101 protein-coding genes and 1 tRNA gene (1 of these 102 running past the window's edge) are annotated in these 114,548 nt (G+C 72.6%); 51 read left to right on the top strand and 51 right to left on the bottom strand.

Annotated elements, in window-relative coordinates; all coding sequences use genetic code 11:
- The 7 genes from CXR44_RS22880 to CXR44_RS22850 all read right to left on the bottom strand — a co-directional run.
- A protein-coding gene (locus tag CXR44_RS22880) for an FtsB family cell division protein (RefSeq protein WP_101788152.1) crosses the window boundary here: on the bottom strand, positions 1–318 show its 5' portion. Its footprint begins 105 nt before the window's first position; the window shows 318 of its 423 coding nt (coding positions 1–318); its start codon is at positions 316–318; its stop codon lies off the left edge, out of view.
- Between the two features lie 217 nt (positions 319–535).
- Positions 536–1,813: a phosphopyruvate hydratase gene (gene eno / locus CXR44_RS22875; protein WP_101788151.1), complete on the bottom strand. Its 1,278-nt coding sequence runs from the start codon at positions 1,811–1,813 to the stop codon at positions 536–538.
- Between the two features lie 88 nt (positions 1,814–1,901).
- Complete coding sequence (locus CXR44_RS22870; protein WP_101788150.1) at positions 1,902–3,029, bottom strand: serine/threonine-protein kinase; 1,128 nt, start codon at positions 3,027–3,029, stop codon at positions 1,902–1,904.
- Between the two features lie 67 nt (positions 3,030–3,096).
- The gene (locus CXR44_RS22865; RefSeq protein ID WP_101788149.1) at positions 3,097–4,041 is read right to left on the bottom strand and encodes a nucleoside triphosphate pyrophosphohydrolase; all 945 of its coding nucleotides are present in this window, start codon (positions 4,039–4,041) and stop codon (positions 3,097–3,099) included.
- 12 nt (positions 4,042–4,053) lie between these two features.
- Positions 4,054–4,653 carry a SurA N-terminal domain-containing protein gene (locus CXR44_RS22860; RefSeq protein WP_101788148.1) on the bottom strand — a complete coding sequence of 200 codons (600 nt, stop codon included), beginning with the start codon at positions 4,651–4,653 and terminating at the stop codon, positions 4,054–4,056.
- A gap of 28 nt (positions 4,654–4,681) precedes the next feature.
- Positions 4,682–8,170: a transcription-repair coupling factor gene (gene mfd / locus CXR44_RS22855; RefSeq protein WP_101788369.1), complete on the bottom strand. Its 3,489-nt coding sequence runs from the start codon at positions 8,168–8,170 to the stop codon at positions 4,682–4,684.
- Positions 8,171–8,235: 65 nt separating this feature from the next.
- The gene (locus tag CXR44_RS22850; RefSeq protein WP_245899337.1) at positions 8,236–8,655 is read right to left on the bottom strand and encodes a cupin domain-containing protein; all 420 of its coding nucleotides are present in this window, start codon (positions 8,653–8,655) and stop codon (positions 8,236–8,238) included.
- 62 nt (positions 8,656–8,717) lie between these two features.
- On the opposite strand from CXR44_RS22850, the gene CXR44_RS22845 reads away from it, so the two are divergent.
- The 3 genes from CXR44_RS22845 to CXR44_RS22835 all read left to right on the top strand — a co-directional run bounded on the left by CXR44_RS22845 (position 8,718) and on the right by CXR44_RS22835 (position 11,596).
- Entirely contained in the window at positions 8,718–9,434 is a 717-nt protein-coding gene (locus CXR44_RS22845) for a methyltransferase domain-containing protein (RefSeq protein ID WP_101788147.1), read from the top strand.
- Between the two features lie 69 nt (positions 9,435–9,503).
- Positions 9,504–10,718 carry an adenylyl-sulfate kinase gene (gene cysC, locus CXR44_RS22840; RefSeq protein WP_101788146.1) on the top strand — a complete coding sequence of 405 codons (1,215 nt, stop codon included), beginning with the start codon at positions 9,504–9,506 and terminating at the stop codon, positions 10,716–10,718.
- Positions 10,718–11,596 (top strand): sulfite exporter TauE/SafE family protein, encoded by an 879-nt coding sequence (locus tag CXR44_RS22835; RefSeq protein ID WP_101788145.1) that lies wholly within the window; start codon positions 10,718–10,720, stop codon positions 11,594–11,596. The genes cysC and CXR44_RS22835 overlap by 1 nt, the downstream gene beginning before the upstream one ends.
- Here the strand turns inward: CXR44_RS22835 and CXR44_RS22830 are convergent.
- Complete coding sequence (locus tag CXR44_RS22830; protein ID WP_245899336.1) at positions 11,541–12,662, bottom strand: glycoside hydrolase family 26 protein; 1,122 nt, start codon at positions 12,660–12,662, stop codon at positions 11,541–11,543. The two genes, CXR44_RS22835 and CXR44_RS22830, sit on opposite strands and share 56 nt — an antisense overlap.
- Positions 12,663–12,944: 282 nt before the next feature.
- Here CXR44_RS22830 and CXR44_RS22825 point away from each other — a divergent pair, with 282 nt between their 5' ends.
- Genes CXR44_RS22825 through CXR44_RS22800 form a run of 6 tightly spaced genes read left to right on the top strand, consistent with a single transcriptional unit; the run spans position 12,945 to position 19,640 of the window.
- Entirely contained in the window at positions 12,945–14,252 is a 1,308-nt protein-coding gene (locus CXR44_RS22825; RefSeq protein WP_180903656.1) for a Wzz/FepE/Etk N-terminal domain-containing protein, read from the top strand.
- Complete coding sequence (locus CXR44_RS22820) at positions 14,249–15,595, top strand: hypothetical protein (RefSeq protein WP_245899335.1); 1,347 nt, start codon at positions 14,249–14,251, stop codon at positions 15,593–15,595. Before CXR44_RS22825 ends, CXR44_RS22820 begins: the two co-directional genes overlap by 4 nt.
- 16 nt (positions 15,596–15,611) lie before the next feature.
- Positions 15,612–16,526: a hypothetical protein gene (locus tag CXR44_RS22815; RefSeq protein WP_101788143.1), complete on the top strand. Its 915-nt coding sequence runs from the start codon at positions 15,612–15,614 to the stop codon at positions 16,524–16,526.
- A gap of 26 nt (positions 16,527–16,552) precedes the next feature.
- Positions 16,553–17,377: a sulfotransferase domain-containing protein gene (locus tag CXR44_RS22810; RefSeq protein ID WP_180903671.1), complete on the top strand. Its 825-nt coding sequence runs from the start codon at positions 16,553–16,555 to the stop codon at positions 17,375–17,377.
- The gene (locus tag CXR44_RS22805) at positions 17,365–18,717 is read left to right on the top strand and encodes a lipopolysaccharide biosynthesis protein (RefSeq protein ID WP_101788141.1); all 1,353 of its coding nucleotides are present in this window, start codon (positions 17,365–17,367) and stop codon (positions 18,715–18,717) included. Before CXR44_RS22810 ends, CXR44_RS22805 begins: the two co-directional genes overlap by 13 nt.
- Complete coding sequence (locus tag CXR44_RS22800; RefSeq protein ID WP_101788140.1) at positions 18,714–19,640, top strand: sulfotransferase; 927 nt, start codon at positions 18,714–18,716, stop codon at positions 19,638–19,640. Before CXR44_RS22805 ends, CXR44_RS22800 begins: the two co-directional genes overlap by 4 nt.
- Here the strand turns inward: CXR44_RS22800 and CXR44_RS22795 are convergent.
- The 12 genes from CXR44_RS22795 to CXR44_RS22740 all read right to left on the bottom strand — a co-directional run bounded on the left by CXR44_RS22795 (position 19,606) and on the right by CXR44_RS22740 (position 31,838).
- Positions 19,606–20,325 carry a WecB/TagA/CpsF family glycosyltransferase gene (locus tag CXR44_RS22795; RefSeq protein WP_245899334.1) on the bottom strand — a complete coding sequence of 240 codons (720 nt, stop codon included), beginning with the start codon at positions 20,323–20,325 and terminating at the stop codon, positions 19,606–19,608. The genes CXR44_RS22800 and CXR44_RS22795 overlap by 35 nt on opposite strands.
- 905 nt (positions 20,326–21,230) lie before the next feature.
- Entirely contained in the window at positions 21,231–22,121 is an 891-nt protein-coding gene (locus CXR44_RS22790) for a glycosyltransferase family 2 protein (RefSeq protein WP_101788138.1), read from the bottom strand.
- Between the two features lie 17 nt (positions 22,122–22,138).
- Positions 22,139–23,038, bottom strand: coding sequence for a sulfotransferase (locus CXR44_RS22785; RefSeq protein ID WP_180903655.1), 900 nt, complete (start codon positions 23,036–23,038; stop codon positions 22,139–22,141).
- A 146-nt stretch (positions 23,039–23,184) separates the two neighbouring features.
- On the bottom strand, positions 23,185–24,447 hold the full coding sequence (gene cysN, locus CXR44_RS22780) for a sulfate adenylyltransferase subunit CysN (RefSeq protein ID WP_101788136.1): 1,263 nt from the start codon (positions 24,445–24,447) through the stop codon (positions 23,185–23,187).
- Positions 24,448–24,451: 4 nt separating this feature from the next.
- Positions 24,452–25,366 (bottom strand): sulfate adenylyltransferase subunit CysD, encoded by a 915-nt coding sequence (gene cysD, locus CXR44_RS22775; protein ID WP_101788135.1) that lies wholly within the window; start codon positions 25,364–25,366, stop codon positions 24,452–24,454.
- Positions 25,367–25,419: 53 nt separating this feature from the next.
- Positions 25,420–26,184, bottom strand: coding sequence for an inositol monophosphatase family protein (locus CXR44_RS22770; RefSeq protein ID WP_180903654.1), 765 nt, complete (start codon positions 26,182–26,184; stop codon positions 25,420–25,422).
- Positions 26,184–27,623 carry a sugar transferase gene (locus CXR44_RS22765; protein ID WP_101788366.1) on the bottom strand — a complete coding sequence of 480 codons (1,440 nt, stop codon included), beginning with the start codon at positions 27,621–27,623 and terminating at the stop codon, positions 26,184–26,186. The genes CXR44_RS22770 and CXR44_RS22765 overlap by 1 nt, the downstream gene beginning before the upstream one ends.
- Positions 27,624–27,736: 113 nt before the next feature.
- Positions 27,737–28,321: an aminoacyl-tRNA hydrolase gene (gene pth / locus CXR44_RS22760; RefSeq protein WP_101788134.1), complete on the bottom strand. Its 585-nt coding sequence runs from the start codon at positions 28,319–28,321 to the stop codon at positions 27,737–27,739.
- A gap of 60 nt (positions 28,322–28,381) precedes the next feature.
- Positions 28,382–29,008 carry a 50S ribosomal protein L25/general stress protein Ctc gene (locus CXR44_RS22755; RefSeq protein ID WP_101788133.1) on the bottom strand — a complete coding sequence of 209 codons (627 nt, stop codon included), beginning with the start codon at positions 29,006–29,008 and terminating at the stop codon, positions 28,382–28,384.
- A gap of 148 nt (positions 29,009–29,156) precedes the next feature.
- On the bottom strand, positions 29,157–30,134 hold the full coding sequence (locus CXR44_RS22750) for a ribose-phosphate diphosphokinase (RefSeq protein WP_101788132.1): 978 nt from the start codon (positions 30,132–30,134) through the stop codon (positions 29,157–29,159).
- The gene (glmU, locus tag CXR44_RS22745) at positions 30,131–31,600 is read right to left on the bottom strand and encodes a bifunctional UDP-N-acetylglucosamine diphosphorylase/glucosamine-1-phosphate N-acetyltransferase GlmU (protein ID WP_101788131.1); all 1,470 of its coding nucleotides are present in this window, start codon (positions 31,598–31,600) and stop codon (positions 30,131–30,133) included. The genes CXR44_RS22750 and glmU overlap by 4 nt, the downstream gene beginning before the upstream one ends.
- A gap of 166 nt (positions 31,601–31,766) precedes the next feature.
- Positions 31,767–31,838: transfer RNA gene (locus CXR44_RS22740), tRNA-Gln, on the bottom strand.
- A gap of 306 nt (positions 31,839–32,144) precedes the next feature.
- Here CXR44_RS22740 and CXR44_RS22735 point away from each other — a divergent pair.
- From CXR44_RS22735 to CXR44_RS22720, 4 genes are read left to right on the top strand one after another with little or no spacing between them, the layout of a single operon-like run.
- Positions 32,145–33,083 carry an acyl-CoA desaturase gene (locus CXR44_RS22735; RefSeq protein ID WP_101788130.1) on the top strand — a complete coding sequence of 313 codons (939 nt, stop codon included), beginning with the start codon at positions 32,145–32,147 and terminating at the stop codon, positions 33,081–33,083.
- Positions 33,084–33,126: 43 nt separating this feature from the next.
- Positions 33,127–34,065 (top strand): TetR/AcrR family transcriptional regulator, encoded by a 939-nt coding sequence (locus tag CXR44_RS22730; RefSeq protein WP_101788365.1) that lies wholly within the window; start codon positions 33,127–33,129, stop codon positions 34,063–34,065.
- Between the two features lie 52 nt (positions 34,066–34,117).
- Positions 34,118–36,178 (top strand): RNA degradosome polyphosphate kinase, encoded by a 2,061-nt coding sequence (locus CXR44_RS22725; protein ID WP_101788129.1) that lies wholly within the window; start codon positions 34,118–34,120, stop codon positions 36,176–36,178.
- Positions 36,168–37,004 carry an NUDIX hydrolase gene (locus CXR44_RS22720; RefSeq protein WP_101788128.1) on the top strand — a complete coding sequence of 279 codons (837 nt, stop codon included), beginning with the start codon at positions 36,168–36,170 and terminating at the stop codon, positions 37,002–37,004. The genes CXR44_RS22725 and CXR44_RS22720 overlap by 11 nt, the downstream gene beginning before the upstream one ends.
- On the opposite strand, the gene CXR44_RS22715 is transcribed toward CXR44_RS22720, so the two are convergent.
- From CXR44_RS22715 to CXR44_RS22705, 3 genes are read right to left on the bottom strand one after another with little or no spacing between them, the layout of a single operon-like run.
- Complete coding sequence (locus CXR44_RS22715) at positions 37,001–38,482, bottom strand: CYTH and CHAD domain-containing protein (protein ID WP_245899333.1); 1,482 nt, start codon at positions 38,480–38,482, stop codon at positions 37,001–37,003. The genes CXR44_RS22720 and CXR44_RS22715 overlap by 4 nt on opposite strands.
- 43 nt (positions 38,483–38,525) lie before the next feature.
- Positions 38,526–38,873, bottom strand: a complete 348-nt coding sequence (locus tag CXR44_RS22710; protein ID WP_101788126.1) for a VOC family protein — start codon at positions 38,871–38,873, stop codon at positions 38,526–38,528.
- A 2-nt stretch (positions 38,874–38,875) separates the two neighbouring features.
- Positions 38,876–39,754, bottom strand: coding sequence for a methyltransferase domain-containing protein (locus CXR44_RS22705; RefSeq protein WP_219601960.1), 879 nt, complete (start codon positions 39,752–39,754; stop codon positions 38,876–38,878).
- A 56-nt stretch (positions 39,755–39,810) separates the two neighbouring features.
- Between CXR44_RS22705 and CXR44_RS22700 the strand changes: the two genes are divergently transcribed.
- Positions 39,811–40,311 carry a MarR family winged helix-turn-helix transcriptional regulator gene (locus tag CXR44_RS22700; protein ID WP_101788363.1) on the top strand — a complete coding sequence of 167 codons (501 nt, stop codon included), beginning with the start codon at positions 39,811–39,813 and terminating at the stop codon, positions 40,309–40,311.
- A gap of 269 nt (positions 40,312–40,580) precedes the next feature.
- Here CXR44_RS22700 and CXR44_RS22695 read toward each other — a convergent pair whose 3' ends face one another.
- The 4 genes from CXR44_RS22695 to rsmA all read right to left on the bottom strand — a co-directional run bounded on the left by CXR44_RS22695 (position 40,581) and on the right by rsmA (position 46,358).
- Positions 40,581–42,431 carry an ABC-F family ATP-binding cassette domain-containing protein gene (locus CXR44_RS22695; RefSeq protein WP_101788125.1) on the bottom strand — a complete coding sequence of 617 codons (1,851 nt, stop codon included), beginning with the start codon at positions 42,429–42,431 and terminating at the stop codon, positions 40,581–40,583.
- Positions 42,432–42,744: 313 nt separating this feature from the next.
- The gene (locus tag CXR44_RS22690; protein ID WP_101788124.1) at positions 42,745–43,665 is read right to left on the bottom strand and encodes a 4-(cytidine 5'-diphospho)-2-C-methyl-D-erythritol kinase; all 921 of its coding nucleotides are present in this window, start codon (positions 43,663–43,665) and stop codon (positions 42,745–42,747) included.
- A gap of 330 nt (positions 43,666–43,995) precedes the next feature.
- Positions 43,996–45,183 carry a C40 family peptidase gene (locus CXR44_RS40235; RefSeq protein ID WP_219601959.1) on the bottom strand — a complete coding sequence of 396 codons (1,188 nt, stop codon included), beginning with the start codon at positions 45,181–45,183 and terminating at the stop codon, positions 43,996–43,998.
- A 296-nt stretch (positions 45,184–45,479) separates the two neighbouring features.
- Positions 45,480–46,358, bottom strand: a complete 879-nt coding sequence (rsmA, locus tag CXR44_RS22680) for a 16S rRNA (adenine(1518)-N(6)/adenine(1519)-N(6))-dimethyltransferase RsmA (RefSeq protein ID WP_101788362.1) — start codon at positions 46,356–46,358, stop codon at positions 45,480–45,482.
- Between the two features lie 91 nt (positions 46,359–46,449).
- Here rsmA and CXR44_RS41055 point away from each other — a divergent pair, with 91 nt between their 5' ends.
- Positions 46,450–48,333, top strand: a complete 1,884-nt coding sequence (locus tag CXR44_RS41055; protein WP_144070054.1) for a serine/threonine-protein kinase — start codon at positions 46,450–46,452, stop codon at positions 48,331–48,333.
- The gene (locus tag CXR44_RS22670) at positions 48,330–49,694 is read left to right on the top strand and encodes a hypothetical protein (RefSeq protein ID WP_101788123.1); all 1,365 of its coding nucleotides are present in this window, start codon (positions 48,330–48,332) and stop codon (positions 49,692–49,694) included. Before CXR44_RS41055 ends, CXR44_RS22670 begins: the two co-directional genes overlap by 4 nt.
- 305 nt (positions 49,695–49,999) lie before the next feature.
- On the opposite strand, the gene CXR44_RS22665 is transcribed toward CXR44_RS22670, so the two are convergent.
- From CXR44_RS22665 to CXR44_RS22655, 3 genes are read right to left on the bottom strand one after another with little or no spacing between them, the layout of a single operon-like run.
- Complete coding sequence (locus CXR44_RS22665; protein WP_101788122.1) at positions 50,000–50,860, bottom strand: TatD family hydrolase; 861 nt, start codon at positions 50,858–50,860, stop codon at positions 50,000–50,002.
- Complete coding sequence (gene metG, locus CXR44_RS22660; RefSeq protein WP_101788121.1) at positions 50,853–52,634, bottom strand: methionine--tRNA ligase; 1,782 nt, start codon at positions 52,632–52,634, stop codon at positions 50,853–50,855. The genes CXR44_RS22665 and metG overlap by 8 nt, the downstream gene beginning before the upstream one ends.
- A 46-nt stretch (positions 52,635–52,680) precedes the next feature.
- Complete coding sequence (locus tag CXR44_RS22655; RefSeq protein ID WP_180903653.1) at positions 52,681–53,904, bottom strand: glycosyltransferase family 2 protein; 1,224 nt, start codon at positions 53,902–53,904, stop codon at positions 52,681–52,683.
- 99 nt (positions 53,905–54,003) lie between these two features.
- Between CXR44_RS22655 and CXR44_RS22650 the strand changes: the two genes are divergently transcribed.
- Positions 54,004–55,584 carry a hypothetical protein gene (locus tag CXR44_RS22650; RefSeq protein WP_180903652.1) on the top strand — a complete coding sequence of 527 codons (1,581 nt, stop codon included), beginning with the start codon at positions 54,004–54,006 and terminating at the stop codon, positions 55,582–55,584.
- Here the strand turns inward: CXR44_RS22650 and CXR44_RS22645 are convergent.
- Together CXR44_RS22645 and rsmI are read right to left on the bottom strand one after the other, a co-directional pair.
- Positions 55,478–57,052, bottom strand: a complete 1,575-nt coding sequence (locus CXR44_RS22645; RefSeq protein ID WP_101788360.1) for a dolichyl-phosphate-mannose--protein mannosyltransferase — start codon at positions 57,050–57,052, stop codon at positions 55,478–55,480. The genes CXR44_RS22650 and CXR44_RS22645 overlap by 107 nt on opposite strands.
- A gap of 10 nt (positions 57,053–57,062) precedes the next feature.
- Positions 57,063–57,911 (bottom strand): 16S rRNA (cytidine(1402)-2'-O)-methyltransferase, encoded by an 849-nt coding sequence (gene rsmI / locus CXR44_RS22640; RefSeq protein WP_425437449.1) that lies wholly within the window; start codon positions 57,909–57,911, stop codon positions 57,063–57,065.
- Positions 57,912–57,988: 77 nt separating this feature from the next.
- Here rsmI and CXR44_RS22635 point away from each other — a divergent pair, with 77 nt between their 5' ends.
- Together CXR44_RS22635 and CXR44_RS22630 are read left to right on the top strand one after the other, a co-directional pair.
- Positions 57,989–59,608 carry a dolichyl-phosphate-mannose--protein mannosyltransferase gene (locus CXR44_RS22635; protein ID WP_101788118.1) on the top strand — a complete coding sequence of 540 codons (1,620 nt, stop codon included), beginning with the start codon at positions 57,989–57,991 and terminating at the stop codon, positions 59,606–59,608.
- 115 nt (positions 59,609–59,723) lie between these two features.
- Positions 59,724–60,905, top strand: a complete 1,182-nt coding sequence (locus CXR44_RS22630) for a hypothetical protein (RefSeq protein WP_180903650.1) — start codon at positions 59,724–59,726, stop codon at positions 60,903–60,905.
- A gap of 3 nt (positions 60,906–60,908) precedes the next feature.
- Here CXR44_RS22630 and CXR44_RS22625 read toward each other — a convergent pair whose 3' ends face one another.
- The gene (locus CXR44_RS22625) at positions 60,909–61,310 is read right to left on the bottom strand and encodes a MerR family transcriptional regulator (protein WP_101788117.1); all 402 of its coding nucleotides are present in this window, start codon (positions 61,308–61,310) and stop codon (positions 60,909–60,911) included.
- Positions 61,311–61,357: 47 nt separating this feature from the next.
- Between CXR44_RS22625 and CXR44_RS22620 the strand changes: the two genes are divergently transcribed.
- Positions 61,358–62,143, top strand: coding sequence for an MBL fold metallo-hydrolase (locus tag CXR44_RS22620; protein WP_101788116.1), 786 nt, complete (start codon positions 61,358–61,360; stop codon positions 62,141–62,143).
- Positions 62,144–62,265: 122 nt separating this feature from the next.
- On the opposite strand, the gene CXR44_RS38990 is transcribed toward CXR44_RS22620, so the two are convergent.
- From CXR44_RS38990 to CXR44_RS22600, 5 genes are all read right to left on the bottom strand, one after another.
- Positions 62,266–65,109: a DUF7824 domain-containing protein gene (locus CXR44_RS38990; protein WP_144070053.1), complete on the bottom strand. Its 2,844-nt coding sequence runs from the start codon at positions 65,107–65,109 to the stop codon at positions 62,266–62,268.
- A gap of 43 nt (positions 65,110–65,152) precedes the next feature.
- The gene (locus tag CXR44_RS22615) at positions 65,153–65,401 is read right to left on the bottom strand and encodes a hypothetical protein (RefSeq protein ID WP_101788115.1); all 249 of its coding nucleotides are present in this window, start codon (positions 65,399–65,401) and stop codon (positions 65,153–65,155) included.
- Between the two features lie 88 nt (positions 65,402–65,489).
- On the bottom strand, positions 65,490–66,296 hold the full coding sequence (locus tag CXR44_RS22610; protein ID WP_101788114.1) for an SAM-dependent methyltransferase: 807 nt from the start codon (positions 66,294–66,296) through the stop codon (positions 65,490–65,492).
- A complete protein-coding gene (locus CXR44_RS40225) occupies positions 66,296–66,757 on the bottom strand; it encodes an SAM-dependent methyltransferase (RefSeq protein WP_219601957.1) in 462 nt (153 codons plus the stop codon). The genes CXR44_RS22610 and CXR44_RS40225 overlap by 1 nt, the downstream gene beginning before the upstream one ends.
- A 153-nt stretch (positions 66,758–66,910) precedes the next feature.
- The gene (locus tag CXR44_RS22600; RefSeq protein ID WP_101788113.1) at positions 66,911–68,971 is read right to left on the bottom strand and encodes a sensor histidine kinase; all 2,061 of its coding nucleotides are present in this window, start codon (positions 68,969–68,971) and stop codon (positions 66,911–66,913) included.
- Positions 68,972–69,221: 250 nt separating this feature from the next.
- On the opposite strand from CXR44_RS22600, the gene CXR44_RS22595 reads away from it, so the two are divergent.
- The 5 genes from CXR44_RS22595 to CXR44_RS22575 all read left to right on the top strand — a co-directional run bounded on the left by CXR44_RS22595 (position 69,222) and on the right by CXR44_RS22575 (position 73,442).
- Positions 69,222–69,410, top strand: a complete 189-nt coding sequence (locus tag CXR44_RS22595; protein ID WP_101788112.1) for a DUF5999 family protein — start codon at positions 69,222–69,224, stop codon at positions 69,408–69,410.
- Positions 69,407–69,904: an ATP-binding protein gene (locus CXR44_RS22590; protein ID WP_219601956.1), complete on the top strand. Its 498-nt coding sequence runs from the start codon at positions 69,407–69,409 to the stop codon at positions 69,902–69,904. Before CXR44_RS22595 ends, CXR44_RS22590 begins: the two co-directional genes overlap by 4 nt.
- Before the next feature lie 231 nt (positions 69,905–70,135).
- Positions 70,136–72,367 carry a polysaccharide lyase 8 family protein gene (locus CXR44_RS22585; protein ID WP_101788111.1) on the top strand — a complete coding sequence of 744 codons (2,232 nt, stop codon included), beginning with the start codon at positions 70,136–70,138 and terminating at the stop codon, positions 72,365–72,367.
- Between the two features lie 86 nt (positions 72,368–72,453).
- Entirely contained in the window at positions 72,454–72,915 is a 462-nt protein-coding gene (locus CXR44_RS22580) for a MarR family winged helix-turn-helix transcriptional regulator (protein WP_101788110.1), read from the top strand.
- Between the two features lie 50 nt (positions 72,916–72,965).
- Positions 72,966–73,442: a hypothetical protein gene (locus tag CXR44_RS22575; protein ID WP_101788109.1), complete on the top strand. Its 477-nt coding sequence runs from the start codon at positions 72,966–72,968 to the stop codon at positions 73,440–73,442.
- 94 nt (positions 73,443–73,536) lie between these two features.
- Here CXR44_RS22575 and CXR44_RS22570 read toward each other — a convergent pair whose 3' ends face one another.
- Positions 73,537–74,544 carry a 1-aminocyclopropane-1-carboxylate deaminase gene (locus CXR44_RS22570; RefSeq protein ID WP_101788108.1) on the bottom strand — a complete coding sequence of 336 codons (1,008 nt, stop codon included), beginning with the start codon at positions 74,542–74,544 and terminating at the stop codon, positions 73,537–73,539.
- A 10-nt stretch (positions 74,545–74,554) separates the two neighbouring features.
- On the bottom strand, positions 74,555–75,253 hold the full coding sequence (locus tag CXR44_RS22565) for a GntR family transcriptional regulator (protein WP_101788107.1): 699 nt from the start codon (positions 75,251–75,253) through the stop codon (positions 74,555–74,557).
- A 91-nt stretch (positions 75,254–75,344) separates the two neighbouring features.
- Here CXR44_RS22565 and CXR44_RS22555 point away from each other — a divergent pair, with 91 nt between their 5' ends.
- The 7 genes from CXR44_RS22555 (at position 75,345) to CXR44_RS22525 (ending at position 82,274) form a co-directional block, all read left to right on the top strand.
- Positions 75,345–76,466, top strand: a complete 1,122-nt coding sequence (locus tag CXR44_RS22555) for a hypothetical protein (RefSeq protein WP_144070052.1) — start codon at positions 75,345–75,347, stop codon at positions 76,464–76,466.
- 353 nt (positions 76,467–76,819) lie between these two features.
- Positions 76,820–78,424, top strand: coding sequence for a histidine kinase (locus CXR44_RS39595; RefSeq protein ID WP_101788104.1), 1,605 nt, complete (start codon positions 76,820–76,822; stop codon positions 78,422–78,424).
- Between the two features lie 6 nt (positions 78,425–78,430).
- Positions 78,431–78,886, top strand: coding sequence for a roadblock/LC7 domain-containing protein (locus tag CXR44_RS22545; RefSeq protein WP_101788103.1), 456 nt, complete (start codon positions 78,431–78,433; stop codon positions 78,884–78,886).
- Positions 78,887–78,945: 59 nt separating this feature from the next.
- The gene (locus CXR44_RS22540; RefSeq protein WP_219601955.1) at positions 78,946–79,233 is read left to right on the top strand and encodes a DUF742 domain-containing protein; all 288 of its coding nucleotides are present in this window, start codon (positions 78,946–78,948) and stop codon (positions 79,231–79,233) included.
- On the top strand, positions 79,214–79,792 hold the full coding sequence (locus tag CXR44_RS22535) for a GTP-binding protein (protein WP_219601954.1): 579 nt from the start codon (positions 79,214–79,216) through the stop codon (positions 79,790–79,792). Before CXR44_RS22540 ends, CXR44_RS22535 begins: the two co-directional genes overlap by 20 nt.
- On the top strand, positions 79,789–81,114 hold the full coding sequence (locus tag CXR44_RS22530) for a cytochrome P450 family protein (protein ID WP_180903649.1): 1,326 nt from the start codon (positions 79,789–79,791) through the stop codon (positions 81,112–81,114). Before CXR44_RS22535 ends, CXR44_RS22530 begins: the two co-directional genes overlap by 4 nt.
- The gene (locus CXR44_RS22525; RefSeq protein WP_180903648.1) at positions 81,018–82,274 is read left to right on the top strand and encodes a cytochrome P450 family protein; all 1,257 of its coding nucleotides are present in this window, start codon (positions 81,018–81,020) and stop codon (positions 82,272–82,274) included. Before CXR44_RS22530 ends, CXR44_RS22525 begins: the two co-directional genes overlap by 97 nt.
- 17 nt (positions 82,275–82,291) lie before the next feature.
- On the opposite strand, the gene CXR44_RS22520 is transcribed toward CXR44_RS22525, so the two are convergent.
- Positions 82,292–83,443: a WD40 repeat domain-containing protein gene (locus CXR44_RS22520; RefSeq protein ID WP_144070051.1), complete on the bottom strand. Its 1,152-nt coding sequence runs from the start codon at positions 83,441–83,443 to the stop codon at positions 82,292–82,294.
- A 332-nt stretch (positions 83,444–83,775) separates the two neighbouring features.
- On the opposite strand from CXR44_RS22520, the gene CXR44_RS22515 reads away from it, so the two are divergent.
- Positions 83,776–84,648: an NmrA family NAD(P)-binding protein gene (locus CXR44_RS22515; protein WP_101788100.1), complete on the top strand. Its 873-nt coding sequence runs from the start codon at positions 83,776–83,778 to the stop codon at positions 84,646–84,648.
- A gap of 189 nt (positions 84,649–84,837) precedes the next feature.
- Here CXR44_RS22515 and CXR44_RS22510 read toward each other — a convergent pair whose 3' ends face one another.
- Positions 84,838–85,827, bottom strand: a complete 990-nt coding sequence (locus CXR44_RS22510; RefSeq protein ID WP_101788099.1) for a hypothetical protein — start codon at positions 85,825–85,827, stop codon at positions 84,838–84,840.
- Between the two features lie 179 nt (positions 85,828–86,006).
- Here CXR44_RS22510 and CXR44_RS39590 point away from each other — a divergent pair, with 179 nt between their 5' ends.
- Positions 86,007–86,468: a hypothetical protein gene (locus tag CXR44_RS39590; protein WP_180903647.1), complete on the top strand. Its 462-nt coding sequence runs from the start codon at positions 86,007–86,009 to the stop codon at positions 86,466–86,468.
- Positions 86,469–86,683: 215 nt separating this feature from the next.
- The gene (locus tag CXR44_RS22500) at positions 86,684–88,036 is read left to right on the top strand and encodes a WXG100-like domain-containing protein (protein WP_101788098.1); all 1,353 of its coding nucleotides are present in this window, start codon (positions 86,684–86,686) and stop codon (positions 88,034–88,036) included.
- Positions 88,037–88,187: 151 nt separating this feature from the next.
- Here the strand turns inward: CXR44_RS22500 and CXR44_RS22495 are convergent, their stop codons facing one another.
- The 5 genes from CXR44_RS22495 to CXR44_RS22475 are packed head-to-tail and all read right to left on the bottom strand — an operon-like array spanning position 88,188 to position 94,669.
- Positions 88,188–89,144, bottom strand: a complete 957-nt coding sequence (locus tag CXR44_RS22495; protein ID WP_101788097.1) for a dihydrodipicolinate synthase family protein — start codon at positions 89,142–89,144, stop codon at positions 88,188–88,190.
- 2 nt (positions 89,145–89,146) lie between these two features.
- Complete coding sequence (locus CXR44_RS22490) at positions 89,147–90,139, bottom strand: oligopeptide/dipeptide ABC transporter ATP-binding protein (protein WP_245899331.1); 993 nt, start codon at positions 90,137–90,139, stop codon at positions 89,147–89,149.
- Positions 90,132–92,099, bottom strand: coding sequence for a dipeptide/oligopeptide/nickel ABC transporter permease/ATP-binding protein (locus CXR44_RS22485; protein ID WP_101788095.1), 1,968 nt, complete (start codon positions 92,097–92,099; stop codon positions 90,132–90,134). Before CXR44_RS22485 ends, CXR44_RS22490 begins: the two co-directional genes overlap by 8 nt.
- The gene (locus CXR44_RS22480) at positions 92,096–93,055 is read right to left on the bottom strand and encodes an ABC transporter permease (protein WP_101788094.1); all 960 of its coding nucleotides are present in this window, start codon (positions 93,053–93,055) and stop codon (positions 92,096–92,098) included. The genes CXR44_RS22485 and CXR44_RS22480 overlap by 4 nt, the downstream gene beginning before the upstream one ends.
- 6 nt (positions 93,056–93,061) lie before the next feature.
- Positions 93,062–94,669: an ABC transporter substrate-binding protein gene (locus tag CXR44_RS22475; RefSeq protein WP_219601953.1), complete on the bottom strand. Its 1,608-nt coding sequence runs from the start codon at positions 94,667–94,669 to the stop codon at positions 93,062–93,064.
- A gap of 139 nt (positions 94,670–94,808) precedes the next feature.
- Here CXR44_RS22475 and CXR44_RS22470 point away from each other — a divergent pair, with 139 nt between their 5' ends.
- The 8 genes from CXR44_RS22470 to CXR44_RS22435 all read left to right on the top strand — a co-directional run bounded on the left by CXR44_RS22470 (position 94,809) and on the right by CXR44_RS22435 (position 101,996).
- Positions 94,809–95,522, top strand: a complete 714-nt coding sequence (locus CXR44_RS22470) for a FadR/GntR family transcriptional regulator (protein WP_101788092.1) — start codon at positions 94,809–94,811, stop codon at positions 95,520–95,522.
- Between the two features lie 199 nt (positions 95,523–95,721).
- Positions 95,722–97,572, top strand: coding sequence for a sialidase family protein (locus tag CXR44_RS22465; protein ID WP_219601952.1), 1,851 nt, complete (start codon positions 95,722–95,724; stop codon positions 97,570–97,572).
- A 434-nt stretch (positions 97,573–98,006) separates the two neighbouring features.
- Positions 98,007–98,696: a FadR/GntR family transcriptional regulator gene (locus CXR44_RS22460; RefSeq protein WP_101788091.1), complete on the top strand. Its 690-nt coding sequence runs from the start codon at positions 98,007–98,009 to the stop codon at positions 98,694–98,696.
- Positions 98,697–98,799: 103 nt separating this feature from the next.
- Positions 98,800–99,741, top strand: coding sequence for an aminoglycoside phosphotransferase family protein (locus CXR44_RS22455; protein WP_245899330.1), 942 nt, complete (start codon positions 98,800–98,802; stop codon positions 99,739–99,741).
- A 293-nt stretch (positions 99,742–100,034) separates the two neighbouring features.
- On the top strand, positions 100,035–100,370 hold the full coding sequence (locus tag CXR44_RS22450; protein ID WP_219601968.1) for a methylated-DNA--[protein]-cysteine S-methyltransferase: 336 nt from the start codon (positions 100,035–100,037) through the stop codon (positions 100,368–100,370).
- A 15-nt stretch (positions 100,371–100,385) separates the two neighbouring features.
- Complete coding sequence (locus tag CXR44_RS22445; RefSeq protein ID WP_101788089.1) at positions 100,386–101,114, top strand: 2OG-Fe(II) oxygenase; 729 nt, start codon at positions 100,386–100,388, stop codon at positions 101,112–101,114.
- Positions 101,111–101,431, top strand: a complete 321-nt coding sequence (locus CXR44_RS22440) for an Ada metal-binding domain-containing protein (protein WP_101788088.1) — start codon at positions 101,111–101,113, stop codon at positions 101,429–101,431. Before CXR44_RS22445 ends, CXR44_RS22440 begins: the two co-directional genes overlap by 4 nt.
- Positions 101,418–101,996, top strand: coding sequence for a type 1 periplasmic-binding domain-containing protein (locus CXR44_RS22435; RefSeq protein WP_101788087.1), 579 nt, complete (start codon positions 101,418–101,420; stop codon positions 101,994–101,996). Before CXR44_RS22440 ends, CXR44_RS22435 begins: the two co-directional genes overlap by 14 nt.
- Here the strand turns inward: CXR44_RS22435 and CXR44_RS22430 are convergent.
- A complete protein-coding gene (locus tag CXR44_RS22430; RefSeq protein ID WP_101788086.1) occupies positions 101,965–103,503 on the bottom strand; it encodes an FAD-dependent monooxygenase in 1,539 nt (512 codons plus the stop codon). The two genes, CXR44_RS22435 and CXR44_RS22430, sit on opposite strands and share 32 nt — an antisense overlap.
- A 184-nt stretch (positions 103,504–103,687) precedes the next feature.
- On the opposite strand from CXR44_RS22430, the gene CXR44_RS22425 reads away from it, so the two are divergent.
- Together CXR44_RS22425 and CXR44_RS22420 are read left to right on the top strand one after the other, a co-directional pair.
- Positions 103,688–104,710, top strand: coding sequence for a hypothetical protein (locus CXR44_RS22425; RefSeq protein ID WP_101788085.1), 1,023 nt, complete (start codon positions 103,688–103,690; stop codon positions 104,708–104,710).
- 146 nt (positions 104,711–104,856) lie between these two features.
- A complete protein-coding gene (locus CXR44_RS22420; protein WP_144070050.1) occupies positions 104,857–105,294 on the top strand; it encodes a hypothetical protein in 438 nt (145 codons plus the stop codon).
- 81 nt (positions 105,295–105,375) lie between these two features.
- Here the strand turns inward: CXR44_RS22420 and CXR44_RS22415 are convergent, their stop codons facing one another.
- Together CXR44_RS22415 and CXR44_RS22410 are read right to left on the bottom strand one after the other, a co-directional pair.
- The gene (locus CXR44_RS22415) at positions 105,376–106,194 is read right to left on the bottom strand and encodes a MerR family transcriptional regulator (RefSeq protein WP_245899329.1); all 819 of its coding nucleotides are present in this window, start codon (positions 106,192–106,194) and stop codon (positions 105,376–105,378) included.
- 38 nt (positions 106,195–106,232) lie between these two features.
- A complete protein-coding gene (locus CXR44_RS22410) occupies positions 106,233–106,739 on the bottom strand; it encodes a VOC family protein (protein WP_101788082.1) in 507 nt (168 codons plus the stop codon).
- A gap of 183 nt (positions 106,740–106,922) precedes the next feature.
- On the opposite strand from CXR44_RS22410, the gene CXR44_RS22405 reads away from it, so the two are divergent.
- Positions 106,923–108,440, top strand: coding sequence for an FAD-dependent monooxygenase (locus CXR44_RS22405; RefSeq protein ID WP_101788081.1), 1,518 nt, complete (start codon positions 106,923–106,925; stop codon positions 108,438–108,440).
- Positions 108,410–109,009, top strand: coding sequence for a TetR/AcrR family transcriptional regulator (locus CXR44_RS22400; RefSeq protein WP_101788080.1), 600 nt, complete (start codon positions 108,410–108,412; stop codon positions 109,007–109,009). The genes CXR44_RS22405 and CXR44_RS22400 overlap by 31 nt, the downstream gene beginning before the upstream one ends.
- 143 nt (positions 109,010–109,152) lie before the next feature.
- Here the strand turns inward: CXR44_RS22400 and CXR44_RS22395 are convergent, their stop codons facing one another.
- Complete coding sequence (locus tag CXR44_RS22395; RefSeq protein ID WP_245899328.1) at positions 109,153–109,734, bottom strand: TetR/AcrR family transcriptional regulator; 582 nt, start codon at positions 109,732–109,734, stop codon at positions 109,153–109,155.
- 103 nt (positions 109,735–109,837) lie between these two features.
- Between CXR44_RS22395 and CXR44_RS22390 the strand changes: the two genes are divergently transcribed.
- The 4 genes from CXR44_RS22390 (at position 109,838) to CXR44_RS22375 (ending at position 114,254) form a co-directional block, all read left to right on the top strand.
- On the top strand, positions 109,838–110,608 hold the full coding sequence (locus CXR44_RS22390) for an ABC transporter ATP-binding protein (RefSeq protein WP_101788079.1): 771 nt from the start codon (positions 109,838–109,840) through the stop codon (positions 110,606–110,608).
- Positions 110,593–112,494 (top strand): hypothetical protein, encoded by a 1,902-nt coding sequence (locus CXR44_RS22385; protein WP_101788078.1) that lies wholly within the window; start codon positions 110,593–110,595, stop codon positions 112,492–112,494. Before CXR44_RS22390 ends, CXR44_RS22385 begins: the two co-directional genes overlap by 16 nt.
- Positions 112,495–112,838: 344 nt before the next feature.
- A complete protein-coding gene (locus CXR44_RS22380; RefSeq protein WP_101788077.1) occupies positions 112,839–113,729 on the top strand; it encodes a hypothetical protein in 891 nt (296 codons plus the stop codon).
- 276 nt (positions 113,730–114,005) lie between these two features.
- Positions 114,006–114,254 carry a hypothetical protein gene (locus CXR44_RS22375; RefSeq protein WP_101788076.1) on the top strand — a complete coding sequence of 83 codons (249 nt, stop codon included), beginning with the start codon at positions 114,006–114,008 and terminating at the stop codon, positions 114,252–114,254.
- Positions 114,255–114,548 lie beyond the last annotated feature (294 nt).

The following is a 114,548-nucleotide window of genomic DNA, read 5'->3' as shown; positions in this document are numbered from 1 at the left end:
GGGCGCGGCCTGCCTGACGGCCGTCTGCGACGTGCCCGGCTCGGCCTCCATCACCACGTAGCACTTCTCGCCCGGGCCGCAGTAGTGCAGGCGCTCCTTGGCGATGCGCTTGATCCAGTTGGGGTCGCGCACCTGCCGGGCCTGCGCCTCCAGAGCCCGCCGGTCGGCCTCGACCCGCGACTTCTCCGCCTGCAGCTCCGCGATGGCGCGGCGCTGGGCGATGTACTCGCGCACCGGATAGGCCAGGCTCATCGCGATCGCGCACACCACGATCGCCAGGATGGCGGCCCTCCCGGTCAGCTGCGGCCTCTTGGCCATGCTCCGCGTCCCCCCTCGTGCGTGCGTCCGGCCCCCGTCCGACCCGTGCGCCCGGTCCCGGCACCCGGTCCCGGCACCCGGTCCGTGTCCGGTCCGCGCGCCCCGTCCACGTCCGTGTCCGGTCCGCGCGCCCCGTCTCCGTCCGTGGCCGGTCCGTGCGTCCGGTCCGGCCGTACGGGCCCGCGACCGGTCGCGATCACGGGCCCGTACCCGGAAACTACCGCCGGAAGCGCGGGAAAGCCGCGCGACCGGCGTAACGGGCCGCGTCGTCGAGGAGCTCCTCGATGCGCAGCAGCTGGTTGTACTTGGCCACGCGGTCCGAACGGGCCGGCGCGCCCGTCTTGATCTGGCCGCAGTTGACCGCCACGGCCAGGTCGGCGATGGTCGTGTCCTCGGTCTCGCCCGAACGGTGGCTCATCATGCAGCGGTAGCCGTTGCGGTGGGCCAGCTCGACGGCGTCGAGCGTCTCGGTCAGGGTGCCGATCTGGTTGACCTTGACCAGCAGCGCGTTGGCGGTGCCGCTGCCGATGCCGCGCTCCAGCCGCTCGGGGTTGGTCACGAACAGGTCGTCGCCGACGAGCTGCACCCGGTCGCCGAGCGTCTCGGTGATGGCCTTCCAGCCCTCCCAGTCCTCCTCGTCGAGCGGGTCCTCGATGGAGACCAGCGGGTAGTTGTCGACCAGGTCGGCGTAGAAGGCGATGAGCTCCTGCGCCGACAGGCCCTTGCCGTCGATCGTGTAGACGCCGTCCTTGTGGAACTCGGTCGCGGCCACGTCGAGGGCCAGCGCGACGTCCTCGCCGGGCGTGTAGCCGGCCCGCTCGATGGCGACGAGGATCAGGTCGAGCGCGTCGCGGTTGGACGGCAGGTTGGGCGCGAAGCCGCCCTCGTCGCCGAGACCGGTGGCGTAGCCCTTCTCCTTCAGCACCTTCTTCAGCGCGTGGTAGACCTCGGTGCCCATGCGCACGGCCTCGCGGAACGTCGCCGCCCCGATCGGCGCGATCATGAACTCCTGGATGTCGACGTTGGTGTCGGCGTGGGCGCCGCCGTTGAGGATGTTCATCATCGGCACGGGCAGCACGTGGGCGTTGGGCCCGCCGAGGTAGCGGAACAGCGGCAGGTCGGCGCTGTCGGCGGCGGCCTTGGCGACGGCCAGCGAGACGCCGAGGATCGCGTTGGCGCCCAGCTTGGACTTGTTGGGCGTCGCGTCCAGGTCGATCATGATCTGGTCGACGATCCGCTGGTCCTCGGCCTCGACCCCGTGGATCTCGTCGAAGATCTCGTCGGTGACGGCCAGGACGGCCTTCTCCACGCCCTTGCCGCCGTAGCGCTCGTCGCCGTCACGAAGTTCCACGGCCTCGAACTGGCCGGTCGAGGCGCCGCTGGGCACCGCCGCACGGCCGCTGCTGCCGTCGTCGAGCACCACCTCGACCTCGACCGTGGGGTTGCCCCGGGAGTCGAGGATCTCACGAGCGTAAACGACCTCGATGGTAGCCACGGGATGCGCTCCTAAGTCCGAAAAGGCAATATGCCTTCAGAGCCTATCGGTACCGCCGCCGGCCACCGCAGGGTCCACGCGGACACCGTCAGCGCCCCACCCGGACGATCGGCTCGGTGACGGTCCCGGGCGGCGCCGGAGCGCCGACGTCGGTGCGCCAGGCCAGTCCCAGCATCACCCCGCCCAGCAGGAGCACGGCCACCCCTCCGGCGGCGAGCGCGCGCCCGCGGGGCGACAGGCGCCGCCCCGGCCCCGCGTCCGCTCCCCTGCCTTCGACCGGGTACGTGCCGTCGCCGCCCTCGTACCGTTCGAGATCCTCGTACCGTTCGAGGTCCTCGAACCGGCCGCCGCCCTCGAACCGGCCGCCACGCTCGTACCGTGGGCCACGCTGGTACCGGTCCAGGAGGTTCCCGCCGCCGTCCATGAGGGCGTCCAGCACACCGGCCGCCGACGGGCGGGCCGCGGGGTCCTTGGCGAGGCAGGCGGCCAGCAGCGAGCGCAGCGGCTCGCCGACCCGTGAGAGGTCGGGTTCGGCGGTGAGGACGCGGTGCACGACCGCCGGGATCGACCCCCCGGCGAACGGCGCGCGGCCGGTCGCCGCGTACGCCATCGTGGCGGCCCAGCCGAACATGTCGGAGGCGGCCGTCGCAGGCTCGCCCGCGATCTGCTCCGGCGACATGTAGGCCGGCGTGCCGACCACGGCGCTGCCGCTGGTGCCCGCCTCCACAGCCGTGGCGATGCCGAAGTCGATCACCCGGGGCCCGTCGGGGCCGATGAGGACGTTGCCGGGCTTGAAGTCGCGGTGCACGATCCCGGCGCGGTGGATCGCGACGAGGGCGGCCACCGTGCCGACGGCCAGCCGCTCCAGGCCGCCGCCCCGCCGGGGCCCCTCCCTGGACACCAGCTCGCGCAGCGACGGGCCGGGCACGTACTCGCTCACGATGTACGGCCGGCCGTCCACGAGCCCGGAGTCGAGCACCCTGGCCGTGCAGAAGGCGGCCACCTTGCCCGCCAGCACGCACTCCCGCAGGAAGCGACGCCTGGCGCGCTCGTCGCCCAGCAGGCGCGCGTGCAGCACCTTGACCGCCACCCGCCGGCCGGTCGGGTCCTCGCCCAGGTAGACGCTGCCCTGGCCGCCGTCGCCGAGGCGGCCCACGAGCCGGTAGCCCGCCAGCTCGCGCGGCTCTCCCCGGAGCAGCTCCCGCACCCGCGCCATCGATACCTCCCCGTCGACCGGGGCAATCCTGGCATTTCCGATCAAGGCGTACCAGCGGCGCGCCGGGTCAGGCCTGGTGCGTCTCCCAGGCGTGCACGCGCTCCCGGTAGGAGCGGGCGGCGGCGCGCAGCTCGGCCTCGGCGTCCACGCCGGCCCGCTGGGCGCGGCGCACCAGGTCGAACAACTCCCGGCCGACCCCCTGTCCGACCGTCGAGGCGAGGCTCTCCGGCGCACCGGCCCGTTCGGCGCGGCGCAGGAGCTGGGCGGCCAGCGACAGGGCGGGCTGGCCCAGCGGCACGCCGTCGAGCGCGGAGGACCGCTCGCCCTTGGCGGCCCGCTCGGCGGCCTTGATGGCCTCCCAGTTGTCGCTGACCTCGTCGGCGCTGTCGGCCCGCACCGAGCCGAACACGTGCGGGTGCCGCCGGACGAGCTTGTCGACGATGCCGGCCGCCACGTCGTCCATGTCGAAGCCCTCGGCCACCTTGGCGTGGAAGACCACCTGCAGCAGCAGGTCGCCGAGTTCCTCGCGCAGCGCCGGGTAGTCGCCCTGCTCGATCGTCTCGAGCACCTCGTAGGCCTCTTCGAGCAGGTACGGGACGAGCGACTCGTGGGTCTGCCCGCGGTCCCACGGGCACTCGGCGCGCAGCCGCTCCATGACGGCGACCAGGTCGAGCACGCGGGCGCCCGGCAGGTCGTACGAGCCGGGGACGACCTCGATGACCGGCGGGTCGTCCAGCGCGATCGCCGCGTGCCCGAGCGCGCGCATGAACTCCTCGTCGGACCCGCGGCCGTCGGCCAGCCACACCACCGTGCCCTCGACCGCCTCGCGGGCCAGCCGCGCGGCGTCGGGCTCCACGACCGTCACCTCGACCCCGGCCTCCGCGAGGTAGGGCAGCTGGGGATGGTCCTCGGCGCCGGTCAGCACCCGGCCCGACCCGAACGCCCGCCACGCCTGGTGGCTGAGCAGGCCGGGCGCTACCCGCGGGGAGGTGGTGACGACGATCAGCGGCACGGATCGGCCCCGTCAGCCCTGGGCCGGCTGCTGGTTCTGCTGGACCAGCTTGCCGAAGCGGCCGGTGTCGACGAAGCCCTGCTCGTTGGTGAACTGGCCGTAGCGGGGGCTGTAGACCATCTTGATCGCGCCGAACTCCTGCTGGAGCCTGGCCTGGGCGTTCTGGTCCTCGGGGCCGCCGAACTGCCGCTGCAGCTTGACCACGCCCAGCTCGGCCCGCAGGTACGCGCGAGCGTCGGCCGGCGAGACGCCCTTGGCCAGCAGGTTGATCTCGGGCGACTGGTACTGGCCGGGGTCCTTGAGCCCGTTGTCGACCTCGGCCTCGCTCACCTTGATGTTGTGCTTGGCGGCGAGCTGCTCGAACGCGCTCTGGTTGGCCATCCGCGTCAGCACGAACTGGGTGATGGGAGCGGGCAGCTGGTCGGGCTGGATGCCGGCCCGCTTCAGCGCCGCCTCGTACTCCTGGACGTTCCTGTTCAGGTCACTGGCCGAGATGCGCTCGCCGCCCACGACGGCCGCCGCGCCGGCCTCCATGGGGGAGGAACAGGCGGTCAGCGCGACGAGGCTCGCACCCACGGCGGCAGCGGCCACAGCCGCTCGAATCGACTTCACGTGCGTCCCTTTCCGACAAAAACCCCGGCTAGCTTACCCGTGCGGGCTCGAGGAACATCGCCTCGACCAGGTCACCGCACCATTTGAGCAGGTCGAGGTCGCGCAGCGGCTGCCCGCCCAGCGGCTTGGTCTTGGGCATGGGCACGAGCAGCGTCTCCGCGGCCTGCTTGTAGACGGCCTTCTTGTACAACCGGTCCAGCCTGACCTGCTGCGACTCCCTGAGCCTGGCCGGGCCGAACTTGATGTTCGGGCCCTGCACGGTGACGTCGGTGAGCCCGGCCCGGCGCGCCTTGATGCGGAAGCGGGCCACCTCCAGCAGGTTGTCCACCTCGACCGGGGGCTTGCCGTAGCGGTCGGTGAGCTCGTCGCGCACCTCGCCGATGTCGGTCTCGGTGGCGATGGCGGCGATCCGCTTGTACGCCTCCAGCCGCAGCCGCTCGGAGGTCACGTAGTCGTGCGGGATGTGCGCGTTGATGGGCAGCTCGACCTTGACGTCGTGCTGCTCCTCACGCGTCTCGACACCCGACAGCTTGTCCTTCTGCTCCTTGACCGCCTCGGCCATCAGCCGCACGTACAGGTCGAAGCCGACGCCCGCGATGAAGCCCGACTGCTCGGCGCCCAGCACGTTGCCGGCGCCGCGGATCTCCAGGTCCTTCATCGCGACGTACATGCCGGCGCCCATCTCCGTGTGCTGGGAGATGGTCGCCAGCCGCTCGTGGGCCGTCTCGGTCAGCGGCTTCTCCGGCGGGTAGAGGAAGTAGGCGTAGCCCCGCTCCCGGCCCCGGCCGACGCGGCCGCGCAGCTGGTGGAGCTGGGACAGGCCGTAGTTGTCGGCGCGGTCCACGATCAGCGTGTTGGCGTTGGGCACGTCGAGACCCGACTCCACGATCGTGGTGCACACCAGCAGGTCGTACTCGCGCTCCCAGAAGCCCACCATGATCTTCTCGAGCTGCGTCTCGTTCATCTGCCCGTGCGCGACCGCGACGCGGGCCTCGGGCACCAGCTCACGCAGGCGGGCGGCCACCCGGTTGATCGAGGCCACCCGGTTGTGCACGAAGAAGATCTGGCCGTCGCGCATCAGCTCGCGCCTGATGGCGGCGGCGATCTGCTTCTCGTCGTACGGCCCGACGAACGTCAGGATCGGGTGGCGCTCCTCCGGCGGGGTGAGGATGGTGGACATCTCGCGGATGCCGGTCAGGCCCATCTCCAGCGTGCGCGGGATCGGCGTGGCCGACATGGCCAGCACGTCCACCTGGGTGCGCAGGTGCTTCATGGCCTCCTTGTGCTCGACGCCGAAGCGCTGCTCCTCGTCGATGATGATGAGGCCGAGGTCCTTGAACCGCACCTCGGGGCTGAGCAGCCGGTGGGTGCCGATGACCACGTCCACGGCGCCGGTGCGCAGCCCGTCGAGGGTGCCCTTGATCTCGGCGTCGGTCTGGAAGCGCGAGACCGGCTTCAGCGTGATCGGGAAGCTGGAGAAGCGCTCGGTGAAGGTGGACATGTGCTGCTGCACGAGCAGCGTGGTCGGCACCAGCACGGCGACCTGCTTGCCGTCCTGCACGGCCTTGAAGGCGGCGCGCACGGCGATCTCGGTCTTGCCGTAGCCGACGTCGCCGCAGATCAGCCGGTCCATCGGGACGGGGCGCTCCATGTCGCGCTTGACCTCGTCGATGGCCTCCAGCTGGTCGCCGGTCTCGGCGTAGGGGAACGCGTCCTCCATCTCGCGCTGCCACGGCGAGTCGGGCGAGAACGGGTGACCCGGCGAGGCCATCCGGGCGGAGTAGAGGCGGATGAGCTCGCCGGCGATCTCCTTGACCGCCTTCTTGGCCCGCGACTTGGCCTTGGCCCAGTCGGCGCCGCCCATCCGGTTGAGCGTGGGCGCCTCGCCGCCGACGTAGCGGGTGACCTCGTCGAGCTGGTCGGTGGGCACGTACAGGCGGTCGCCCTTGGCGTACTCGATGACGAGGTACTCGCGGGTGGCGCCCTGGACCGTGCGCTGCACCATCTCGACGTAGCGGCCGACGCCGTGCTGCTCGTGCACCACGTGGTCGCCGACCTTGAGCTGCAGCGGGTCGACCATGTTGCGTCGGCGCGAGGGCAACCGGCGCATGTCCTTGGTGGACGCCTTCTGGCCGACCAGGTCGAGGTGGGTGAGCACGGCCAGGCCCGGCGTGACGAAGCCGTGCTCCAGCAGGCCGGTGGTGACGTGCACGACCTTCGGCTCGGGCGGCGTGTCGAGGTGGCCCCGCAGCCGGGCCGGGACGTCGACGCCCTTGAGCACCTCGACCATGCGCTCGGCCGGGCCGTGGCCCTCGCTGAGCAGCACGACCGCCTTGTCCTCGGCAAGCCAGCCCTTGACGTCGGCGAGCGCCCGCGCGGTGTCGCCCCGGTAGGCCTCGGAGTCATGGGCGTCGATCTCGACCCCGGCGCCGAACGGCGCCATCGACCACCACGGCAGCCCGAGGACGCCGGCGTGGTCGCGGATCTCGTCGAGCGTACGGAAGGCGGCCGCGCCCAGGTCGATCGGGGCCTCGCCGCCGGCCGCCGCGTTGATCCAGGACGCCTCCAGGAACTCCTGGGAGGTGCGCACCAGCTCCTCGGCCCGGCCCCTGATCCGCTCGGGGTCGCAGACGAACACCGCGGACCTGGCGGGCAGGTGGTCGAGCAGCAGGTCCATCTCTCCGGCCAGCACCGGCGCGAACGCCTCCATGCCCTCCACCGGGACGCCCTCGGCGAGCTGGTCGAGCACCTCGGCCAGCGCCGGATGCTGCTCGGCGAGCTCCCGCGCCCGCCGCCGGACCTCGTCGGTCAGCAGCAGCTCGCGACAGGGCGGCGCGAACAGGCCGCCGTCGGCCGCCTCCAGCGAGCGCTGGTCGGCCACCTTGAACCAGCGGATCTCCTCGACCGTGTCGCCCCAGAACTCCAGTCGCAGCGGATGCTCCTCGGTCGGCGGGAAGACGTCGAGCAGCCCGCCGCGCACCGCGACCTCGCCCCGCTTCTCCACCATGTCGACCCGGTGGTAGCCGTTGTCGACCAGCCGTGCCACGACCTCCTCGAGATCGGCGTCGTCGCCGGCGCGCAGCCGGATCGGCTCCAGGTCGCCGAGCCCCCGCACGATCGGCTGCAGCAGGGCGCGCACCGGCGCGACGACCACGCCGAGCGGGCCGGCCGCTTGGTCGCCCTTGACGGGGTGCGCCAGCCGCCGCAGCACGGCCAGCCGCTGGCCGACGGTGTCGCTGCGCGGCGAGAGCCGCTCGTGCGGCAGCGTCTCCCAGGCCGGGAAGACCGCCACCGTGGACGGCTCGACCAGGCTGGTGAGCGCGGCGGCCAGGTCTTCGGCCTCGCGGCCGGTCGCGGTGACGGCCAGCACCGTGCGCCGGTCGTGCCCGGCGAGCGCGGCGACGCCGAACGGCCGCAGCGCGGCGGGCGCCACCAGCGTGACGTCGCCGCCCTCTTCGAGGGCGGCGGCCAGCTTCGGGTCGGCGGCAACAAGGTCCAGCAGTCCGGAAAGACTCATCAGATACGCCCACAGCCCCACGACGGCAACACGACTACCCCCGGCCGGGTCGGGTCGCGGGGGTCTCAGCCATCAAGGGTACTTCCCGGCCGCGCCCTCCGGCGCCTCCGGGAGGCTTCCTGGGCGCTCGGCGGGACCGCGTAACCGGGCACGGACGGCCAGCGCACGGTGAGCACCACCGAGTCCTCCTCGGCGCGCCAGGAGTGGTCGACCCCGCGGCCCCACACGACGTAGTCGCCGCGCCGCTCCAGCAGCACGCTACGGCCGGGCAGCTCGACGCGGAAGCGGCCGCTGATCAGCACGAGCAGCGCGGTGCGGGTCTCCCCCGCGGTCCACGCGGCCCGCACGTCACCGGCCGCGTGGACACCCCATTTGATCTCGACGTCCGTGCTGTGGCGGGGGTCGCCGCCGGCCTTGAAGTGCCCGAGCAGCCAGCCGGCGTCCTCGGCCGCGTCCAGGTCGGCGTTTCCCACATATACGGTCACGGCCGAGGACGCTAGCAGGCAAATCCCGTACGTAACGCCACGAGCTGATTACTCTAAGTGACATGTCTGAAGTGCGGTCGGTCGCCCACCGAGGCGACCTGTTCCATGAGCGGGTTCGCGAGCAGTGGGCCGGGCAGCTCGGCCGGCGGCTCGACGTGCTGGTGGCGGGGTGCGCGCACGACGAGCCCCTGACCCTGGACCGGATCGACACCAGGATGACGGGCGTCGACGAGGACCTGCCGGTGATCAGGAGCGTGGTCGAGGAGCGGGCCGACCTGGAGCGGTGCATCCTCGGCGACCTGCGGTCGATGCCGGTGCCGCCCCGGTCGGTCGACGTGGTGCAGGTGTCGTTCCTGCTGGAGCGGATCCGGCACGCGGAGCTGGTCCTCGACCGGCTGCTGCTGACGCTGCGGCCGGGCGGGCTGGTGCTGCTGCGCATGCGCGACCGCGGGTCGGCGTACGGGCTGTGCGAGCGGCTGACGCCGTCGTGGCTGCGCCGGCTGCTGTGGCGCCGACTGGTCCCCGAGGGCCGGCCCGGTCCGCTGCCCGCCGTGTACGAACCGCTCACCTCGCACGACGGCATCCACGCCTTCTGCCTCAGCCGCGGCCTGCTGATCACCGACGACCGCACGGTCACGAGCGGACCGGCGCTGTGCCGGGTGGGCCGGACGGCCGTCCGGCTGGCCGACCGGCTGACCAGGGGGCGCTACCCTTCGACACACGACGAGATCGTCATGGTCATCAGGAAGCCGCAGAACCACTTCGCCAGGCTCATCTAGCGACCCGCGGCGGCCGGCCGCTAGACTTGTTTCCTACCAATTCAATCGGAATAGTTGGGATGGCGGAACGTGGAGTGGACCCCCGGCGCCCGGGAGCTGGCCGACCTTGAGCTGCTGCTGTCCGGAGCGTTCCACCCGCTGACGGGCTTCCTCGGCCACGACGACCTGCACGCCGTCCACGAGCGCGGCACGCTCGCCGACGGCACGCCCTGGCCGGCGCCCGTGACGCTGCGCCTGCCCGACGAGGCCGCCCCCGGCGACGAGGTCACGCTGCTCGACCCCGAGGGGGTGCCGCTGGCCGCGCTCACCGTGACCGAGCGCGGCCACGACGGGTTCGCCGCCGGTCCGGTGCGGCCGCTCGGCGCGCCGGAGCACGGCCCGTTCGCCCGCCTGCACCGCACCCCCGCGCAGGTGCGCGAGGAGCTCGGCGGGCGCGCGGCGCTGGCCGTCACGATGCGGGGGCCGCTGGACGACCTGGCCGAGATCGCCGCGACGGCCAAGGAGCTCGACGCGGTGATCCTGCTGCTGCCCCTCTCCTTCGGCGAGTCCGGCCCGGCGGTGGTGCGGGCCGCGCTGCGGGCCAGGGAGCAGCTCCCCGCCGGCACGCTGGTGGTGCCCGTCCCCCTCGCCCCGCGCGAGGAGCCCGAGATCGACCTGGAGCTGCGCGAGCACGTCGCCACCGCCTACGGCGCCGCCGAGCACCTGGCGGGACCCGAACCGGTCAGCATCCCCGGCCCGCCCCACCGCAGGGGGCTCGTGGTGTTCTTCACCGGACTGTCCGGGTCCGGCAAGTCGACGATCGCCCGCGGCCTGCGCGACGCGCTGCTGGAGCTCGGCACCCGGACCGTCACCCACCTGGACGGCGACGTGGTGCGCGCGCTGCTGTCGAAGGGCCTGACGTTCTCCAAGGCCGACCGCGACCTCAACATCCGGCGCATCGGCTTCGTCGCCGCCGAGGCCGCCCGTCACGGCGGCCTGGCCATCTGCGCCCCCATCGCCCCCTACGCGGCCACCCGCGCCGAGGTGCGCGAGATGGTCGAGTCGGTCGGGGCCGACTTCCTCCTGGTCCACGTCGCCACGCCGCTGGAGGAGTGCGAGCGACGTGACCGCAAGGGACTGTACGCCAAGGCCCGCGCCGGGCTCATCCCCGAGTTCACCGGCGTCTCCGACCCCTACGAGGAGCCGGACGACGCCGACCTGGTCATCGACACCACGCACATCTCGATCGAGGCGGCCGTCACGCAGGTGCTGGGCGCCCTCCGGAGCGGCGGCTGGGTCCGTTGATGGACGTCCCCCTGATCATCGGTTCCTTCCTCGTGGCCATCGTCGTCGGCCTGACGGGCATGGGCGGCGGCGCGCTCATGACGCCGATGATGATGCTGTTCTTCAACGTCCCGCCGCTCGCCGCGGTCTCCAGCGACCTGGTCGCCTCCGCGGTGATGAAGCCGGTGGGCGGCGTCGTGCACCTGCGCCGGGGCACGGTCAACCTGAGGCTGGTGGCCTGGCTGTGCGCCGGGTCGGTGCCGGCGGCGTTCTGCGGGGTGTTCGTGGCCCGCGCGTTCGCGGTGGGCGACGGCGTGAAGTACGCGCTCGGCGTGGCGCTGCTGCTGGCCGTGGCGGGCCTGGTCGCCAAGACGCTGATCGGAGGGAGAGGCGGCACGGCGCGGGCCGCCGACGTCGCCGTACGCCCCATCCCGACCCTACTGGTCGGTACGGTAGGCGGGCTGATCGTCGGCATCTCCTCGGTCGGTTCGGGCTCGCTCATCATCGTGGCGCTCGTCGCGCTGTATCCCATGCTCAAGGCCAACGAGCTTGTCGGCACCGACCTCGTGCAGGCCGTGCCCCTGGTGACCTCGGCGGCGCTGGGCCACCTGCTCTTCGGCGACTTCAAGCTCGACCTCACGCTGTCGCTGCTGCTCGGCGCGATCCCCGGCGTCTACCTGGGCGCCCGCGTCTCCTCCCGGGCGCCGGGCGGCCTCATCCGGGCGATGCTCGCGATCGTGCTGCTCGCCTCGGCGCTCAAGCTGCTCGACGTGGACAACACGGTCACCCTGTGGATCCTGCTGGCCGCCGTGGCCGTCACCGTCGCCGGGCGGCTCTGGCAGGTCAGGGCCGCGGCACGCGAGTCGAGCGAAAGCGCGGATCTCGCGCGAGCTCGCTGAATGCCCGCCGGGCCTCCGGCTCGGTGTCGAACCTGGTGTCCCCACGCGGCGCGTGCGGCGAGTCGAAGTAGACCAGCGCCTTGATCTGCGGGTACGCGCTCATCCGGGCGCGTACGGACGCGAAGAACCGCCGCTTGAACGACCGGTCGCCGGGCCGCTCGAACACCCCCCACTCCGCCACCATGACCGGCTTGCCGGGAAAGTGGAGCTGCGTCCACCGGTAGAAGCCCGGCCAGCGGGCGTACTCGGGGCGGGTCTTGTTGACCAGGCCGTCGAAGTCACGGACCCGGCCGTCGGCGTAGGGGTCCATCGCCACCCAGTCCACCACGTCGTCGCCCGGGTACAGCTCGCCGAACCACGGCTTGGCCGCCCAGTTGGGCGCGCCCATGTACGTCATCACCGTGACGGCGTTGCGCACCCCCTTCTCCCGCAGCCGCAGCACCACGTGGCGGTACATGGCGGCGTAGTCGGCCGCCTGCATGCCCGAGCCGGGCCCGGGGACGACGTCGTTCTCCGGCTCGTGGTGGATGGTCAGGAAGAACCGCTCGGGGAACGTCCGGCGGATGTGCGCGGCCAGGCGGTCGATGCGCCGGTCCACGGCGCCGTCGGAGATCTCCGCCCAGGTGTGCTCCATCGACGGCTTCCAGTTGACCAGCAGCAGCCGCGGCCCGTGCCTGTCGCGGGCCAGCCGGATCTCACGCTCCGTGGGGAACAGTTCCTTGCCCCGGTGGTAGACGTGCACGAGGTCGGCCCGCGAGCCCATCCTCGCCTCGGCCCCGCGCAGCGCCTCGTCCACGGGCACGCCGGTGAAGACCTCCGGGGCCAGCCCCCACCAGGCCCCGCACGACGGGATGAGCCTGTCGGTGACCGTGCAGGCGGGCGCGCCGCTCGGCGCCGCCTGGACGGGGCGGGCCTCGGGCCCCGCCTGGGTCGCGGGCGCCGGCCGCCCCTCCCGCGCGGACGCCGGTGGGCGGCCGTCGCCGCCGCCCGAGCACGCGGTGAGCGTGGCGAGCGTCAGCGCGGCCAGCGTCGCGGCCCTGTTTCGTGAAATGCCCGGTCGCAGCAAACCGTCCTACCCCCTTTTTTCGAGGACGCCCGTTCGTCAAACCTGAACCATGCCATGCCGCTCCCCTCGTTCGGGCGCGTTCTCGCTGGTAGGACTCCTGACCAAGCCCCATCATTTGTCCATAAATATCGTTATAAAGCAGGGCGGAATCGCGGCCCGTACGGCAGAAAATCTTCTGTATTCGGCCATGGCGAGATCCACCCCGCCTATAGTGGGCGGACACCTCGGCCGTGACGCTGCGTCGCCATGTCGCGACGCCACGCACACACTCCAGGGAGCCACATGAGCCTGCCGCCGGACTCCCCGGGCCGCCGGTCCGGCACCGATCTCGGGGAGCACCTGTCGCTGCTGCGCCGGCGCCGGGTGCTCTTCGCCGGGTTCGTCCTGGTCGGTGGCGCGGCCGGGCTGGCGGCGCAGTGGCTGACGCCGTCCGCCTACACCGCCACCACCCAGGTGCTGGTCGCGCCGGTCGGCGTCCAGGAGCAGACCAACCAGGTCACCGCCCGCCAGCGCGAGCCGCTCAACCTCGACACCGAGGCGCAGGTGGCCCAGTCGGCCGTCGTCGCGGCGCGGGCCGCCAAGCTGCTCGGAGCCGCCGAGCTGGAGCCGGTCGAGGTGACCGTGCCGCCCAACTCGGCGGTGCTGACGATCTCCGTCACCGCGGCGACGCCCGGCGGGGCGGCCGCCCAGTCGCGCGCCTACGCCGCCGCCTACCTCGCCAACCGCGCCGCCGGCGCGCAGGCGGCCCTCGCGCTCCAGCAGCGGGCCATGCTCGCCAAGCTCCGGCAGGTCGACACCGGCCTCGACACCGTCACCGAGGAGCTGGCCGTGCTGCCGCGCGGCAGCGCCGAGCACACCCGCGCCCTGCACCGGCAGAGCGTGCTCGTCCGCCAGGCCGCCAGCCTCACGCTGAAGTACGACGCGCTCAAGACCACCACGGTCACGCCGGGCTCGGTCATCAGCGACGCCGTCCCGCCGCGGGAGCCCAGCTCCCCCAGCCTGCCGCTGCACCTCGGCACGGGGCTCATGCTCGGGCTGCTCGCCGGGACGGCGGCGGCCCAGGTGCGCGACCGGCTCGACACCCTGCTGCGCGCGCCGGCCGACGTGGAGCGCCTCACCGGTCTGCCCGTCCTCGCCGTGCTGCCCGGCCACGGCGACGCGCGCACGTTGCACGACCTGGCCTCCACGGTGATCGCGGCCTGTCCGGGCCGGCGGCTGCTGGTCACGGGCGTGCCCGCCGGGCATGGCGTCTCCCTCGTGGCGGGCACGCTGGCCGCGCGGACCCCGCTGTCGGTCCTCGACGGCTCCGACGTGGGCGACCTGACCAGGGCCGACGCCGCCGTGCTGACGGCCGGGCTCGGGGTGGCGACCGCCGAGCAGGTCACCGAGGCGGCCCGCCGCCTGCGCAGGCACCACGTGCCCGTCATCGGGGTGGTCGCCACGGCGGGCGAGTCCGCGGCCCCGGACCCCGTGCCGCCCCGTCAGCACACCCCGCTGGGCAAACTCGTCGCGGGCCCCGAACGGAGCACCGACCCCCGCCTGGCGTCCGTGGCCGGCCGGTCCCGCCGGCCCCGCGGCACACCGTCGTGACCGGAGCCGCCTGGCCCGGCGCCGGGCAGGCCGTCCTGCCCGGACCCGCCCGGCCGGACACGCGGCGCGCCGCCCTTGTCGGGCCCGCCTGGCCCATCGCGGCGCTGCTCGTCGGCTACCCCGTGTGGTGGGCGCTCGGCCTCGGCGGGCTGTCGGTGATCCTGCTGGCCGTCCCGATGGCGGCCATCCTGTGGCGGCGCCGGCCCGTCCGGGTGCCGCGCGGTTTCGGGCTGTGGCTGCTGCTGCTCGCCGGTTACGCGCTGAGCGCCCTGATGCTGTCGGAGATGCCGCCCGACACCTACGGCGAGCTGGGCGCGGGCCGGATCATCGGCTACGTCATGCGGCTGGCGCTGTACGTGTCGGTGCTCGTCGTGGTGCTCTACCTGGGCAACCTGACCGAGCGGGAGCTGCCGCAGCTGCGGCTGGTGCGGATGCTCGGCGCGCTGTTCGTCACCACGGTGGCGGGCGGGCTGCTCGGCGTGCTCGCACCGGACTTCTCGTTCACCTCGCCGGTCGAGACGCTGCTGCCCGACTGGATCGGCGGCAACCCGTTCGTCCAGAACCTCATCCACCCCACCGCCGCTCAGACGCAGAAGGTCCTCGGTTACGCCTCGCCGCGCCCCGAGGCTCCGTTCGAGTGGGCGAACGCCTGGGGCAGCAACATGTCGGTGCTGCTGATCTGGTTCGTGGTCGGCTGGTGGGTGTACGGCGGGCGGCTGCGCAGGGCCCTCGCCGTGGTGCTGCTCGGCCTGGCCGCCGTCCCCGTGGTCTACTCGCTGAACCGGGGCCTGTGGATCGGCCTCGGCCTCGCCGCGCTCTACGTCGTCGTCCGGGTGGGCGGCCGGACCAGGGCGGCGGTGTGCGCGGCGGCGGCGACGGGGGCGCTGGTGTTCGCGCTCAGCCCGCTGTCGGCACTGGTGGCGCAGCGGCTGGACAACCCGCACTCCAACGACATCAGGGCCTTCACCGTGTCGGCGACGCTCAGGGCGGCGACCCGCTCGCCGGTCATCGGGTTCGGCAACACCCGCAACGCCATGGGCAACCACCGCACGATCACCACCGGCAAGACCTCGTGGTGCACCGGCTGCGGCCATCCTCCGCTGGGCAGCGACGGGCAGCTCTGGCTGCTGGTCATCACGCAGGGGTTCACCGGGGCTCTGCTGTACGTGGCGTTCTTCCTCGGCGCGATCCGGCGCCACTGGGCCGACCGCAGCCCGATCGGCCTGGCCGGCGTGCTGGTGATGGGCCTGGTGCTGCTCTACATGTTCGTCTACGACGGCCTGGTCACGCCGCTCATCCTCTACCTCGTCTCCTTCGCCCTGCTGTGGAGGAACTCCCCGTGAACCGGAGGCGCTCCAGGTGAACGACGCGACGCTGCGGCTGCGCTATCTCGACGAGACGGTGCGGCTGCTCTACCCCGGCACCGGGCCGGACCTGCCGTACAGCGTGCTGCCGCACCCGCTGCTGCCGCGCCGGCTCGCGCCGCGCCGGTGGTGGCACGCGGGCCCTCGGGTGACGCTGCCGGCCGGCGGGTCGATCGCCGCCCACCTCGGCGAGGTGTTCGGGACCCCGGTGCGGGCCGTCCTGCACGTACGGCCCGCCCGGCGGGCCAACCGCAAACCGGTCCTGGAGGCGTGGGCGGACGGCGGGCTGCTGGCGTACGTCAAGGTCGGCGTCACCGCCGGGGCCCGCGAGCTGGTCGCCCACGAGGCGCGGACGCTGGAGAGGCTGGCCGGGCAGCCGCTGAAGACGGTCGTCGCGCCCACCGTGCTGCACCACGGGCGGTGGCGCGGCCTGGAGGTGCTGGCCGTCTCGCCACTGCCCGTGCCGCGCCGCCTCCCCGGGCGGCGGAGGGTGCCGGACGCGCTGCTCGCCCGGGCCGTCCGCGAGATCGCCGGCACCGGCGGCGAGCAGGGCGACGCCTGGCACGGCGACCTGTCCCCGTGGAACGTCGCGCCCGGCGCCGACGGGCGGCTGCTGGTGTGGGACTGGGAGCGCTACGCGGTCGGCGTGCCCTACGGGTTCGACGCCGTGCACCACTTCTTCCAGCGGGCGCTGCGCCGGATGGACCCGCCGACGGCCGCGCGGGCCTGCCTCGCGCAGGCGGTCCGGCTGCTCGCGCCGTACGGCGTGTCAGCGGCGCGGGCGCGGCGCACGGCGCTGCTCTACCTGATCGCGCTGGCCGACCGGCACGCCGCCGACGGGCACAGCCCGCTCGGCCCGCCCGAGGTCTGGCTCAACCCGCTCGTCGACCATCAGGAGCTGATCACGTGAACGTCGCGAAGCAGGCCGTGCTGTCGATGTCGCGCGGCGCCGGGAGGGCGACCGCGTTCGCGCGGGTGCTGCCGTCGTTCCTCATCGTCGGGGCGCAACGGTGCGGCACCACCTCGCTCTACCGCGCGCTGTCGGCGCATCCGCTGCTGCTCAAGCCGGTCCGGCACAAGGGCGTCCACTACTTCGACGTCGCGTACGGGCGCGGCCTGCCCTGGTACCAGGGGCACTTCCCGCTGCGGGTGGCCGCCGCGCGGCTCGCCGGACGGCACGGGACGGCGCCACGGGCGTTCGAGTCGTCGCCCTACTACCTGTTCCATCCGCTGGCCGGGGAGCGCATCGCCGTCGACCTGCCCGGGGTGAAGCTCGTCGTGCTGGTCCGTGATCCGGTCGAGCGAGCCTGCTCGGCGCACGCGCACGAGCTGGCCAGGGGGTTCGAGACGGAGGCGAGTTTCGAGCGGGCCGTGGAGCTGGAGGCCGAGCGGCTGGCCGGGGCCGAGGAGAGCCTGCGCGCGGGTCCGGACGCGGTGCACCACTCGCACCGCCACCACGCCTACCTGGCGCGCGGCCGCTACGCCGACCAGCTCGACCGGCTGGAGCCGCTGTTCGGCCGGGACCGCATGCTCGTGCTCGACAGCCACGCCTTCTTCGCCGATCCGGAGCGGGTGTACGACCGGGTGCTGGAGTTCCTGGGCGTGCCGCACCTGGGGTACCCGGTGTTCGACCGGCACAACGGGCGGGGCCGGCCGGGGCGGCTGCCGTGCACGGTGCGGCGGCGGCTGCGCGATCGCTTCGAGGCGGCCGACCTGCGCCTGGCCCGCTGGCTGGACGGTGACCCGTCATGGCGACGCTGACCCGTGCCGCCGTGGCCCGCGCGGTGTCGGCCCGGTCCGCGCTGAGCCGCGCCGGGACGGCCACGGGGGTGGGGCGGGTGGCGCGGGGCGGCCTGGCCGGGGCGGGTGCGGCCGTGGTGACCGCGCTGGCGCAGTTCGCGCTGGTGATGGTGGTGACCCGGACGTTCAGCCTGGAGGTGGCGGGGGCGTTCTTCACCGCCACGGCGCTGGCGCTCATGGCGGCCGGGGTGGCGAAGCTGGACGCGGGGAACGGGCTGGTGTACTTCATCGCGCGGGCCCGGACGTACGGCTATCGCGGCATGTCTGGATATATCCGGGCGGGATTGGTGCCGGGCCTGGTGGTGGCCACGATCGCCGCCGCGGCCCTGCACCCGCACCTCGGCCTCCTCGCACCGGCGCTCCCGGTGATGGTCGCCGCCGACGTGCTGCTCGCCGCCACGCGCGGGTTCGGCGCCATGCGGCCCACCGTGGTCCTCGACGGGCTGCTGCTGCCCGCCGCCCAGCTCCTGCTCGTGACGGCCGCCGCCTGGCTGCTGACCCCGGTTCCGGAGGGCGTCTCGCCGCCGACGTGGCTGGGGCTCGCCTGGGCGGCGCCGTACGCGGCGGTGCTCGTCCTCGCCGCCGCGGCGCTGCGCGGCCGCCTGCCGCGCACGCCGTACCTGCCGGGGACCTGCCGCGACCTGTGGCGGCACACCGCTCCCCGGTCGGTGGCCGCGGCGGTCCATGCGGTGTTCCAGCGGCTGGACATCGTGGTCGTGGCCGTGCTGGGCGGCCCGGCGCAGGCCGCCGTCTACACCGCCGCCACCCGCTTCAAGGTCGTGGGCCAGCTCGCGAACCAGGGTCTCGCCCGCGCCGCCCAGCCGCGCCTGGTCCGCGCGCTCGCCGACGGGGAGCTGGAACGGGCGCGCGAGCTGTACCAGGCGACGACGGCGTGGCTGGTGGTGACCACCTGGCCGGTCTGGCTCGGGTACGCCCTGCTCGCGCCGTGGGCGCTGCGGCTGTTCGGGCCCGAGTACGCCGACGGGACAACGGTGGCGCTGGTGCTGGCGGCCACGATGATGGTCGCGACGGCGTGCGGCATGGTCGACGTCGTGCTGACCGCCGCCGGGCACACCACGGCGAGCCTGGGCAACCTCGTCACCGCCGTCGCCGTCACCCTCGCCCTCGATCTCGCGCTGGTCCCGGCGCACGGCGCGCTCGGAGCGGCCCTCGGCTGGTCGGCCGGCGTGCTGTTGAAGAACGCCCTGCCGCTCTGGCAGCTCCACCGCCGTTACGGCCTGCGCCCCTTCGGCCGCCACAGCCTGGCGGCGCTCCGCGTCCGCACGTGGGCGGCGGTGTGAGCCCCGCGGCCCGGCGGCCGATCCTCGTCACGGGGCTGCCGAGGAGCGGCACCAGCTGGACCGGCAGGATGCTCGCCGCCGGCGGCGAGGTCGTCTACGTCAACGAGCCGCTCAACCCGCAGCATCCGCCCGGCCGCTGCCCCGGTGTCCTGCGCGCCACCGTCACCCACCGATTCCAGTACATCTGCGACGACAACGCCGCCGGCTGGCTGCCGGCCTTCCGTGACACGGTCGCGCTGCGTTACCGGTTCCTGCCGGAGCTGCGCGCCAACCGCTCGCCGTACGACCTGGCCCGGCTGCTCCGCTACGGCACCGCCTTCACGCTGGGACGGCTGACCCGGCGGCGGGCGCTGCTCGACGACCCCTTCGCGGTGCTGTCGGCGGGCTGGTTCGCCGCCCGGCTGGGCTGCACCGTGATCGCCCTCGAACGCGACCCGGTGTCGTTCGTGGCGAGCTGGCAGCGGCTGGGCTGGACCGTCTACTTCCACGAGTTGCTCGAACAGCCCCTCCTCGTCCGCGACCACCCCGCGCTGCTCGGCCTGCGCGCCCTCGTCGGCTCCCAGGACCGCGTGCTCAAGGCCGCCACGCTGTGGCGGGTCACGCACGACATCCTCGCCCGCACTCCCGGCATCCACCTCGTCCGCTACGAGGACCTGGCGGCCGACCCGGTGCGCGGCTTCCGGCGCCTGTACGGCCACGCGGACCTGGCGTGGTCGGCCGCCGCGGAGCGGCGCGTCCGCCGGGCCTGCTCGGGCCCCGCCGGCCGGGACCGGGGATTCGCCTGGTCGGGGTTGTCGCGGACGGCGTTCCGGCCGATGGACTCGCGCCTGGCCCTGGACGGGGCCGCCCGCGGGCTGACGCCCGCCGAGGTGGACCGGATCCGTGAGCTCACCGCCGGCAGCGTTCGACCAGACAACCGGTGAGCAGCCGGACCGCGAACGGCAGGTCGTCCACCAGGTAGCGGCGCGCCAGCCGGCCCGGCTCGCTGCCCAGCCGGAACGCCCACTCCAGCCCGGCGTCCCGCATCCAGCCGGGCGCCCGCGGCACCATGCCGGAGGCGAAGGCGATGGCCGCCCCGCAGCCGACGAACCACGCGTCCGGCAGGCGGCGGCAGAGCGAGGCGATGAGCTGGTCCTGCCGCGGGAACCCGAGCCCGACGAACACCACCTTCGGCCGGGCCGCCGTCACCCGGCGCAGCACCCGCTCACGCCCGGCGGCCGTCCGGTCGAAGGCGTGCGGCGGCGACTCCACCCCGGCGACCTTGAGCAGCGGGAAGACGCTGGCCAGCTCGCGGGCGGCGGCCACGGCCACCCCCGGCGGCCCGCCCAGCAGGTAGACCGGCCAGCCGCGGCGCGCGGCGCGCTTGCTCAACGACCAGATGAGGTCGGCCCCGGTGACCCGTTCGGGCAGCGGGTCGCCGAGCAGCCGCGACGCCCACACCAGCGGCATGCCGTCGGCGACGACGAGGTCGGCGGTGTTGACCAGCTCGCGCAGGGCCGCGTCCCTGGCGGCGGCGCGGCAGATGTCGACGTTGGGCGTGACGATACGGCCGCCGCGCCCCGCGTCGAGCTCGGCGGCGACGTGCTCGACCACCTCCGCCTCCGTCACCGGATCCACCCCGATCCCCGCCAGGACCACCCGCCCCGCCGGGATCCGCCCGCCCGGGACCGCCAGGCCGGCGGCATCCGAGGACGCCGTGTCAGGCCCGGCGGGAGTCGTCCCGCTGAGCGGGAGCTCGTGACGCGGCGGACTCGTGCGGGGCGAACCCGGTGCGCTCTCCACGGGCGAGACCTGGACCGGCGTGGCCATGGCCTCGGGTGGGCTCCCCGCCGGGCCTGTGCCCTCGGTCCCCGCCGTGCTTCGCGTCCGGGGCGTGGTCGTGGGGTCGCCAGGTGTGGACGCCCTCGGGGTGGCGCTGCCGGTCCGGGGTGGCCGGATGGACGCGGTGGCGTCGCGTCCGGGCGACGGCGTCGCCGGGACCCGCGCCCACAACGGCCCGCGCGACCCCGCTGCGCCGCCAGGCCGGGCAGGCCCACCGGCAGGGCCAGGAGCGGTGCCGACGCCGCTGGGACGACCCCCACGCGGGGCGCCGGACCCGTCCGGGGAACCGCCACCACACAGAGCGCCGGACCCGTCCGAGGAACCGTCACGACGCGGAGCGCCGGACCCGTCCGAGGGACCGTCACCGCGTGGGGTGCCGGGCCCGTCCGAGGAATCGTCACCACGCGGAGTGCCGGACCCGTCCGGGGGGGCGTCGCCGCGTGGGGTGCTGGGCCCGTCGGTGGGGCGGATGACGCTGGAGACGTGCTGGATCGCGCCGAGGGCGTGCCTGGAGGAGTTCAGGCGGGCCCGGAAGGAGCCGCACTCCGTGCCGTCCCCCAGCGTGTCGGGGCCGGTCGCGCCCTTCCCGGCACGGTGCGTCGTCCTTCCCGCGGGCGCGGGGGCCGAACCGTCGGCGGGCATGGGCGTCGGGCCCGTCGGGTGCGGCGGGGGCGGGGTGTCGGGTGGGCGGGTCAAATGCCGTGCCCCCGGCCGTGCAGGAGGGCCAGGACGGCGGGCGCCGGAACGAGGCCGGCCGCGACGGCGAGCGCGATGGGGACGCGGGGTTCGGCGGCCCGGGCGGACAGGGCGCGCACCGCCCACCGCAGCGCCGCGCGCCGGCGCCCCAGGGCGGCATGGTGGAAGGCGAGCTGGCCGTAGACGCGGGCCGCGCCGCGCGGGTCGGCGGCCAGGCGGGGGTGCCGGTCGAGCATCCATTCGAGCCCGGCGATGCGGTCGGCCCACCGGGTGGCGTAGTGGGAGGCGCCCCACCGGACCCGGACGAGGGGACGGTCGACGTTGGCGATGGGCCGGCGCCGGGCGGCGCGCAGCGCCAGGTCCCAGTCTTCGTTCTGGCCGCCGGGGGCGCTCTCGTCGACCAGCAGCGTGCCGCGCCGGAACAGGAACGTGGACGAGTGGACCATGACCATGCGCGACCGGACGAGGTCGTCCTCGGTGACCACGCCGGCGCCGGCCAGGCGGGACACCCGGCGCCCGCCGTAGTCGACCTCGATGCCGCAGCTCGCGAACTCCGCCCCGCCGTCGAGCGCGGCCAGCTGCGCGGCGAGCTTGCCGGGCAGCCACTCGTCGTCGTCGTCGCAGAAGGCGACGAGGTCGGTGTCGCACGCGGCGATGCCGGTGTTGCGCGCCCCGGGCAGCCCCGGGGTCCGCTGGTTGGGCAGCACGCGGACGGGTCGCAGGCCGGCCAGTTGCCCGGCGACGGTCGCCGGGTCGGCCCCGTCGGCGACGACGACGAGGTCCAGGCGGCCCGGCCGGTCCTGGGCGAGCGCCGCCGCCACCGCGGCGCGCAGGTGGTGGGGCCGGTCGCCCCGCGTGGGGATCACCACGCCGACGGACTGCTGCATGAGACTCCTCCCAGGCGTCACGCCGTCACCCCGCGGTAGCCGTACCTGCACCGGAGTGGCCAGGTGAGGGCCGCGACCAGCCCCCGGTGCGGGCCGGACCGCCACGACTCGTCGAGCGCCAGCCCGACCGGGCCGACGGTGAACCGCATCGGGTTGCCGGAAGCGGTGTGGGCCCTGGTGAGGCGGGCCGTCGAGCCGGTGACGAAGGGCAGCTCGGCCGGCAGGCCCAGCCGGTGGGCGAGCGCCCCCAGGGTGGGGTGCGGGTCGGTGACCAGGTCTTCGTAGCGCAGCCGGGTCACTTGGGCGCCGCGTCGGGCGAGCAGGTCGAGGGCGAGGTTCTGGGCGCTCCAGTGGACGGCGGTGCGGGCCGGACCCCAGCGGGTCATCGGACGGCCGTCCTCGGGGCGGGCGACGGTGCGCCGCCAGGAGTGGGCGACCGCCCGGGGGTCGCGGACGACGTGCACCACGTGGACGGGGACTCCGCCCGCCGCCAGGCAGTGGGCGAGGGAGGCGTGCTTGCTGGAGTCGATCACGACGCGGGCGCCGGCCGTCGCGGCCGCCGCATCGTAGACGCGGCGGTAGGCCCGCACGTACGTGGCCAGGTCGGGGTGCCGGATGCGCAGCACCCTGCGCGTGCGGTCGACGCGCTGCCGCAGGTCGAGCAGGCGGGTGGCGAGCGCCCCGCTCCAGCCGCCGAACGCCCGCTCCCCCACCTCGCGCCAGAACGGGCAGGCGGGGAACGGCTCGCCGCAGCCGCACGGCTCCGCGCCGAGCACGCCGCGCGCCCACAGGTGGACCACCTCGCCGAGGGGCGCCACGCCGGGCAGCTCTCCCAGCAGCCTTTCGAGCAGCGTGGTGCCGCTCCGGCCAAGGCCGCCCAGGAAGACCACCCGGGCGGCTGTCGAGGGGTGAGTCACGGGGGAATGGGCTTTCACATCGTGGATACGTAACGTGATAACCCTAGCGCTCAGCGTAACCGTACGGTCACTCGAACGCCAAAGGATCTACCCGCGAACGCCGACGGCCCCCGCCGGAGGGCGGGGGCCGTCGGGGGCGTGACGCGTCAGTGCGCCTCGATGATCATGCCGGCGCCGACCGTGCCGTTGGTGGCCTCGTCCACGAGGATGAAACCGCCGGTGAGCCGGTTGCGGGCGTAGTCGTCGACGAACAACGGCTGGGTGACCCGCAGCGACACGCGGCCGATCTCGTTGAGGCCGAGCGACGTGGCCTCCTCGTCGCGGTGCAGCGTGTTGACGTCGAGCCGGTAGTGCAGGTCGCGCACCAGGGCGCGAGCCGTGCGGGTGGTGTGCTTGATGGCCAGCTTGGAGCGCGGCGCCAGCCTGGCCCCGTCGCTCATCCAGCAGACCATGGCCTCCAGGTCCTGGGACACCTGCGGTTGGTTGTTGGGCCGGGCGATCATGTCGCCGCGGGAGATGTCGATGTCGTCCTCGAAGCGCAGCGTGACCGACATCGGCGGGAACGCCTCCTCCACCGGCCCGTCGAAGGTGTCGATGGAGGCGATCCGGGTGGCGAGGCCCGAAGGCAGGTGGACGACCTCGTCGCCGGGCTTGAGCACGCCGCCCGCCACCTGCCCGGCGTAGCCGCGGTAGTCGTGGAAGGCGTGGTCGGTGGCCTTCTGCGGGCGGATGACGTACTGGACCGGGAAACGCACGTCGACCAGGTTGCGGTCGGAGGCGATGTGCACGTTCTCCAGGTGGTGCAGCAGCGACGAGCCGTTGTACCAGGGCATGTTCTCCGACCGGGACACCACGTTGTCGCCGTTGAGCGCGGAGATCGGGATGAAGGTCAGGTCGGCCACGTTGAGCTTGGAGGCGAACGCGGTGAACTCCTCGCGGATCTCCTCGAACCGCTCCTCGGAGTAGTCGACGAGGTCCATCTTGTTGACGGCGAGCACGAGGTGCGGCACCCGCAGCAGCGAGGTCAGGAACGCGTGGCGGCGCGACTGCTCCAGCACGCCCTTGCGCGCGTCGATCAGGATGATCGCCAGGTCGGCGGTGGAGGCGCCGGTGACCATGTTGCGGGTGTACTGGATGTGGCCGGGCGTGTCGGCGATGATGAACTTGCGCCGCGGCGTCGCGAAGTAGCGGTAGGCCACGTCGATGGTGATGCCCTGCTCACGCTCGGCGCGCAGGCCGTCGGTCAGCAGCGACAGGTCGGTGTATTCGGTGCCGCGGTCGCGCGAGGTGCGCTCGACCGCTTCCAGCTGGTCCTCGAAGATCGCCTTGGAGTCGAAGAGCAGGCGCCCGATGAGGGTGGACTTGCCGTCGTCGACGCTTCCGGCCGTGGCGAAACGCAGAATGTCCATCGGTCTAGAAGTAGCCTTCCCGCTTGCGGTCCTCCATGGCGGCCTCGGAGGAGCGGTCGTCGGCCCGGGTGGCCCCCCGCTCCGTGATCCGGGTGGCCGCGATCTCCTCGATGATCTCCTCCACGGTGGCGGCCGTGGACTGCACGGCGCCGGTGCAGGTCATGTCACCCACCGTGCGGTAGCGCACCACGGCCTCGAAGAGCGGCTCGTCGTCGCCGCGCCGCACCACCTCGGAGTCGGGCAGCAGCATGCCGTCGCGCTCGAACACCTTGCGGGTGTGGGAGAAGTAGATCGACGGGATCTCGATGCCCTCGCGCCGGATGTAGTCCCAGACGTCCAGCTCGGTCCAGTTGGACAGCGGGAACACCCGGATGTGCTCGCCCTTGCGGATGCGGGCGTTGTAGAGGTTCCACAGCTCGGGGCGCTGGTTCTTCGGGTCCCACTGGCCGAAGTCGTCGCGGAAGGAGAACACCCGCTCCTTGGCCCGGGCCTTCTCCTCGTCGCGGCGGGCGCCGCCGAAGACGGCGTCGAACTCGTGCTCCTCGATCGCGTCGAGCAGCGTGGTGGTCTGCAGCCTGTTGCGGGAGGCGCGCCGGCCGGTCTCCTCGGTCACGCGCCCGGCGTCGATGGAGTCCTGGACGCTCGCGACGATGAGGCGCGCGCCGAGCTCGGCGGCGCGCCGGTCGCGGAACTCGATGACCTCGTCGAAGTTGTGGCCGGTGTCGACGTGCATCAGCGGGAACGGGATCGCCGCGGGCCAGAAGGCCTTCTCGGCGATGCGCAGCATGACGATGGAGTCCTTGCCGCCGGAGAAGAGCAGACACGGGCGCTCGAACTCCGCAGCCACTTCGCGCATGATGTGAATGGCTTCGGCTTCGAGCACGTCGAGCTGCGACGTCGTGTAGTCGCGCTGGAGCATGGGAGCTTCCTCCGGCGTTGGGGCGGTGCGGGTCGGTCGGCAGTCGGGTCAGGTCAGCGGTGCAGGTCGCGAATCCCGGCCAGCAGGGTAGTCGCCAACTCGGGTAGGGAAACCAGGATATCCGGTAGTGAGGGGTCAGCCTGGTTGTAGGTCAGCGCCGCGCCGTCGATCCTGCTCGCGTGGGCTCCCGCGGCCTGCGCGACGGCCACCGGAGCGGCGGAGTCCCACTCGTACTGGCCGCCCGCGTGGACGTACGCCTCGACCTCGCCGGTGAGCACCGCGGAGATCTTCGCGCCGGCCGAGCCGATGGGCACCAGCTCGGCGCCGACGAGGTCGGCCAGGTTGCGCACGAACTCGGGCGGCCGCGTGCGGCTGACCGCGATGCGGAACCGCCCGTCCTGGTAGGCGGGCAGCTTGGGCGGCTCGGCCGTGTTGAGGGTGCGCCCCTGGGCGGGCAGCGCGACCGCTCCGGCGCTCAGCGCGCCGCCCTCCCACAGGGCCACGTGCACGGCCCAGTCGGACCTGCCCTCCTCGGAGAACTCGCGCGTGCCGTCGAGCGGGTCGATGATCCACACCCGGTCGGCTTCGAGCCGGCGCGGGTCGAGGCGCTCCTCCCTGGTCGCCTCCTCCGACAGCACCCGGTCACTCGGCCGCAGCCGCGCCAGCGCCGCCATGAGGAAGACGTGGGACTCGCGGTCGCCGGCGGCGCGCAGGGCGGCCGCGTCGGCGAAGCCCTCCCGCGCGCGTACGGCCAGCAGCCGCTCTCCGGCCTCGGACGCCAGGCCGGCGGCGAGAGCGTGGTCGTCACGAAACGTCATCAGTAAGCTCCTTGCCCGCGGGCGACGGCCGACCAAGTCTTCCACAGGATCTGGAGGTCGAGCGTGAGGGACCAGTTCTCCACGTAACGCAGGTCCAGCCGCACCGATTCCTCCCACGACAGGTCCGACCTGCCGCTGACCTGCCACAGTCCGGTCAGACCCGGCCGGACGAGCAGTCTCCTGCGCACGTCGTCGCCGTAGCGGGCGACCTCCTCGGGCAGCGGCGGGCGGGGGCCCACCAGCGACATGTGGCCGAGGACCACGTTGATGAGCTGGGGCAGCTCGTCGAGCGAATGGCGCCGCATGAACGCCCCCAGCGGGGTGACCCGCGGATCGTTGCGGACCTTGAACAGGACGCCGTCACCGTCGCTGACCAGGGTGATCTTCGCCTCCTCGGAGCCGCGCCGCATGGTGCGGAACTTCACGATGGTGAACAGCGTGCCGCCCTTGCCCACCCGCGTCTGCCGGAACAGCGCCGGCCCCGGGCTGGTGGTGCGCACCGCAACGGCCAGGGCCAGGAGCAGCGGCGACAGCAGCACCAGCAGCGCGGCGGCCACCACCCGGTCGAAGACGTTCTTGACGAGCTGCCGGACACCGGTCAGCTCGGGGTGCTCGACGTGCAGCAGCGGCAGCCCGGCGGCGGGCCTGATGGTGGTGCGCGGCCCGGCCACCTCCATCAGGGCGGGGGCGACGACCAGCTCGGTGTCGGTGCGTTCCAGCCGCCAGGCCAGCCGCCGCAGCGCCACGCCGTCCATCTCGGGACAGGCCAGCACGGCGACGGTGTCGGCGCCGGTCTGACCGACCACCAGCGGCACGTCGCAGAAGTCGCCGGCGACCGGCACGCCGGCGATCTTCTCGCCGGGCGCGTCGCCGGGCAGGCAGGCGGCGACGATCTCCATGCCGTGGTGGCGTTCCTTGCGGAACAGGTGCACCAGTTCGGCGATCGAGGCGGCGTGGCCCACGGCCACCACCCGCCGCATGCACGCCCCGCCGGCGCGCCGCCGGTGCAGCGAGCGGCGCAGGCCGTACCGGAGCACGAGGGTGAGCAGGGTGACCAGCGGCAGGGCGAGCACCACGTAGCCGCGGGCGACGTCGGTCTTGCTGACGTACGAGCCGATGGCGGTGATGGCGATCAGCGCGACCCCGCACTGCAGAACGCGGCGGAACTCCTCGGACCCGATGCCGATCATGCGCGGCTCGTAGGCGCGGTTGAGCGCCACCGCGCCGATCCACACCCACGGGAGCGCCGCGCTGACCAGCAGGTACGGCGCCGCGTACGCGGTAGGGCCGCCGAACCTGAGCAGGAAGGCCGCCGCGGCCCCCACCCCCGCGCCCAGAAAGTCGGACACCACGGCCCGCGTGCGGTAGGCCCGCACCCAGGCCGGCAGACGTGGGCCGACCCGCCAGGCGGGGTCAGGCCCGGAGCCGACGACGGTCATCAGCACTTCGCCGTCGTTCAACGCGCGCCTCCCCGTGACCGGACATCAGCAGACAGTCACCAGATCGTAGCGTTGCGCAGTGGCGAGAAGGCTGGAACGAACCTATGCGGGGATCAGCGAGGAGGGCCGGAAATCTTAAGGTCTGCCCGGTGGTACTCGTTCTGGGTCGCTTCGAGGCCGTGCTGCATCAGCGACTCGACCACGTCCGCGGCCCGGTCCACGAGGAAGGGCAGGTCCTTGCGCTCGGCGGTGGCGAAGTCGCGCAGCACGAAGGCGGCCGGGTCCATGCGGCCGGGCGGGCGGCCGATGCCGAAGCGGACGCGGAGGTAGTCGCGGGTGCCGAGCGATTTGGTGATCGACTTGAGGCCGTTGTGGCCGTTGTCGCCGCCGCCCAGCTTGGCGCGCAGCGCGCCGTAGGGGATGTCGAGCTCGTCGTGCACGACGACCAGCCGGTCGGGGCCGATCTTGTAGAAGTCGGAGAGGGCCTTGACGGGACCACCCGACAGGTTCATGAAGGTGAGCGGCTTGGCCAGCACCGCGGCGCGGGTCTCCAGCACCTCGGCGCGGCTCTTGTGCGCCTTGAACCGCCCCCCGGCCCGCGCGGCGAGCTCGTCGAGCGTCATGAAGCCGGCGTTGTGCCGGTTGCCCGCGTATTCGGAGCCCGGGTTGCCCAACCCGACGATGAGCCAGCGGTCCATGAGTTCCCCTCGGACGGCGACGGGGCAGCCGACCGTGCCGGCTGCCCCGTCGGTGAAGCGTTACTCGGCGGCGGCCTCGGCGCTCTCGCCCTCGCCGGCCTCGGGGGCCTCGGCGGCCTCGCCCTCGGCGGCCTCCTCGGCGAGCGACTCGGTCTGCTTGTTGATCACGTGCAGGACCACGGCGTCGGCGTCGGCGGACAGCGTGGCGCCCTCGGGCAGCTTGAGGTCGCCGGCGGTGACCACGGCGCCGATCTCCATGCCCTCGACGTCGACCTCGACACCGGTCGGGATGTTGGTGGCCTCGGCCTCGACCGCGATGGCGACGAGCTGCTGGTCGAGCATGCCGTCGGACTGGACGTCGCCGACGGTGGTGACCGGGATCTCGACGGTGACCTTCTCGCCGCGCTTGACCAGGAGCAGGTCGACGTGCTCGACGAAGCCCTTGATCGGGTCGCGCTGCACGCCCTTGGGCAGGGCCAGCTCGTCGACGCCCTCGCCCTTGAGGCGGATCAGCACGTTGGGCGTGCGCAGGGCGAGGAGCACCTCGTGGCCGGGCAGGGTCAGGTGCTTGGGCTCGATGCCGTGTCCGTAGAGGACGGCCGGGACCTTGTCGGCGCGCCGGATCTTGCGAGCGGCGCCCTTGCCGAACGTGGTGCGCTGCTCGGCTGCGATGCGTACTTCGGACATGACATCTCCTAGGGATGCGTCGGGGATCGAAGGTGCGGCGCTCTCCCTCACCCGCCCTAGCGGAAGGCGTTACGAGCGCAACCGTTCTAGTCTACCGCCTACCGGCAGGCCGGGCTCCGCGTCAGGCGAGGCGCCCGGCTCCGCCGGCTCAGGTGTCGCCCTCGAACATGCTCGTGACCGAGCCGTCGGTGAAGACCTCGGTGATCGCGCGGGCGATCAGCGGCGCGATGGACAGGACCGTCAGCTTGTCGAAGCGGCTGGTCTCGGGCAGCGGCAGCGTGTTGGTGACGATGACCTCGCTGATGCGGGAGTTCTTGAGCCGGTCGACGGCCGGCTCGGAGAAGACGGCGTGGGTGGCGGCGACGATCACGTTGGTGGCGCCCTGCTCGTAGAGGGCGTCGGCGGCCTTGCAGATCGTGCCCGCGGTGTCGATCATGTCGTCGATCAGCACGCAGGTGCGTCCGCGTACCTTGCCGACGACCTCGCTGACCTTCACGGAGTTGGCCACGTCGAGGTCGCGCCGCTTGTGGATGAAGGCCATGGGCGTGCCGAGCGTGTCGGCCCAGCGCTCCGACAGCCGCACGCGCCCGGTGTCGGGCGAGACGACCGTGGTGCTGGCCAGGTCGAGCTTGTTCTTCAGGTAGCTCTCCAGCACCGGCATGGCGAACAGGTGGTCGACGGGGCCGTCGAAGAAGCCCTGGATCTGCGAGGTGTGCAGGTCGATGGACATCAGCCGGTCGGCGCCGGCGGTCTTGAACATGTCGGCCATGAGCCGGGCCGTGATCGGCTCGCGTCCGCGGCCCTTCTTGTCCTGCCGGGCGTAGCCGAAGAACGGCATGACCACGGTGATGCGCTTGGCGGAGGCCCGCTTGAGCGCGTCGACCATGATGAGCTGCTCCATGATCCACTGGTTGATGGGCCGGGTGTGGCTCTGGATCACGAAGGCGTCGCACCCTCGTACGGACTCGAGGTAACGCGCGTAGATCTCGCCGTTGGCGAAGTCGACGAGTTTGGTGGGGGTGAGGGAGACGCCGACGTGCTGGGCGACCTCCTCGGCCAGCTCGGGGTAGGCCCGGCCGGAGAAGAGCATGAGGTTCTTCTCGCCCGGCTGCTTGATGCTGGTCATGAACTGTTCTCCCGATGCTGGTGTTGCTCCGCCGCGTGTCGCTCGGCCAGCGCCCGCTCGGCCGCCGCCGCCGACTTGGTGCCCGCGCGCCTGCGCAGCACCCACGTCTCGATGTTGCGCTGCCGCGCGCGGGCCACGCCGATCGCGCCCGGGGGCACGTCGGTGTCGATCACCGAGCCGGCCGCCGTGTAGGCGCCGTCGCCGACGTTCACCGGCCCGACGAGCATGGTGTCGCACCCGACGAACGCGCCGTCGCCCACGGTGCTGCGATGCTTGTCGACGCCGTCGTAGTTGACGAAGATCACCGACGCGCCGATGTTGGCGTCGGCGCCGATCGTGGCGTCCCCCGCGTAGGACAGGTGCGGCACCTTGGACCGGTCGCCGACCTGGGTGTTCTTCATCTCCACGAACGTACCGGCCTTGGCGTCGCGGCCGAGCACCGTCCCCGGACGCAGGTAGGCGTACGGCCCGACGCTGGCGCCGGGGCCCACGACGGCGTGGTCGCAGACCGCGTTGCGCACCACGGCTCCGGGGCCGACCCGGGTGTCGGTGAGGGTGGTGGCGGGGCCGACCTCGGCACCGGTCTCGATGACGGTGGCGCCGTGCAGCTGGGTGGCGGGGTGCACGACGGTGTCGGGCTCGATCCGCACGTCCACGTCGATCCAGGTGGAGGCCGGGTCGACGATGGTCACGCCGGCGCGCATGTGCCGCTCCAGCAGGCGCTGGTTGAGCACCTTGCGGGCCAGGGCGAGCTGCACCCGGTCGTTGACGCCCTCGACCTCGGCGAAGTCGGCTGCGATGTGGGCGCCGACGCGGTGGCCGTCCTCGCGCAGGATCGCGAGCACGTCGGTGAGGTACTCCTCGCCCTGGGCGTTGTCGGTGGAGACGCGCTTGACGGCGTCGGCGAGGAGCAGGCCGTCGAAGGCGTAGATGCCGGAGTTCATCTCCCTGACGGCGCGCTGCTCGGGGGTGGCGTCCTTCTCCTCGACGATCCTCAGGACGGCGCCGGAGGAGTCGCGGATGATGCGCCCGTACCCGGTCGGGTCGGGCACCTCGGCGGTCAGCACGGTGACGGCGTTGCCGTCGGCGGCGTGCCGGCCCAGCAGCTCGGCGAGGGTCTCGGCGCGCAGCAGCGGCACATCGCCGTAGGTGACCAGGACGGTGCCGGCGATCGTGCCGACCTCCTCCAGCACGGTCCGGACGGCATGACCGGTGCCGCGCTGCTCGCGCTGGACGACGGCGCGGGCGTCGGGGCTGGTTCGCTCGAGGTGGGCGCCGACGCGCTCGCGCGCGTGGCCGATGACGACGATGAGCCGCTCGGGACCGAGGTCGCGGGCGGCCTGCAGCATGTGGTCGACGAGCGCGCGACCGCACACCTCGTGCAGGACTTTCGGGGTCTGGCTCTTCATCCGGGTGCCCTCGCCGGCGGCGAGGACGATCACGGCGGCCGGGCGCGGCACACTCACGGACTGAGGCTCCCTGTGACTGGACGGATCTGGGGTGCGGCTACCACACCGTTGCGGTGGGCCGCGTTCAGCGGTCCGCCGCAGCCGGCACATCGTGCGGCTACCCTCCCGACACCGCGAGGATACCTCCCGTCGTCCGGGGGTCCCGCGCAGGCCGCGCCCGAAGCTCCCGGAAGAGGACTCGAACCCCTACAAAGTGGACCAAAACCACTTGTCCTGCCGATTAGACGATCCGGGACTAATCGGACACCAAGGGCGTCCGACCCACACCTACGATACCGAGCCCGCCCGCGTCGCGCGTCCGCAATACCGCCTCATCCGATCACCGTCACGTCACGGCCGGAGGATTACCCCCAGAAGGCCCGGGTAGGGCCGACCCATAACAGACGGGCCAGAACGGCGCAAGCCACGGAACCCACTCACGTAGGTCGGCGGGCCGTTACGTATCACCTATTCGCCTCTTAGGCCTTCCTTACTTACGATGGCGTAGGTTACGGTGGCGTAGCCCGGACATTTGTCCTCATACACGTCAGGAAGGCACCACATGACCGTTACCGCCGAACGTCCGACACCAGGACCGAAGCCCGATTTCGAATCCGAACCGCGCACCAAGGCCGAGCTCGTCACCTTCGGGCTCGTGGTCGGCCTCCCCCTCGTCGCGTTCGCGGCCGCCGTGCCCATCGCCTGGGGATGGGGTCTCGGCTGGACGGACATCGCGATCGCGACCGTCTTCTACCTCGTCTCAGGACTCGGCGTGACCGTCGGGCTGCACCGCTACTTCACGCACGGCTCGTTCAAGGCCAAGCGGCCGCTGAAGATCGCGCTCGGCATCGCGGGGAGCCTGTCCCTGGAGATGTCCGTGCTCGACTGGGTGGCCACCCACCGCAAGCACCACAAGTTCTCCGACAAGGAGGGCGACCCGCACTCCCCGTGGCGCTTCGGCCCGGGCTTCAAGTCCATGTCCAAGGGGCTGCTCTACGCGCACATGGGCTGGATGTTCGACGCCGAGCGGACCAACCGCGAGAAGTACGCCCCCGACCTGTGCAAGGACGAGGACGTCGTCAGGCTGCACAAGTGGTTCCCGGCGCTGGCCCTCACCTCGATCCTGCTGCCCGGCGTCCTCGGCGGGCTCCTCACCTGGTCCTGGCAGGGCGCGCTGACCGCGTTCTTCTGGGGCTCACTGGTGCGCATCGGCCTGCTGCACCACGTGACCTGGTCGATCAACTCCATCTGCCACGTGTTCGGCGAGGAGGAGTTCCAGGTGCGCGACAAGTCGCGCAACGTCTGGTGGCTGGCCATCCCGTCCTTCGGCGAGTCGTGGCACAACCTGCACCACTCCGACCCCACCTGCGCCCGCCACGGCGTGCTCAAGGGGCAGATCGACCTCAGCGCCGGCCTCATCCGCATCTTCGAGCGCCTCGGATGGGTCCATGATGTGCGCTGGCCGACCCCCGAGCGCCTGGCGGCGAAGCGGGTTGCCTGATGCCGACCTCGCGGTGACCGGTCCTTCATCCGGCACCGTCATGATGGAGACCGTGACCGAGCCCCGATCCCGCAGACGCATGTCCGGACGAGAGCGAAGAGAGCAGCTGATCCTCATCAGCCGCACGCTGTTCGCCGAGAAGGGGTTCGACGGGACCTCCATCGAGGAGATAGCGGCGACGGCCCAGGTGTCCAAACCCGTGGTCTACGAGCACTTCGGCGGCAAGGAGGGCGTCTACGCGGTCGTCGTCGACCGCGAGATGCAGAAGCTGCTCAGCATGATCACCGAGGCCCTCGCCGCCTCCCACTCCCTGGTCAAGCTCGAACGGGCGGCGCTGGCGCTGCTGCGCTACATCGAGGAGAGCAGCGAGGGCTTCCGCATCCTCGTGCGCGACTCCCACGCCGCCTCGGGCACGGGCACGTTCGCGAGCCTGATCAGCGAGATCGCCAGCCAGGTCGAGGACGTGCTCGCCGACGAGTTCGCCGCCCGCGGCTACGACCCCAAGCTGGCGCCCATGTACGCGCAGATGCTGGTGGGCATGGTGGCCCTGACCGGGCAGTGGTGGCTCGACGTGCGAAAGCCGGCCCGCGAGGAGGTCGCCGCCCACCTCGTCAACCTCGCCTGGAACGGCCTGACGGGTCTCAACCCGCATCCGGCGATCACCGCCATGACCCGCATCCCCACCTCCGGCGTGGCCAGGCCGCGCACCGGCGAGAAGGAGCTGCGCGAGTTCGACAAGGCCCGCGAGAAGGAGCTCCGCGAGGCCGAGAAGGCGCGCCTGCGCGAGCTGCGGGAGGCCGAGAAGGCTCGGGTCCGCGAGCTCAAGGAGCGCGAGCGCCTGCTCAAGGAGGCCGAGAAGGAACGTGAACGCCTGCTCAAGGAGGCCGAGAAGGCCCGCGAGCGGGAGGAGAAGATCCGCCAGCGTGAGGCTCGCCTGGCGGAGCGGGCCGCCCGGCTGGGCCAGGCTGACCAGCAGGATTAGTCGTTGCGGCTTAGTTAACGTTCCGTTCAATCTGATGGGGCATATTTCTTGTATGTCCGCCGAAGTGCTGCAAGTTGGAAGCGACCTCCCCCTGCCTCAGGAGAGGTTCCTCAACCGCGAGGAGAGCTGGCTCCATTTCAACGAGCGTGTCCTCCAACTGGCCGAGGACCCCTCGCTGCCCCTCCTGGAGCGGGTGCGCTTCCTCGCCATCTTCGCCAGCAACCTGGACGAGTTCTTCCGGGTCCGGGTGGCGGGACTCAAGCGGCGGATGGCCACCGGACTGCTGCTGCGGACCAAGAGCGGGCTCAAGCCGCGCGAGGAGCTGGCCCGCATCGCCACCATCGCCGACGCCCTGGCCCGGCGGCACGCGGAGGTCTTCCACGAGCAGATCCTGCCCCAGCTCGCCGGCGAGGGCATCGAGATCGTCCGCTGGGAGGACCTGGGGCGCGAGGAGCGCACCGAGCTGCGCAAGCTCTTCCGGGAGCGGATCAGGCCGGTCCTGACGCCGCTGGCGGTGGACCCCGCGCACCCCTTCCCGTACATCTCGGGACTCAGCCTCAACCTGGCCGTCGTGGTGCGCAACCCGGCGACCGACCACACGGTGTTCGCCCGGGTGAAGGTGCCCTCCCAGCTCCCCCGGTTCGTGGAGGCGTCCAGCCAGCGGTTCGTGCCGCTGGAGGACGTCATCGCCGCCCACCTCGGGCAGCTCTTCAAGGGCATGGAGATCGTCCAGCACCACGTCTTCCGGGTGACCCGCAACGAGGACCTCGACGTCGACGAGGACATCACCGAGAACCTCATGCAGGCCCTGGAGAAGGAGCTGCTCAAGCGGCGCTTCGGGCCGCCCGTCCGGCTGGAGGTGGAGGACACCATCTCCCCCGAGGTGCTGGACCTGCTCGTGGACGAGCTGGGCGTGGCTCCGCACGAGATCTACCGGATCGCCGGGCCGCTCGACCTGACAGGCCTGCACGCCATCGCCGACCTCGACCGCGGCGAGCTCAGCTACCGGCCGTTCGTGCCCGCCGAGGCGGTCAACGCCGAGGACGACATCTTCGGCCTGCTGCGCGAACGCGACGTGCTGCTCCACCACCCGTACGACTCGTTCGCGACCAGCGTGCAGCACTTCATCGAGGTGGCCGCGGCCGACCCGCGCGTGCTGGCGATCAAGCAGACCCTCTACCGGACCAGCGGCGACTCCCCCATCGTGGACGCCCTCATCGACGCCGCCGAGGCCGGCAAGCAGGTCGTCGTCGTGGTGGAGATCAAGGCCCGTTTCGACGAGCACGCCAACATCTCCTGGGCCCGCAAGCTGGAGCGCGCCGGCTGCCACGTCGTCTACGGCGTGGTGGGGCTGAAGACCCACTGCAAGCTGGCCCTCGTCGTCCGGCAGGAGCCGTCCGGGGAGCTGCGCCGCTACTGCCACATCGGCACCGGCAACTACAACCCGAAGACCGCCCGGCAGTACGAGGACTTCGGGCTGCTCACCGCCGACCCACTGGTCGGCGAGGACGTCACCGACCTGTTCATCCACCTGACCGGTTACTCCAACCACTCGGCCTACCGGCGGCTGCTGGTCGCGCCGCACTCACTGCGCGGCGGGCTGCTGGCCCGGATCGAGCGGGAGATCGCCCACCAGCAGGCGGGCCGGCCGGCCCGCATCCGCATCAAGACCAACTCCCTGGTCGACGAGCCGATCATCGACGCGCTCTACCGGGCGTCGCGGGCGGGGGTGCCGGTGGACCTGTGGGTGCGCGGCGTGTGCACGCTGCGCCCCGGCATCCCCGACCTGTCGGACAACATCCGCGTACGGTCGGTGCTGGGGCGGTTCCTGGAGCACTCGCGGGTCTACGAGTTCGGCCTGGGGCGGCGGCCGGAGGTGTGGATCGGCAGCGCCGACCTCATGCGCCGCAACCTGGACCGGCGGGTGGAGGCCCTGGTCAAGGTCACCTCCCAGCAGCACAAGGCCTACCTGATCGAGCTGATGGATCTGGCCATGGCCGAGTCGACGAACTCCTGGTGGCTCGGTTCCGACGGCTCCTGGGTCCGCCACCCCGGCCTCGACCTGCAGAGCCACCTGATCAGCACCCGCCGCTGGAGGACCGTTGACGACTGACCCGCTGCGGGCCGCGGGAGCCGTCGTGTGGCGGGGCGATCCGTCCGCCCCCGAGGTGGCCGTCGTCCACCGGCCGCGCTACGCGGACTGGACCTTCCCCAAGGGCAAGCTGCGGCTCGGGGAGCATCCGATCGCGGCGGCCGTGCGGGAGGTGCGCGAGGAGACGGGCCTCGGCGTGGTGCTGGGCCGCGCCCTGCCGTCCGTCCACTACCCGAGCCGTGGGGGCAGCAAGCGGGTCGACTACTGGACCGCCCGGGTGGTGGAGGAGGACGCGTTCGTCCCCGGCGAGGAGGTGGACGAGCTGCGCTGGGTGCCGCTGGACGAGGCTCGCTCGCTGCTCAGCTACGCCTGGGACGCGGTGCTGCCGAACGCGCTGCTCGCCGGGCCGCTCGACACCGTCCCCCTCGTCCTCCTCCGGCACGGCACGGCCGGGTCGCGGCACGAGTGGCGGGGCGACGACGCGCTGCGCCCCCTCGACGCCGGCGGCGTGGCCCAGGCGGCCACCGTGGCCGCGGTGCTGCCCGCCTACCGGCCGCGGACGCTGCTCAGCTCGCCGAGCCGCCGCTGCGTCCAGACGCTGGAGCGGTTCCGGAGCGACGGCATCCGACTCGAACCGCTGCTCAGCGAGGAGCTCCAGGACCCCGTCCTGACCCCGGAGCTGGTGGCCGGGCTGCGCGGGCCCGCCGTCGTGTGCAGCCACGGCAAGGTGCTGCCGGACCTGATCCGGGCGCTGAGCGGCGCGGAGGTGCACCTGGACAAGGGCGCGTTCGCGGTGCTGCACCGGACCGGGGACCGGGTGGCCGCCGTCGAGACGCACACCACCTAGCGGATCTTCGCCACGCCCCGCAGGGTCGCGGCCCAGACCTCGGGGAAGCGGGCGTGCGCCTGCTCCGCCTCGGCGCGTTCCAGACCGAGCAGCAGCCCATAGGTGAACGTCTCCTCGCCGGCCAGGCGGGCCGCCTCCGCCTCCCTGGCCAGCGTCTGCTGCGCCACCATGCCGTCCTGGTGCGCCCCGAGCACCTCCTGCACCGCCTCGGCGAGCTTGGCCAGCTTCTTCATGTCCGAGCCGAGCGCGGGCCGCAGCGCCTCGGCGGTGTAGCGGGCGCGCTTGGCGGCCTTGCGGACGTCGTGCATGGCGATCTCGCGGCGCTCGGGGTCGCCGATGGCCTGGGCGGTGTCGTACGCCCGGGTGACGCGACGCCAGTTGGCGTCCGCCGCGCGCACGAGCTCCTTCCTCGCCGGCCTGGCGGCGGCCCCGGTCAGCTCCGGCGCGGCCACCAGCGCGTCGAGCGCGTCGAGCAGCGCGTAGTAGCGCTCGCCGCTCAGCGCCTCGCGGATCCGGTCGTACGCCTGCTGCTGCCGCCCGCCCAGGTCACCGCCGAGTCGGTCGCGGACCGGGCCGACGACCAGCTCGGGCGCGAGCCCGGCCAGCCGGCCGGTGAACCTGGCCCTCATCACCTCCAGGTCGCGCGCCTCACCGAGCACCGTGCCCAGCCAGCGAAGCTCGTCCTGAACGTGGGCGGTACCGGTCACGATCTTCTTGAACGCCTTGAGCGCGCTGCGCAGCCTGCGAGCGGCGACGCGCATCCGGTGCACGGCGTCCTCCTCGGTGCGCCGTACCCGGGGGTCCTGCGACAGCAGCGCGGCGACCTGGTCGGACAGGTAGCCGACGACCACCTCACCCGCGCTCCCCGGCCTGACCGGAGCGGCCGGCGGGGAGGCCGGGGCGAGGAGCCTGGCGAGCTTGCTGGCCGCCTCCGCCGGGGTGGCGCCGGCCTTGCGCAGGCGCTTGCCGACCTTGGCCAGCAGCGCCCGGTCGCCGTCGAGGAGTTCGGCCTCCACCTCACGCCAGCGGACCACCCTCGGCGGCCCGCCGAGCACGGTTCCCTTGACCCGGTCGTCGGCGATCTCGACCAGCCTGGTGTCGCCGTCGTGGACGACGGTGACGCTCCTGCGGGTGTCCAGCTCGGCCACGGGCCGCAGCTCGGCGCCACGGGTGAAGGCTCTGACCAGCTCGGACAGCTCCTGGGGCACCAGCTTCACGCTGCGGGTGAGCGGATGGGTGATCTCCTGGCGGGCGCCCCTGGCCCTGGGCAGCTTGAGGTGCCAGCCGGCGTCGTCACCGCCGCGGCGTCGTCTGAGCGTGACGCCGCGGGCGGCGAGTCGCAGGTCGGGCGTGTCGTAGTAGAGGGCCACGAGCTGGTAGGTCCTGGGCCCCGCCACCCGGCCCAGCCGGCTCAGGTCCGGAACGACGTAGTCGGGAGGGACGTCGAACTTGTCCTCGATCTCGATGCCCAACTGCACCTCACAAGTAGCCCTATACCCGACATACTGCCATTTGGTGGGGTCAGCTAACCTGCAGCAGTTCGATCCTGTTGCCGACAGGGTCGGTCACATAGACGCGCCGGTAGCCGGGGAGCAGGTCGTCGGGCACCGCGTCGGGCAGCTTCGCGACCAACTCGTCCAGGTCGTCGACGAGGAACCCCGGGTGCGCCTTCCGCGCCGGTCTGAAGTTCTCCTCGATGCCGAGGTGCACCTCCACGCCCTCCCCACGGAACCAGGCGCCGCCGCGCTCGGCCAGCTCCGGCGGCTTGGGGACCTCCCGCAGGCCGAGCACCCCCTCGTAGAACTCTCTCAGCTCGGGCTCGCTGCCGGGCGGCGCCGCCAGCTGGACGTGGTGCAACGCGATGATCACGCTCAGCCGCCCTTCCTCGCCACGACGAAGATCCGCCGGAACGGGAACGGCGTGCCGTACTCCTTGGCCGGGTACGCCCGGTCGAGCCGCTCGGAGAGGTCGGCGACGAAGCCGCCGCGCTCGTCGTCGGACAGCCGGTCGAAGATCGGGCGCAGGGCGGTGCCGGAGATCCAGTTGAGCACCGCGTGCTCGCCCCGCAGGACGTGGGTGTAGGTGGTCTCCCAGACCTCCACCGCGCACCCGCCCGTCGCGAGCTGGTCCAGGTAGTCGCCCGGCTCCCCCACGGGGCTGCCCCGGTCGAAGTCGCCCAGCCGCTCCGACCACGCCGGAGAACCGCACAGCTCGCGGATGGCCAGGTGGCTGGGGGCGTCGAAGTTGCCGGGCACCTGGAAGGCGAGCCAGCCGCCGGGGTTCAGCGCGTCGACCCAGTGCTCCAGGACGTCGCGATGGGACGGGACCCACTGGAGCACGGCGTTGGAGACGAACACGTCCACCCGCCGGTCGGGCCGCCACGTGGTCACATCGGCCACCGTGAACCTGGGCAACCCGCCGGGCCCTCCGGTCGGCGCGGCGGGCCCTCCGGTCGGCGCGGCGGGCCCTCCGGTCGGCGCGGCGGGCGCGGTCGGCGCGGCGGGCGCGGTCGGCGTGAGGCGCAGCTCCCTGGCCTTGGCGATCATGGCAGGTGAGGAGTCGAACCCTTCCACCGTCGCCCCCGGCCAGCGGCGGGCCAGCTCCAGGGTGAGCTCCCCCGAGCCGCAGCCGGCGTCCACGACATAATCAGGTTTGTCGGCCCCCACTCTGGCGATCAGTTCGTGGAACGGCCGTGACCGTTCGTCGGCGAACCTGGCGTAGGTCGCGGGATCCCAGATATCTCTCGACATGTAGATTATTGATATCGAGACATATATCTCGATGTCAAGACAGTACACTCGTGGGCATGACGCAGGATGCCCGAGACGAGGTGGACCGGCTCGTCGCCGCCTGGCGGGCGGAGCGGCCGGACCTGGACGTCGAGCCGCTGCAGGTGCTCTCCCGGGTGTCGCGCCTGGCCAAGCACCTTGACCGGGCCCGGCGGGCCGCCTTCGCCGAGCACGACCTGGAGCCGTGGGAATTCGACGTGCTCACCGCGCTGCGGCGAGCCGGCAAGCCGTACGAGCTGAGCCCCGGAGCCCTGCTCCGCGCCACCCTGGTCACCTCAGGCACCATGACCAACCGCATCGACCGCCTGGCCCAGGCCGGCCTGGTGGTCCGCCGCCCCGACCCGGAGGACCGGCGCGGCGTCCTCGTGACGCTCACCGAGACGGGGCTGGCCCGCGTCGACGCGGCGTTCGCCGACCTGCTGCGCAGGGAGCACGACCTGCTCTCCGGCCTCGGCCCCGCCGACCAGCGCACCCTGGCCGGCCTCCTGCGCACCCTGCTGACACCGTTCGACTCGTAGATCCCGGGCCGCCCTGGGCCCGGGACCGTCCTGAACCCGGGACCGCCCTGGAAACGGGACCAACCTGAACCCGGGACCGCCGTGGGCCCGGGACCGCCCAGGACCCGGACCGCCGTGGGCCCGGGACCGCCCAGGACCCGGACCGCCGTGGGCCCGGGACCGCCCAGGACCCGGACCGCCGTGGACCCAGGACCGCCGTGGACCCAGGACCGCCCTGAGCCTGGCCCCCGGCGGTGTTCGGCGCCACCCGGACGGCGGCGTCACGGCCGTCAGTCACCCAGGCGGTCGGCGACCTCCAGCCACTCGGCCTCGACGGCGTCCTTCTGGGCGAGAACCTCGCGAAGCTCGGCGTCGAGGGAGCCGAGCCGGGCGTAGTCGCTCGCCGCCTCCGCCATCGCGGCGTGCAGGCGGGTCTCCTGCTCGCCGAGCTTGTCGAGCTGGCGTTCCAGGCGGTTGAGCTCCTTGCGCAGCTCCCGCTCCTCCTTGGCCGACAGACCGGTGGCGGGCTGCGGCTGGGCCTGGTCGGACGGCCGTGAGCCGCCGGACGCGCCCGGCGTACCAGCAGCACCGGACGCGCCGGAGCCGCCGGACGCGCCCGAGCCCATCCGGGCCGTGAGCGCCGCGCCGGACGCCCGGCGCTCGAGGTACTCGTCCACGCCGCCCGGCAGGAAGGACAGCTTGCCGTCACCCAGCAGCGCCACCGAACGGTCGGTCACGCGCTCCAGGAAGTAGCGGTCGTGGCTCACCAGGATCAGCGTGCCGGGCCAGCCGTCGAGCAGGTCTTCGAGCTCGTTCAGCGTCTCGATGTCGAGGTCGTTGGTCGGCTCGTCGAGCAGCAGCACGTTGGGGTCGTCCATGAGCAGCCTGAGCAGCTGCAACCGCCGCCGCTCGCCGCCGGACAGGTCGCCGATCACCTTCCACTGCGCGTCGCCCTTGAACCCCAGGCGTTCGAGCAGCTGGGAGGCGGACCACTCCTTCTTGCCGACCTGGATGTACTTGCGGATCTCCTCGACCGTCTCCAGCACGCGCCGGGTCGGGTCGAGCTCGGCCAGTTCCTGCGACAGGTGCGCCAGGCGAACGGTCCGGCCCCGCACCACCCGCCCCGAGTCGGGCGCGATCGTGCCAGCGAGCAGGCGCAGCACGGACGACTTGCCCGACCCGTTGACGCCGATCAGGCCGATGCGGTCGCCCGGCCCGAACTGCCAGGTGGTGTGGTCGAGCACCAGCGGCCCGCTGCCGGGGCCGCCCGCGTGGAGGGTGACGTCCTCCAGGTCGTAGACGGTCCTGCCCAGCCGCGCCGTCGCGAACTTCATCAGCTCGACGCTCTCGCGGGGCGGCGGCTCGTTCGCGATCAGGGCCTGGGCGGCCTCGATCCGGAACTTCGGCTTGGACGTACGGGCGGGCGGGCCGCGCCGGAGCCAGGCGATCTCCTTGCGCATGAGGTTCTGGCGGCGTTCCTCGGCGGCCTGGGCGATGCGCGCCCGCTCCGCCTTGGCCAGGACATACGCGGCGTATCCGCCCTCGTAGCGCTCGACCCGGCCGTCCACGACCTCCCACGTCCGCGTGGACACCGCGTCGAGGAACCACCGGTCGTGCGTCACCACCACGAGCGCGCTCTTCCTGGTGGACAGATGCCCCGCCAGCCAGGCGATGGCCTCGATGTCGAGGTGGTTGGTGGGCTCGTCGAGCATGATCAGGTCGTGCTCGTCGATGAGCAGCCGGGCCAGCGCGGTCCGGCGACGCTCGCCACCGGACAGGTCACCGGCCTTGGCGTCGAGGTCAAGGTCGCCGATCAGGTTGCCGAGGATCTCGCGGACGCGCTGGTCACCGGCCCACTCGTGCTCCGCCCGGCCGGCGAGCACCAGCTCTCGCACGGGGAGCCCGGGGTCGAGGTCGTCCAGCTGTGACAGGAACCCGACGCGCATGCCCCGGGTGTGGGTCACCCGGCCGCTGTCAGGCTTCAGCTGCCCCGCGATCACCGACATCAGCGTCGTCTTGCCGCCACCGTTGCGCCCGACGACTCCGATCCGCTCCCCGGACTCCACCCCGAGGGAGACATCGCTGAGCAGGGGCTTGGGCCCGTAGGCATGGGAGACGGATTCGAGATTGACCAGATTCATGGCGCTACCAGGGTATCGGCCCGCCCGCACCATCCGGACCCCCGCCGCCGACCGCTCCGGCGGTCAGGGGGGGTACGGCGCCCGCAACCGGGTCGAGATCGTCTCCTGGGCCTGGAAGAGCGGCCCGATGCGCCCCCGGGAAGGGTGCGTCACACGGCGAGAGCGCCGGTCGGGTCAGCAGCGAGGGCGCCAGGCGGGCCACGGGTGACGGCGCCGGTCGGGTCAAGAGCGAGGGCGCCAGGCGGGCCACGGGTGACGGCGCCGGTCGGGTCAGGTATGAGGGTGCCGGTTGGATCAGAGGGCGCCTATGGGATCAGGGGCGGGGGCTGGACCAGGAGGGGCGGGGGCCGGGGACGGGGCCGTGGGCCGCGAGAGCGGCGCGGCAGGTGGGGAGTTGGGACAGGGCGTCGGCCAGGCGCTGGGCGTGGTCGGCGTCCGCGGCGAGGAAGGCGCAGGTGGGGCCCGAGCCGGAGACGATGGCGCCGAGTGCGCCCTCGGCCCGGCCGGCGTCGAGGGTGCGGACGAGCTCCGGCCGGAGAGTGAGAGCGGCGGCCTGCAGGTCGTTGGTGAGCCGGGCGCCGAGGGTGGCGGCGTCACCGGTGCTGAGAGCCTCCAGCAGCGCGTCGTCCACCTGCGGCCACGGCACCTCCACACCTGCGGACTCCCGCTGCCGGTCGCACTGCGCGTAGACCTCGGCGGTGGACAGGCCGCCCTGTGCGACTGCGAACGCCCAGTGGAAACTGCCGGTGGTCGGCAGCTCGCTCAGCTGCTCACCGCGTCCCGTGCCCACGGCGGTGCCGCCGAGCAGCGAGAACGGCACGTCGCTGCCCAGGTCGCCGGCGATCTCCATGAGGTCCTCGAACGGCAGGCCGAGGCCCCACAGCTCGTTGCAGGCGACCAGGGCGCCCGCCGCGTCGGCGCTGCCCCCGGCCATGCCGCCCGCCACGGGGATGGACTTGTGGATGACCAGGTGCGCCCCGTACGTGCGGCCGGCGTGCTTGGCCAGCGCGCGGGCCGCCTGGATGGCGAGGTTTCCGTCGTCGACCGGGACCTGGTCGGCCCACTCGCCGACAACCGAGACGGTGATGTGGTCGGACTCCTTCGCGACCACCTCATCGAAGACCGAGACGGCGTGGAAGACATTGACCAGGTCGTGGTAGCCGTCATCACGGAGCGGTCCCACGGACAGCTGCACGTTGACCTTCGCTGGCACCCGTACGGTCACCGAACTCATTGATCTTCTGTCACTTTCATCGCCTGCGGGAGGACACCCGATGCTATACGGGCACGCTTCCCCACCACGCACTTCTCGGAGAAGTCGGGAGGCGGTGGGCCGGTTGTGTCGCAGGTGCCACGGTTGGAGCCGGAGGGGTGTGTCGCACCTGATCGGCGCCTGTGGCCGGGATTTTCCTTTCGTCGGCCGCCTGGGGGTTCGTGCCGCGTTGGAGCGGGATGGGTGTGTCGCATCTGATCGGCGTCTGTGGTCCGGATCTCCTCTTCGGCGGCGGTCTGGGAGGGGGTCGTGCTGCGGGGTGCCGGAGGGCCGGGGTGCCGGAGGGCCGGGTCAGCCGGGGCGGACGGCGCCGCGGTAGAGGGGGCGGTAGTAGGCGGAGGTCAGGAAACTCGTTCTTCGGACTACGTCGCCTGTCTTGGGGGCGTGGACCATGACTCCATCCCCCAGGTAGAGGCCCACGTGGGTGGGGTCGCCGGCGCCGCCGCCGAAGAAGACCAGGTCGCCTCTGCGCAGCTCGCTCAGGGGGATGCGGCGGCCCTGCCGGAACTGGGTGCCTGTGTAGTGGCCCAGTTTCACGCCGGCTCTGGACCATGCGTAGAGGGTCAGGCCGCTGCAGTCGAACCCGGTGGTGGACGCTCCTCTGCCGATGCCGCGGGTGGGGCCCGAAGGGGAGCCGCCACCCCAGGAGAACGGTGTGCCGAGCCGCGCGAGGGCAGCGGCCGCCGCGAGATCGCCCTGGGAGGTGGGCGAGGTCTTGCCGGGAGTCCTGGTCTTCGGTGTCTCAGGAGCCTTGTTCCCGGGCCTCGTGGCGGGCCGCGTCCCGGGCCTCGTGGCGGTCCCACTTCCGGGTCTCGTGGCGGGCCCGGGTCTCGTGGCAGCCCGGGTCCCGGGACCGTTGGGGGTGCGGGTCTTGGGCGTTCGGGGTGGTCGGGGGGTGTGGGTCTTGGACGTTCGGGGGTGGCGGCTCTTGGGCGTGGTCTGGGCAGAGTCGGGTGGTTGGGGGGATCGGGTGGCGGGGTGCCCGATCGCGGTGAGCGCCGGGCTGGGATCTCGGTGGGGGACGTCGAGCTCCTCGACGCCGAGGGGCGGCAGGTGGAGGTCAAGGGTGGGGGTGACGGCCCGTACGCCTGCTGGGGTGCGGGTGGCCTCGAACGGGTGGAGGGCGGCGCAGAGTTCGGGAGGGAGCGTCAGCACGATCTGGACGGGTGGGGCTTGTCGCCGCTTGGTCACCGGGCGCGAGACGGGGCGGGCGGTGAAGAGGACGGGCTCAGCTGCCCACGTGGCCGCGACGGGGTCGTCGAGGCTCTGCCCACTCGAAAGGGGACGAGGGGCGAGGAACCGGGCGTACGCGGCAGGGAGGGTGAGGGTGCCGTGGCAGGGGCCGGAGACCGTGTGCGGCGGCCGGCGGGAGTCCACGGCTGCCGAGGCCGCGCCCGAGAGGGTGGTCAGACCGGCGAGCAGCCCGCCGCCGATCGTGAGGGACGCGCGGCATAGCCGGGAGACGGAGTGTGTGCTCATGAGGGCCTCCAAGTGCCGGTGAACGGGCGGAGGCCCAGGATCGTCCGGTGGGGCGGCCGCGTGGGGGGCCGAGCGTGGTTCTGGGGACAACTGGGCGGGCGAGGGCTGGGGCTGTGGAAGAACCGGTCCAGGGATACGTCGCGGGTGGAGGCCTGTGCTTCCTTGGCGCGCGCTTCCTTGGCGCGCGCTTCCTTGGCGCGCGCTTCCTTGGCCTGTGCTTCCTTGGCCGGTGGGGCGGGCGGATGTGGCCGGTTGTGCCGTCTCCGCCCGGGGCGGGTGTGTTCGGAGGCCGCCTTCTAGAGACGGCGTCCCCGCGGGTGGTCCTCGGGAGCGGAGACGGGGCGGTGTTCGGCGATGCGGGCGAAGGCCGTCACGTCGAGTTGCTCGCCTCGGGCCGACGGGTCGACGCCCGCTGCCCGAAGTGCCGTCTCGGCCTGTGCCGGGCTGCCGGCCCACGACGCCAGCGCCGCGCGGAGCGTCTTGCGGCGCTGGGCGAACGCCGCGTCGATCACCGCGAACACCTCCTCCCGCGACGCGGTGGTCTCCGGTGGTTCGCGGCGTACGAGGGAGACGAGCCCCGAGTCGACGTTGGGGACGGGCCAGAAGACGCTACGGCCGACGGGCCCGGCCCGGCGCACGTCGGCGTACCAGGCGGCCTTGACCGACGGCACCCCGTACACCTTGGAGCCCGGTCCGGCAGCCAGCCGGTCGGCCACCTCCGACTGCACCATGACCAGGCCCTTGCGCAGCGAGGGCAGCGCCTCAAGCAGGTGCAGCACCACCGGGACCGCGACGTTGTAGGGCAGGTTGGCCACCAGCGCCGTCGGCTCGCGGCCGCCCAGGTCACCAGGAGAGATCCTCATCGCGTCGGCCCCCACCACGGTGAGCCGGTCGCCGAGGCCGCGCTCGGCCACCGTCACGGGCAACTGCGCGGCCAGCACCGGGTCGATCTCCACGGCGACCACGTGGCGGGCCGAGGACAGCAGCGCGAGGGTCAGCGAACCCAGCCCGGGTCCCACCTCGATCACGACGTCTTCCGGCGAGAGCTCCGCGACCCGTACGATGCGGCGGACGGTCCCCGCGTCGATGACGAAGTTCTGTCCTAGCTTTTTCGTGGGACGAAGATCTAGCTTGTCCGCCAAAATACGTATTTCTGCCGGGCCCAACAGCCTCATCATCCAACCAGTCTCCCGCATCGAAGAACCTGCGATGGCGTACGGGGGGACCACAGGGGAGGATGGCGTGGAAGAGGAAGGGACGTCCCCGATGGAGCCGACAGGGGCCGCGCCGCTCCGCCCGACGGATCTGCGTGAGATCGGCCCGTATCGATTACTCGGCCGTCTCGGCGAGGGCGGCATGGGCACGGTGTTCCTGGCCAAGGCGCCCACGGGGCGCTTCGTGGCGGTCAAGGTGGTCCGGGCCGAGTTCGCCAACCAGGAGGGGTTCGCGGCGCGGTTCCACGCGGAGGTCGACAACGCCCGCCGGGTGGCGTCCTTCTGCACGGCTCAGGTGCTCGACAACGGCAACACCGGCGACGGCCGGCCGTACATGGTGACCGAGTACATCGCGGGCATCCCCCTGTCGGGGCAGATCACCCAGTACGGCGCGCTCGACCCGGGGCCGCTGCACGGTGTCGGGCTCGGGGTCGCCGCCGCGCTGGCCGCGATCCACGTGGCGGGGCTCGTCCATCGCGACCTCAAGCCGGCCAACGTCATCCTCTCCCTGTCCGGGCCACGGGTGATCGACTTCGGCATCGCCCGCGCGCTCGACCGGGAGACCGGGTTCACGCTGTCGGGGGAGCTGATCGGCAGTCCGGGCTGGTGGGCGCCCGAGCAGGTACGCGGTGAGACCGTCACCCCGGCGGCCGACATCTTCGCCTGGGGGTGCCTGGTGGCCTACGCGGGCAACGGCCGTCACCCCTTCGGGCGCGGCGACGTGATCACGATGGCCTCGCGGGTGCTGCACACGACGCCCGACCTGGGCGAGTTGCCCGCCCCACTCGACGAGCTGGTACGGCTGGCGACCTCGATGGACCCCGCCGAACGGCCCAGCGCCCAGGATCTCGTGATCGCGCTGGTGGGGGGCGCGGCCCCGGCCCGTACGGTCTCGGCGGACCCGCCCACGCTCGTGGCGCCCGAGCTGATGGACGAGTGGGAGCCACCACCGAACGTGGTGGACGAACCGGACATCACGGCCACCTTCGCCACGCCACCGCCCGCCGACACGATGGCGGACGGTGGGGACGCCGGACGCGCCGCCGCGCGGCAGGAGGCGTCGGCGGCGACCGCGCCCACCGATCCGGAAAGGCCGGCCGGGGGATCCGCCGACCCGGCGATACCGGTCGCCGAGGACGCGACCGACCCCCGCGTGTCCCCCACCCTCGTCGCCGGGGAGGATGCGGTGCGCGGGAGGGATGTCGTCACCCGGGAGGAGCCGGCACGCCAGGCGATCCCCACCCGGAGGGAGGAGCCGGCCATCGGCGAAGCGCCGGCACACCGGGCGGTCCCCGCCCCGAGAGAGGAGCCGGCGCGCGCCGAGGAGGAGCCGGCGCGCCGGCAGCCGCACATGGCCGGGCTCCAGCACGATCGCCCTGGTGAGGGGCTGCCCACGATCCCGCCGCAGCCACAGCCGCAGCGCACGCGCGGGACCCGGTGGCTCATCGCGGCCGCCGCCGCGGTCCTCGCGATCGCCGTCACCGCCGGCACCCTGATCATCACCTCCGGTCGCGGCGGGACGCCCGGGCCCGGCGCCCAGACCGTCTCACCGGCCGCGCAACAGCCGAACGACCTGGGCCGCAGGTTCGCGCTCGGCCCGGCCTTCGACGACCCGCAACTGATCATCCCCTCGGCCCCCCGGTGCGGGTTGAAGGAGTACGAGGGCAGGCAGCAGTCCCAGGGCCAGCTCTGCACGGTCAGGTGGTCCGTGGTGAACCCCGGAGGGGCGCGCCGCGACCTCGGCGACCCGCGCGTGTCGCTCCAGGACGACCGGGGTGCCCGGCATGAGCCCGCCCCCGTGACCGTGCCCGCCGCCATCGCGCCCGGGGCTCGGCTCGACGGGGTCTTGGTCTTCGATCTGCCGCTGTACCGCAGGCCGTTGCGGCTCACGCTGGAGGGCCAGGGCGGCGAGGAGGTTCAGGTGAGGCTCGGATGATCCGCGCGGCTCTGGTGGCGCTCCTGGTCGCCACCGCCACCACCACGGCCACCGGAGCGACCACCGCGGGCGGCGAAGCGGCAGCGGCCGGGCCGATCGCGGGGAAGGCGGCGTCCGCCGGGCCGGTCGCGGGGAGGGCGGCGTGCGCCGGTCCCGGCGACTTCGACGGCGACGGGCTGGAGGACGTGGCCGTCGGCGACCCGTTCGGCACCGGAGGCCAGGGCGCCGACGGAGACAGAGCTGACGGCCAAGATGCCGACAAGCAAGGCGCCGGCGGAGAGGGCGCCGGCGACCAAGGTGACGGCGCCGGGGACGGTGACACGGGGGTCGTGCACGTGCTGTCCGGCGGCAAGGTCATCCCCGTCACGGTGCCCGGCCTGGCCGCCGGCGACGGTTTCGGCTGGTCGGTGCGTCTGGCGAAGGTCGACGGTGACGCCTGCGCCGACCTGGTCGTGGGGGCGCCGTTCACGGACGTGCGGGGCGTCAGGGACGCCGGCGCGGCCTACGTCGTCTACGGCGGGAACACCGCTCCCCCGGCGCAGCTCGCCGCCATCGCGCCGCAGCGCGACGCCCACTTCGGCTGGTCGCTGGCCGCCAGGGGCGACCTGGTGACCATCGGCGCCCCGTACGAGGACGAGTCCGGCCGGGCCGACACCGGCGCGGTGTACGTCCGCAAGGGCGAGGGGCCGCTGCGCCGGATCAGCCAGGAGTCGGAGCGGGTCCCCGGCAACGGCGAGGTGGGCGACCAGTTCGGCTGGTCGCTGGCCATGGGCGCGGGCAACGAGCTGATCGTCGGCGTGCCGTACGAGAACGACGACGGCTCGGGTCTCCAGATCGGCACCGGAAAGATCGATTCAGGCTCGGTCGTGTCGATCAAGGATGTGCTGCAGGCACGGCTGTCGGGCACGAAGCTGGACTCCCCGACGGGCGCCTCCGGCGACAGGTACGGCTACGCGCTCGCCTACGCCGAGGGCACCGGCCTCGCGGTGGGCGCGCCCGGTCCCGGTTACGTGCAGCTCCTCGACACCGGCCTCACCCCGGTCAGGACGGTACGGCAGGGCGGCGGGCAGGCGTTCGGCTTCGCGCTGGCCGCCTCCTCCGACGGGCGGCTGGCCATCGGCGCGCCGTACGGCGGAGGGGTGCGCCTGGTGTCGTTCCGCGACGCCGCCGAGGACCGGACGGCCGTGCCTCCCGGTGACCTGGCGGGCTACGCGGTGGCGTTCAGCGGCAACAAGCTGTACGTCGGGCAGCCGGACGCCGCGCCGTACGGGAAGGTGTCTGTTCTCGCCCGCAACTCCGGTGACCTGCGGGCACTGCAGCCCCGGCAGGGCGCCGACTTCGGCATGTCGATCAGCGGCTGACCCCGGGGGCGGGCGGTTAGCTTCCGCGTGCTGGGTAGGGGTCGGGCATGGCACTCATGGACAAACTTCGCGCATACCTGCGTAGCCCGCAAGGCAGGCAGACGGTGGAGAAGGCCAAGCGGATGGCACGGGACCCGCACAACCAGCAGAAGGCTCGCCACTTCTTGGACAAGTTCCGTTCGCGCCGGCCCCACCACCACTGACCGTCCGCGCTCCCACCCGCCCGCACCGCCGTCCGGACGGCGCGGGGCGGTGCTCCACGGCCGCGACCGGCCGGGAAGGGCGCGCCGCCGAGCGCGGGCGGGTCACCACTGGCCGAAGACGGCTACCCCGTTGGTGCTGATCGCCTCGCACAGCTCCTCCGGCCGGACGCCCTTGACCTCCGCCAGGCAGCGCAGCGTGAGCGGGATGAGGTAGGGGGCGTTGGGCCTGCCGCGGTGCGGGACCGGGGGCAGGTAGGGGGCGTCGGTCTCGACCAGCATGAGCTCCACCGGCGCGACCTGCGCCGCCGCGCGCAGGTGGCCGGCGTTCTTGTACGTGACCGGCCCGGAGAACGACATGAAGTAGCCGGCGTCGGCGCACCTCCGGGCCAGTTCGGCGTCGCCCGAGAAGCTGTGGAACACCACCACCGGCGGCGGCCCCTCCTCGGCCAGCACCTTCAGCACGTCGTCGTGGGCGTCACGGTCGTGGATGACCAGCGCCTTGCCGGTGCGCTTGGCGATCTCGACGTGCGCCCGGAAGCTGGCGTGCTGGTCGTCCCTGCTCGCCCAGTCGCGGAAGTAGTCGAGCCCCGTCTCGCCGACGGCCCGCACCTCCGGACGCCGCGCCAGCGCCTCGATCTCGGCCAGCGTCTCGGGCGTGGCGGCGTGCGCCTCGTTGGGGTGGACGGCGACCCCGGCGTGGACGTGGTCGTGCGCGGCCGCCACCTCGGCTCCCCACCGTGACGACGGCAGGTCGTAGCCGATGGTGACGAGCCCGGTCACGCCCACGGCGCGGGCGTCGTCGAGGATGCCGCGCACGGACGCCGCGGCGGCCTGCGCGGCCAGCGCCACCGGGTCACCCGACGACGCCGGCCGCTCGCCCACCATGATGTCGAGGTGGCAGTGGCTGTCGAACACCGGAGCCGCGAGCGGCTCGGGGGGAGCGGGAAGGGACACGTCACTCACCCAGCCGGGCCAGCTCCTCGTCGACGACCTTGGGATCGAGTTTCTTGAACAGCGGCACCGGCGGCGCCAGCGGGGTGCCCGGGGTGATCGGCCGGTGCTCCCAGCGGGCGGCCCCGTCGTACGAGCCGGTGATCACCGGGTAGGACTCGCCGCCGTCCTCGTCGACCTCGCGCATCTCCGGCATGCCGGACCAGACGCCCTCGCCGCCGAGCATGGCGTGAACCTTGTTGGACGAGCCCGGCAGGAACGGCGTGAGCATCGTCTTGCAGTCGTCGACCACCTGGAGCGCCACGTGCAGGATCGACTTCTGGCGCTCCGGGTCGTCCTTGAGCTTCCAGGGCTCCTGCTCGGCGAGATAGCGGTTGGCGTCGCGGACCACGTCGAACGCCTCGGTGATGGCGTTCTTGAAGCGGGAACGGGTCAGCTCGGCGCCGACCGGGCCGAACGCGTTGCGCGAGCGCTCCAGCAGGGCCCGGTCGGCGTCGGTCAGGTCGCCGGGCTCCGGGATCGCGCCGATGTTCTTGGCCGCCATCGAGATGGACCGGTTGACCAGGTTGCCCCACGCGGCGACCAGCTCGCCGTTGTTGCGGTTGACGAACTCCTGCCAGGTGAAGTCGGTGTCCTGGTTCTCGGGGCCGGCCACGGCGATGTAGTAGCGCAGCGCGTCGGCGTCGTAGCGGGCCAGGAAGTCGCGCACGTAGATGACCACCTGGCGGGAGGAGGAGAACTTGCGTCCCTCCATGGTCAGGAACTCGCTGGAGACCACCTCGGACGGCACGTTGAGCGCGCCGAGCGAGCCCGGACGCCCGTCACGCGCGCCCTGGCCGTTGTAGCCGAACAGCATCGCCGGCCAGATCTCGGCGTGGAAGACGATGTTGTCCTTGCCCATGAAGTAGTAGCCGCGGGCGTCGGGATTCTGCCACCACTGCCGCCAGGCGTCGGGGTCGCCGGAGCGCCTGGCCCACTCGATGGAGGCCGACAGGTAGCCGACGACCGCGTCGAACCACACGTACAGCCGCTTGTTGGGCTGGTCGCGCCAGCCGTCGAGCGGGATCGGCACGCCCCAGTCGAGGTCGCGGCTGATGGCCCGCGGCTGCAGGTCGCCGAGCAGGTTGAGGGCGAACTTGAGCACGTTGGGCCGCCACTCGCCCTGCTTGCCCTGCAGGTAGGAGCCGAGCACCTCGGCGAAGGCGGGCAGGTCGAGCATGAAGTGCTCGGTCTCGGTGAAGACCGGGGTCTCGCCGTTGATGCGGCTCTTGGGGTTGACCAGCTGGATCGGGTCGAGCTGGTTGCCGCAGTTGTCGCACTGGTCGCCGCGGGCGCCGTCGTAGCCGCAGATGGGGCAGGTGCCCTCGATGTAGCGGTCGGGCAGGGTGCGGCCGGTGGACGGCGAGATCGCCCCCATCGTGGTGCGGGGGAAGATGTAGCCGTTGTCGTGGAGGCCCTTGAAGATCTCCTGGGCGACCGCGTAGTGGTTGCGGGTGGACGTCCGCGTGAACAGGTCGTAGGACAGGCCCAGCCCGGTCAGGTCCTCGGCGATGACCCGGTTGTAGCGGTCGGCGAGCTCCTTGGCGCTGACGCCTTCCTTGTCGGCCTGCACCTGGATGGGCGTGCCGTGCTCGTCGGTGCCGGAGACCATCAGCACCTTGTTGCCCGCCATCCGCTGGTAGCGGCTGAAGACGTCGGACGGCACGCCGAACCCTGAGACGTGCCCGATGTGGCGGGGGCCGTTGGCGTACGGCCACGCCACGGCGGTCAAGATGTGCTGGGACATAGCCCCAAGCCTACGGCGCTCGGCCGCCCGCCTCGAACGGATTAGATCAGAGCGTCCGCGACTCTTCGCGCGAGACGGCCTCGGCGGCCTCCTCCGCGGCCTTGGCGGCGATGTCGGCGGAGGTCTCGCGGGTGCGGCGGATGCCCAGGATGCTGACGAACAGCGAGGCGAAGATCGTCTGGAAGCTGATGATGAGCGCCGTCGCGGACGGCACCACCAGGCGCAGCGACTCGCGCGGGTCGAGCTCGCCGAAGCTGCGCACCTGCCAGTGCACCAGTGACATGACCAGGCCGACCAGACCGGCCAGCGCCAGCAGGCCGCCGACCACGAGGCCCTTCTCCAGCGACACGATGTCGATCAGCTTGCGGATGCGCGGCGACTCCGGCAGGAAGCCCTCCTCGGCCGCGTAGACCTTGGTGAAGACCGCGAACAGCACCGCCTGGAACCCGATCACCACCGCGGCGGAGGCGCCGACGAGGGTGTCGACGTCGAAGGCCAGCTCGCCGATCTCCACCGGGCCGAAGGTCAGCGCGGTGCCGGCGACCATGCCCAGCACCATCATCACGAGGCCGGGATAGAAGAACAGCCACTTGGGGCTGTAGAGGAGCAGGAAGCGCAGGTGGCGCCAGCCGTCACGCCAGGAGCGCAGGTGCGGCGGGCGGGAGCGGCCGTCGGGCGACAGGGTGGTGGGCACCTCGCGCACGTCGAGCCCCGACAGCGTGGAGCGGACGACCATCTCCGAGGCGAACTCCATGCCGCCGGTCTGGAGGTGGAGCCGCAGGATCGAGTCGCGCCGGAAGCCGCGCAGGCCGCAGTGGAAGTCGCCGATGGCGGAGGGGAAGAAGAGCCGGCCGACGAACGACAGCACCGGGTTGCCGAGGTAGCGGTGCAGCGGCGGCATGGCGCCCGGGGCGATGCCGCCCCTGAAGCGGTTGCCCATCACCAGGTCGGCGCCGTCGCGCAGTTGCTCCACGAACGGCAGCAGCGCGGTGAAGTCGTAGGAGTCGTCGGCGTCGCCCATGATGACGTACTTGCCGCGGGCCGCTCGGATGCCGCCCATGAGGGCGTTGCCGTAGCCCTTCTCGTCGACGTGGACCACACGGGCACCGGCGTCGCGGGCGAGCTGCTGCGAGCCGTCCGTGCTGCCGTTGTCGGCGATCAGGACCTCGCCCTCGATGCCGTGCTCCTCCATGCAAGCCAAGGCCTTGCGCACACAGACTTCCACGGTCTCGGCCTCGTTGAGGCAGGGCATGACCACCGTCAGTTCCACGTCTCAACCCTTCAGTTAGGACACTTCCAGCACACCATCATGCCCTCTGCCCAGACTTGGTCGCGGCAAGTCCTAGAAACGGCTGGCATTCTTTACAGCATGGTGAGCGTCGCGGAGATTACCCCTGTGGACCACTCCGCCCCTGGCCGGACGGCGCGTGCGCTGGCCTTTCTGCGCCGTCATCAGGTGTTCGCCGTGGCCTTCGCCCTGGGCGGGGTGCTGCGGCTCGTCACCATGCTCGGATACGGGCCGGCGATGTGGTTCAACGACTCCTACGAGTACGTCTCGGTGGCGCTCCACCCACGGCCACACCCGATCAGGCCCAGCGGCTACGGCTTCTGGATGATGATCCTGCAGCCGTTCCACAGCTTCTCCCTGGTGGTGTTCACGCAGCACCTGATGGGGCTGACCACGGCCGTGCTGATCTACGCGCTGCTGCGGCGCCGGTTCGGGCTGCCGAAGTGGGGGGCGACGCTGGCGGCGGCGCCGGTGCTGTTCGACGCCTACCAGATCCAGCTCGAACAGCTCATCATGTCCGACTCGATGTTCACGCTGCTGGTCGTGGGCGTGGTCACGCTCGTGCTGTGGCACCGGCGCATGTCGTGGCGGGTCGGCGCGGTGGTCGGCCTGCTGCTGGCCCTGACGTCGCTGACCCGGTCGATCGGCCTGCCGATCCTCGTGCTGGTGGTGGTCTACCTCGTCGTCAAGCGCACGGGGTGGAAGGCGGTCGTGGCCGTGGTCGTGGCCTGCGCGGTGCCGACGGTGTCGTACATGAGCTGGTTCAAGGCGAGCGTCGGCAAGTTCGCGATGACCAACAGCGACGGGCTCATCCTGTACATGCGGACGGCGATCTTCGCCGACTGCACCAAGATGAACATCGACAAGTACAAGGAGCTGGAGCTCCTGCTGCTGTGCGTCACCGACCCCGTCGAGCAGCGCAAGGAGTACGCGCAGTGGTACCTGTGGGGTCAGGGCGGCGGCGGCACGGGCACCGGCGAGGTGCTGCACCGCTGGGGCACGGGCAAGAAGTTCACCGAGATCACCAACGAGGCGGCGAGCACCTTCGCCACGCGGGCGATCCTGTCGCAGCCCAGCGACTACCTGCAGGTCGTGGCGCGTGACTTCCTGCGCGCCTTCAAGTGGGGCCGGCCGAGGTTCCCCGACGAGGCGACCTACAACATGTACCAGTTCAGGCCCTACTACGACCTCGACTCCTACGGCCGGCCCAAGCGGCTGCCCAACTGGCCGTCCTTCCAGGGCCGCACCGACACCGACGCCTTCTCCTACGAGCAGGGCCCGCCCGAGACGCGGATCGTCGCGCCGTGGGCGGAGATCATGAGCAGCTACCAGAAGGTGGTCTACCTGCAGGGTCCGCTGCTCGGCGGCATCCTGCTGGTCGGCCTGTACGGCGTCGCGGTGCGCTGGCGCACGCTGGGCGGCCCGGTGGCGCTGCCGTGGCTGGCGGCGTTCGGGCTGCTGCTGGCGCCGGCGGCCACGGCCGAGTTCGACTACCGTTACGTCCTGCCGGCCGTGCCGCTGGCCTGCATGGCGGCCGCCATCACGCTGCGCCGCCTCACTTGGGCGCGCTTTCGACCCAGGAGCGCAGCAGCATCCGGGCCCACCAGTCGGCGTGCGGGAGCTGCTCGGCCGTCAGCACCGGATACAGCCACCAGAAGTTGACCAGCACGACGAGGGCCAGTGCCCCCACGGCCGCCGCCCCGGTCGCCCTGCGCCCCGGCGGCGCGTCGGCCCGGCCCAGCGCCGCCCCGGCGACGAGGACGACCGCCAGCACCATGAACGGCACCACGGGGACCATGTAGAAGAGGTACATGGTCCGCTGGTCGGACAGCGCGTAGTAGAACCACGGCAGCCAGCCGGCCGCGTAGCCGAGCAGCACCGCTCCGGCCCGCCAGTCGCGAGTCCTGGCGTACCACGCGAGCAGTCCGACCAGGGCCAGGGCCGCGGCGAGCCACAGGGCGGGGGTGCCGACGCCGATCACCGTCTCCGAGCACTTCGCCGCCCCACACGCCCCGGGCCCGCTCTCGTAGTGGAAGGTGACCGGCCTGAACAGCGCCGGCCACGACCACGGGTCCGACATGTACGGGTGGTAGTCGGTCAGCCCGGTGTGGTAGCCGAGCACGTCCAGCTGGTACTTCAGCCACGACCGCGCCGAGTCGGCGACGAAGAACAGCGGCCCGTGACCGGTGGCCTGCTCCCAGTTGCGGCCCCAGCCGTCGTCGTCGACGAACCAGCTCGTCCACGACCCGACGAACACCAGGGCGGGGGCGAGCCCCAGCGCGGCCGTCGCCGGCGGCAGGTCGAGGGCGAGGGCCCCGCGGTACGGCTCGCGGGCGCCTGCGGCCCGCCGCGCGCCCAGGTCCCACACCAGGCTGAGCACCGCGAAGGCGACCAGGAAGAAGATTCCCGACCACTTCACCGCGCACGCCGCCCCGAGGCAGAGCCCGGCGGCCAGCCGCCACGGCCGCGTCCCGAGCCGGGGGCCGTACTCCGAGCGGGGCGTCCAGCGGCCGGCCAGCCGCAGCCGGGCCCAGTCGCGGTCGGCCACCAGGCAGGCGAACCCGGCCAGCACCCAGAACATGAGGAAGATGTCGAGCAGCGCCGTCCGTGACAGGACCAGGTGCAGGCCGTCGAGGGCGAGCAGCAGCCCGGCCAGGCAGCCGAGCAGCGTCGAGCGGGTCATCCGGCGGGCGACCCTGGCCAGGACGAGGATCGACAGCGTGCCGACGACCGCGGCGGCGAAGCGCCAGCCGAACGGGGTCATGCCGAACAGCCACTCGCCCGCGCCGATCATCCACTTGCCCAGCGGCGGGTGAGAGACGAACGCCGCGCAGTCCGCCGGCTCCGCGCACTGCTTCCAGATGTCGGTGTTCTCGGTGATGAGGCGCTTGTCGGCGACGGGGTTCTTGGCGTCCCCGAGCGTGTGGCGCTCGACGCCGAACAGCAGCAGGGCGTAGGCGTCCTTGGCGTAGTAGGTCTCGTCGAAGACGACCGCGTGCGGCTCCCCCAGCCGGACGAAACGGAAGATCCCCCCGAAGGCCGCCACGAGCAGCGGCCCCAGCCACCCCCACAGAACGCTCCCCTGGAACGGCGGGACCAGCCGGTGTGGTGAAACCCCCCAGTTCTTCACGAAGCGCACCCTACGGGGTCGAAGATCCTCTGTGAACCGCCTCGTAGAGCTCCCGCCGCTGCATCCCCGCGGCCTTGGCGACGTCGGCCACGGCCGTCTTGCGCAGCTCGCCGGCCGCCACCCGCCGCTCCACCTCGGCCACCAGCCCGTCCAGGTCGGGCGGGACGTCGGCCGCGACGTGACCGGCGACCACGACGGTGATCTCGCCCTTGACCCCGGCCTCCGCCCACGCGGCCAGCTCGCCGAGCCCGCCCCGGCGCACCTCCTCGTAGGTCTTGGTCAGCTCGCGGCAGACGGCGGCCGGGCGGTCCGCGCCGAACGCCTCGGCCATCGCCGCCAGCGAGTCGGCCAGCCGGTGGGGCGCCTCGAAGAACACCATCGTGCGCTCCTCGCCCGCCAGCGCCGCCAGGCGGCGGGCCCGCTCGCCGGTCTTGCGCGGCGGGAAGCCCTCGAAGCAGAAGCGGTCGCTGGGCAGGCCGGAGACGGCCAGCGCGGTGGTGACGGCGCTCGGGCCGGGCAGCGCCGTGACCGTGACGCCCTCCTCGACGGCGAGCCGGGTCAGGCGGTAGCCGGGGTCGGACACCCCCGGCATCCCGGCGTCGGTGATGACGACGACCGTGCGGCCCTCCTTGAGGGTCTCGACCAGCTCCCGGGCCCGGCCGGCCTCGTTGGCGTCGTAGTAGCTGACGATCCGGCCGCCGATCTCGACACCCAGCTCGGTGGCCAGCCGGCGCAGCCGCCTGGTGTCCTCGGCCGCCACCACGTCGGCGCTGCGCAGCGCCTCGCGCAGCCGCGGGGACACGTCGCCCGCCTGGCCTATGGGGGCTCCTGCCAGCACCAACCTGCCGTCTGCTCTCACCCGACCATTGTGGCAGGGCATCCCGATTGGGCAGTGTTTCCGCGTAACGTTCGGCTTCCGGCCCGTACGATGGCCGAATGGCGGTGACCGACTTCGCGTACCAGGCCTTCGAGGATCCGAAGGCCGACGAGAGCAGTCCCCGTGCACGTTCGGTGCGCGACCGGCTGGTTCCGCCGATGCGCGGGAGCGAGCTGTGGGGCTGGCTCGGGCCGCTGCTGGTGATGGTCTTCGGCGGGGTGCTGCGGTTCGTCAACCTCGGACACCCCCGCGCGGTCGTCTTCGACGAGACCTACTACGCCAAGGACGCCTTCTCCCTGATCACGTGGCTGGTGGAGCGGGTCACGATCAAGGACGCCGACAAGGCGCTGCTGGCCGGCAACACCGACATCTGGGTGAAGTGCACCGACCAGACGCTCGACAAGTGCGCCTCCTACGTGGTCCACCCCCCGCTCGGCAAGTGGATGATCGGCGCGGGCGAGTGGCTGTTCGGCATGACCCCGTTCGGCTGGCGCTTCGCCGCCGCGGTCGTCGGCACGCTGTCGATCCTCGTCCTGGCCAGGGTCGCCCGCCGGATGACCCGCTCCACGCTGCTCGGCTGCTTCGCCGGGCTGCTGCTCGCCCTCGACGGCCTGCACTTCGTGCTGTCGCGCACGGCGCTGCTCGACATCTTCCTCATGTTCTGGGCGCTGGCCGCGTTCGCCTGCCTGGTGGTCGACCGCGACAGGGCGCGGCAGCGGCTGGTCGAGTGGTACGAGAGCTCTCCCGTCTCGCCCCAGGGGCCCAGCCTCGGGCTGCGGCCCTGGCGCATCGCCGCGGGCGTCTGCCTCGGCGCGGCGATGGGGGTCAAGTGGTCGGGGCTGGCGTTCGCGGTCGCGTTCGCCGCCATGTCGCTGCTGTGGGATCTCGGCGCGCGGCGGGCGGTCGGCGTGCGGCACCCGTACGCGGGGACCTTCGCCAAGGACCTGCCGAACGGCCTGCTGGCGTTCGCCGCCGCGCCGTTCGTCGCCTACATGGCGACCTGGACCGGCTGGTTCGCCTCCGCCACCGGCTACGGCCGCAACTGGGCCCAGGCCACCTCGGCGGGGCCGTTCTACTTCGTCCTCGACTCGGTGCGGTCGTGGGTGAAGTACCAGTGGCAGGTCTTCACCTTCCACAGCGGGCTGGAGACCTCCCACCCCTACATGTCCGAACCGTGGCAGTGGCCGCTGCTGCTGCGTCCCGTGGCGTTCTACTACCAGGGCAGGCAGGACGCGTGCGGGGTCAAGGACTGCTCGGAGGCGGTGCTGGGCGTCGGCACGCCGGTGATCTGGTTCGGGGCGCTGCTCGCGCTGGCCGGCCTGATCGCCTGGTACGTCGCCACGCGCGACTGGCGGGCCGGGGCGGTGCTGCTGGCGTACGCGATGGCGTGGCTGCCGTGGTTCTACTTCGCCATCGCCTCCAACCGGACGATGTTCCTGTTCTACGCGATCCCCATGGTGCCGTTCATGGTGCTGGCGCTCACGCTGTGCGCGGGGCTGCTCATCGGCCCGGCCGGAGGGGCGGCGGGCATGCGGCGTACGCTCGGAGCGGCGGTCGTCGGAGCGTTCGCGCTGCTGGCCCTGATCAACTTCTGGTGGCTGCACCCGGTCCTGTCCGGTGAGCTGCTCCCCTACACCGAGTGGAAGGCCAGGATGCTGTTCGACAAACAGTGGATTTGATCCTGACCACATCCCGCTGAACACATGCTTTCCTAGGGCAATCACTGTGCAAGACCCACTACGCGCCGGTTTCGGGCATCGTCAGGCCCGGGCCCGATACGGCAAACTTCGAGGCATGAGTGCACCGGACGTCGCCGCGCTCCTCGCCGAACTGGAACGCTCTGAGCCTGAGTTCGCCGAGGAGGCCAGGACCGCCGTCGAATGGCTGACCGGCGGCGACCCGCTGGAGACGGTCACCCAGCTCGACGTCTGCGAGTTCCTCTGGTACACCCTGCCGCTGAAGGTCGGCGGCGACCACGAACGGCTCGCCGGTTCGCTCGGCCGGCTGCTCCGGCTCGGCGGGCTGGAGCGCTACGCCGAGTTGTGCGTCTCGGCGACGACGCTGCGGATCCTGCGCACGTACGCGACCGAGGGCGAGGACGCCGGCACCCTCGCCTACCAGGCAGCACTGGAGGCCACCGGCGTGCTGCCGCCCGACGTGCCCGAGCTGCAGTGGAGCACCATCATGGGGCCCGAGGAGCTGGGCGCGCACGTGGCCTGCTCGGCGGCGCTGGAGCTGGCGATCCTGGCCGGCGACGACTCCGACCGGGTCGCGCTGACGCGGCGCTGGCTCACCGAGCCGCGGGCCGAGCTCGGCGGCGACAACTGGCTGCACCGGGTCCACGGCGAGCGGCTCAACCGCTGGGTGCTCGGCCGCGGCCCGGCCCGGCGGGAGCTGGCGCAGCCGTACGAGGTGCGGCTGCACGCGCCGGTGCCGCCCCAGCAGGTGCCCGCCCTGCACCGGCTGCTGTCCCTGGCGGCCTCCGAGAGCCTGCCGCTGCGCTTAGCGCCGTCCCCGGAGGCGCTGCGACTGCGCGAGCTGGCCGAGCGGGAGCTCGGCGCGCTGCGCCGCGACGGAGCCCGGCTGACGATCACCTCCGAGGGCAGGCGGCTGCTGCTGTCGCCGGTGGCGATGTGGGAGGCGGTGACCGGGCTGCTGCTTGCTCCGGGGGAGCACGAGTTCGAGGTGTCGGCCCGCGAGGCGGCGCTGCTGCTCCTCGCCGACGGCACCCTCATGTCGCCCGTGGAGCTGCGGCGACGCGTGGCCGAGGTGGTCGGCGGAGAGGGCTGGCATCCGGCCACCGGCCTCGACGACGTCGCCGAGCCGGTGGACCACCTGGTGGGGCAGCTCACCGCGCTGGGGCTCGCGTTCGGCGACGAGCTCGCCGTACGGATGTCCACGACCGGCCACCTGGCGGCCCTGACCGCGCTGCGCGCCCACGCGCTGCGTCCCCGGCAGTACGTCAACTCCGCCTGAGCGTCACTCCGGCACGCTGACCCGCCGCACGGCCTGCTTGAACTCGGGGCACTCGACGAGCGGGTCGTGGTCGCACACCAGGACGTGCCGGAGGCTGTCGCGCAGCCGGGTGAGCCGTGACACCAGCTCGTCCACCTCCCGCTCCTTGACCGCCATCCGGGCGCGCAGCTCCGCGTCATCCGGCCCGGCGTCCAGGAACCGGCCGATCTCGGCCAGCGTGAAACCCGCGTCGCGCGCGCAGGTGATCAGGGCCAGCCGGTCGAGCGTCCCGGGCAGGTAGGCGCGGCGCAGGCCGTTGCGGCCGACCGGCGCGATGAGGCCCTTGCGCTCGTAGAACCGCAACGCCGAGGGCGCCAGGCCGGATGCGCGCGCCACCTCGCCGATGTCGAGCAGCGTGTCGTCCACGAACGCCTCCTTGACTTGAACCGCGCTTCAAGTCGCAGTCTAGGCGCATGAAGATCCAGCACCTCAACGTCGGGTCGATGCGCGAGATCGACTCCCTCACCGGCCTGCCCGCCGCACGGGCGGTCTGCCATGCCCTGCTCATCGAGACGCCCGCCTCCGGCCTCGTCCTGGTGGAGACCGGTCTCGGCCTCGACGACGTGACTCGGCCGGCCGAGCTGCTCGACCCCGAATGGGTCGAGCTGGTGGACCCGGCGCTGCGGCCGGCGGAGACGGCCGTGCGGCAGCTCGCCGCGCTCGGCCACGACCCCGCGGACGTCCGCCACATCGTGCTCACCCACCTGGACGTCGACCACAGCGGCGGACTGCCCGACTTCCCCGGCGCGCGGGTGCACGTCATGGCGGCCGAGCTGGAGGCGGCCCTGGCCGAGGCGCCGAGCCGCCGCTACCGGCCGGGCCACTGGGCACACGGCCCGCACTGGGTCACCTACGGCGAGGGCCCCGGGGAGACCTGGTTCGGCATGGAGGGCGTTCGGCCGCTGCGCGGCCTGCCGGACCTGCTGCTGGTGCCGCTCGGCGGGCACACCGCGGGCCATGCCGGAGTGGCCGTCAAGGAGGGCGACCGCTGGCTGCTGCACGCCGGCGACGCGTACTTCTACCACGGCGAGCTCGACCACGACCCGGTCTCGCACCCGCTGATGGACATCGTGCAGGTGGACTCGCAGGTGGACGGCGAGCTGCGGATCGCCAACCAGGCGAGGCTGCGGACGCTGGCCCACACCCACGGTGTGTCGGTCTTCTCCGCGCACGACCCCTGGGAGCTGGGTCGTTGCTGAACCGGGTGGCGTCCGGGGACGTATCTCCGGCTGACCCGGTCACCACGTGGCGCAGAACGCGGTGACCGGGTCACCCGGAGAGCGGGCCCGGCCCGGGAGCGGGCTCGGCCGGTGGCGGGCCGTCAGCCGGTGAGGCGGGCGTGCAGGCGGCGAGCCTGGCGGACCAGGCCGCTCTCACGGCGCCGGGCGGCCAGCTCGGCGATCAGGGGCAGCTCGCCGCGCGCGTCCGCCCAGGCGGCCACCTGGACGGCGAACGTCGTCATCCGGGTGTGCAGGACGGTGGCCTTCTCCCCCGGCCCCGGCAGGTAGCCGGCGAGCAGGCCGGACATGATCTGCCAGACCTCGCGGTGGGCGCCGCACCAGGCGGCCTGCTCCAGCACCGCGAGCACCTCCGCGACGGAGTACGTCCGGTACTCGCGGGAGTTGCGCGCCTCGTCGTGGCGGAACAACAGGGCGAGCTGGGCACCCACCTCCGCTCCGGGCAGCCCGCCCGACGCGGCCAGCCACAGCAGCGGACGCAGCGTCTCCTCCGGCTCCACGCACAGGCAGTGGGCGGCCAACAGCGCCGTGCCGGGACCGCCGGGACCTTCGGCGGCGGCCAGATCGGCCAGGAGGGCGGCGGTGGGCTTGCCGTAGCCGTGGCCCGCGAGCACCTGGTGGACGGCGTGCGCGGCGACGAGCTCGCGGTGGCCGGGGACGATCGAGAGGAGCGCCTTGAGCGCATCCGCCCCATCGTCGCCGCGGCGGTGGGCGAACGCCTCGTCCAGCACCGCCGACCTGATCGGTCCGGCGACGATCTCCGGGACGACGAAGACGTCGCTGCCCCTCTCCTCCAGACGCAGCGTGACACGCGGCTCGGCGGGCGGATCGGTCATCCACCGGGCGACGGCCCGGCCGGCCGTGCCGGTCAGCGCGGCGGCGCGCTCGGCGACGGCGGGCGGCACCGCGCGCGGCAGCCGGAGCAGCGCCTGCTCCAGGTCCACGGGCAGCGCCTCGACGCCCGCCCGCTCGTAACCCTCCAGCCGGTCCACCAGCTCGGCCGCGTCCAGGCGGCCGTTGGCGTGGGTGGGCGTGGCCAGCAGGTAGGGCGGCAGCGTCCCGTCCACCAGCGCCTGGTACACCTCCGCGAAACGGCGCAGCGGGACCAGCCGCCCCGGCGCGGCGCTGTCGGGCACCCTCTCCTGAGCCGTCGGCGGGATCTCCGGGTGCCCGGCGACGGCCTTCGCCTCGGCGCCCGGCTCGGCCAGTTCCTTGGCCATCGCCGCCGCCCACTCCTTCTGGTGCCACCACGGGCTCCACAGGTAGCGCTCCTCCGGGAAGACCGCGGCGACGGGGGCGAGCGCCTCGGTGAGCGCGGCCCGGTCCGTCGCCGCCAGCCGGACGAACACGTCCAGCCAGCGTTCGGCGACCAGCCACCGGTGTTCGGACAGCCGGTGGGTCGGCAGCCCGGCGGGGCCGAGGACCGGCGGCGTCACGCGGGCGGGCTCGGGCGCGGACGGCAAGGGCACGGGCGTCCAGGACGGGCCCTCGGGCTCCGGCTCGGCGGGCGCCGCCTCCCCGCCGAAGACCTCCGCCAGGGCGACACCCTCGCCGGGCGGCATCAGCGGCAGCGCGTCGCGGATCTGCTCGGCGCCCACGGGGGTGAAGCGCGCGGCGTGCTTGACGGCCAGCCGGGCCGCGCGGGCGCGGACCTCAGCTGACTCGCTGACCAGTGCCGCGCCCATCGCGCCGGCGTAGCCGTCGAGGTCACCCCGGTGGTCGCGGGCCAGCCGGTCGAGCCAGATCAGCCCGGCGCGCGCCAGCTTGCCCTCGGCGCGGAACACGAGCCCCTCCACGGCCTCGGCGGCCTCGTCCGGGTCGAGCGGGCCGAGCCCGCGTAACCGCTTGAGCGCGAGCTCGGCGACGTTGGGCGGGGCGGCGGGCAGCAGCCGCAGGTAGTCGCGGCGCCGGAGAGCCACCTCCTCCGGCGCCGGGTCGAGCTCGTCGTGGAGGCGGACGAAGAACCGCAGGTCGGCGGCCGTCCCGCCGCGCAGGAAGCGGCTGACGCAGCCGTCGAGCAGGCTCCGGCGGCTCACCTGCCCGTCGCGGGTGAGGCGGGCCAGCCAGGCGGGCCGCGAGCGGTCGTCGCGCAGCAGCCTGCCCACCCCTTCGGCGTCGAACAGGCGCGGCAGCATCGCCTCGAACAGCGGGTCCGCGGCCGGATCGGCGGGCGGCGGACTCTGGCCCGCGATCGGGGACGCGGTCCGGCTCGCGGACTGGTCTGCGGGCTGGTCCTCGGACTGGCCGGGGGGCTGGTCCATGGCCGGGTCCGCGGGCGGCGGCGCGTCCCAGGAGGTCACCCAGGCGACCGTCAGCGGGTCGTGCGGGGGCGGCTCGGTCCCGGTCCGGCGCAGCGCCTCCAGCGCCAGCCGGAGCGAGCGGTCGGCACGGCCGGCGCCCCGGCGCGGGGCGCGGAGCCGCAGCGCCAGGCGGACGGCGAGGTCGGCCTGCCACGCGGCGGGCCGGGCGGCGATCACCTGGAGGATCAGCGGCACGTCGTCCAGGTCGGCCGGCTCGGTCCAGCGCTGGAAGTCGCGCCGGTGCAGCCAGGACACCACCGCCGCCGCGCCGCCGAGCGTGCCCGCCCCGGCGACGCGCATGGGCTCGATCCACCGGCTGCCCACGTAGGTCTCGTGGTGGACCCACAGGTCCCAGTAGTAGTCGGTGGGCGAGTGCCCGTCGCCGGTCCTGCGCCGGTATTCGGCCACCCGGGCGTCCCAGGCGCGCTGCATCGCCTCGCGCCGCTCGACGTCCCTGGCCTCGCCGGTCCGGCGCACCTCGGCGATGTGGCCGGGCAGCTCGCGGGCCACCTCACGGCGTTCGCTGTCGCCGAACCCGGCGACCAGGGCCGCCACCGCGGCCGCGTCCTCGGCGTCGATCGCCGCGCGCACCGCGTCCCAGGCCGTACCACTCCGCTGATCACTCATGAGCGCAGACCTTAGAGAGGGCCTCCGACAAATCCGCGGCGGCTCATCCGGACACGCGGTGCATGAGCTCCAGCCAGAAGTCCTTGGCCTCCTGACCGCTGTAGTGGCGGTGGCGGAGGCGCTGGTTGCCCCGGTACACGGCGATCTCCGTGGTGACGGCGGCCTCCTGCCCGACCAGGGAGGTGTAGAGGCTCACCCACTCCTCCGGACGCGGGCTCCAGTCCGGGAAGGCCATGTGGGCCGCCTGCATGCGGAACGCCTGGAACCAGCGCTCCTCCCCCGAGGTCTCCACAGGTCCACAGTGGCAGGACGGCCGCCAAGGACATGCAAAACGACGCTCTGCCGGCACCCGGCGGCGCGCCGGCCGGGGAACCCGCGCGTCAGCGCTTCACCGCCACCCCGCAGACCGCGCTCACCTGGGCGGACGGGTCCCAGCCGCCGGGTTCGGGACGCCACTGCGGTGTGGGGACCACGCCGGGTTCCACCAGTTCCAGCCCGTCGAAGAAGGAGGCGATGGCCTCGGGGCTGCGCAGGTGGTAGGGGTAGGCCGCGCGGGCGTTGTAGTTCTCCACGGCCGTGACGAGCGCCGGGTTGGTGTTGGTGCCGTCGCTGAGCGCGAGGTAGCTGCCGGCCGGCAGGCGGGCGAGCAGCCGCTGGACGATGCCCTTCGGGTCCTCGGCGTCGGAGACCTGGCCGGCGATGCTCAGCATGGTGAGGGCGACAGGCCGGGTGAGGTCGAGGGTCGCCGCCGCGCCCTCCAGGATGCGTTCAGGGTCGCGCACGTCGGCGTCGATGTAGTCGGTGGCCCCCTCGGGGGTGCTGGTGAGCAGCGCCCGCGCGTGCACGAGCACGAGCGGGTCGTTGTCGACGTAGACGATGCGTGATGCGGGGGCGACCGACTGGGCCACCTCGTGGGTGTTGCCGGCGGTGGGCAGGCCGGTGCCGATGTCCAGGAACTGGCGGATGCCCGCCTCCCCGGCCAGGAAGCGCACGGCGCGGATGAGGAACTGCCGCTGCAGCCGGGCCACCTGGGCGAAGGCCGGGAACAGCCGCAGGATCGTGTCGCCCGCCTCCTTGTCCACGGCGTAGTTGTTCTTGCCGCCGAGCAGGTAGTCCCACACGCGGGCCGAGTGCGGCTTGGTGGTGTCGACCCGGTCCCAGGCGGAGCGGGTGTTGGCGTCTTCCATCACCGTCTCCCGAGGGGACCGTCGAGGGCCGTCAAGGCCCGAGCGTTGTCTGGTCTGCGCATCGGAGATGTCCGTTCGTCGCGTATGAGAGGTGCGGTGCTGTGGTACTGCTGGCGTGATGTGCCAGGTGCGCGCCTTCCCGGACGGGGTGTGTGACCTCGGATACCACCTCGTAGGGTGCTCGACGTACCGCCGTCCGGTCGCCGGGCGGCCCCGATGTCGACGAACTGCAGCACGCCGGACCGGGCGAGCAGGCGGACGGCCCGGCCGAGGAAGTCGCGGTCGGCGCGGGCGATCCGCCGCGCGTCGTTGCCCATCCGGCGGCCGATCCCGATCATCCGCTCGGCGGCCTCACGGTCGGCCGGGAAGTCGTCCTTGCCGCCGAGGTGGTAGTCGTACATGCGCGCGACGCTCGGTACGCGGGTGTCGATCCCCGGTAACGGGCGATCCAGGTCGCTCACCCGGTCTCCCCTCGCTGCCACTCTGGTGAGGCTGATTCTAAGGAGATCCGGAGTTCTCGCCACAAGATCCGCAAATGCTGCCGAGCGTGATTCGGCCCTCACTCCGGTCGCACGCGGGCCGGCGGGTGGAACGGCACGCGTCCCGGAGACCGGTCAGCGGTGGTCGAGCCGGTCCAGGTCCGCCAGGCGGCCGCCGTCCCGGCCGGTGGGCAGCGGCAACGTGACCTCCACCCGGGTGCCCCCGCCCGGAGCGGCGCCGACCACGCACACCCCGCCCAGTTCGGCGGCCCGCTCCCGCATCGAGCCGAGGCCCACGCCCGCGCGGTGCCCGTCCGGCAGGCCGCGGCCGTCGTCCTCGACCAGCACGCGCAGCCCATCGGGCCGACGCTGGAGGAGGACGCGGGCGCGGGTCGCGTCGGCGTGCCGGCGGATGTTCGTCAGCGCCTCCTGGGCGATGCGGTAGACGGCCACCTCGACGGCCGCCGGCAGCCCGGCCAGCTCGCCCTCCGCCTCGACCTCGATCCCCGTGCCGGGCGGCGACTGCCCGGCCAGCTCCCGGACGGCACGTTCCAGGCCGAGGTCGTCGAGGGCGGGCGGGCGCAGGCCGTACACGAGTTCGCGGATGTCCGCCGCGACCGCGTCCATGCCCGAGCGCAGGCTCTGGAGCAGGGCGTCGGCGGAGTCGGGTGACTTCTTCAGCCTGCTGCGGGCGATGTTGATGGTCATGGCCATGGCCGACAGGGTCTGGCCGAGCCCGTCGTGCAGGTCGCGGCGCAGGCGGCGGCGTTCCTCCTCACGCGTGGTGAGGATGCGTTCCCTGGAACGTTGCAGATCGGCCGCCATGCGCACGGCGTGCGCGACGTCGGCCGCGTGCGGCGTGAGCGTGGCCAGCACCCGCTCGTTGTGGGCGGCGGGGAAGCGGCGCGGGCCCGGCTGCCCGACGAGCAGCCGGCCGACCCGCTCGCCGTGCCAGACCAGGGGGACCTCGCGCGGCGCGGCGCCGCCCCGCCCGCTCTCGACGTACCTCGGTTCGCCGTCGGCCACCTCGACCGCGACGCCCTCGACCGCGAGCCCGTCGCGCAGCACGCCCACCACCGAGGTGAGTGCCTCGGCCGGGTCGGCGCGGCGCACGGCCTGGGTGAGGCGTTCGGCGAGCAGGCGGGGATCGCCGACGCTGCCGTACAGCATGCGGTCCACCGCCCGCTGGAGCGCGCGGCGCAGCGGCTGGAAGAACGCTCCGGCGAACAGGGCGGAGACGAGGCCGGCGATCTGGTCGTAGCCGGAGACCAGCAGGCTCGACACCGCGCCGGCTCCGAAGTAGACCGCGCTCACCACGGCCAGCAGCCCGGCGGCCACGAACGTCCGGCTGATCACCGTGTCGATGCCGTACAGCCGGTAGCGCATCACCGCGAAAGCCATCGCGACGGGGATGAGCGCCGCCCACACGAAGGCCGCCCACAGCAGCGCGGGCACCCACACGGCCGCGACGAGGAAGACGATGTAGCCGACGAACGCGAACAGCGGCCAGGCGATCTGCCGCCGGCCGATCGGGTCGGCGTGCCGCATCCGCACGGCCAGGGACAGCGCCGACAGCGCCATCGCGGTGTAGATGCCGGCCCACGCGACCGTGAAGAGCAGGTCCTCGTACGGCGCGAGTGCGGGAACCTGCAGCGGGTTGGGGATGACGGCCGGGTAGGGGTAGTGCTCGGCGGGCGGGTCCACGCGGAGGAGCCCGCGCAGGAGCTGCGCCGTGATGGCCGTCACGCCCAGGGCGACGACCCACCGCCAGCGCCGCGAGGGCAGCCGCCCGTCGGGCGAGTAGAGCGGGAGCAGCATGGTGAGCGTCAGGCCGCACAGCGCCCAGCCGAGCTGCGCCGCGTGGCGCAGGTAGCCGGCGGCGAGTAAGTCGCCGTCGGCGGCCATCCGGAACATCAGCGCCTGGGTGACGTCGCTCACGGCGGCCGCGAGCCCGCCCCCGCACATCAGCCAGGCCATGTTGAGCCGCGGCCGGTGGGCGATCAGGAACGCGCCCACCGCGGGGAACATCAGCGCGGCGGCCGTCTGCGGGCTGACCGTCCGCCCCGGCTGCCACTCCTCGGGCAGCCCGGCGAAGACCACGACGGCGGCCACCGCGAGCACCGGGGACACCACGGCCATGGCCGTGGCGCCCGCCCGCGCGACCGTGACCCGGGATCTCCCGGCGAACCCGGTCATCTTCCCCCGCTCTCCCCCGCCTCGGGCGTCCCCGACGGCTCGAACAGGAGTATGCCCCTTTTGTCGCTGTCTTGCGCGTGCCGTGGCCGGGCCGTTACCCCGCCTGCGGGGGTGTGGTGGCAGGACTACCTACGTAGGTGAAATAGGTACCCATATCCGGATTTCTCACGTCCCCCTCGGGGGTGGTCGCAGGCACGCTGGTGACCTGGAGCACTGAAGGCCGTCGACAGCGTCAACAAGGGTCCACACCATGTGTCAGCACCAGCCACCATGTCCGTCCGTGGACGCGCCCGACCGCGAGCGCGCGCGCCTCGTGGCCTACCACCCCGAGCAGGGATGGGGGCTGCTCTGCAACGGAGTGGTGTGCTTCGACGACTGCGGCGAGCTGCTGCCCGACGGGCGGAGCGTCCCCGCCTGCACCGGGAGCGCAGCGGCATGAACGCCTTCTGGGACAGGTTGCTCGGCTCCATGACCGTCGGCCCGGCGGACCGCACGGCATCGTGGCAGCTGCCTCGCACCCCCTCCGCGCTGCGCAGGGCGCGGCACGCGGCACGGCACGAACTGGCCGGCTGGGGAGCCGCGGACCAGAGCGACGTGGTGGAACTGCTCGTCAGCGAGCTGGTGGCCAACGCGATGGAGCACGCGCGCGGGACGATCCGCCTGACGCTGTCGATGGAGGACGGCCTGCTGCGCGGCGAGGTCGAGGACGACGCCCCGGAGATGCCGCAGCTGCGCCTGGCCGGCCTGGAGGACGAGGGCGGCCGGGGGCTCCAGCTCGTCGACATGCTCTCCTGCTGCTGGGGCGGCGATCGCACCGCGCACGGGAAGGTGGTCTGGTTCGAGGTGCCGGCCTCCGCCCCGGTGCAGGCTCCGGAAGAGGTCGTCGTGACCCGGCTGCCCGCCGTCGCCGCCCTCGGCGCGGAGCTGTCCTGAGCACGCGCTCGCCACGAGCCCCTGGAACCCCTTCACGGACCCCTGGCCCCCTCCAGGAACCCCTTCCGTGAACCCTGAGGCCCCCGACGGGACGCCGGGTCCGGGCTCCGGCCCGCACACCGCCCGGACCCGGCGTCCCATCCCCTTCCCTCTCCGGGGTCCCAGCCCCCCGGAGAGGGACCCCCTCCCCGGACGGCCCGAGCTCCGGCGAGCCGGCCGGATAATCCCTATGTGGGCGCACACTCCCGGCGGCTGTTCCTTCTGCTCGGCGGAGCGGCCCTGGCCGGGGCGCTGCTGCCGGCACAGGCCGCGCACACGCCGGACACGTCCCTCTCCCTCGTCCGCGCCCGCTGGCGGGAGGTCACCCTGGGCCCGCCGACCGGCGCCTCCGCCCGCGCGGCGAGGCTGGGCGCGGCCGCGGCGCGGCACCTCGACGGCATGCGCCCCACCGGCGCGTCGCTCTGGCCAGGCCTGGCGTTCCCCTCCTTCGAGGAGACCCCCGAGCGATTACGGGCCATGGCCCGCGCCTACGCGCTGCCGGGCACCGGCCTGACCGGCGACCCCCGGCTCGCCGCCGCGGTCGCGGCCGGCCTCGACCACTACCGGCGGCACGTGTACGCCGCGGGAGCCGACCCGGCCGGCAACTGGTGGCACTGGCAGATCGGCGTCCCCAGGACGCTCCTCGACGCCGCCCTGCTGATCGGCCCGCACCTGCCCCGCCGTCAGGCCGCGGCGCTGGCGGAGGCCGTCGACCACTTCGTCCCCGAGGACCGCCTCGACGCCTACGAGGGCACCAGCACGGGCGCCAACCGGGTGGACCTGTGCACGGTGACACTGCTGCGCGCCGCCCTCGGCGACGACCACGGGAAGGCGGAGCTGGCCGCCTCGGCGCTGTCGCCCGTCTTCCCGTACGTCCGCGACGGCGACGGGTTCTACCGCGACGGGTCGTTCATCCAGCACACGTCGGTGCCCTACCAGGGCGGCTACGGCGCGGTGCTGCTGTCGGGCGTGGCGACGCTGCTCGCCGTGCTGCGGGGCACGCCGTGGGAGGTCACCGACCCGGCCAGGCAGGTCGTGTTCGACATGGTGGAGCGGTCGTTCGCGCCGTTCGTCCGCGACGGGTTCTGCATGGACCTGGTCAGCGGGCGGGGGATCGTCCGCGGGTCGTACGTGGACCACCGGCGCGGGCGGGCCATCGCCGCGGCGATCCTGCTGCTGGCGGAGTCGGCCTCGGCCGCCGAGCGGGCCCGCTGGCAGGGCATGGTCAAGGGGTGGGCGGTGCGCAGCACGTACCGGCCGCCCGGCGGCGGCGACCCGGCCTACCACGCCCGCCTGTCCGCGGTGCTCGCCGACGACGCCGTCCCCGCCTCGCCCGAACCCGTCGGCCACACGCTGATGCCGATGAGCGCCCGCGCCGTGCACCGGCGGCCTGGCTGGTGCGCGGCGCTCAGCATGGCCTCCGACCGGATCGGCCACTACGAGCACGGCAACGGCGAGAACCTGCGGGGCTGGCACACCGGCTCGGGGATGCTCTACTGGTGGGCCGGCGGGCACGGCGACCACTACTCCGACGCGTTCTGGTCCACCGTGGACCCCTACCGTCTGGCCGGCACCACCGTCTCCACCAAGCGGCTGCCCGACGGCGCCGGGCCCGGGTGGGGCGACACCCGTACGCCGTGGCGCTGGGTGGGCGGCGCCACCGACGGCACGTACGCGGTCGTCGGCCAGCACCTGGCGGGGCTGGAGAGCACGCTGGAGGCGTTCAAGTCGTGGTTCTTCCTCGACGACGCGGTGGTGTGCCTCGGGGCGGGGATCACCTGCTCGGACGGCGTCCCGGTGGAGACGATCGTGGACAACCGCCGCTCCCGCGCCGCCCTGACCGTGGACGCCGCGGCCGGCTGGGCCCACCTGGAGGGGCACGGCGGCTACGTCGTCCCGGACGGGCAGCGGCTGCGCACCCTCCGGGAGGACCGCAGCGCCGGCCCGGCCACCCGCGGCTACGTGACGCTCTGGCTCGACCACGGCGCGGACCCCCGCTCGGCCGGGTACGCCTACGTCCTCCTGCCCGGGGCGAGCCGGGAGGCCACCCGCGCCCACGCCGCCGACCCCGGCCGGGTCCGGATCCTCGCCAACACGGCCCGGCAGCAGGCCGTCCACGCGCCCGTGCCGGGGATCACCGCCGCCACGTTCTGGAACGCCGGCTCCGCCGGCCCGCTGACCGCTTCCGGGCCCTGCGCGGTCCTGGTCAGGGAGCACGGCGACGGCACGGCCACGCTCGGCGTCGCCGACCCCCGCCGCGATCTCGGCGAGCTGACCGTGACCTGGGACCGGCCGGTGGCCGCGGTCCTGGACCGCCCCGAGGCGGTCGCCGCCGCCACCACCGGCCCCCGGCTCACGCTTCACCTCACCGGCCTGGCGGACGAGGAGGGACGCTCGGTCACGGTCACCGTCCGGCTCACCTGACGCCGCCCGTGCGCTCGGGGCCGCCAGGAACCGGCTGGCGGGGCGTCCTTCTTCGCTCGTTCGCACCGGCGCGGGACACTGGGAAGGTGACGATCGAGAACACCCGGCCCGAGCCGCCCGTGACCAGCCCGTCGGTCGTGCTGCTCACGCTGGCCCGCCGGATCGAGTCGGAGCTCGGCGCGGCACTGGCGCCGCTCGGGCTGACGGTCGGCCGGTTCGGCCTGCTCGGGCACATCTCCGGCGTGCCCGGCGCGTCGTTCAGCGACCTGGCGCGGATGTCGGGGATCACCGTGCAGAGCGTGCACACGGCGGTCAAGGCGCTGTCCGGCGCGGGGCTCGTCCGCGACTGCACGGCCCGCGCCGGCTCCGCCTCCCGCCTGGAGATCACGCCGCAGGGGGCGCAGCTGATGGAGCAGGCCCTGCGGGCGGCGGCGGAGGTGGACGAGCGGCTGTTCGGCGCGGCAGCGGACCCGATCCTGCGGCAGGTCGGCGACGCCGTACGGGCCGCGTTCGGTCGATCCGCGCCACCCGGCCTTCAGACTGACTGAAGCCACTGCTAGGCTTCAGTCCACCTGAAGGATGGTGGAGGGAAGAAGCCGTGGAAGGTGTGCTGCTGTCCGTGCACGTGCTCGCCGGCATCGTGTTCATCGGAGGCTCGGCGATCGCGACGAGCCTGTTCCCCCGGTACGCGCCGATCGTCGCGCCGGTGCCGGCACCGGCGGGAGGGGCGCCCGCCGAACCCGCCCCCGACCAGGAGCGCAACCGCGCCGTGGCCGCCGCGCTGCACCGCATCAGCCGCGGTTACGGACTCTTCGGCGTCATCGTGCCCGTCGTGGGCATCGCCCTGGCCGTCAGCCAGGGCCGGATGGGCGAGGTCTGGATCACCCTGTCGATGATCCTCACAGCCGCCGCCGGCGCGATCCTCGCCCTGCTCATCTGCCCGCGCCAGCGCGAGGCCCTCGACTCGCCCGACGACGGCACGCGGCTGCGCTCGCTGAGCATGCTCGCCGGCGTCTACAACCTGCTGTGGGCGATCGTCGTCGTCATGATGATCGTCCGTCCCGGCCGCTACTGAGCGCCACCCGGCTCCCCGCGCGGCCGCTCGTACGTCGGAGCGGGCTGGTCGCGGGAGCGGCGCCGGTCACGACGGGCCGGCTCCGCCCCACAGGTCACCGGAACACGCCGCTGTAGGCGTTGAGCGCGGGCTGGCCGCCGAGGTGGGCGTAGAGGACGTTGGAGTCGCGTGGAATGTCCCCGTCGCGCACGAGGTCGATGAGCCCGGCCATGGACTTGCCCTCGTACACGGGGTCGAGGATCACGCCTTCGAGGCGGCCGGTGAGCCGGATGGCGTCCAGGGTCGACGGGACGGGGATGCCGTAGAGATCGCCGGCCCAGCCCTCCAGCACGGTGATCTCGTCGTCGCGCAGCTCACGGCCGAGACCGATCAGCTCGGCGGTGTTGCGGGCGATCTTCTCCACCTGGGCGCGGGTTTCGTCGATCTTCGCGGAGGCGTCGATGCCGATGACCCGGCGCGGCCGGTCCTGGCCCGCGAAGCCGGCGATCATGCCCGCGTGGGTGCTGCCGGTGACGCTGCACACCACGATCGTGTCGAAGAACACGCCCAGCTCGGCCTCCTGCCGCCGCACCTCGTACGCCCAGCCGGCGAAGCCGAGCCCGCCCAGCCGGTGGTCGGACGCCCCGGCGGGGATGGCGTACGGGGTGCCGCCGGCGGCCCGGACGTCCTCCAGCGCCTGCTGCCAGCTCTCCTTGAAGCCGATGCCGAACCCCGCCTGGACCAGCCGAACGTCGGCGCCCATGATCCGGGAGAGCAGGATGTTGCCGACCTTGTCGTTGACGGCGTCGGGCCAGTCCACCCAGCTCTCCTGCACCAGGACGGCCTTGAGCCCGGCCCTGGCCGCGACCGCCGCGACCTGCCGGGTGTGGTTGGACTGCACCCCGCCGATGGTGACGAGGGTGTCCGCGCCCTGGGCGAGCGCGTCCGGCACCAGGTACTCCAGCTTGCGGGTCTTGTTGCCGCCGAACGCGAGGCCGCTGTTGCAGTCCTCCCGCTTGGCCCAGATGCGCGCCCCGCCGAGGTGCTCGCTCAGCCGGTCGAGCGGGTGTACGGGGCTGGGACCGAACAGCAGCGGGTACCGCTCGAAGTCGTCGAGGGACATGCGTGGCTCCTTAGATGGCCGAGGCCGGCGACGAGGAGTCCTCGCCGTCGGGGAACGTGGCTTCGAGCAGCGGCACCAGCGTCTGCCAGTTGGCGAGGGCGGCGGCCGCCGCGCCGTCGGCGTCGCCGGCCTCGCACAGGGCGATGATCCGCTCGTGCTGGGCGACCGAGCCGCGGCCGCTCAGCGAGGAGAACCGCACCCGTTCCAGGCGCCGCAGCAGCGGCGTAAACTGCTCCAGCACGGCGCGGACGGCGTGGTTGGCGGCGGCGGTGACCGGGACGCCGTGGAAGTCGTCGTCGGCGGCGATGGCCGCGTCGACGTCGTCACGGCGCAGCGCGTCGGCGAAGCGGGCGTTGGCCTCGCGCATGGCGTCCAGCTCGGCGGCGGACAGGTGGGGCACCGCCTCGCGGACCGCCAGCTCGTGCATGGCGGCGGTGACGGACTGGGCGTCGCGGGCGGCTCGGACGTCGAGCGGGCTGACGACCGTGTAGCGGCCCGGCTTGGTGCGCACGAGCCCGGCCTGCTCCAGGCGGGCCAGCGCCTCACGGACCGGCGTGCGGCTGACGCCCAGCCAGGCCACCAGGTCGCCGTCGTGGAGCCGCTCGCCGGGCGCCAGCGTGCCGTCGACGATGGCGTCCCGGATCGCCCGGTAGGCGTTCTCGCGAAGGAGCGAACGGTTGACGAGCCCTCGGCCCTGCGGTACCGGCATGCAATATATTGCATGCCGCATGTCGCGCTCTGTCAAGCGCGGCCCGGTTAACCATTCGCCGTCCAGCGCCCCCACGGCTACCGTCGCGGGAGTGAGTGACAGCCGCCCCCGCCTGCTCTGGCTCTGCGGCCCGTCCGGCGTCGGCAAGTCCACGACCGGGTTCGAGGTCTTCGGCCGGCTGACCAGGGCCGGCATCCGGGCGGCCTACCTCGACGCCGACCAGATCAGCCTCGTCCACCCCGTGCCGGCCGGGGGCGAGCACGCGCTCCGGGCGCGCGCCCTCGGCGCGATCTGGCCGAACCTCGCGGCCGCCGGGGTCCGCTGCCTGGTCCTCTCCGGGTACGTGAACACCCCCGGCGAGGCGGCGCTCTACACGGCGGCCGTCCCCGGCGCCGACGTGACACCGATCCGGCTGCGCGCCGAGCCGGACGCGCTCCGGCGCCGCTTCCTCGGCCGCGGCTGGCTTCCCGGCCTGGTGGACGCGGCCCTCGCCGACGCCGACGCGCTCGACCGCACGGATCTCGCCGCCGCGTGCGTGGACACCACCGGGCTCACCGTGCCGCAGGCGGCCCGGCAGGTCCTCGACCGGGCGGGCGGCCTGCCCGGTCCGGGTCCGGCTCTCGACCGGGCGGGCGCCCTGCCGGATCCGCGGCCGGTCGGCGTACGGGAACGGGTCGCGCCGCCGGACCCCGCACCCGTCCTGTGGATCACCGGCCCCACGGGTGTCGGCAAGTCCACGGTCGCCTTCGAGATCTACCGGCGCCTCATCCGTACGGGCGCCCCGGCCGCGTACGTCGACCTCCAGCAGATCGGCTTCCTGCGCCCCGGCGCCGACGGCGACGCGATCAGGACGGCGAATCTGGCCGCGCTGTGGGAGGTCCACCGCGGCGCCGGGGCTCGTCGCCTGGTCGTCTCCGGCGACGTGCCCCACGGTGCGGCCGGCCTGTTCGCGGCCGGGGCGCTGACCGTGTGCCGGCTGCGCGCCTCCCGGGACACACTGGCCGAGCGCCTGCTCCTGCGCGGGCGGGGGCTCGGGCCGGTGATCCCGGGCGACGAGCTGCGCGGGCTGCCGCCCGCCACGCTGCGGCGGATCGCGGAGCGCGCGGCCCGCGAAGATCTTCCTCGCGACGGGGCGCTGCTCGTGGACACGGACGGGCAGTCGGCCGAGGAGACGGCCCGGCGGGTCCGCCTGAAGGCGGACGGCTGGGCCTGACCCCGGCCGCGCTCTGACAGAAATCTTGACAGAAAATCGATGATCTACGTGGGGGGACAGGTTCCCGAGCGCAGCGGCGAGCTTACTTACAGTTGACTATCGTGACGTAACGGGAATACTGGTTTTCCTGATCGGCCGTTGCACCCATGAGACCGAGGATGCCCATGTCCCTTGGCCCCGCCATGCCCCCGGCAGAGCCGCAGCAGGCGCGCAGCCGTGCCGCCGGCGCGGGCCGGCGAGCGCGACGCCCTCGCGGCCACAGCAGGCCATGGCGGGACGCCGGCCCGGTTCGCTAGCGCGGGCTCCGCTCCGGTCGACCCGCCCGCCGGTTCTCCTCCGACCCCAGGATTGTCATGCCGCCAGACTCCTTCAGCGTCCCGATCGTGATCGGTGTCGCCGTCCTCGCCCTCGTGGGCGTACTGATCGCCCACCTGCGCGTACGCCGCGACCTCGCCGAGGCGCGCGGGCAGCTCGTCCGCGCCCGCCAGGCCCAGGAGCACCTGACGCGCGAGACCAGCGCCCGGGACCAGCGGCTGGCCCAGGCCGAACGCCAGGCGCAGGAGGCCGCCGACCTGCTCATCGAGGCCCGCGCCCAGCAGGACGTGGTGCGGGCCGAGACCGAACACCTGCTGGCCACGCGGATCCCGGCCCTGGTGTCCCACCTGCGCGCCCCCCACGTGATCGTGCCCGGCGTGCAGAACCCGGCCCTGGCCGGCACCGAGCTCGACCGGCTGCACCGCGGCATCCTCGACGCCGTCGCCCGAGGCGTCCGCGAGGAGGGCGAGCGCATCGACGAGGCCGCCCAGGCGATCGTCAGAGGCGCCATGTCGCGCGTGCAGACCCAGGCGCTGCGCGCCCAGGACCTGCTCGCCGGCATCCAGCAGCGCTACAGCGGCGACGAGCACACCGCGCTGCTGCGCGAGGTGCTGGGGCTCGACATGTTCAACGAGCTGATCATCCGCCGCGTCCAGGTCACCGGCATCGCCTGCGGTGCCACGCCCGGCCTGTCACGTGACGACACCTACCTGGTGGACCTGGTGGTGGGCGCCATCTCCCGCGTCGAGAACTTCGAGCAGCGCATCGAGGGTCCGGCCAACCACCTGCGCCGCCGCATCGGGGTCGCCGCCCGCGCGGCCGAGCCGATCCTGTTCATCACCTCCGAGCTGCTGGCCAACGCGGTTCACCACTCCCACGGCACCCTCAAGGTGACGATCGCCGTGCACGAGACCAACAACGGGGCCGCCATCGTCATCGACGACGCCGGCGTGGGTCTCAACGAGGAGCAGTACGCCCGCGCGACCCGCCTGCTGAGCGGCGGTCACCCCGTCCGGCTGGTCGATCTCGGCAACCCGCCCCGTACCGGATGGGCCGCCATCGGCCGCCAGGTCGCGCACTACGGCATGCAGGTCACGGTCAAGAAGAGCGCCTTCGGCGGGGTCCAGGCCGTGGTCAACATCCCCGCCGCGCTGCTCGTCGAGATGCCGGAGGACAGCCGGCCGTCGGTGCTCGCACCCGAGCCGGTCCGCGCGACCGTCCCCGCCGCCGTCACCACCGCGATCCCCACCACCACCCTCCCGGCCCCGACCGTCCCGGCCGCGACCCCCTCCGCCGGGCCCCTGCGGCCGGAACCCGTGACCGCCCTGCGGCCGGAGGCCTCCCGGCGGCCCGAACCCGTCGCCTCCCTGCGGCCCGAACCCGCGACGGCGTCGGAGCAGCCCGGCCCGGCGGAGGCGCTCGCGGCGCTCCCGCAGCGCCGCCGCCAGTCCCGGCGATCCGCCTCCGGCCCCCGCCCGACCGCCGGCTCGGGCGGATCGGGGAGCTCCGGCGGCTCCGGGAGCAGGTCGCTGACCACCCCGGAGGAGGCCGCTCGGAGGTGGGGCGACTTCCAGGCCGGAGCCGAAGCCGGACGCCGCGAAGCGCTTCCCGCCCAGCCGCACGACAACACCGAAGGGAACTGACGCTCCATGGACGCTCACAGCGCCTCCGGCCGTGTTCACACCAAGGGCCGCCCGCTCTCCCTCGACGTGTCATGGGTGCTGTCGCCGCTGCTGGCCCTGCCCGGCGTCGCCCGCGGCGTGGTGCTGAGCCGGGACGGGCTGGTCCTCGGCGGCTCGGCCGACGTCAACGCCGAGACCGGTGAGCGCGCCGCCGCCATGACGAGCTCCGTGCTGGGCGCCGCCCGCGCCCTGTGCCTCGGCCTCGGCAACGGCGGCGACGGCGAGGTGGTCGACATCGTCATCTCCGCGGACACCGGCTACTACTACATCGCCCCGGCCGGCGACCGCGCCGCGATCGTCGTGGCCGCCACCTCGTCGGTGAACGTCGGCTCGCTGGCCTACGAGGTCCAGCTCCAGGTGCAGAAGCTGATCAAGGCTCTCGACGAGGCCAGCGCGGCCAGGACACCGGGCACCCGGGCATGACCTCCGGACGGCAGCGGCGGCGGGTCGTCCCGGATTACATGGCCGCCGCGAGGTTGAGCGTGCCCGAGCACATCAGCGTCGAGCGCACCACCCTGGTCTCCATCGCCGCCGACGCCGACGCCGGCGGGCTGGACCCGCCGGCGTCGCACCTGCTGGCCCTGCTGCGCGACGAGCCGCTCTCGGTCTACGAATGCGCCGCGCACCTGGGGCTGCCGTACTGCGTGGTGCGACTGCTGGTGGCCGGCCTGGTGGGCAACGGGACACTGCTCACCCGCGACCCGCCCCCCTCCGACCTGCCCGACATCGAGATCCTGGAGTTGGTGCTCAGTGGCCTCCGCGCGCTCTGACAGGCGTATCAGTGCCGACCACATCCCGGTCAAACTGGTCATCGCCGGGCCGTTCGGCGTGGGCAAGACGACGATCGTGGGCGCGCTGTCGGAGATCGAGCCGCTCAACACCGAGGAAGTGCTCACCCAGGCGGGCACGCTGGTCGACGACCTCACCGGAGTGAACGAGAAGACCACCACGACCACCGCGATCGACTTCGGCCGGCTCACGCTGCCCGGCGTGGTGCTCTACCTGTTCGGCGCACCGGGGCAGACCCGGTTCCAGGTCCTGTGGGACGAGCTGGTCCGCGGCGCGCTCGGCGTGCTGGTGCTGGCCGACACCCGCCGCATCGACGACAGCTTCGCCGTCCTCGACCTGGTGGAGAACGCCGGAATCCGCTACGCGGTGGCCGTCAACCACTTCCCCGACTCCCCCCAGTACCCTCCTGAGGCCCTGCGCCAGGCGCTGGACCTGGACCCGCGCACACCGCTGCTGGTGTGCGACGCCCGCGACCCCGCATCCGCCCGCGCCTCCCTGATCGCGCTGGTGGAGCACATCAGAGAACTGGTTCTGTCATGACCATGCGCTACCTGCCCGACGCCGGGCGGCTGTACGGGCCCGACTTCGCCAGGGACCCGCAGGCGGTCTACGCGGCGCTGCGCCACCGGCACGGCGCGGTCGCGCCCGTGGAGATCGCCCCCGGCATCGAGGCCCACCTGGTGATCGGCTACCAGGCCGCCGTGGACGTGCTCACGAACGCGGGCGGGGTCTGGAGCAAGAACGGCACCGACTGGCAGGCGCGCCTCCCCGGCACCCCCGAGGCCGCGGCGATGGTCGGCATGCTCGGCTACCGGACCAACGCGCTCTACTCCGACGGCGTGGAGCACGCCCGCTACCGCAAGGTGATCACCGACTGCTTCAGCATGATCCAGCCGCACAAGCTGCGCCAGACGGTGATCGAGGTGTGTGACGCGCTCATCGCCCGGTTCGCCGCGAAGGGCGAGGCCGACCTGGCCGCCGACTTCGCCAGGGCCATCCCCTTGCGGATCTTCAACCGGCTCCTCGGCCGGCCGGACTCCGACAGCGACGCGCTGATCAAGGCCCTGTCGGACATGATGGAGGCGGACGGGGAGGTCGGCGCGCGCGGCCACGACGCCTTCTACCGCTACATCGGCGAGCTCATCCAGGCCAAGACGGCCAGTCCGGGCGACGACCTGACCTCCTGGTTCCTCCACCATCCCGCCGGGCTGAGCACCGAGGAGGTGCTGCACCACCTGGTGCTCGTCATCGCCGCCAGCTACGAGCCGACGGCCAGCCTGATCTCCAACGCGCTCTCCCGGATGGTCAGCGACGACCGCTACTACAGCTCGCTCGCCAACGGCGCCCTGAGCACGTACGACGCCCTGCTGGAGGCGCTGCGCGCCGAGCCCGCCATGGCCAACTACGGCCCCTACTTCGTGCGCCAGCCCGTGCACTTCCACGGCACGTGGATCCAGCCGGCCGAGCTGGTCCTCGTCTCCTACGCCGCGGCGAACACCGAGCCGACCGCCGTGCCCGAGGAGCTGCGCTCCGACGGCGGCGCCTACCTGGGCTTCGGCGCCGGGCCGCACCGCTGCCCGGCCAGCGACCCGGCCATGCTCATCGCCATGACGGCGATCGAGCGCCTGACCTCCCACCTGTGCGACCTCGAACTGACCGTGCCCCGCGAGGAACTGCTGTGGCGGCCCGGCCCGTTCCACCGGTCGCTGGCGCACCTTCCGGTGCGCTTCACCCCCATCCGCCCCGACCAGCCAGGAGAATCCCCTTGGGCAGTGCAGCCCCCGTCGTCCTCGACCCCTTCGGAGCCGACCTCCCCGGTGAGGTCCGCCGGTTACGTGACCTCGGCCCCCTGGTCCTCGTAGAGCTGCCCGGCGGCATCCCGGCCTGGGCCGTCACCCGGCACGACCTGCTCAAGCAGGTCATCCTGGACCCGATGGTCAGCAAGGACAAGCGGCACTGGCGGCTGCTGCCGCAGGCGCTCGAGACGCCGGGCTGGACGTGGATCATGACCTGGATCGGCGTGTCCAACATGCTCAGCGCCTACGGCGAGGAGCACCGGCGGCTGCGCAAGCTGCTCGCCCCGAGTTTCACCGCGCGCCGTACGAAGGCCATGCAGCCGGTCGTCGAAGGAATCGTCGCCGACCTGCTGGACGCCATGGCCGCGGTGCCGCCGGGCCAGGTCGTCGACCTGCGCACCGCGTACGCCCACCCGCTGCCGATGCGGATGATCTGCGAGCTGTTCGGCGTCCCGACGGGCATGCGGGCGGAGATGGCCCAGATGATGGAGGCCATCATGGACACGACCGCCACCCCGGAGCAGGCGGCGGCGACGGCGGCCCAGATCGGCACCGTCCTGCCCGCCCTGGTCGCCCACAAGCGCGAGCACCCGGGCGACGACCTGACCACGGAGCTGATCAACGTCCGCGACAGCGGCGACTCGCTCAGCGACGACGAGCTGCGCGACACCCTGCTGCTCCTCATCGCGGCCGGGCACGAGACGACCGTCAACCTGATCGGCAACGCCGTGCACGCCCTGCTCACCCATCCGGACCAGCTCCGGCGGGTCCTCGCGGGCGAGATCGGCTGGGAGGCGGTGGTCGAGGAGACGCTGCGCTGGGCGCCGTCGATCGCCAACCTGCCGCTGCGGTTCGCGATCGAGCCGATCGAGGTGGGCGGCGTACGGATCGAGGCGGGCGACGCGATCATCACCAGCTACCTGGCCGCCGGGCACGACCCGGACCAGCACGGCCCGGACGCGGACCGGTTCGACGCCACGCAGGAGCGGGCCGAGCACCTGGCCTTCGGCATCGGCGTGCACCGCTGCATCGGGGCTCCGCTCGCCCGCCAGGAGGCGCTGGCCGCGCTGCCGGCGCTGTTCGCCCGCTTCCCGGACCTCCGCCTGGCCGTGGACGGTGGCGGCCTGCCGCACGTCCCGTCCTTCATCGCGCACGGATGGAGCGCACTGCCCGTCCTGCTCCACCCGGACCCGGCCGAACGTCACCCGACGGCACACGGCGTCTGACCGTCACCGGCCGCGGGTCACCAGGCGACACGCGGCGTCTCGCCCGCGCCCGACCGCCCCAGCGGCAGCGGCGTGGTCGAGCCGTCGGCGAGGTCGACGCGGAACGCCTCGGCCCCGTGCGCGAAGATCAGGTGCCGGCCGCTCCCGTCGAGGCTGAACCGCAGGCTGAGCGACGCGCCGGCCGGCACCTCGGGCCGGGCGAGCACCCGCGGCTCACCGCCGCCGGCGGCCGGGACCCGCTCGACGACGTTCCCGGCGGCGTACACCAGGTCCCTGCCGTCGGGGGTGAAGGCGACCGACTCCATCAGGCGCAGGCCTTCGCCCGGAAGCGGGACCAGGGCGGTGGCCGCCATCAGGTCCGTGCCCGGCCGGGCGAGGTCGAGGACGCCGATCCCCTGCGGGCCGGCCGTCCAGGCGAGCCGCCGCCCGTCGGGCGCCCAGGCCAGGCCGGTCACCAGCGGGTGCTCGACCGACCACCAGTCGCGACGCCGGCCGGTGGCGAGGTCGACGACGCCGACCTGCCCGCCGCCGCCGAGCAGCGGACCGGCGAAGGCGAGCCTGGTGGCGTCCGCGCTGAGGGCGACGGCGCTCGGCGTGTGCCCGGCGTCGATCTCGACCGGGACGAGCACCGGCCTTCCGGGCCGCCCGTCACCGTCGAGGGTGACGCTGAAGAACCGGAGAGGTGTGCGCGGCCCCGTCCATCCGGCCAGCACGAACGTCCGGTTGTCCGGCGTGGCGGCCACCTGGTGCCACGACGATCGCACACCCGGCGGCAGCGGCACCTCCGCCACGACGGCGCCGGTCTCGGCGTCGTGCACGGCCGCCCGCGCCGGGGTCTGGACGACCGTCTCCGACCCCTCCGGCAGGTGCCCCGACGGTGGCGGCGCGGCGACGAAGAACCGCGGCGGCCCCGTCGCGGGCCGGGGCGTCCCCGTGGCCATCGGCGTGGCCAGCGAGGTCTCCGGCGGCGCCGTCTCCAGCGACCCCGCCCGCAGGCCGCCCGGCCGGGCCGACACGTGGTCCGCCGGCACGGTCGGCATGGGCCCGGCCGAGGTGGCCGGCGCGCCGGCCGGAGGGAGCCGGTCCCGGCCGGCCACCTGGTCGCCGCAGCCGGCGACCGACACCACCAGGACCAGCCCCGCCACGGTGACGCGTGATCGTGCAGCCATACGGCGATCTTCCTACGAGCAGCGGCCCGAGGCCAGCCGGCGCCTGCGGGCGGAACCGGCGCGCCCGAGCGGCCCCCGGAGGCCGATCACCACCTGATCATCGGCCGGCCTGATCATCGGCGGCCCGATCATCGGTCGGCCTGATCACCGGTGGCCCGATCATCGGTGGCCCGATTCGGCCTGATCATCGGTCGGCCCCGATCATCGGTCGCCTGATTGTCGGCCGGCCTGATTGTCGGTGGCCGACACTACGATCTTGCCCCGCCCGCCGCGAGCGCGGGCGGGCAGACCTGCCGACACCTCGCGCGGGGACGTGCGGGAAAGGATGCGAGATGACCATCGCCGTCACCACTCCGACCGGGCACGTGGGGTCACGTGTGGTCCGCCTGCTGCTGCAGGCGGGCGTACGCCCCCGCGTGCTCGTCCGCGACCCGATGCGCCTGGACGCCGAGACGCGCGGACGCGTCGAGGTCCGCCAGGGCGACCTCACCGACGCCGCGTTCGTCCGCGAGGCGACGGCCGGGGCGCACACCGTGTTCTGGGTCGACCCGACTCCGCACGTGGTGGAGGAGCCCGTGGAGACCTCGCGGCGCACCGCCGCGGCCGTCGCGGAGGCCGCCAAGGCCGGCGACGTCGCCCGGCTCGTCCTGCTGAGCAGCATCGGCGCGGAGAAACGGCACGGCGTCGGCCACATCGACGGCCTGGCCGCGATCGAGGAACTGTTCGACGCCTCCGGCGCGGACGTGCTGCACCTGCGCTGCGGCTACTTCTTCACCAACCTGCAGCAGGAGCTCGACGGGCTGGCCGCCGGGGTGCTGACCACGGCAGGCGACCCGGACCGGCCCATGCCCTGGGTGGACCCGCGCGACATCGGCGACGTCGTCGCGGCCCGGCTGCTCAGCGACGCCTGGCGGGGCCGGGTGGTGCAGGCCGTGCACGGCCCGCAGGATCTCACCTTCCGCCAGGTCGCCGAGATCCTCACCGGCGCGCTCGGCCGCCCGATCCGGCTGGCGGTCGTCACCGACGACGACGTACGCGCCGCCCTGCTCGGCGCCGGGCTGCCGCCCTCGGCGGTGGAGGGCATCGTCGGCATGACCGCCGGGTCCCGCGACCTGGTGCCGGAGCAGCCGCGTGACCTGGTCACCACCACCCCGACCACGCTCGCCGGCTGGGCCTACGCCCACCTCCGCCCGCTCCTGCCGTAATCCGCCCCGCAGGAGTGCCGGCGGCGCCAGCGTGTTGCGCCACATGGGGGTGACGGCGCCCCCTCCGGCGCGAGCCAGGACGGCCTCGGGAACGGTCACCGGTCCCACGGGCGCGGGGGTACTCATGGTGAGTGATTGGCCCGCACCGCCCGGGCGGGCGAGCGGGCCGGCTCCTCCCCCTGCGGCCCCTCAGGTGACGGACGCGGTCCTCGGGACGGGCACCTGCACCCGGCCCCGGTACGGGTCGACGCGGTTGAGCGCGCCGCGGGCGATGTCCGCCACGTCGGCGTCGGTGAACTCGTCGGTGAGCGGGATGCCCAGCGCCACGAAGAGATCCCGGGTCTCGGCCACGGTGGGGGCGGCGCTCAGCGGCGTCGCCCGGTGGATGGGCAGCAGCCGGGTCTGGTTCAGGCTGTTCTCCAGTTCGACGTACCAGGGGTTGTAGTGCGGGCTGGTACGCGGGATCGCCAGGCCGGGGAACTCGGGGCCGCGCTGGGTGATCACCAGGTGGTGCGAGGTGAGGTCGCACCGGAACAGCGAGATCGTGTTCGACAGGCCGATCTTGAGATCCAGCAGCTGGCTGTTGCGCTGGTGGTACCAGCAGGCCGACAGGATCGTGGCGTACACGTCCTTGCGTGTGCCGAGCGACGTCCACCCCTTCTCCTCCGAGCCGTCCTGGGACAGGTTGCGGTGCAGCTCGGTGTAGGAGGCGCACAGCGCCTCGTCGGTGGGGTCGAGCAGCTCCAGCAGGAAGCGCAGCCTGCTGCGGCCACGCTTGGCCCGCTCGATGCACTCGGGCAGGGTGACGGCCCTGATGTAGGTGCCGGTGCCGCCCTTGAACAGCCACATGTCGCTGCCCGCCCGCGCTTCGGCCAGGACACGGGTGATGGCCGCCCCGCTGAGCGACTTCACGGAGTCGCCGCTGGCCAGCACCCGCCACATGCCGTCGGTCGTCCGCGCCAGGGCGGCGACCTGATCGGCCATGCGCCCCTGCCTGCTGCGGTCCCTGATCCACACGAACGCGAGCAGGGCGAGCACCGGCAGGATGAGTTTGTCGGACTGGCCGTCCTTGAGCACCTCCAGCAGGTCGAGCACGCTCACGGCGGCGGCGACGAGGAGCACGACGCCCAGATCCAGGTTGGTGAGCGCGCCGCGCAGACGCGCGAGGACGGTTGTCATGACTGTCGTTTAACCGCCCCACGGTGACGCGTCAAGCGGATCCGCCGCACCCGCGAACCGGGCACGGGGCGAGTACGCGTGGGTCGCCCGCGAAAACGGCTCGATCACGAGGATGAGCGGCGGTTACGCTTACGCCCGTCCGAACAGCGACGCAACCGAGCAGCGGCAGGGAGGCGCCCGTGGCGATGCCCAGGAAGGGCTCGCGGCCGATCAGCGTCGACGGCACCGCCTTCCGCTGGCGGATCCGGCGCAGGTCCACCGACCGGCAGAGCGACGGCTGGAGTCCCCTCACCGTCACCGTCGAGCGGGTCGAGGAGCCGGGGCGTGTTCTGGTGGTGTCACTGCCCTGCGCCCGGCCGGACAACCGGTTCGGACAGCGGACGATCGCGGTCGGCCCCCTCCTCGTCGCCGGGTGCGTCCGGCGAGCCCTCGAACAGGGCTGGAACCCCGGGCAACCAGGCTCACCCTTCGTCCTCACCATCACCGAGGACGACCTGACCGTCCTCCTGGGAGAGCCTCCTCGCTACCTGATCCCCTTCCTCTGGGGCATGATCCCCGCAGGTGGCGGCATCGAAGACCTCCCTCGGTGCACCCAGATCCGAGGCCGCGACGAGCACGACGTCAGCGAAGTCACCTTCTGATCCGTGGCCGCCAGCCGTCGTCCACGGGCGTCCGCCGTCCTCGAAGCACCACGTCCGGAACGTCGCCCCACGAGCACCTACCCTCCGATGATCATGATGCGGTAGGGTGGCGCCGACATAGTCTGCGTCGTACGTGGGAGCGGGACAGTGAGGCCGGTGTCGTCCTGGGACCTCGGCGGTGAGCCGCGGGCACACGACCGCGTCGAGGCTGACTGATGGCGGTCGAGCTTCCGGCGGCTCTGCATGGCCCGTTCTCGCTGCTCGAAGTCGAATGGCCGCCGGAGGACGAGGATCATCTCCGCACGTGCGGGGCCGCATACCGCTTCTGTGCCACCAAGCTGACGGACACGGTGAATCCCGGCGCCCACGGTGCCGTCACGTACGCCTCCACGAAGAACTCCGGCGGCCACATCGACGAGGCCAACACCTTCTGGGCCGACTACCACGATGACGGGGAGCAGAAGGGGCACCTGCAGAGCCTCGCGGCCTCCCTGCACGCGCTTGCCGACGGTCACGATCTGTTCGCGAGGATCGTCGAGATCGTCAAGATCATCCTCAGGATGCTGGCGACGTACGTGCTGATCGTCCTGGTGTGGGCGGCCGCGTCGGCGGTGATCAGCGGCGGACTCGCCGCTCTCCAGGCCCGGGGAATGGTCATGATCATGCGGGCTTTCGCCAAGAAGGCGCTCGCGAAGCTGCGGCAGAAGTTCGAGCGGTATTTCGGACAGAAGCTGATTCGCGCCGTGGAGACCCGGCTGCGCCGGATGCTCGGGGCCAAGGCCCCGAAGTTCGCCGCCGCGGCCAAGCGCTCGCGCCTCGGCACGGCGTTCGGGCGCACGACCGCGCTGGCTGCCACCGGAGCCGTGACCGTGCTGCGGGCAGAGGCGCCCGACAAGCACTCTCCGCCTCCCGTCCACCGTCCGAGAAGCGATCCCGACGACCGGGCGTACCGGATCGGTCGTGACGGGGCGCCGACCATCGGCTACGATCACGACTTCCCCTACGACCCCCGTGCGAAGCCGACTCTTGACGACTACAAGAGCTGGTACAAGTGGCGGGCGATGTTGCGCGGCGGCCAGTGGAAACGTGAGGACCTGAAGGACGGCACCGCCGCGTACGAGCACTACATGAGCGGGTCGGGTGACGATTTCGAGGTCGATTTCGCGCGTGCGTACGAGGAGGACTACGGCATCCGGCAGTCCGTCGACTACGCGGTCGAGGACGCGATGACGGAGGCCATGCGCCTCCACAAGGAGACCGGCCAGAGCCAGTTCCGGATGACGGGCGGGGTGAGTGGCGCGGACTCCGAGACGGAGAACTGGCAGAAGACGCTGGGCAGCTTCACCACGTGGGGCTCGGCCGACGTCCGGATCGAGGGCGGGCGGGCGACCATGGAGATCACCATTCACGCCGAGGACCGATACAACTTCAACGAGGGGGCGAGGGACATCGCGACGGGCAAGCCCGACAACGAGAACGGGCGCTTCGAGACCCTCGGATGGGCCAGGTCCTTCCGCGCCCACGGGGCGCTGACACGCACCGTGACGTGGGACGTCCCGCCGGCCTGAGCCACGTGACGGCCGTCGACGTGCTGACGAGATCGTCGGGATGCCGGACACCTGCCCGATGGACGACGCGGCGGACGAGGCCACCGACCCCGAAGACCTCGCCCTGCAGGCGGCACGTCCGGCGCCCCGAGGGCCCGTCGAGACCTCCGTTCTAGAGGAGGCCGGCCGCGGCCAGGTGTTTGCCGACGCGGCCGATCTCGTCGTCGTTCAACGGGATCTGGGGCGAGGCCGTGACCGGGTGGGCGATGACGCCGCGCAGGTACAGCGCCGCCTTGAAGGCGCCGAGCCCCGACGAGCTGCCGCCCATCCGCGAGCCTCCCACCCGGACGATCTCGAAGAGCCGGACCAGCCGTTCCTGTTCCTGGCGGGCCGCCTCCCACTCGCCGCGGCCCGCGCAGGCGGCCAGCCGGACGTAGCCGTGGGGGTCGACGTTCCCGAGGCCCGGCACCACGCCGTCGGCGCCCATCCACAGGGCCGAGTCGACCGTCACCTCCGACCCCGTCAGCACGCTGAAGCCCGGCGTACGGCCCAGGATGACCTCCCGGAGGCCGCCGTCGTCGCCGCTGGAGTCCTTGACCCCGGCCAGCACCCCCTCGGCGGCCAGTTCCAGCAGCAGGCCGGCCGGGAGCTTGGTGTGGACCGACACCGGCAGGTCGTAGGCGTACAGCGGCAGCCCGGTCCGGGCCGCGATGAGCCGGAAGTGGGTGCGGATCTCCTCCGGGTGCGTACGCGTGTAGAAGGGCGCGGTGGCGACCAGGCCGGACACGCCCGCCTCGACGGCGGTCCTGGCGTGGTCGAGAACGCGGGGCGTCGTCATGTCGATCACCCCGGCGAGCACGGGTACCTGCCCGGCCACGTGGCCGACGACGGTGTCCAGCACCACTCGCCGGTGGGCGTCCGGCAGGTAGGCCACCTCGGAGGACGAACCCAGCACGAACAGCGCGTCGACGCCGCCTTCCAGCAGGTGGTCGACGAGCCGGGTGAGCGACCGGGCGTCCACCTCGCGGTCGGGGGTCATCGGGGTGCACACCGGGGGGATCACCCCTGTCAGGCCCCTCGATGCGCCGGCTCCGGGGGTCGACGGCGCGGGTCCGGCGGGGTCTGGCATCGTCACAAGCGCTCCTGGATCAGGTCGAGGTCGGTCGCTCCCGCCGCCACCGGGTGGTGGCAGTGGAAGAGGTGGTCGTCGCCGTCGGCGGTCGCGGCGGGCCAGGCCGCCGCGCACGTGTCGTCGGCGCGCCAGCAGCGGGTGCGGAACGGGCAGCCGCCGGGCGGCCGGGTGGCCGAGGGCACGGCGCCCGTGAGCGGGATCGGGGTGATGGGCGAGATCAGGCCGGGCGTCGCCGAGAACAGGGCCCGCGTGTACGGGTGCCGGGCCCGCAGGGGCACGGCGCGGGCCGGCGCCTGCTCCACGATCCGCCCCAGGTACATGCTGACCACCCGGTCGCTCATCCGCCTGACCGTCTGGATGTCGTGAGAGACGAACACCATGGCCAGGCCGAGCCGTTCCTTGAGGCCGAGCAGCAGGTTGAGGATCTGCGCGCGCACCGAGACGTCCAGCGCGCTGGTCGGCTCGTCGGCGACGAGCAGGGCGGGCTCCAGCGCGAGGGCGCGGGCGACGGCGACGCGCTGGCGCTGGCCGCCGGACAGCTGGCCGGGCAGCGCGTCGGCGACGGAGGCGGGCAGCCCGACGAGGCCGAGCAGCTCGCGGACGCGGGCGTCGCGCTCGGCGGGCGTGCCGCGCCGGTGCACGTCGAGAGGGTCGCGCAGGACCTGCCGGACGGGCAGCCGGCGGTTGAGCGCCGTGGACGGGTCCTGGAACACCATGCCGACGCTGGTGCCGACGAGGTGGCGGCGTTCGGCGTCCTTCATGGCCCACAGGTCACGGCCGTGCAGGGTCACGGTTCCCGACGTGGGCCGCTGCAGCCCGACGAGGACCCTGGCCAGGGTGGACTTGCCGCAGCCGGACTCCCCCACGACGCCGACGGTCTCGCCGGGGGCGATGGTCAGGTCCGCGCCGGTCAGGGCGTGGACGCGGTCGCGGGAGAACAGCCCGCCCGTGCGCGCCTTGTGGACGACGTGGGCGTCCCTGAGCTCAAGCACGATCCTCACTCCCCTGCCGGCCGCTCCCCGCGGTCTCCAGACCTGCCGGCAGGACGGGCGCCGGGTGGTGGCAGGCGTACGCGTGCCGGTGCGCGTCGCCCTCCAGCGCGGGCGCGTCGGTCCAGCACTCGGCCGTCGCCATCGGGCACCGGTCGGCGAACCGGCATCCGGCGGGGAACCCCGAGGGCGGCGGAACGACGCCGCGGATCTGGGTGAGCCGCTCGGCTCCCGACTCCAGCGACAGCACGGAGCCGAGCAGCCCCCGGGCGTAGTGGTGGGCGGGCGCGCCCACGAGCGTCGCCGTGGCGCCCGTCTCGACGATCTGCCCGCCGTACATGACGACGACCCGGTCGGTGACGTCGGCCACGAGCGCGAGGTCGTGGGAGACGAGGATCAGCGCGAACCCCAGCTCCTCGCGCAGCCGCAGCAGCAGCTCGATGACCTGGGCCTGCACGGTCACGTCGAGCGCGGTGGTGGGCTCGTCGGCGACGATCAGCCGGGGCTCGCGCGACAGCGCCATCGCGATGAGCACCCGTTGCCGCTGCCCGCCGGACAGCTCGTGCGGGTACGCCGACAGGGTGCGGCGGGCGTCGAGACCGACGAGCTCCAGCAGCTCGGCCGGCGAGCGGCGGCCGCCCCGGCGGGTGACCTGCTTGAGCTGGGCGTTGACGGTCATCGCGGGGTTCAGGGACGACAGCGCGTCCTGGTAGATCATGGCCATGTCGTGGCCGAGCAGCCTGCGGCGGTCCTTGCGCGGCAGGGTGAGCAGGTCCCGCCCGTCGAAGCGGACGTGGCCGCTGACGCGGGCCTCCCGGGGCTGCAGGCCCATGATCGTCAGCGCGGTCAGCGACTTGCCGCACCCCGACTCGCCGACCAGGCCGAGCACCTCGCCGGGCCGTACGTCGAACGAGACGCCGTCGACGATGTCCACGCCCTCCGCGAAGCCGATGCGCAGCCGCTCCACCGACAGGATCGGCGGGCCGTCGGGCAGGGGCCGGGCACGCTCGGCGAGCCGGCGGGCCGCCTCGGCGAGGCCGGGCAGCTCGACGACCTCGCCGGAGCCGGGCTCGGCGCGCTCCACGGGGTCGTCCTCCACGGGCACGGCCTTCCGGGCCGCGGGTGCGGCCCAGGCGTCGGAGACCCCCTCGGACAGGATGTTCAGGGCGAGCACGGTGACGAGGATGAGCAGGCCGGGGAAGACCGTGGCCCACCAGCCGCCGAGCAGGACGAGGTTCTTTCCGTCGGCGATGACGCTGCCCCAGGACGGGTCGGGCGGGCGGACGCCGGCGCCGATGAACGACAACGAGGCCTCCAGCACGATGGCGTCGGCGACCATCACCGTGCAGAACACGAGCACCGGCGCCGCGCAGTTGACGGCCACGTGCCGGAGCAGGATGTGCGAGGTGCGGGCGCCGATGACGCGCTCGGCCGCGACGTAGTCCTCGCCGTACTGGGCGAGGACGTTGGCCCGCACGACCCGCGCCACGGACGGCATGTAGAGGAAGGCGATGGCCATGACGAGCACGGGGACGCTGCCGCCGAACACGGCCACCAGCACCGCGGCCAGCGCGATCCCCGGGAAGGCCATGATGACGTCGAGCACCCGCATGAGCGTCTCGTCCACGGCGCGGCGGGAGGTGGCCGCGACGGCGCCGACGAGCGCCCCGGCCAGCAGGGCGAGGGCGGTCGCGCCGAGGCCGATGAGCAGCGACCAGCGCGCGCCGTACAGGAGCCTGGACAGGATGTCGCGGTTGGCGCTGTCGAGCCCCATCCAGTGGGCGGCGGACGGGCCGCCGCCGGTGGCCTCCTGCACGTACGGCGAGTGCGGCGCGATCCACGGCGCGAGCAGCGCGGCGAGCACGACGAGCGCGATGACGGCGACGGCGGCCCACGACAGCGGGCGCAGCCGGCGGAAGCCGATGCCGGGCCTGGACAGGCGCTCCCCCAGGGCACGTCTCATGCGGCGCTCCTCAGGCGGGGGTTGACGAGCAGGTAGAGGATGTCGACGGCGAGGTTGACGACCATGAACCCGACCGCGATCGTCAGCACCACGCCCTGCACCACGGCCGGGTCGCCGTCGCGCACCGCGTTGATCATGAGCTGGCCCATGCCGGGCAGGCCGTAGATCTGCTCGATGACGACGGTGCCGCCGATGAGGTAGCCGATGCGCAGGCCGAGCACGGTGAGCGGGTTGATGAGGGCGTTGCGCAGCACGTTGCGGCCGACCACGACGACGGGCGGCAGGCCGCTGCCGATCGCGGTGCGGACGTAGTCGCGGTCCAGCTCCTCGACCATGGACGTGCGGATGATGCGGGTGAGCTGGGCGGCGACCGGCAGCGACAGTGACAGGGCGGGCAGCGTCATCGAGCGCAGCCAGCCGGTGAAGGAGTCGGCCGGGTTGATGTAGCCGCCGGTCGGGAACAGGCCCTCGCCGACCGCCAGCCACTGGACCATCAGCAGCGCCAGCCAGAACGCGGGCGCCGCGACGCCGACCAGCGAGACGACGCGGATGACCTGGTCGGGCCAGCGGTCGCGGAACAGCGCGGCGGTGACGCCGAGGACGAGCGCCAGCACCACGGCCACGGCCAGGCCGAGGAACGTGAGCTGGAGCGTCAGCGGCAGCGCCGTCGTCACCGACTCGATGACCGGCTTGCGGGTGAGCACGCTGGTGCCCATGTCACCCTGGACGAGGTCGGCGACGAAGCGCAGGTAGCGCAGCGGCAGCGGGTCGAGCAGGCCGTTCTCCAGCTGGAACTGGCGGATCTGCTCGGGGGTCGGGTTCGCGCCCTGGAAGTAGGCGTACTCCGGCTTGTTGCCGGAGAAGCGCATCACGACGAACACGAACGCGACGACCCCGAGCAGCAGCGGCACCAAGATGAGCACGCGCCGGACGAGCAGGCGGGCGATGAGGACCATGGCGGCTCAGACGCGCTTGGTCTGCAGCAGGTTGATGCCCGGGTACGGCTGCGCGCGCACCCCGGTCAGCTTCTTCGGGTCCCAGGCGGTCATCAGCTCGGTGTGCACCACCGGGTAGACGACGGCCTGCTCGGCGATCACGTCGAGGTACTTGCGCACCAGTTCGGCCTTCTTCGCCTTGTCGGGCTCCTTGGTCGCCTCGTCCATCATGGCGAACAGCGCCTTGGCGTCCTTGCTGCCCTCGAAGTGGCTGTACTTCATCCACAGGCCGCCGGAGACGTAGTTGTAGCGCAGGATGAGGTCGGCGTCCATGCCGAACTGGTTGGGGTTCGAGGCGGCCGCCACCACCTGGTAATCCTGGAACTGGTCCATCTTGGTGAACAGCGCGGCCGTGTCCTGTGGCTCCAGCGTGGTCTTGACGCCGATGGCCTCCCAGGAGGCGGCGATGGTGGGCAGGCAGTCGACGAGCCAGCTCACGTTCACCGACATGAGGTTGACCGTCAGGCCGCTGACGCCCGCCTCCTTGAGCAGCGCCTTGGCCTTGTCCGGGTCGTGGTCGTAGACGACCGCGGCCCGCCGGTGGTCGGGGTGGCCCTCGTTGAGGAACGAGCTGGAGGCGGTGCCGTGGCCCTTGAGCGCCACGTCGATGAGCTTCCTCTTGTCGATCGCGTAGTGCAGCGCCTGGCGGACGCGGACGTCGTCGAACGGCTTGGCGCCGGTGTTGAACATCAGGAACAGGTGGTTCATGCCGGCGCCGCCCTCCACCGTGAGGCCCTGCTGCTTGAGCCGGTCCACGTTGGCGTACGGGATGTTGTCGGCGATCTGCGCCTCGGCGGAGGAGCCGGAGATCTTGGCGACGCGGGCGGCGGCGTCGACGATGCTCAGCCAGTTCATCTTCTTGGCCGCGGCCGGGCGGGGGCCGTTGTAGCCGTCGAACGCCTCGAAGGTGGTGTTGGACTTGGGGTTGTGCTGCACCAGCTTGTACGGCCCGGAGCCGACGGCCTTGCCGCCCTTGGCGGCGTCCCAGGCGCCCGGCTGGCCGAAGACGTGCCTGGGCATGATCTTGGCGATGGTGAGCCGGGGGGCGGCGTCGGGGAAGGGGAACTTGAAGACCAGCTCGACGGTCTTGTCGTCGACCTTCTTGACCTCCTGGAGCCAGGTTCGGAAGAAGTTGCCGGCGAGGACGTTCGCCTGGGGGTCGAGGACCCGCTGGTAGGTGAAGACGACGTCGTCGGCGGTGACGGGCTGCCCGTCGTGCCACTTGGCGCCGTCGCGGAGGGTGAACCTCCAGGTGGTCGCGTTCGGGTCCGACGGGAGCGCGGTCGCCAGGGCCGGGTACGGTTCCCGGGTGATCGGGTCGGTGTCGAGCAGGCCCTCGTAGACGTGGGCGATGCCGGCCATGGCGAAGGCCGAGGCGGTCTGGGTGGGGTCCCAGCTCTGGTCGTTGCCGTACCCGATGACGGCGGTGATCAGGTCCTTGTTCGAGCCCGCCCCGACCGAGCCGGTGGAGGCCGGGCCTCCCGAGCAGGCGGAGAGGGTGGCCGCGATGAACGCCGCCGCACCCGTTGCCCCGCTGTGACGCAGGAAGTCGCGGCGGCTGAGGTCAGAGCTCACGGATGCCTCCTGGGGGTAGAACGTGGGACATCCCATGTCCTATCTTGTGCGTAACGTGGACGCTAGAGGCGAGAGCCGCTTGAGGTCAACAGGGGATTTCCGGAATGTTACCTAAGCGCCTACCAGAGAGGGATTTTTCATGACCACTGTCCCGCGCTCCCGGCTCAGCCGGGCCGTGGAGGCCCAGGAGGGCGTCAAGGACCTGATTCTCAGGCGTGGCCTGGTCGCGGGTGACCCGCTGCCGACCGAATCGGAGCTGATGGAGGAGCTGGCCATCAGCCGCAACTCCGTGCGGGAGGCGCTGAAAGCCCTTCAGGCGGTCGGGATCGTGGAGATCCGCCACGGGTTCGGCATGTTCGTCGGGCGCATGTCCCTGGCCGGGCTGGTCGACGAGCTGGCCTTCCACAGCCGCATCACGCTGCAGGGCGGCCGCAACCATCTCGCCCACCTCACCGAGATCCGGGAGATGCTGGAGAGCGGGCTGGTCCTGCGCCTGATCGACCTCGGCGGCGAGGCCGACCTCGGGCCGGTGGCCGAGGTCATGGCCCGCATGGAGACGGAGGCCCAGGTCGGCGCGGTCTCCCCCGAGACGGACCGGCTCTTCCACGACCTGCTCTACCGCCCGCTCGGCAACCCGCTGGTCAGCCAGCTCCTCGGAGCCTTCTGGGACGTCTTCCACCAGCTCCGCGACGAGATCGGCACGCCGGACGAGACGCCGGAGGACGTGGCCAGACGGCACCGCGACATCCTGGCGGCGGTCATGGCCGGCGACCACGGCGCGGCGACCGCGGCGGTGCAGGCCCACTTCGAGGGCGTGCGCAACCGGCTGGCCCGCCTCTCGCCGCCCTGGTGACCGGAGCGCGTCCCTCCACGCGGTGAACCGGCCCCTACGACTCCAGGCCCAAGGGAGGACTGGCAGACATCCTACGTTGGACGTAGGATCTCCGCTCAATCAACTCCTCCTGTCAGGAAGGGGCCAGGTCATGCACGCTGGTCATCCCCCGGAGCGCCGCACCAGGCGCTCTCGCCGCCGCCGTGCCGGTGCCGTGCTGGTGCTCGCAGGCTTACTCGTCAGCACGTTCGGCGCGCCCGCGAACGCGGCGCCGACGGAGACCCCGGAGGCCGGCGCGACCGCCGGCGCCGCACCGTTCGTGGACGAGCAGGTGCTCTACAAGCAGGGCGACTTCGGGTACGGCTGCTTCCGGATCCCCGCCGTGGTCCGGGCCGCGAACGGCATGCTCCTGGCGTTCGCCGAGGGGCGGGTGAAGGACTGCGGCGACGACGAGGACATCGACCTCGTGCTGCGCCGTTCCGCCGACGGCGGGCGGACGTGGGGGCCGCTGCAGGTGGTCTCGGAGGGCAACGGCACGACCCACGGCAACCCGGTGCCGATCGTCGACGAGCGTACGGGCCGCGTCGTGCTGGTGAGCACCCACAACGGCGCGGAGCCGTGCCCGAACGGCTGCGACCGCGACCCCTGGGTGCAGTTCAGCGACGACCATGGGGCCACCTGGTCGGCCGCCAGGGAGATGACCGAGGGCAAGCGCCCGGAGTGGAACTTCTGGTACGCCACCGGCCCGATGCACGGCATCCAGCTCAAGCGCGGCCCGCACGCCGGCCGGCTGATCGTCGGAGCGAACTTCGAGAGCTGGGACCGGGTCGGCGCGCACGTCTACGGCACGCACCTGCTCTACAGCGACGACAGCGGCGTGACGTGGAACATCGGCGCCGAGACGTCCCACGACGACGGCACGATCATCGCCCAGGAGGTCACCGTCGTCGAGCTCACCGACGGGCGGATCTACGCCTCCGCCCGCGAGCGCGGCACCGACGAGGGCAGCCGGGCGTACGCGACGAGCAGCGACGGCGGCGAGACGTGGGACGCGCCGTTCCGCACCATGCCGGCGCTGGCGACGACCGACGTCCAGGCGTCGCTGCTGCGGTTCAGCGACGACCGCATCCTCTTCTCCTCGCCGATGCACCCGAGCGCCCGGGAGGCCATGGGCATCCGGTCGTCCACCGACGAGGGCGACCGCTTCGAGACCTGGCAGGAGGGCAAGGTCTTCCACTGGGGGCCGTCGGCGTACTCCGACATGGTGCGGCTGGACGGAGACGAGGCGGCCCTGATGTACGAGGGCGGCACCGTCACCCCGTACGAGCAGATCCGGTTCGCGCGGTTCAACGAGGCGTACCTGGAGACGCCGAACGGCACCCCGCCGGGCATCCCCGCGCCCCCGGCGCCCGGTCCGACGACGCCCGACACCTCGCCGTACCACAACGAGGCGTACGTCCGCGGCGGCGCGCAGACCACCGGCGGGCGGTTCGGCGACGGGCTGGCCCTGGACCGGGTGGACGACCGGGTGGAGGTGGCGTTCGACGACTCCATCGACCTCGGCGCGAAGGACTTCACGCTGACCTCCTGGATCAGGTACTCGGAGCAGACCGGCGCGCACGCCATCCTCTGGTTCCACCGGGTGAACCGGGGCACCAACCCGCCGGCGCTGTGGCTGCGGGCCGAACCGGCCAGTAACCGCATCCGGGCGGTCCTGTCCGTCGACCGGTTCAACGTCACCGTGCAGTCGCCGAGCGCGTACAACGACGGGCAGTGGCACTTCGTGGTGCTCCAGCGGGTCGACGGCGAGCTGCGGCTGCTGGTGGACGGCGCGCAGGTCTCGTCGGCGAAGGCGCCGGCCGGCTCGCTGACCCTCGGCAAGGAGTTCGGGCTCGGGGGCATCCACATCGGACAGCGGATGGACGGCGTGGACCGCTTCCGCGGGACGCTGGACGAGGTACGCGTCTACCGGCGCGCCCTCACCGGCACCGAACTCGACCTGATCCGGCGGCACAACCTCCCGATCGGCGGGCGGCTCGGGCTGCGGCTGCCGTTCGACCAGGTCGGCTGAGAGGACGCGAACCGCGTGGCGATGGCGCCCCCGGGGCCCCGGTGGGCGTCATCGCCCTGACGGTGACCGGCGCCGGCACGTCCCGCCGGCGCCCGCTACTCCCCGGGGAACAGCTCGGGCAGCCGCGCCGGACCACGACCTTGATCCCGATGACCGCGGGAACCTCGCTGCGGATCACCGGCGGCACTCCGGGACGGGTAACAGGACCGTGCCCCAGGGGCCGCCGAGCGTCCTTGGCGTCAGCTCCTTCATGCCGACCCGCCAGCCGATCTCCATACATGGGACATCCTACGTCTTGAACGAGGGGCGACCAAGCCTCGTCTGCCAGGTGGCCCGTCCATGTCGGCGGTGTGAAATTTCCGGCCCCGGCTGGCCTCCGAGGTCCCAGAGGTGGGATGTTCTGAGGCAAGGACTTCGACGAGCCTGGAGGCAGCATGCGGGCGCGTGACGGCGCGTCGCTTCAGGAGCGCATCGTCGCTCTGATCCACGAGCGCGGACTGGCCCCCGGCGCGCCGATGCCCACCGAGGTGCAGCTGATGGAGCTGCTCGGGGCGAGCCGCAACAGCGTCCGCGAGGCCGTGCAGGCCCTGCGGGCGTTGGGCATCGTCGAGATCCGGCACGGTCATGGGACGTTCGTCGGGCACGCGTCGCTCGACGTGCTGACCCCGTCGCTCGCCTTCCGGGTGCGTTCGGGGCCGGGCGGCGGGATCCGCGCGCTGCACGATCTGGTCGAGGTCCGCGAGCTGCTCGAGACCGAGCTGATCGGCCAGGTGGCCCAGAGCACCAGCGGTCCCCGGCTCGCCGCGCTGGAGGCCCTGGTCAACGGCATGGACCGGGACCGGGAGGCCGATCGGGCGTTCCACGCGCTGCTGTACGAGTCGTGCGGCAACGAGCTGGTGCTGCAGCTGATCGGCCTGTTCTGGGACGTCTACCACGAGGTCGAGCCGACGCTCGGCCCGCCGGAGGAGCGGACGGCGGAGATCGTCGTCAACCACCGCCGGATCGTGGCGGCGCTCCGCGCTCGGGACCCCGGGGCCGCCCGGGAGGCGATGCGGCTGCACTTCCGCGACGTCAAGGCGCGCATCGCCCGCGCGGAGGCCCGGCCGGTCCCCACCCCGACCTGACCCGCCCCCACAGGACCGCCGCCCCCTCAGGACCCGTCATCGCAACGAACCGGTCTCACGCCCACCGCCTATCGGGCGGCTTTCACCAGACAGGGAAGCCTCGTTGAGCGACGTACCAGATCTCGGCCCGATGCCCCGGCGCATCACGGTGGACGCGGAGCAGGCCCATCGGCTCGTCGCCGGACAGTTCCCCCAGTGGGCGGACCTCCCGGTCGAGCCCGTGGCCGACGGCGGCTGGGACAACTGGACCTTCCGCCTCGGCGACGGCATGCTGGTGCGTCTGCCCAGCGCGTCCGAGTACGCCCTGGCGGTCGAGAAGGAACACCGGTGGCTTCCGCTTCTCGCCTCCCGGCTTCCGCTGCCCGTCCCGGCCCCGCTGGCGAAGGGCGAGCCTGGTGCGGGCTACCCCTTCCCGTGGTCGATCTACCAGTGGCTTGACGGCGAGCCCGCGAGCGCCGGCCGGATCGCCGATCCGGTCGGATTCGCGCTGGAGCTGGCCGGTTTCGTCGCTGCCCTGCGGAACGTCGACGCCGCCGACGGCCCCCGGCCGGGGAAGCACAACTGGTTCCGAGGCGCCACGCTGCGCACCTATGAGGGGCTGCTGGAGAGCGCGCTGGCGAAACTCGACGGCCACGTCGACGTCGGCCTGGCGCGGGAGATCTGGAAGACCGCCCTGGGCGCGCGCTGGGACGGTGTGGACCGCTGGTTCCACGGTGACCTCGCCCAGGGCAATCTCCTGCTCGAAGACGGGCGCCTGGCAGCCGTCATCGACTTCGGCACCTGCGGCGTCGGCGACCCGGCCTGCGACCTGGCGATCGCATGGACCCTGCTGACCGCCGACGGCCGCCAGGCGTTCCGCGAGCGACTGTCCGTCGACGATGCGAGCTGGGCGCGCGGGCGGGGCTGGGCCCTCTGGAAGACGATGGTCACCTGCTCCTCCACCCTGGGCGACACCGGCAGGCCGGCGCTGGAAGCACGGCGCGCGCTGACCGAGATCCTCGCCGAGTACCGCACTTCCACCGCACCGACGACAGCGACCCGATAGGCCGACCTCGCCCGGTCATGGGCGAGACCGTCAGCGCGGCATCGGGATCGAGCGGCGGGCACGGCCGCAACCGAAAGTCGCCGTGCGGTGTTGGGAGGGTATGGGACGAACTGACGAGGAACGACGATGACGACGCTCTGCACGACGATGGACAGCCCGCTGGGCGAACTGCTGCTGGCCGGTGAGCGGAGCCCGGGCGCACCGGGCGGCACCGCGCTCGCTCCGTCCCCGGCCAGAGGGGCGGAGCGACCGTACGGCCCGGCTGGGCGCGGGAGCCCGACGCCTTCACCGCGATCGTCGAGCAGCTGACCGCCTACTTCGCGGGCACGCTGACCCGCTTCGACATCCGGTACGTCCCCTCCGGTTCCGCCTTCCAGCGGCGGGTCTGGGAGGCGCTGGACGCCATCCCGTACGGAACCACCCTCACCTATGGCGACGTGGCGGCCAGGATCGGTGAGCCGCGCGGCGCGGCCCGGACCGTCGGTACCGCCATCGGCGCCAACCCCCTGCTCGTCGTGCGGCCCTGTCACCGGGTCGTCGGCGCGAACGGCTCACTGACGGGCTACGCCGGCGGCCTCGAACGCAAGCGGCTCCTGCTCGCCTTCGAGGGCGTGGCACTCGCCGTCTGACTCCGGAGAGGACACATGACCATTGACATCACGCCCGGCGAGGCCGGCAGGCGCGTCGACGAGGCCGACTGGGCCGGGCTCGTCGAGGCTCTTGACGCGCACGGCTGTGCCCTGACACCTCGGCTGCTCGACCCGGACGCCTGCCGGGCGATCGCCGGCCTGTACGAGCGGACGGAGCTGTTCCGCGGCACCGTCGACATGGCGCGCCACCGCTTCGGGTCCGGGACGTACCGCTACTTCACCCATGAGCTGCCTCCGGTGGTCGCGGAACTGCGTGCGGCCCTCTACCCGCATCTGCTGGTCGTCGCCCGTGACTGGGCCGCACGGCTCGGCCGCCCGGCGCCCTGGCCGGACGACCTTCACCAGTGGCTGGCGATGTGTCACGAGGCGGGACAGAACCGCTCCGCGCAGATCCTGCTCCGCTACGAGACGGGCGACTGGAACGCCCTGCACCGCGACGTCTTCGGTGATCTCGTCTTCCCCCTCCAGGTCGTGATCGGCCTGGACGAGTACGGCGCCGACTACACCGGCGGCGAGTTCCTGCTCGTCGAACAGCGGCCCCGGGCCCAGTCGCGTGGCACCACCGCCGTGCTGCGCCAGGGGCACGGTCTCGTCTTCACCACCCGCGACCGGCCGGTACGGACCACACGTGGCTGGTCCGCCGGCGCCGTCCGGCACGGCGTGAGCACCGTCCACTCCGGCCGGCGGCACGCGCTCGGCCTGGTCTTCCACGACGCGTCGTGACGGCCGCGGCCAAGCGCACGTACACGCTGCTCGATCTCACCGGGCTGCCGTACCGCAGCCCGGTACCGGGGACCCTCGGCGGACACCGGGGCGGGCGGCTGTACGGCCGGCTGGACTGCCCCTCCGCCGCGCGGGCCCTGGCCCGTGGCGGATACCAGCGAGATCGGGTGTTCTTCGCCGACGAGGCCACCGCCGTCGCGGCCGGGTACCGGCCGTGCTCGGTTTGCCTGCCCGCAGCGTACCGGCGCTGGAAGGCCGGGCACGAGGGCGCCACCCGACCCGACACGACGGAAGGCACGTGCGATGCGTCCCCATGACCGGCATGCCCGTGCCGATGCCACCCGCCCGCCGCTCCCCGGTCCGGCCGGTCGTCTCGCCGGTCCGGCCGATCGGGAGCCGCCACGACCCACCCCGCACACGGCGGCCGAACTGGCCGCGCTCACCGGGCTGCTGACGGCCCCCCGGCCCCCGATCGCGTCCGTGGTGGTGGGCCACAGCAGGGACGCCGCGTCCGCGGAGTCCGCCGCCGTCTTCGCCGCGGAGTGGGAGGCGCGCGGCGGCACGGTCCTCGCGGTGGTCGACTGGCCCGAGACGGCGGCCTCATGGCTGCGTGCGGCCCGCCGGATGACCGCGCAGACCCCGGACGCGTGGGTGATCGCCGCGGCCGTGCCCGGCTTCGTCCGGCTCGCCCAACGGCTGAGGCACGGCACCGCGTGGGAGCCGTCCCGTACCTACGCCTTCGGGTCGCTGTGCGATCCGCGCGTCCCCGCCCTGACCGGCCCCGGCGTCCTGGACGGACTGCGCGGCGCGAGCGCCGACGGCGGCTGGTGGGAGGTCGGCGACGGCCGGATCACCAGGTTTCCGGGCCGAACCAGCGAGTGAGGGCAGCCCGCAGGGTGCCGGCGTCATGGCTGTCGCCCCGGGCCGACCACACGGCGTAGCCGTCGGGGCGGACGAGAAGCGCCTCCGTGCGCCGACCGTCGCCGGCCGGAGTGGCCGTCACGATGTCCACCCGGTCGGCCCAGGGACCCGCCACGGCCCGCAATCCGGCGTCCCCGGCCAGGTCCAGCAGGAGGGGGCGGCCCTGATGCAGCAGCTCGGCCAGGGTGGTGAGGCCGTCGGGCGTCCTCACCGGCAGGCTCGGCACCATCCGCCCGGCCAGCGGGTCGCCGGCGGGCGCACCGACCGGGTACACCACTCCAGTGCCCGTGATCATGGTGCTCAGGTAGGCGTTGACCTCGTCGAACCGCATCAGCCTGGCGAACAGCTCACGCAGGGCGTCCGTGCGCGGATCGGGGTCCATGAGGGCGACCTGGGCCCGTACGTTGTTCAGCACGGCCGCCGCCACCGGGTGCCGCTCGCTGTGGTACGTGTCGAGGAGCCCGTCCGGCGCCCAGCCGCGGATCTCGGCGGCCAGCTTCCAGCCCAGGTTGACGGCGTCCTGGAGGCCCAGGTTCACGCCCTGGCCGCCCGCCGGGAAGTGGACGTGCGCGGCGTCGCCGGCCAGCAGGATGCGGCCCTTGCGGTAGTGCTCCGCCTGGAGCGAGGCGTCGCTGAAGCGGGAGATCCAGGCCGGGTCGTCCATCGGGACGGGCCGCCCGGAGATGCGCTCCACCTCGTCGCGCAGCTCTTCCAGGGTGGGAGGTGTGTGCCGGTCCGGGTGAGGGCCCCGGTAGTCGTAGGTGCACACGCGGCTCGGCCCGTAGGGGTTGACCCACAGGAGGGTCCAGCCGCGCGGGGTGCGCTGCCAGCCGGCGGGCGCCCCGGCCGGATCCAGCAGTCGCACCTCGCCCATGAGCGCGGCGACGGTCGGCCCGTCGCCCAGGAACCGGATGCCGCTCAGCTTCCGCACGGCGCTGCGCGCCCCGTCCGCGCCTATCACCCAGCGGGCCGTGAGGGTCCGTTCGGCGCCGGACGTGGAGCGCAGGCGGAGCCGCACGTGGTCGTCGTACTCGTCCAGCCCGACGAGCTCCGCGTCACGCTGGACCCGGGCGCCGAGCCGTACGGCGTCCGCCGCGAAGACCTCCTGGGCGAAGGCCTGCGGGCTGCCCACGATGACCGGCCCCTCGTCGACGACGCGGGACAGGTCCAGCTCGAAGATGGAGGCGAAGTGGAAGCGCACCGGCCGCCCCGCGTCCCGGGAGGCGACGTACCGGCCCGGCTGCACCGCCTCCAGCAGCCCGCGGCGGTCCAGCGTCTGCGCGGTGCGCGCGTGCAGGGTGCTCGCCTTGGAGATGCCGTCGGGCTCGGGCAGCTTCTCCAGCACCGTCACGTCGATGCGCAGCAGGGCGAGCTCCCGTGCGACGAGGGTGCCGACCGGTCCGCCGCCGACCACGGCGACCGTGGTGTCGACGCCGGTCCCGCCTGCCGGCTGTGCCTCCGTACGCATGATGCCCCCCTTTGTCGGCGCTGGTCCGAGAGAACCAACACCACGGCGGCGCGGGCGGTTGCGGCCCGCCGCGCTCAGCCCGCCCGCCCGGCGGCGGGCCCTCCGACGCGGCGATCCTGAACGCCTCCCCACAAGGCGGGACGTTGTGCCACCATGATCGCGTCGTTCCGACGAAGGAGACCGCTTGGTCGTTTTCGCCTGCGCGGGGTGCGGCGCCGTGATGACCGCGAGGGTGTCGCGGGTGGCGCTTCCCGACCACGCCGGCCAGAAGTACGGCCATGGCCTGCTCCCCAGCCTTCTGGAGCCGGGAACGTACGTGGTGGACCCCGGAGACGGCCGGCCCTGGCAACCGTCGGAGCCCGAGCCGGAAGCCCGCGGCGTCCGGCTGCTGACGTACCACCTGTCGCGCCCCCCGAACAGGATCGGGATCGCGCCCGGTGACGTCCGCGGAACCGTCTTCGTCCCGGAGCGGCTGGGCGGCTGCTGTTGCGGCTGGGACGGCCGGTACGGCCCCAACCTGGCGTGCGCGGAATGCGGGTGCCCGGTGGCGACCCGCGTCGACGACTGCGGGTTCTGGCAGGTGGTGTGGCTGGAGCCGGAAGCCGTGCGTCCCGTCGCCGTCGATGGCCCGGTCCAGCGGGTGACGGACTGGGCGGAGCTGCCGACCACGCCGCCCGTTGACCCGCGGGGTTTCTGGAGCCCCCTCTGGGAGGCCGCGGTCGCGGTGGCGCTGGCCCACCTGCTGGCGGCTTCGGGCGGTAGGCGGGTGTCCGTCCCCGAGGGGCCGGTAGCCGAGGCGTTTCGCCGGGCGATCGACAGCCTGCTCCCTCCGGGGCCGCCGGAACGCCACCTCGTCCTGGCCGGGCCCGGCCTCTCCACCCCGATCACGGACATCGCCCTCGCGCCGCGGCATCCGCAGACCGGCCGGGTATGGCCCTGCGACGCGGGAGCGGTGGTGCCGATGGCCGCGGGGGTGTGGACGTACATGGCGTTCCACGACGACCGACGGCTCGTGCCGGCGGCGTCCGGAATGCCTGCCGTCGTTCGCCGTGATGATCCGCCCCCACTGCTGCCGTACAGTCCTTTCCGTCCTGATGGGCGAGTGTTCCTCAGCACGCTGGAGCGACTGGCGGTGGCCCGGCAGCCGTGGTTGCGCCGCATCCATGACCGGGTGAAAGACCACCCCTCCATGGACCCGTTCACGTAGGCACGCGGCGAGCTCTTTCTCGGCGCCACCACGCTCACACATCTAAGATCTTGCCGAATACGTCCATAAGCGTCCCCAGCGTGATGGCGTCCATCTCTTCATCCATATGGACCCACTTCGCGCCAGGGCCCCACGGAGGCTCACTGGTGAAGTTACGCGCAACGCTGATTCTGGCCGCCACCGTAGTGATTGTCTCCGGCTGTGGAAATCACGATGACACCGCCTTTCGGCAAGCACAGGAGGAGTGCTACAAGAAGGACGCGCTCGACAGCAAGCGGCTGGCAGCGGAAGTAGGGCCGCTTCTGACCCCAGATGTACGGTTGACTCTCAAAGAGAGCAGCGCCTGCGACTCCGAACCAGAGGGCGGCGCATGGATATCGTACGACCTGGACCCTGCCGTGCCCCCCAACCAGACCGTGGAGAGGTTTCGTTCCGCCGGCTGGGGCGATCTGCCACTGCCCAGTACTTCCTGCAGCGACTGCGTCGCACGGGTGGGCAAGAAGGCCGACGGCCGAAGCATTGAGGTGATGGTGCACGACTCCGACTACGGCATCTTCATGCTTGCAGCCTCGTTCTACGAGTGACGGTCGCCGCGGCATGAGCGAGACAGGCAGAGCCATCGACTCCGCCGGCCCGTCACGGCCGTAGCGGCGATCTGATGAGTGTCAGGTCCAGGTCGCCGACTCCGGGTCGATGCCCCGATCGCGGGCGTTGGCGTCGATGATGTCACGGAGCCAGATGGTCAGGCCCGGCTCGACAGCGTCGTAGTAGGCCGTGAACCCGGGATCGGCGGCGTAGCTCCTTCCCAGGCATACCTGCATCGAAAGGGTGCAGGTGAAGTAGGCGTCCATGGAGGCCCTGTGTCGTTCCGCCAGGGCGTTGGCGGCGGCGCTGCCTGGCCTGACGCCGGCGCGCTTGGCCGCTGCCAGGTCGTGCTCGAGGGTGGTGATGGTGTCGGCTGTCCGCCGCCAGTCCTCGGCGGCCATGCCCGCGGCGCGCTCGGCGTACTGCGCCCATTGAGGTGTGTCGCCCCACCGCTCACGGGCGCCCGCGACCAGGGACGGCTTCCAGCGCTGCCCGAAGATCGCGACTTGTTCCTCCGCGGAGAGCAGGATGCCGGCGCGCGCTGCTTCGATCATGCGATCGACCGCGTCGACCATCGCCTGCAGGCGGGAGATGCGGTCGAGGAGTTGGGCGCGCTGTTGTCTCAGCGGCACGGTCATGTCGGCCGCAGGAGCATCGAGAAGTGCGCCGATGTCCTCGAGCGACAGACCGAGCTCGCGGTAGATGAGCACCCGGTGGATGCGTGCGATGTCGGCCGCGGAGTAGAGCCGGTATCCGGCGGAGGTGCGCCCGGACGGACGGACGAGCCCGATCCTGTCCCAATGATGGAGGGTACGGACGGTGACGTCCACGTGTGATGCCGCGGCCCCGACGGTCAGCCCGCCGGGTCCTGTGGTGTCGTCCATCGCGGTGTCGGTCACGCCGTCGAGTCTGACATGCGCGTCTGACATCCCCGGTCTCACCCCTTGGGCAGGGTGAAACCGTTCGCCTCGAGGTAGCGTGCCTCGGCGCTGTCGAGGTCGAGGGGGCGAGCCGCGGTCATGATCACACGAGCGTTCTCCGGCGTGACGACTTCCAGTTCCACAGTGTTCCATGGCGTCTGTCGCGGTCCCGTCGTGCATCCGGGCACCAGCGCGGCGCACGCCTGCGCGATCTCGTCAACCTGGCTCAGCACGCAACTGACGCCGATGCTCACCGTCGCCGTGGCCGGCAGGGCGTCGGCCGGGACGAGCAGGACGTCCTGGAACGCCCACCGTCGAAGGTGCGTCACCTGGCCCGGGACGGTGAACAGGTCGATGAATCCGAGCCCGCGGGTCCAGAAGTCCACGGATGCGGCGAGGTCCGGCGTCGGCACGCGGACGAACAACGGCATGCCGTAGATGCCCCGGTAGATCTCCGGTGGCGTCGCGTCGGGCCCGGGCAGAGGGACAGGGCTGACCTCGAACGCCTCGTAGTAGTCGGTCATGCGGTTCATCGTCAGCCCTGACGCGACGTCAGGGTCAAATCCGCATCAGCGCTCCGGCTGCGGTCGGCTGACGGCCGAAGGCATCCGAGGACACCGCCCTGCACCCGCACATCGTCCTTGGTGATCGTTGTCACATGTCATTTCCGCTCACCACTTAGTAATCGGTACCGTATCGTTTATGAAATGACCGACACGGTACTCATCGTGGGCGCCGGCCCCACCGGGCTGGCCCTCGCCATCCACCTGGCACTGCACAACGTCCCCGTCCGCGTCATTGACGCCGCTTCCGGCCCTGCCACCACCTCCCGTGCCCTCGGCCTGCAACCACGCGGCGTCGAAGTGCTGGAGCGCATCGGCGCGCTCGGTGACCTGCCGCAGCGCTCCCAGTCGTCCCTCAACATGTCCTACAACGAAGGACCGCGCACCGTGCTGCGCCTCCATGTCGGCCAGGCAGTCGCCGACCAGCCGAAACAGGCGCTGCTGATCTCGCAGGCGGAGGTCGAAGGCGCGTTGCGGCACCGGTTGGCCGAACTGGGCGGCAGCGTGGAGTGGGGTACCCGGCTGGTGGCCGCCGAGCAGGACACCGCGAGCGTCGCCGCGACCGTCCAGACAGCCGACAGCACCGGACATCGCATCGATACACGCTGGTTGATCGGCTGCGACGGCGCGCACAGCACGGTACGCAAGCTCGCCGGAATCGGCTTCCCCGGTCGCAAACTTCTCGAACGCCTGTTGATGGTCGACGTACGGGCCCAGTGGCCGTTCGACAAGAACGGCAGCACGACCTGGATGGAGGCCGGTCACATGCTCTCCGTGACCGCGCTGCCCAACGACACCTGGCGCTTGTTCACCGAACCGCCGGCGGGTCTGCCCGACGAGTTGTCCGAGAGCGAGATCACCGACAGGGTGCTGGGTGAGTTCTCCCGCCGTAGCGGCGTCGGCATCGACACGGTGACGGACATCTGCTGGGCCTCGGAGTTCCGCATCCACCGCCGGCTCGCCGACGCCTATCGCCGCGGCCGGATCCTGCTGGCGGGCGACGCGGCGCACATCCAGAGCCCCACCGGTGGGCAGGGGCAGAACACCGGGCTGGGCGACGCGGAGAACCTGGCCTGGAAGTTGGTCCTGGTCGCCCACGGCCGCGCCGACCACCGCCTGCTCGACACCTACGAAGGCGAACGGCGCCCGCTGGCCCGCAACGTCCTGCGCGCCACCAGCACCGCCGTGGACATCATGCTGCCCGACCACCCGTGGAAACGCCTGGTCCGCGACAAGCTGGTCCTGCCGCTCGTCCGCCTGCCCGCCGTGCAGCGCCGGCTGTGGCTGGCCGCCTCCCAGCTCGGGATCAGCTACCGGGGCGGCCCGCTGGCCCCCACCTCGCCCCGGTGGATGCCCGGCCTGCATCCCGGCGACCGGATGCCCGACCTCCCCTGCCGCCTTCTCAACGGCGACCGGACCATGCTCCACGCCGCGATCCGCGGACGCTGGGTGGTGCTCGCCGACAAGCCGGACGTCGCCGCCCGTCACGCCCAGGCCGCCGCCGCACAACTGGGCGCCGACCTGGTCGTGGCGCTCACCCCGCTGGAGCCCGACTCACCCGACGTGGCGCTGGTCCGCCCCGACGGGCACATCGGTTGGCGTGGACGTTCAGCACCGGACAAACTGACAGCATGGCTGAATCAGGTGCTGTGGCCGGCGTAGAGCGTCACGGCCGTCCCCGCGATCCGGAGAACGACGCCGCCATCCTGAACGCGGCGTTGGACCTGCTGATCGAGCGCGGCGCGACGGGCACCAGCATCGAGGCGGTCGCCCAACGCGCCGGTGTGGCGAAACTGACGGTCTACCGGCGCTGGCGGTCCAAGGAGGATCTCCTGATGGCCGCCTTGGAGCACGCTCGTGCCCCTGACATGGACACCGCGCCGGCCGGGCAGTCGATCGACGAACTGATCTCGTCCATTGCCGAGCTTCTCAGCCGCCCCCGCTTCCGCGCGCTGATGGCCCGGGTCATCGGCGCCTCGGTGGACTACCCGCAGTTGGTGTCCGCCTATACCGAGCGCTACCTGCGGCCACGTCTGGACGCCCTGACCGAGACCGCGCGGCAGGCCATCGACGCCGGAACGTTCCCGCCCCACACGGATCCTCGTGTCATTCAGGACATCCTGACCGGCTCCATCGGATTCGTCCTCCTCCAGCATGAGCAGGACGTGACGGCGGCGCAGGTCGAGCAACGGCTGCAGGCTCTCCTGCGCCACATCGGATACCAACCCTGATCCCACTGCGCGCCGCTCGCCTTCACCTCGGCACACCTCCCGTACGGCCTCGGCGCCCGGCCCGAGCCGCGACCAGCGACTCCGTCGCATCCCACGAGGGCCGGGTCGAACGCACGCGCGGAGCGCGCTGACCGGCTCCGTGATCAAGGCCTGGGTTCCATCCCGGTGAAGAGGGCTTCGATCACGCGGTCGACGTATTCGTGCGTCAGCGGCTCCTGGACGATCAAAGCCCGGAAGTACAGCGGGCCCGACAAGATGTCCATCGCCAGGTCCAGGTCGAAGCCGGGTGACAGTTGCCCCTGGTCGCGGGCCACCTTCAGCCGGGCGAGGGTCTTCTCCGCCTGCGGGGTGATGAAGTGGTCGTTGAGCGCCGCGGCGACCTGGGGGTTGAGCAGGGCCTCGCCGATCAGCGCGCGATACAGGGGGCCCACGGGTGGCCGGTCCAGCAGTTCGATGGCCGCGTGGATCTGCCGGCGCAGGTCGGCGACGATGTCGCCGGTGTCGGGGTAGTCCAGGTCGGACTTGTTCAGCGACAGGAGTGAGTCGAGGAACAGGGCGCCCTTCGACGACCAGCGGCGGTAGATCGTGTGCTTGCCGACGCCGGCGCGGGCCGCGACCGCTTCGATGCTGAGCTTGGCGTAGCCGATCTCCTTACCCAACTCCAGAGTGGTCCGCATGATGGCTTCGGTCCGGTCGGTGGCACGGCTGCCGCGCTTGTCGGTCATCCCACCACCGTAATGGAACGGCACGTGCCGTGTTGACACCTCTGCCGTCCTCCAGCATGCTCTGAACGGCACGGCACGTGCCGTTCAGTTACAGGAGGGCACTGTGGGGCCATCAAGCAGAGAAGCGGCGCTTCGGCTCGCCGCTCTCACCAAGACCTTCGGCCGCAGGACGGTGGTCGACCACATCGATCTGGAGGTGCCGCGAGGGTCCTTCTTCGGCCTGGTCGGCCCCAACGGAGCGGGCAAGACGACATCGTTGTCGATGGCCGTGGGACTGCTGCGTCCCGACGGCGGACGGGCCGAGATCTTCGGCCTCGACGTGTGGGCCGACCCCGCGCGCGCCAAGCAACTGATCGGCGTGCTGCCCGACGGGTTGTCCATGCCGGAACGGCTGACCGGCCGCGAACTGTTGCGCTTCACCGGCCTGCTGCGTGGCATGGACGTCGAGGAGGTCGAGCGGCGGGCGGACGAACTGCTGGAGGTCCTGGAACTGGACCAGGCCGAGCGCACCTTGGTGATGGCGTATTCGACCGGCATGCGCAAGAAGATCGGTCTGGCCACGGCACTGCTGCACGCGCCGAGGCTGCTGGTGCTGGACGAGCCGCTGGAGGCCGTCGACCCCGTCTCGGCCGCCACCATCAAAGTGATCTTGAAGCGTTTCGTACGCGCCGGCGGCTCGGTGGTGTTCTCCAGCCACGTGATGGCCGTGGTCGAGCAGTTGTGCGACCACGTGGCGGTGATCGCCTCCGGCCGGGTGGTGGCCTCGGGCCCGCTGGAAGCCGTGCGGGCGGGCCGGAGCCTGGAAGAGCGGTTCGTGAGCCTGGTCGGCGGCCAGGTCCCCGAGATGGGTGAGCTGGCGTGGCTGTCCTCCTGATCCAGATGAAGCTGGCCGTGCTACGGCACTCCATGACCGGTCGGCGCGCCGCCCAGATGATCACCGGCGCGCTGACCGGGCTCGCCCTCGCGGGGGGCCTGATCGTGCTCGCGGGGCGCGACCACCCGATCGCGTCGCTGCCGTTCGACCTGCTCGGAGTGGGGTTCGCCCTGTGGACGGCGGGCTGGCTGCTGGGCCCGGCGCTGTTCGGCGGCGGCGACGAGACGTTGCGTCCCGAGCATTTCTCGTTGCTGTCGTTCACGCCACGCCGCCTGGCGGTCGGGCTGGCGGGGGCCGCGTTCGTCGGTGTCGCCCCCCTTGTCACGCTCGTGGCCTTCTCGGCGCTCGTGGTGGTGGCCGTCAAGGCCGGGTTCGGCGCGGCGGCCACGACGGTCGGCGTGGCCGCCGTCGCCCTCCAGCTGGTGGTGTGCGTGCTCGCCTCCCGGCTGGTCACCGCGGTGCTCGGCCAGGTCATGCGGTCCAAGGCGGGCGCGGCGCTGGCCGCTCTCGTCAGCGCCGCCATCCTGGCCGCCCTGCATTCGAGCTGGGTGCTCTCGCCCCTGGCGCAGGCCGCTCTGCGCACTGGGTTCCCCGCCCCCTTCTCCGCCTGGGTGGCGGCGCTGCCCTCCGGCTGGGGTCTGGTGGCCGTGCGGGCGGCCGGACAGGGACAGTGGCCGACGGTGGCCACCGCCCTGGCAGGGCTGGCCGGACTCGGCGTGGCCTGCTGGTACGGCTGGGCCGCCCTGCTGAAGCGGCGGCTGACCACCCGGCGCGCAAGCGGACGCCCGGTCCGGGTGGCATCCGGAAGGTGGGCCACGGGCCCGGTGACGGCGGTCGCCGCCCGGGAGCTGCGCACCTGGTCCCGGGACCTGCTGCGGTTTCACTACCTGGTCTTCGCCCTGTGTTACGCCCTGGTGTTCTGCCTGCTGCCGCTGGCCATCGGCGCGCCGATCCTCCTGCCCTGGACCGGAGCGCTCTTCGCCCTGTGGGTCGCGGCCGTCTCCGCCAACCTCTACGGCGAGGACGGCACCGAGCTATGGGGCAAGATGATGATCCCCGGCGCCGCGCGCCACGACGTGCGCGGCCGTCAGCTCGCCTGGCTGCTCGTCACCGCGCCGCCGACGCTGGCCTTGACCGTCGCCGCGGTCGCCCTCACCGGCGAGTTCGGCCTGTGGCCCTGGCTAACGGCGCTCGTGCCCGCGCTGCTGGGCGGCGGCGCGGGCGTGACCGTGCTGGTCTCGGTGCTGCGTCCGGTGCCCATGACCGACCCGCACCGCAGAAGCGGCAACCTGCTGGAGAACGGCACCGACTTCGCCCAGGTACTGATGGTGCTGATCCTCACCGCCGCGACCGCGGCCCCCGCCTTTTTCGCGGTCCGGCTGGGGCCGGCCTGGGCGGGACCGGTCGTGGGCCTGGCCGGCGGCCTCGCGCTGGCCTGGCTGCTGGGGCGCCTCGCCGCGACCAGACTCGAATCGAGCGCGCCCGAGTTGCTCCTGCACCTGCGCACCGGCGTCTCGCCCAGGCGGAGGCGACCGGCCCCAGCCCTGGATCTGGCGCGGCCGCACCTGCCCAAGCCCGACCTGGGCGTTGAGAAGCTCGGCCTCATGCTGGCCCCGGCGGGCCGGCGCGCCTACGTCGTCGCGAGCCTGACCCTGTGCTGGGTGCTCCTGGTGGCCCAGGGCATCGTGCCCGCGCTCATGCTGACCACCGGCCAGGTCACCCGATCGTGGTTCCTGGCCCTGCACCTACCGCAGCATCTCCAATGGCCCACCATCATCGCCATGATCACCCTCGGGCTCGTCCTGCTGACCACCGGACTGGGCATCGGCCTCTACTACCTGGCCAAGTCACGCCGAGCCGGCATCGCACCAGCCGACGGCCCGTGAACACTCCCTCCCAGCGGCGAACCTCATCGCAGAGGCCCTCCGCGGCAGGCGACACCGACCCGAGCGGGGCGCCCGTCCAACCGGCAGGCCCTGCCGGTCGGACGGCCTGACAGGTGCGTGGACGTGACCTGGGCGAGTGCACGTTCAAGCCACGCAACCCGGCGTCCCGACCTCACAGGTTTCTCTGCCGAACGGGCGCCGGACAGGGACCGTGGGCGTCAGCCCACCGCGTACGCCCGCGTCACGGTCTGTGTCACACAACCGCACGTCGTTATCTCTGATGCGCCCACCGCCACCAGAGTGGCCTACGCAGGGCCCTCACCCGTGGCCCTTATGATCACCGGGTGCATTCGTCTAGGATCGCGCCGGCGCTGGTTTTGATCACTCTGACGGCCGGATGCGGCGGACCGAGCGTGATGGCGGCGCGGACGCCCGCCGAGGCGGTGGCCCAGCAGGCGAAAGGCTCGACCGGGGTGAAGGTCACCAAGCTCATCCGTCTCGACTACGGCGACGCGATATCTACCCCTCCGGCGGACGACGACATCGTGCCGATCAACATCGGCGAATACAGTGAGAGCCGCACCACCGGATTCCTGCGGCTCGGTGCGGCTGCCTCCGATCTGACCACGACCTATCACCGGACCAACATCCCCGATGAGTTGAAGAACGTCGTCCCGGATGATCTGTCCTATATGACGACCAGGGCGATTTCGATCGGCGACTCCGGCACCTACGAGCAGCGAGCCGATCGGAAGGACGTTCCCGCCGGGAAGACCTGGCTTCATCACAGCAGTCCCAGATGCGGGATGGCAGCGCGCCTCCTCGGGACACTCGACGCACGTGCGGTCTTGTCGCCCAAGGTGCTGCAGAGGCTTGCGGCTCCAGCTCCTTCCTCCGCCGGGGTTATCGACGCGGTCGCCACCGTCGTACATTCCGGGAGTGCCGCGCAGGCTGAGTTCAGCATCCCGGCCCCAGGCGACGACCCCGTTATGGCAGCGCAACTGCTGAGGCGGTCCCGCTCGGCAGAGGTCTCGTGGCAGTTGTGGGTCGGGCCGGACCAGCTTCCCCGCCGGGTCCGTCTCATCACGACCGATCCCCTGGCGGAGGAAGGCATACCCAGGACCGCCGTGACCGAGATCGACTTCACCGACTGGGGAAGCGACGTGTCCATCGGGCCCCCACCGAAGGACCAGGTACATGAAACCAGAAGCTGCCTTGACCCGGAGCCGCAGTGAATACCGACTACAGTGCCGCATCATCCGGGCACGGGGCATGACCGAGCAAGGCGGAAACGAGAATGGTCACTGACCGCGCCAGTGAGCAGTTTCACCGCGCCGGCCAGCTGCATCAGCCCGAGCAGCAACCAGACCAGCGCGGCGGCGACCCACCACCCGAGCATGACAGGAGGCTGTTGTGCGCCATGGCGATGGGCAGCGCACTATAGCGCTGACGTGGCTCCCTCCGAGACGTTCTCAACCGACCTTGACCGTTGCCTCAGTCCGCATGTGGCCATGCCGCAGCGCGATCGCGTGCGTCTGGAGTGGCGTGTTTCCGACCTCCACAATCGCAGGACCCGAGCGCTCGCCTGGACCTGTGACTGCCGTGCCACGGTGTACGAGCTGTGCGCTGGCGGCGGTCAAGCCTTCATCCGTAGGAACATCCAGCTCGACGACGGCCACCAGGTCCACGAGACGAGCCCGGTGTCAACGAGCGAAACCTGGGCGCTCTGGGTAGACCTGCTGTCGAGCGCCGCCCGGTAGATGGCTGTAGCGGCGTGATAGCTGCAGGGTTGGTGCTTGGTGCCGTACGGACTCGCGTCGCGGGTGGCTGCTTCTCATCCTCGGCGGCGCTCGGCGAGGGCTACGACTACGGACAGCACCCCAGAAGACCGATGGCAAGGACCGACGGAGTCGGTCCGCGGCAGCGACCGCCCCAGCCCGAGACGCGGGGACCGAAGTCAGCGATCGTCGCGGCCTCAGCGTTCCGGACGGGCACTGACCTCTTTTCATCCTCGGGCGACTTCGTAGTTCTGCAGAAGAGCGATGGCCTTGCAG

The sequence above is a fragment of the Nonomuraea indica genome (assembly GCF_002850745.1).
Classification (GTDB): domain Bacteria; phylum Actinomycetota; class Actinomycetes; order Streptosporangiales; family Streptosporangiaceae; genus Nonomuraea; species Nonomuraea indica.
Note: the sequence above shows the minus strand (reverse complement) of the source record. Positions and strands in the feature narration are given on the sequence as shown.

What these genes read in the sequence shown, in the direction of transcription:
- CXR44_RS22510 (WP_101788099.1), bottom strand. Translation starts at nt 85,827, where the DNA reads ATGACAACCGTCCTCGCGCGTCTGCGCGGCGCGCTCACCAACCTGGAT.
- CXR44_RS22545 (WP_101788103.1), top strand. Translation starts at nt 78,431, where the DNA reads ATGGACGCTCACAGCGCCTCCGGCCGTGTTCACACCAAGGGCCGCCCG.
- CXR44_RS22725 (WP_101788129.1), top strand. Translation starts at nt 34,118, where the DNA reads ATGTCCGCCGAAGTGCTGCAAGTTGGAAGCGACCTCCCCCTGCCTCAG.
- CXR44_RS40235 (WP_219601959.1), bottom strand. Translation starts at nt 45,183, where the DNA reads ATGAGCACACACTCCGTCTCCCGGCTATGCCGCGCGTCCCTCACGATC.
- CXR44_RS22670 (WP_101788123.1), top strand. Translation starts at nt 48,330, where the DNA reads ATGATCCGCGCGGCTCTGGTGGCGCTCCTGGTCGCCACCGCCACCACC.
- CXR44_RS22705 (WP_219601960.1), bottom strand. Translation starts at nt 39,754, where the DNA reads ATGTCGAGAGATATCTGGGATCCCGCGACCTACGCCAGGTTCGCCGAC.
- CXR44_RS22480 (WP_101788094.1), bottom strand. Translation starts at nt 93,055, where the DNA reads ATGGTCCTCATCGCCCGCCTGCTCGTCCGGCGCGTGCTCATCTTGGTG.
- CXR44_RS22750 (WP_101788132.1), bottom strand. Translation starts at nt 30,134, where the DNA reads ATGACCAGCATCAAGCAGCCGGGCGAGAAGAACCTCATGCTCTTCTCC.
- CXR44_RS22835 (WP_101788145.1), top strand. Translation starts at nt 10,718, where the DNA reads ATGGACGTCCCCCTGATCATCGGTTCCTTCCTCGTGGCCATCGTCGTC.
- CXR44_RS22405 (WP_101788081.1), top strand. Translation starts at nt 106,923, where the DNA reads ATGACCGACACGGTACTCATCGTGGGCGCCGGCCCCACCGGGCTGGCC.
- CXR44_RS22565 (WP_101788107.1), bottom strand. Translation starts at nt 75,253, where the DNA reads ATGCCGGTACCGCAGGGCCGAGGGCTCGTCAACCGTTCGCTCCTTCGC.
- CXR44_RS22515 (WP_101788100.1), top strand. Translation starts at nt 83,776, where the DNA reads ATGACCATCGCCGTCACCACTCCGACCGGGCACGTGGGGTCACGTGTG.
- CXR44_RS38990 (WP_144070053.1), bottom strand. Translation starts at nt 65,109, where the DNA reads ATGAGTGATCAGCGGAGTGGTACGGCCTGGGACGCGGTGCGCGCGGCG.
- CXR44_RS22805 (WP_101788141.1), top strand. Translation starts at nt 17,365, where the DNA reads ATGGCGACGCTGACCCGTGCCGCCGTGGCCCGCGCGGTGTCGGCCCGG.
- cysN (WP_101788136.1), bottom strand. Translation starts at nt 24,447, where the DNA reads ATGGACATTCTGCGTTTCGCCACGGCCGGAAGCGTCGACGACGGCAAG.
- CXR44_RS22635 (WP_101788118.1), top strand. Translation starts at nt 57,989, where the DNA reads ATGGCGGTGACCGACTTCGCGTACCAGGCCTTCGAGGATCCGAAGGCC.
- CXR44_RS22845 (WP_101788147.1), top strand. Translation starts at nt 8,718, where the DNA reads ATGTCTGAAGTGCGGTCGGTCGCCCACCGAGGCGACCTGTTCCATGAG.
- CXR44_RS22825 (WP_180903656.1), top strand. Translation starts at nt 12,945, where the DNA reads ATGAGCCTGCCGCCGGACTCCCCGGGCCGCCGGTCCGGCACCGATCTC.
- CXR44_RS22460 (WP_101788091.1), top strand. Translation starts at nt 98,007, where the DNA reads ATGCGGGCGCGTGACGGCGCGTCGCTTCAGGAGCGCATCGTCGCTCTG.
- CXR44_RS22485 (WP_101788095.1), bottom strand. Translation starts at nt 92,099, where the DNA reads ATGAGACGTGCCCTGGGGGAGCGCCTGTCCAGGCCCGGCATCGGCTTC.
- CXR44_RS22375 (WP_101788076.1), top strand. Translation starts at nt 114,006, where the DNA reads ATGCCGCAGCGCGATCGCGTGCGTCTGGAGTGGCGTGTTTCCGACCTC.
- CXR44_RS22410 (WP_101788082.1), bottom strand. Translation starts at nt 106,739, where the DNA reads ATGACCGACTACTACGAGGCGTTCGAGGTCAGCCCTGTCCCTCTGCCC.
- CXR44_RS22500 (WP_101788098.1), top strand. Translation starts at nt 86,684, where the DNA reads ATGGCGGTCGAGCTTCCGGCGGCTCTGCATGGCCCGTTCTCGCTGCTC.
- CXR44_RS22445 (WP_101788089.1), top strand. Translation starts at nt 100,386, where the DNA reads ATGACCATTGACATCACGCCCGGCGAGGCCGGCAGGCGCGTCGACGAG.
- CXR44_RS22495 (WP_101788097.1), bottom strand. Translation starts at nt 89,144, where the DNA reads ATGCCAGACCCCGCCGGACCCGCGCCGTCGACCCCCGGAGCCGGCGCA.
- CXR44_RS22870 (WP_101788150.1), bottom strand. Translation starts at nt 3,029, where the DNA reads ATGGCGCGGGTGCGGGAGCTGCTCCGGGGAGAGCCGCGCGAGCTGGCG.
- CXR44_RS22400 (WP_101788080.1), top strand. Translation starts at nt 108,410, where the DNA reads ATGGCTGAATCAGGTGCTGTGGCCGGCGTAGAGCGTCACGGCCGTCCC.
- CXR44_RS22430 (WP_101788086.1), bottom strand. Translation starts at nt 103,503, where the DNA reads ATGCGTACGGAGGCACAGCCGGCAGGCGGGACCGGCGTCGACACCACG.
- CXR44_RS22790 (WP_101788138.1), bottom strand. Translation starts at nt 22,121, where the DNA reads ATGCAGCAGTCCGTCGGCGTGGTGATCCCCACGCGGGGCGACCGGCCC.
- CXR44_RS22590 (WP_219601956.1), top strand. Translation starts at nt 69,407, where the DNA reads ATGAACGCCTTCTGGGACAGGTTGCTCGGCTCCATGACCGTCGGCCCG.
- pth (WP_101788134.1), bottom strand. Translation starts at nt 28,321, where the DNA reads ATGGACCGCTGGCTCATCGTCGGGTTGGGCAACCCGGGCTCCGAATAC.
- CXR44_RS22595 (WP_101788112.1), top strand. Translation starts at nt 69,222, where the DNA reads ATGTGTCAGCACCAGCCACCATGTCCGTCCGTGGACGCGCCCGACCGC.
- CXR44_RS22620 (WP_101788116.1), top strand. Translation starts at nt 61,358, where the DNA reads ATGAAGATCCAGCACCTCAACGTCGGGTCGATGCGCGAGATCGACTCC.
- CXR44_RS22470 (WP_101788092.1), top strand. Translation starts at nt 94,809, where the DNA reads ATGACCACTGTCCCGCGCTCCCGGCTCAGCCGGGCCGTGGAGGCCCAG.
- cysD (WP_101788135.1), bottom strand. Translation starts at nt 25,366, where the DNA reads ATGCTCCAGCGCGACTACACGACGTCGCAGCTCGACGTGCTCGAAGCC.
- CXR44_RS22600 (WP_101788113.1), bottom strand. Translation starts at nt 68,971, where the DNA reads ATGACCGGGTTCGCCGGGAGATCCCGGGTCACGGTCGCGCGGGCGGGC.
- metG (WP_101788121.1), bottom strand. Translation starts at nt 52,634, where the DNA reads ATGTCCCAGCACATCTTGACCGCCGTGGCGTGGCCGTACGCCAACGGC.
- CXR44_RS22650 (WP_180903652.1), top strand. Translation starts at nt 54,004, where the DNA reads ATGGTGAGCGTCGCGGAGATTACCCCTGTGGACCACTCCGCCCCTGGC.
- CXR44_RS22395 (WP_245899328.1), bottom strand. Translation starts at nt 109,734, where the DNA reads ATGACCGACAAGCGCGGCAGCCGTGCCACCGACCGGACCGAAGCCATC.
- CXR44_RS22570 (WP_101788108.1), bottom strand. Translation starts at nt 74,544, where the DNA reads ATGTCCCTCGACGACTTCGAGCGGTACCCGCTGCTGTTCGGTCCCAGC.
- CXR44_RS22735 (WP_101788130.1), top strand. Translation starts at nt 32,145, where the DNA reads ATGACCGTTACCGCCGAACGTCCGACACCAGGACCGAAGCCCGATTTC.
- CXR44_RS22695 (WP_101788125.1), bottom strand. Translation starts at nt 42,431, where the DNA reads ATGAATCTGGTCAATCTCGAATCCGTCTCCCATGCCTACGGGCCCAAG.
- CXR44_RS22730 (WP_101788365.1), top strand. Translation starts at nt 33,127, where the DNA reads ATGGAGACCGTGACCGAGCCCCGATCCCGCAGACGCATGTCCGGACGA.
- CXR44_RS22530 (WP_180903649.1), top strand. Translation starts at nt 79,789, where the DNA reads ATGACCATGCGCTACCTGCCCGACGCCGGGCGGCTGTACGGGCCCGAC.
- mfd (WP_101788369.1), bottom strand. Translation starts at nt 8,170, where the DNA reads ATGAGTCTTTCCGGACTGCTGGACCTTGTTGCCGCCGACCCGAAGCTG.
- CXR44_RS22765 (WP_101788366.1), bottom strand. Translation starts at nt 27,623, where the DNA reads ATGACCGTCGTCGGCTCCGGGCCTGACCCCGCCTGGCGGGTCGGCCCA.
- CXR44_RS22610 (WP_101788114.1), bottom strand. Translation starts at nt 66,296, where the DNA reads ATGGAAGACGCCAACACCCGCTCCGCCTGGGACCGGGTCGACACCACC.
- CXR44_RS22520 (WP_144070051.1), bottom strand. Translation starts at nt 83,443, where the DNA reads ATGGCTGCACGATCACGCGTCACCGTGGCGGGGCTGGTCCTGGTGGTG.
- CXR44_RS22770 (WP_180903654.1), bottom strand. Translation starts at nt 26,184, where the DNA reads ATGACGTTTCGTGACGACCACGCTCTCGCCGCCGGCCTGGCGTCCGAG.
- rsmA (WP_101788362.1), bottom strand. Translation starts at nt 46,358, where the DNA reads ATGAGGCTGTTGGGCCCGGCAGAAATACGTATTTTGGCGGACAAGCTA.
- CXR44_RS41055 (WP_144070054.1), top strand. Translation starts at nt 46,450, where the DNA reads ATGGAGCCGACAGGGGCCGCGCCGCTCCGCCCGACGGATCTGCGTGAG.
- CXR44_RS22690 (WP_101788124.1), bottom strand. Translation starts at nt 43,665, where the DNA reads ATGAGTTCGGTGACCGTACGGGTGCCAGCGAAGGTCAACGTGCAGCTG.
- CXR44_RS22755 (WP_101788133.1), bottom strand. Translation starts at nt 29,008, where the DNA reads ATGTCCGAAGTACGCATCGCAGCCGAGCAGCGCACCACGTTCGGCAAG.
- CXR44_RS22810 (WP_180903671.1), top strand. Translation starts at nt 16,553, where the DNA reads ATGTCGCGCGGCGCCGGGAGGGCGACCGCGTTCGCGCGGGTGCTGCCG.
- CXR44_RS22700 (WP_101788363.1), top strand. Translation starts at nt 39,811, where the DNA reads ATGACGCAGGATGCCCGAGACGAGGTGGACCGGCTCGTCGCCGCCTGG.
- CXR44_RS22630 (WP_180903650.1), top strand. Translation starts at nt 59,724, where the DNA reads ATGAGTGCACCGGACGTCGCCGCGCTCCTCGCCGAACTGGAACGCTCT.
- CXR44_RS39595 (WP_101788104.1), top strand. Translation starts at nt 76,820, where the DNA reads ATGCCGCCAGACTCCTTCAGCGTCCCGATCGTGATCGGTGTCGCCGTC.
- CXR44_RS22435 (WP_101788087.1), top strand. Translation starts at nt 101,418, where the DNA reads ATGCGTCCCCATGACCGGCATGCCCGTGCCGATGCCACCCGCCCGCCG.